Below are 109,225 nucleotides of genomic sequence, written 5' to 3' on the forward strand. Positions count from 1 at the left end.
TGTGGCTGGAAGGCAAGGTCGGCGTGCCGCGCCCCGTCGCCATGCTGCTAAGGATGCTGATCGCGGCGCGGCGGCGGGCGTTCTGAGGCGTGATCGCCGTTCGTAAGCGAAAGATCGCCTGGCCTACATTTTTCGTCCCACACGAGTTTGCGCTTTAGCGGACTGCAATGGGCGCGCGTGAAACGGCAAGTGTCAGGCCAAGCATCCCGACACCCGAGCCCACCGCAAATCGCGTCACACCGCCCAACTCGGCGTGCAGCCACGGCACGATGGGAGGCTTCGGGCGCGACCGCTTGAGCCGGACCTTTTACGATGCCGCGAGCCGGGTGGTGAAGGTCCAGTCGGGCATCGGCACCGACTGGGTCCGCGACGACGTCACCAGCACCTACACGCCCAACGGCCGGCTCGCGACGGTGACCGACGCCGAGGCCAACCGCACCACCTACGAATACGACCTGTTCGACCGGCTGGCGAAGACGCGATACCCGTCGAAGACGATTCCGAACCAGAGTTCGACCCTGGATTTCGAGCTGCTCGCTTATGACGCGGGCTCGCGGGTGACCAGCCGGACGTTGCGCGATGAAACGGTCATCGCGTTCGGCTATGACGATTTGGACCGGCTGGTGCTGAAGGACCTCCCCGGCACCGAAACCAATGTCACCTACGCTTATGACTGGCTGAACCGGATGACGACCGCCGCTCAAGGCAATGTGCAATTCCGGGGACACTATACTTAATTCCCTCCCCTCGCCATCGGGTGGAGCCGATGCTACGATACGGCGTTTCGCTCGGGAGACGCCGATGCTCGCCGATCCGCTGCTCCGCCCGCGCTTCGCCCACGACGCGCTGTCGCGGGTGACGGGCAGCACGGCGTACCTCGCCAGCGGCATCGATCTCACCACCGCCTATCAATACGTCCTCGCCGGCCGGCGAACCCGGATCACCCATGATGACGGGTTCGTCGTAAGCTACGGCTATCTGGTCACCGGCGAGATGGCGAGCGTGCGCGAGGGCGTGTTCGGCGACCCGGCCTCGGTGATGCTGGCGACCTACGACTACGATACGCGCGGCCGGCGCATAGCGATCAACCGCACCAACAGCACGACCACGGCTTACGCTTATGACCCGATCTCACGGCTGACCTCGCTCACCCAGAACATGCCGGGCACCGCGAGTGATCTGACGCTGGGGTTCGAGAACTACAATCCGGCGGGACAGATCGGACGCACGACGCGGGACAACGACAGCTACGTTTTCGACGACCACGCCGCCGGCACGATCCCCTCCGTTCCGAATGGGTTGAACCAGCTCACCCAGGTGGACGGCGAGGCGCTGCATTACGACCCGCGCGGCAACCTCACCAGCGACGCCTCGGCGCCTGGCGGCACGGCGAGCTACACCTACAGCGCGGAGAATCTGCTGACCTCGGCGACGGTCGGCGGGCAGCAGGTGACCCTGCAATACGACCCGCTGATGCGGCTGCGGACCACTTCTGGAACCGCCACCCGCAGGTTCGTGTACGACGGTGTAGACCTGATCTCCGAGCATAATGGCCCCGGCACTCTGGTCCGCCGCTACGTCCACGGCCCGGGAATGGACGAGCCCCTCGTAGAATATGCCGGCACCGACAACGCCACCCGCCGCTGGCTCCACGCCGACGAACGCGGCTCCATCGTCGCGATCAGCGACGCCACCGGCGCGGCGGTGGTGAAGAACACCTACGACGAGTACGGCAATCCCGGCGCGGGCAACGATGGCCGGTTCCAATATACCGGGCAGACCTGGATCCCGGAGCTGAAGCTCTATTACTACAAGGCCCGGTTCTACGATCCGAGGCTGGGACGGTTCATGCAGACCGATCCGATCGGATATTCGGAGGCATGAACCTCTACGCCTATGTGGGTGGCGATCCGGTGAATCTGGTCGATCCCCCCGGGACCGGTTGGTGGCCAAGCCGAATTGAGCGCAAGGTCAATGAGGATGGATCGAGTGCTGGATGGGGATTCTCAAGCGGCGGAAGCAGTGGTGGTGGATTATTAGACAGTGGAGGCTTGATACGTGCCGATGTTCTGGAAACAGTGCTTTGGGAGCGGGCAGCGTGGTTCAGCCCTACCACCGGAGAACAATATACAGATTGGAAATACACAGGGAACTTCAGTACTCTGAACGGAGCGTTCGGATATGTTCAGCTGGCTTCTTATGGTGGAATGGGAGACAACCAGGAACCGGAAATAGGCCGCAAAAGAGTGAGCCTGAGAAACAATCTGAAAATTCTAGGAGTGCGTGCACAGCTGCGGTCGGAGGTGTTTTAATCGCGGGAGCCACCGAACTGGGAACTACGGCTCTACATGTTGCGCGCAGCGGCTACGGACTACATACAGTCTTCGCTGGCGCGAGCTCAGTTGTAACATTGAAACTTGTGGGGATTGCGCTTGCCTCTGGAGCCGCAATTTACGTTGCTGATAGAGTTACCGATGGAGCTATCTCGAACTTTGCTGGGAAAAAGCTAGGGATTTGCCAATGAAAATCGCAGTTGAAGTTTTTCTCCTCATTTTTTCTTTGTGGTGGTCTCATCTTGCCGGGATTATGTATTTTAAAGCGAAGAGAGATCCTTCTATTAGGTCCGCTGGTATCTTGCGATCTGCTATGGCAATTTTGGCAGCCGTACTGGTTATAATAATTTAGAATTACGGTGGCAGCGCACTAGAATTACGGTGGAATGACGGCGACAGTGCACTAACTGCGAATTCCGGGAATTCCGGGGACACGAATTCCGGGGACACTATACTTAATTGACCCGCCCGTCCGCCGCGCCTAGGCTCGCCGCATGGCCCGTCTCGCGCGCATCGTCGTCCCCGGCATCCCCCACCACGTCACCCAGCGCGGCAACCGGCGGCAGCCGGTCTTCTTCGTCGAAGAGGATTATGCCGCCTATCGCGACCTCGTCGCCGAGGCGTGCCGGCGCGAGGGCGTGCGCTGCCTCGCCTGGTGCCTGATGCCGAACCACGTCCACCTGATCCTCGTGCCGGCGACCGCGGACGGCCTGCGCGCCGCGCTCGGCGACGCCCACCGCCGCTATTCGCGCCGCGTCAATTTCGCGCACGGCTGGACCGGCTATCTGTGGCAGGGGCGCTTCGCCTCCTACCCGATGGACGAGGCGCATCTGATGACCGCGATCCGCTATGTCGAGCTCAATCCGGTGCGCGCCAAGCTCGCCGCGCGGGCGGAGGATTGGCGCTGGTCGAGCGCGCGGGCGCATGTGAGCGGCCAGGGCGACGGCTTCACCGATCTCGCCGCGATGGCGGGCGTCCACCGCAACTGGCGAGCGATGCTGCGGGCGGGCCTGGAGGCGGGCGACGTCGACCCGGCGGACGAGGCCGCGATCGAGGCGAGCCAGCGCACCGGCCGCCCGCTGGGCGACACAGCGTTCGTCGAATGGCTCGAACAGCGCACCGAGCGCAAGCTGGCGAAGCGCAGGCCCGGGCCGAAACGGAAGGGGAAGGCGAATTAAGTATAGTGTCCCCGGAATTACCGCGGCTTACACCTATGACCCGGTCTCGCGGCTGACTTCGCTGACGCAGAATATGCCCGGCACCGCCAGCGACCTGACGCTCGGGTTCGAGAATTACAATCCGGCGGGCCAGATCGGCCGCACGACCCGCGATAATGACAGCTACGTCTTCGACGACCATGTTGCGGCCACGATCCCCTCCACCGCCAACGGGCTCAACCAGCTGACGCAGGTGGATGGCGACACCCTGCAATACGACCCGCGCGGCAACCTCACCAGCGATGCGTCGGCGCCGGGCGGCACGGCGACCTACGCCTACAGCGCGGAAAACCTGCTCACATCGGCCACCGTGGGCGGGCAGCAGGTGACGCTGCAATATGACCCGCTGATGCGGCTCCGCTCCACGTCGGGCACCGGCCTGGCGACGCGAAGGTTCGTCTATGACGGCGTCGACCTCATCTCCGAGCATAACGGCCCCGGCACCCTGGTCCGCCGCTACGTCCACGGCCCCGGCGCCGACGAGCCCCTGGTCGAATATACCGGCACCGACAACACAACCCGCCGCTGGCTCCACGCCGACGAGAGGGGCAGCGTGGTCGCGATCAGCGACGGAAGCGGCGCGGCGGTGGTGAAGAACACGTACGACGAATATGGCAACCCCGGCTCAGGCAACGATGGCCGGTTCCAATATACTGGCCAAACTTGGATCCCCGAGTTGAAGCTCTATTACTACAAGGCGCGGTTCTACGATCCGAGGCTGGGAAGGTTCATGCAGACGGACCCGATCGGGCATGGCTCGGGGATGAACCTTTATGCTTATGTCGCAAACGACCCAGTGAATGGAGTTGACCCGAGTGGCATGGCTCTCGATCTCGTCGCTACCGGCAGCCGACTTCCGCGCCTCGACTCCGTGACAGGTGTTGCGGCCGGATACAGCGGATACAGCACGAGAGGCGGGTGGTCGACCACGCCGAGTACTTCCATTGGCGGGTTTGGCGCGGCGGTTGGCGGGTCCATAGGGGCGGCTGGTACCGACACCGGAACGGACCCTAAGGAAGGCCTATCTCCGTGTCCAACTGGCGTCATTTGCGTCACAGGAACTCGGGCTAGCTTCGAGTATGAATTTGCTGGGTGGGAGATCAGCGGCGGGATAGCAGGAGTGAGCGGCTTCGGAGACGTCACTGAACTAGCTTCTCAACTCCGCGACAACTGGCTGCGTGGGAAAAATGGCGAAGCTTACGCCAGAAAGATTCTTTCATCACAAGGGTATGTGATTATTGGAGAGCAAGTTTATGTGAAGACTGATATCGGCCTTAGGATAATTGACTTTCTTACATCGATAAATGGACTAGTCATGGGATGGGAGGTGAAAACAGGATTTTTTGCGCAAAGATCATCGTTGCAGATACAGAAAGATACCTTAATCTATAACCAAGGCGGTTTATACTAAGCCGAGGAGCCTTGGGCGGTGGATTGGGTTATGGTGATTCTGTGCGATATGAAACGGGAGTAATATCGATTCTCTCTTTGGGAGATTGACGTTGATAAGTCGCCGCCAAATGAGAGACGCATTTATCGTGGAGCTGGGATGGCAAGAAATATCATCATTGCCCGGAGATTTCTCAGTCTCACCGGATACTGGGGAGCTGTGTCGAGTTTTCTCATCTGATATCAAGATAAGGAAGACAGGGCCGATGCTTCTGGGCGTAATTGGCTTTATGCTATCGGAGACATGTAGAGACAGGCTAGGAATGTCAGCCTACATTACCAATTTTCCTGCCTTTATGACTCCGCCAATATTGTTGTCCTGTGAAGATGTCAAAGAATGGGCCGAGTTGATTTTTACTGCAATTCACAGTCTTCCTAGCTCTCCACAGAAACTACTAGAAAATGTTAGAAACGGGGTTGTTGGACCATTTGACGCGCGTATTTTTATTGAATCGACGCCGTTGGCGGGTGACTTTTTTTCTAAGTTGGAAACCGCTTCTCTATAATTCCGAATTACGGTGAATTACGGTGGTGAATTACGGTGGTGAATTACGGTGGAATTACGGTGCCAGTTTACTGAATGCACTTTTTTGCCACGGTAGCGCAATGGCTCGTGTTCCCCGGCTGGTTCTGCCCGAAACTCAGTTTCGGGAGCCCCAACCTTAATTCCCGCCGCTCGAATTACGGTGACAGAATTACGGTGACAGTGCACTAATTGGAGTTTCCGCGGATTTACGGTGACAGTGCACGCATTCCAGGGACACCATACTTAATTATCTAGGCATCTCCGCCAGAAACTCCGCCCGGCAGGAGCAACGCGCCCCTTCTCCACGTGAAATGTTCACCCGTCGCGCGACGGCGCTGGACGGCGCGGGACGGGGCGGCAAAAGCTGTCCGTGATCGCGGCCGGAGTCGCGAGGCATATCGGCAGCAAGGACAAGTCACATGGCCAACGACGCGGGCACCATATTGGACATGATCAAGGAGCAGGAGATCGAATGGATCGACCTGCGCTTCACCGATCCCAAGGGCAAGTGGCAGCACCTCACCATGGTGTCGGGCCTCATCGACCAGGACCAGCTCGAGGACGGCTTCATGTTCGACGGATCGTCGATCGAAGGCTGGAAGGCGATCAACGAGAGCGACATGATCCTGAAGCCCGATCTCGACGCGGTCTATGTCGATCCGTTCAGCGCAACGCCGATGATGATCCTGTTCTGCGACGTGGTCGATCCGGCCTCGGGCGAGCTCTACGCCCGCGACCCCCGCTCCACCGCCAAGCGCGCCGAAGCCTATGTGAAGGCGAGCGGCATCGGCGACACCATCTATGTCGGGCCGGAAGCCGAATTCTTCATGTTCGACGATGTCCGCTTCGAAGACGGCTATAACAGCTCCTATTTCCGCATCGACGACATCGAGCTGCCGACCAATACCGGCCGCGAATATGAAGGCGGCAATCTCGGCCACCGGCCGCGCGCTAAGGGTGGCTATTTCCCGGTCGCGCCGGTCGACAGCGCGCAGGACATCAGGGGCGAGATGGTCTCGACCATGATCGAGATGGGCCTGCCGATGGACAAGCATCATCACGAGGTCGCCGCCAGCCAGCACGAGCTGGGCATGACCTACGGCACGCTCACCGAGACCGCCGACCGGATGCAGATCTACAAATATGTCGTCCACATGGTCGCCAACGCCTATGGCAAGAGCGCGACCTTCATGCCCAAGCCGATCAGGGCGGACAACGGCTCCGGGATGCACGTCCATCTGTCGATCTGGGACAAGAACAAGCCGCTCTTCGCCGGCAACGGCTATGCCGGATTGAGCGAGACCGCGCTCTATTTCATCGGCGGCATCATCAACCACGCCAAGGCCTGCAACGCCTTCACCAATCCGACTACCAACAGCTACAAGAGGCTGGTGCCGGGCTTCGAGGCGCCGGTCCTGCTCGCTTATTCGAGCCGCAACCGCTCCGCCTCCTGCCGCATCCCCTACGGCACCGGCGAGAAGGCGAAGCGCGTCGAATGCCGCTTCCCCGATCCGCTCGCCAACCCCTATCTCGCTTATGCGGCTTTGGTCATGGCCGGCCTCGACGGCATCCAAAACCGCATCCATCCCGGCGACGCGATCGACAAGAACCTCTACGATCTGCCGCCCGCCGAACTGGTCAACGTGCCCACCGTCGCCGGCAGCCTGCGCGAGGCCCTCATCGCCCTCCAGAACGACCGCGCCTTCCTGACCAGGGGCGACGTGTTCAGCGACGACCAGATCGACGCCTATATCGAGCTCAAATGGGAAGAGCAGATGCGCTGGGAAACGACCCCCAGCCCGGTCGAATATGACATGTATTATTCGTCATGACCCGTCTCATTCCAGGTCCGGCGCCACGTCCTTGAAGCTGTACAGCGCCGCGTCGCTTTCAAAGACGAAATGGCGCGGCGCCGGATCGGGGATCGGGCTCCCGAAATAAGCGCGCAGGATCGTCGGATAGACGTTCACCGGCGAGGCGGGCGCGGCGGCGGGAACGCCGTCCACGTGGCGGATCGCCATCAGCACGCCCATCTTCTCGGCTAGCTGGGCGCGGCCGAGGTTGGTCCAGTCGACGGCGACCGGGTCGCGTCCGAGGAAGCGCTCATCGCCGACATAGGGCTCGGGCCACGGCCCTTCGTCGGAATGGAGAACGATCACCGCCGGGCGCGGACCCGCGAGCACCGCGTCGACCAGCCGCAACATTTCGCGATTGGTATATTCGATCTGCGCCACATAATTGTCGCGCCGGCTCGCCGCCGTCGCTTCGGCCAGCGAGCGGCAGGAGCCGTCGGCGTTGAGCACGAAGGGCGGGTGCGGCACCAGGAAATGGGCGAAGACATATTTGCGTCCGCTGTCCCCCGCCAGCGCGCGTAGCCGATCGAACTTGTGCCCGGCGCGCCGGCACTGATCCTCCCGCCCGTCGCCATAAGGCAGCGCCAGCTGGTCCATCGCGAATCCGACGGCCGACTGGGCGAGGACCAGCCGCCCGAGCTCCGGCAAAGCGCGGTAATTGATGTTGCGGTCGGCGAGCGCGCTTGCCCGGGTCGGGTTCCACCACGAGCCGGCGAACACCGTGTCATAGCCTTGGCGCTCGAAGAAGCGCAGCGCCTGGTTCGACGTCATCGACCGGTAGAGCGGCACCCAGTCCGCCGGGTTCGCCCGTCCCGACAGCGGGTCGAGATAGGAAGCGTTGAGCGTCGAGGCGACCGAATGGCCGGTCCGCTGATAATTGGAGAAGGCGCCCTCATCGACCGCGAACCCCCGTGCCCGCAGCGCCGCGAGGAAGGGGCCGTTGTCGTAGCCATACGCATTGGCGAGCGTGGCGCTGTTGCCGTACCGGTCGAAGATCAGGTGCCACACGTCCGGGCTCGCCGCCGATGCCCGCCCCTCGAACGCGGCGAACAATTGGTCCGGCGCCGGCCTCTGCCGCTCCAGATCGACCTGCCGGAACAAGGCCACTCCGGCGATGCCGACCGCCACGGCGACCAGGATCAGGTTGATCTTGCGGTTGAGCGTGAGAAGGGCGGGCATATCGCGCGGAATGCGGCGGGCGGCCAGCACCGCCGCTACGCCCGCCAGAAACAACAAAACGGCGTGAAGCCAAGGTGCGGTCGAGATCGCGAATACCGCCACCGGGACATAGAGGATATAGACGGCGGCGATGCCCGACATCAGGCCGGCGCGTGCCCAGCTTCCCGCCCCCGGCCGCAGCGCCAGCACGGCCAGCGCCGCCAGGCCGAGGATGAAGGCGATCGTCGGCAGCGCGTCCTCGTAGGGCACGCGGCCCATGTTGGAGAGCCACAGGGTGAGGGTCACGATCAAGGCGACCGCGCCGCCGGCGAGCGGCAGGCGCGACAGCCAGGACGCGGAGGAGGCGGCGGTCACCGCCGGCGGTCGTAGGCGACGAGCAGCCGTCCGTCCTCGCCGAGTCGGCATTGGTCGGTGATCGCCCCGCGCTCCTTCACGTGAGCAAGGAACGCTTCCTCACCATAATCGGGGAAAATGTCCGCCCGGCCGCGCAGCAGCTCGCGCACCATCGGGTCGCTCTTGGAGGGGAACTCGATGACGCCGACCGGTGCCAGGCTCATCAGCCAGTCCACCGCCATGTCGAGCGGCACGTTTTTGGCGATCGCCAGATGATGGATGACGGCGAGCGCGAGCAGCGCATCCGCATCCGCCCGCGCGGCCAGGCTCTTGCGCTCTGCGCCGGCCCAACCCTGCGATGGGCTCGGATTGGTCGCGTCGAGCCACAAGGGCAGCATCCGCCCGCCGTCCTGGTCGAAACGGGCATAGGCTCGTTCGAGCGCGCCGAAATCGAAATCGAAGCCGACCACCGAGCGCGCCCCATGGTCGAGCGCCGTCCGGCTGAAATCGCCGCTATTGCAGCCGAGATCGAACAACAGGCGCGGCTCGGCGGCGGCGACGGCGCGGGCGACGAAGCCGTGCTTGGCGGAGCGGCGCTCCTCGTCATAGCTGTTGTGCCCGGCATAATCGGCCCAGATCGTCTTTTGCGCGGGCGGGCGCAGTTTCTGGATATAGGAACGCAGTCCTTGGAGGATGGCGACGAGGCCCTCCTTCGAAAGCCGCGCGGCGGCGGCGCGCTTCCCTTCCAGCCCCCGGGAAACGCCGCGACGATGGACGTAGCTCGGCGCGACGACATGGGCGAGGACGGTGAAGGAGAGCTTGTCGCGCGCGCGCAGCAGCCGCGTCATGTCCTCGGGCGCGAGGCCTTCGCCGCTGCCGCGATACCAGGCATTGGGCGCCAGCCCGCATTTCGCCCAGAGCAGAAGCGGATTGAGGAACTGCATCGCGAACTGGCGCTGGCCGGTCCACAAGGCCCCTTCCTCGTAGCGGACGATCGACAGATGATCGATGAAGACGGGCTTCGTGCCTTCGAACTGGACGTTGTAGGCGGTCGCGTCCGACAAGGTGAAGCCATCCTCGAGCAGCTCCAGATGTAGGTCGAGATGGAGCAGAGCGGCGGCCTTGAGCGCCGAGAAGGTCCATTCATAAGGATAGGAGACGAAATCGATCCGCGGATGCTCCAGCAGGTAGCGGGGAGCGCCGGCCATGGCGGGCGACGCCTCGGGCTCCCGCTCCGTCAGGCCGATCAGCCGGCCGCGCTCGACCGCCTTGCCGAACACGCCTGCCGCGCGCGCCTGCTCATAAGGGACGCTGCCCGCATCGAACACCGCGCGGAAGACGCGGCCGTCGGCATGGAGGACGCGCCCCGCCGGATCGCGGAACGAGCCCGGATCGAACTTCATCGGATCAGTCCTCGCGGCTATCCGCGGTCGGCGCGGAAGGCGTGCTGCGCCTGAACAGGCCGGTGATGCGGGCGAGCTGGACCTTGCCGAACAGCAGCACGCTGGCGACGATTCCGGTCACCATCTGCAGCACCAGGCTGATCGTGCCGGAATCGAGATAGGCATGAGCCGGCGCGGCGGTGAGGACCGCCGTCACGACCAGCGCGAAAAGGAAATCGGAGAGGCGCTTCATGGGCTGCGGAATCCCTCTTTGTGTGAGGAAATCCGGTCTGCATGGTAATGGTTAAGATGCCGTTGCGACGCCCGTCGGCGGTGGCTACCGGGTCGTCGTTCGCCGGCTCCCGTAAAGAAGGTAGATCGCCAGCCCCACGACATGGGCGAAGAAGAAATAGACCTGCGTCTTCTCGGGCAGGCTGTAGAACAGATAGAGGCAGCCGAGGATCGCGCCGAGCCCGACCACCCAGGGCAAGGGCGTGCGGAACTGGCGCGGCGCGTCCGGTTCCCGGCGGCGCATGATGAGCATGCACAAGGCGACGGCGATGAAGGCGGTGAGCGTCCCGGCATTGGCGAGGGCGGCGAGGTCGCCGAGCGGAATGAAGCCGGCGAGCACAGCGACGACGGCGGCGGTGAATATGGTGATGCGCACCGGCGTGCCCCGCGCCGAGACCTTGGCCAGGCCCCGGGGCAGCAGCCCGTCGCGCGCCATCACGAAGAAGATGCGGCTCTGCCCGTAGAAGAAAGCGAGGATCACCGTCGGCAGCGCGATCACCGCCGAGACGGCGAGATAGGTCGCCGCGGCCGGCTGCCCCAGCTCGCGCAGGATCAGCGCCAGCGGCTCCGGGCTGTTGGCGAAGCGGGTATAGGCGAGCGCGCCCACCGCGGCGATCGCGACCGCCATGTAGATGATGACGCAGGCGACCATCGAACCCACGATCCCGATCTTGAGATCGCGATCGGGATTCTTGGTCTCCTCAGCCGCCGTCGCGATCGCGTCGAAGCCGTAGAATGCGAAGAAGATGATCGCCGCGGCCGCCATCACGCCGCGCTCCACCCCTTCCGCGTCGACGCTCTTGGGAAAGCCGTAGGGGCTGAACGGCTCCAGATTGGCGGCGTTGAAATAAGGGAGCGCGACCACGACGAACACGATCAGCGCCACGATCTTCACCAGCACCAGAGCCGCATTCAGGGTCGCGCTCTCCTTGGTGCCGAGCATGAGCAGGCCGGCGATGACCGCGATGATGAAGATGGCGGGCAGGTTGATGATGCCGCCCAGCTCCGGCCCCTGCATCATCGCCATCGGCACGCCGAGCCATGCCTGGAGCAGCGGCGCGGCATAGCCCGACCAGCCGACCGCCACCGCGCTCACCACCAAACTGTATTCGAGGATCAGGCTCCAGCCGACCGCCCAGGCGACCAGCTCGCCGATGACCACGTAGGAATAGGTGTAGGCGCTGCCCGACGCCGGGATCATCGTCGCCATCTCGGCATAGGCCAAGGCCGCGCAAGCGCAGATCAGGCCGGCGATGAGGAAGGAGAGGATGACGGCCGGCCCCGCTTTGTCGGCGCCGACGCCGATCAGGGTGAGGATGCCGGTGCCGACGATCGCGCCGACGCCGAGCGCGATCAGATGCGGCCAGGAAAGGCTTCGCGCCAGCCGATGCTCGGGCAGCAACTCCTCGGCCGCGATGATCCGCTTCCGCGCGTTCCAATTCTTCATGCCGCCCCCGATGTCATGCGATTTTCTCCACCATGGCGCGTCCCGAGGCATTCGTCGAGATAGGCCGAGACCGTCCTTCCAACCGTCATTGCGAGGAGTGAAGCGACGACGCAAGCCAGAGCGGCTCGACAGGCGCGCTGGACTGCTAATAATCCTTCGACACGCGCACGTTGACGCTCTCGCGTCCGATGGTGGAGATGCTCGACAGGAGGGAAAGCCAGCGGGTGATCTGATATTCGACTTGGGTCGCCGAATAGCCGCGGCCGTCGGTGATGACCTCCACATAGACGCGGCGTCCGATATATTTGCCGGCCGCGATCGACGTGCCCTGGCCGGTCGAGATGTCGGCGGGGAGGATGCGCAGGCGGTCGAGGCCGGTGGCGCTGCGCACCGCGTTGATCGGATCGAGGCCGCCGCCCGAATTGTTGAGCGAGGCCACCGCCGCCGCCAGCTGAAGCGCCTCGGGCGCCGACAGGTTGGTGATCGACGTGCCGAAGAGCAGCCGGCTCAGCAATTCGTCCTGCGGCAAGGCGGGCGTGCTGGTGAAGGCGATCTCCGGCTTCTGGCCGCGCCCGGTGACCCGAATGGTGGCGTTGAGGCCCTGGAGGCCGCCCTCGGCGACGATGTCGAGCGTCGGGTTGATCGGGGTCTCGCCGAGGAAGCGGATGGTGCCGCGTTCGAGGTCGAAGCGGCGGCCGGCGAAATCGTAGCTGCCGCGAAGGAGCTCGGCGCGGCCCTCGATGCGGGGCTGGGTGACGGTGCCGCCGATGGCGAGGGCGGCGCTCCATTCGCTGTTGATGCCGAGGCCGGTGACGATGAGGCGGTTGTCGGCGCGAACGTCGAGATCGAGCCGCCACGGCGCGGGGACGCGCTCGGGCGCCGCCTCGGTATCGGGCCGGTTGATTTCCGTCACCTCGAGCCGCGGCACCTGCGCCGCCGCGGTCGCGCTGCCGAGCTTGAAGCTGCCGCTGACGAGGTCGACCTTGCCGGCGATGGTGCCCCCGGACCCGTCGGAGCGGATGGTGATCGGGCCGGTCACCTGCGCCTTGATGTCGTCGCGGTCGATGAGCTGCGCCGCCTGGGCGTCGATCGCCACGTCGATGCCGAAGCCGCGCGCGGCGGCAAGGTCGAAGCTGCCGCGCCCGGAGACCCGGCCGTCCTTCTTGGTGGTGCCGGTGAAGCGGTCGACCACGAGCCGCGAGCCGCCGAACCGGCCGGTCGCCTGGATATTCTCGATGACGGTGCCGGTGACCGCGCTTTCGAGCCGCGCGCGCTCGGTCCTCACCGATCCCGTGATCCGGGGATCGTGGAGCGTGCCGCGTGCGTCGGCGCCCACCGCCACCGGTCCGCTCAAATCGAGCAGTTCCAGCCCGGTCAGCCGCCACAAGGTGTCGGCCGGCCCGTTGTAGCGCAGCTGGGCGAAGAGCGGGGCGCGCGACAGGCGCTCGCCCAAATCGCCGCTCGACCCGATCGGCGACAGCCGCGCCTGCGCCCGCCCGATCGTCTTGCCCTCGCTCACTGCCACCGCGCGCATCGCCGCGCCGCGTCCGTCGAGCTTGGCGACCACGCCGACATCGACCGGCCGCGACGACAGGACGAGCCCCGATCGGGTGAGGCCGCGCACGCGCAGGTTCACCGCCCCGGTCGGCGGCGCGCCGCCGCTCGGCGCGCGATAATCGAGCGTGCCCGACGCGATCCCGCCCATGCCGAGGCGCGGCCAGGCGATGTCGAGAATGGTGAGCGGCATCCGCTCCATCCGGGCGTTGAGCTCGGTGGCATCCGGCCCGAACAGGCCGGCGACGGTGGCGTTGCCGCCGGCGAAGGTGAGCGCGGTCGGCGCCAGCCGCCAGGCGTCGCCCGCCTTGGTGAGGACCGCAGGCTCGCTGAGCTCGATCGGCCGCCGGTCGACAGTGCCGCCGCCGGTGAGCCGCACCCGCCCCGGCGCGAAATCGGCGACGGCGCGGAACACGAAGTCGCGCCCGCGCGTGCCGGCGATATTGGCGCGGACCTGGCCGACGCCGCCGCGCATCCGCGCCTCGGCGGTCACATTCGCGATGGACAGCGGGCCGCGGCTGAGGCCGCCGGCGCTGAACGTGCCCTCGACCGACGTTCCGCCGGGATCGAGCAGGATCACGCCGTCGAGCTTGCCGCGCCTTATGGCGATGGGCGGCGGGCCGGCGAAGCGGGCGTCGCGCGCCGTCAGATGCGCCTCGATCCGCTGGACCGTGCCGGCCGGGCGGAACATCAGGCGCCCGTCGAGCCCGCCGCCCGCGACGTTCAACTGTCCAGTGAAGCCGCCCGGGTCGGAACGCAGCATCCCCGATGCGCTCGTGCCCGACACGTTGAGGGCGGCCACCTGGATCGTGGCAGGCCGGCCGCTCGGCAGCAGGATCGCGCCGCGCGAGGTGAACGGCCCGAGATACGACTGCCCCTCGGCGCGGTAGGCAAAGCCCTCCGCGGTCGGGTCGAGATCGAGCCGCACGTCGGCGAGCCCCATCGCCTCGTTGGGCCGCTCCAGCCGGATCGCCAGCTTCGGCCGCTCGATGCGGCCGTCGAGCGTCATCGCGAACGGGCCATATTCCGCCTGCTCGCCCGAGCCTTCGAACCAGAAGGTGCCGTCGCGCCGGCGATAGCCGTTGCCCGAGATGCGGATCGACGGCGCGGTCAGCCTGAGGTTGCGGAAATGCAGGATCTTGTCCGGCCCGCGCACCAGATCGGCCTCGATCTCGGGCAGCCCGCCCGCGAGCCCGGCCAGGAACTTGTTGTCGAACCGCCGCACCCAGGCGCGGCCTTTGCCGGTCACCAAAGTGCCGCGCCCGCCCGCCCCTTCGACGATCCGCAACTCGCTGGTCACGTCGACGATGCCGAGCCCGGGAATGAGGTAGCGCGTCAGCCCACCCGAGAGAACGATTTGATAGTCGCCGTTCACCAGATCGACGAACATGCCCAATGTGCCCTTGAGCTTGTCCGAGGTGAGCGTGAGCCCCTCCCCCGTCAGCCGCCGCGCCGTCACCTGGAGCACGCCCTGGACCCGGAGGTTGGCGAGAATGCCGCCGGCCACGTCGCCGACGCCGGTCACCCGCCGCGCGGTCAGCAGCAAGGGCACCTTGACCGGCTCCTTTGAAAGCTGCCCCCGCCCTTCGGCGCGCACATCCTCGAACCCGGTATCGTCGAAGGCCACGCGCGGCGATGTCAGCCGATAGGCGAAGGTAGCGCGGCGAAACGGGCCGTCGAGCAAAGCCGTCAGTCGCACCCGCTCGCCGGTCATGTTGGGGAATAGGGCCGGGGGGCGGAGCAGGTCGGCGCCGATGCGGACGTCATCGAAGCCGCTGGTGGCGAGATCGACGACGCCCTTGGCCTCGATCCTCAGCGCCGAAGAGCGCAGCGACAGGGTTCCGTCGAGCCGCCGATCCTTGAGCGTGGCGGCGGCGTTGAGCAGCACCCTCGGCGCCGTCAGCCGCGCCTGCTTGCCCTTGAGGAATTGCGACGGCATCAGCCAGCCCGAGAGCCGGAATCGTCCCTCGTCGACCCGCAGCGACAAATCGGCCGTGCTCCGTCCCGAGAGAGCGAGCCGCGCCGTCCCCGCCCAGGCGCTCCACCGTCCGTCGCCATGGATTTCGAGCGCGATCGGCCGCCTGGTGCCGAGGATCGCGCCGGTGACGCTGTCGGCCGGAGCGGCGAGGCTGACATCCACGTCGAAATGGTCGCGATCCGGCTCGGCGTCGAGCAGCAGGCTCAGCCGGTCGCCGCCGTCTTTCACCTCAGCCTCGATCTCGATCAGCGCCCGGCCGGCGCGTATGTCCGCCTCGCCCGAGACGCTGGCGATCCGGCGCTCGCCCGCCACCCCCTCCTCGAAGCGCAATTGGGCGATCTCCAGCCGGCCGATGCGGATGTCGAAATCGGGAAGGATCGGCGTCGGCTCGTCGCTCGGAACCAGCTTGGGAAGGCGGTGGACGATGACGAGTTTGGAGGCGAGGTCGTCGACGATCAGCCGGTTCGTCAGCCAGCCGGTCGGCCGCCAGTCCAGTTCGATCAAGGGCGATTCCGCGAACAACCCCTGCGGATCGTACAGCCGGACATCGCGCAAAAGGGTGTCGCCCCAGATCGATCCTTCGATACGCCCGACCCGGATCTTGAGGCCGGAAGAGGGGCTGAGCGCGGCGATGCGGTCGGCGATGAAGCGGTGGCCGGCATCGGTGTCGAGAAACCCGATCAAGGCGGCCAGCGCGACCAGCAGGGCGACGATCAGCCCGACCGCGCCTTTGGCCGCGCCCGACAGCCACCGCCGCGGCCGGCGTGCCGGGCGTTCCTCGGCGATGTCCTCGCCGGCCATCAGAAGGCCTGCCCCAGCGAGACCGTGACGGCGATCCGCGGGTCGCCGCTCCGCCGGTCCAGCGGCGTCCCGACATCGACCCGGATCGGCCCGAAATTGGTGTGATAGCGAACGCCGATGCCGGCGCCGAAGCGCAGGTCGTCCAATTTGGGCAGCGAGGATTCGTAGATGTTGCCGGCGTCGATGAAAGGCACGATGCCGAGCTTGTCGCCGAACGCATCTACCCTCACGCGCGCCTCGATCGCGAATTCGGCGAGGCTGCGGCCGCCGATCGGATCGTCGAACACCGGGTCGCGCGGTCCCAGCCGCTGGAAGCCGTAGCCCCTCACCGATCCGCCGCCGCCCGCATAGAAACGCCGCGACGGGGCGATGCGGTCGCGGCTCGCGCCGACGATCGTGCCGAGCCGCGTCCGCCCGGCGATCACCACCCGGTCCGAGACCGGCTGGTAGAAGCTGCCGTCCACCTGGGCGCGGGCGTAGAAGAAGCTGCCGCTCTGCAGCGACGCCTCGGGCGAGAAGCGGCTCGACAGGCGGAAGCCCGACGTGGGATCGAGCAGGTCGTTCGACCCGTCATAGGAGAGCGTCGCCGGCAGCGCGGCGATAAAGAAGGTGCGGCGCCGGGTCATGCCGCTGTCGACATCGACGTCGCGCTCGTCGCTGGCGATGAGGTCGGCGCCGAGCGACCAGGTCCATGTCTTCTGCCAGATGATGTTGGTCTGCCGCTCGATGCCGGCGCCCAGAAGGAACGTGTTCGCCTCATAGGCGTCGCGCTCGATGTGGCTGGCGGCGATCTGCGCCGTCAGCACCTGGTCGCGCTCGCGGAAATTGTTGCGCCTGAGCGTCGCCGACAGGAGCTGCTCTCTTGTCCCCGCGACGCCCCGGAAGGTGACCGCGCCCTCGGGCCGGATCAGGTTGCGATGCTGCCAGCTCGCCTCGATCCGGACACCCTCGCCGGTGCCGTAGCCCGCCGCGCCGGCGATAGTCCGCATCGGCGCCGGCTCCAGAGTCACCGCGACATCGACGGTGCGGCTGGCGGGATCGTCGATCAGGCGGATGGTGACGGCGGAGACCAGGCCGGTCTGGATCAGCGCCCGCCTCAGATCGTCGATCAGCGGCGCCTCATAATCGTCCCCGGGCTCGAAGCGGGCGATCGTGTCGATGTGGCGAGCGCTGAACAGGGGCTCGCCCTCGACGATGATCCGCCCGAACTGGCGCGCGCCGTTGGGATCGACCGGCAGCACCAGGGTCGCCGTCCGCGTCTCGTGGTCGACGACGATGTCGAGCGCGCCGACCTCGGCGAAGGCGTAGCCCCGCGCGCCCAGCTCCAGCCGAAGCGCCGCCTGCCCTGTCGTCACCCGGGCGGCGTCGACCGGTTCGCCTTCGTCGATCCCGAATGCCTCGCGCAGCGCGGTCGCATCCTCGCCGGCCGCGTCGATGCCGGGCAGCCGCACCTCGGCGAAGCTGTAGCGCGGCCCCGGCTCGACCTGGAGGGTCACGACCAAAGAGGCGTTCCCTTCCGCTGCCTCGACCCGCGTATCGACCATCGCATCGTAAAAACCGTGGGCGCGCAGCAGCTCGGCGAGCAGGTCCGCATCCTCGCGGGCGCGCCGGTCTATCTGCGCCGCATTGGCCGGGTCGTCGCGATTCTCCTCGAGCGTCGACAGCGCGCCGAACTGGGCGAGCAGATTTTCGGCGGGCGCCGCCTCCAGTCCCTCGATGCGAACGCTGTAGCCGCGCTCCCCGGTCGCGTCGGCGATATCGGTGTCGGGCGTCTCGGCGATATCCTCGCCGGCCTCGGCCTCCATGTCGGGCCATTCGACGCCGAGATCGGGCAGCGGCGCGAGCGGCGCCGACGGGTCGAGCGGCGCCTCCAGCTCTCCCATCGAGTCGGCGTCCTGCGCCGGCGCTTTCTCGTGACAAAGAATGAGGGCGGCGGCGGCCAGCACGGCCACCACAGGCCGCCCCGCAGCGACTTGCAACATCGCGCGAATCTAGCGGGAGGCGCACCCCTCCGCCAGCACCGAATGGAGCCGTCCGCCGCTAATGGACGGTGCCCGTCACATCCTCGCCACGGAGCATCTCGATCGTCCGCTCGATCTGCCGCCAGTGGCAGAAATGGAGGACGTTGCCGAGCGAGCGGCTGCGATCCGCCCGATTGGCCGCCTCGACCACGGCCAGCTCGCCGAAAACCGCGATCAGCTCGGTCGCCTCGGCCAAAGCCGCGCGGTCGGAGACATGGACATGGTGCACGGGGGAGCCTTTACGCAAATTACATCCGGGCGCTCCCCTACGCTGCCAGCCTTTCAAAATGCCGCATTGCCGTACTCAACGAAGCGTTCACCATCGCTCGCAAAAGGAGGCTGGACATCGAAATCGGCGCGCGGAATGTTCATGTCGGATCGTTCCGGCCCCAACAGAAGCTCGCCTTGATCGCGACTGCGCGTGCATTCGGCTCCCTCGTTTTTACCGTCATCCCCTTATTGGGGGATGCGAATAGTGTGAAAAGTCAGATACTCCCGTTTGCAATCGAATTACACCGGGCTTGGACTGGACGTTTGCGGGGGAGTAAATCATGGCATCCATAGACCTTGGCGGCCTTGCCGCGAGCGACGGTTTCGTCATCATCGGCGATGCCGCAGGCGATTTCGCCGGCACCAGTGTCTCCTCGGCCGGCGACGTCAACGGCGACGGGTTCGCCGATCTCATCATTGGCGCCCCCTATGGCGACGATGGCGGCGACCGGGCGGGCGAGGCCTATGTTATCTTCGGCAAGGCCGGCGGCTTCGGCACGGTCGATCTCGGCAATCTCGCGGCTGCGGACGGGTTCGTCATCCAGGGCGCCAATATCTATGACGAGGCTGGAACCAGCGTTTCTTCGGCCGGAGACATCAACGGCGACGGCGTCAATGATATCATCGTAGGCGCCTATGGCCCGGATTACGGCGGCGACTATTCGGGCGCGGCCTATGTGATCTTCGGCAAGACGAGCGGCCTCGCCGACATCGACCTCGGCAGCCTCGCCGCCGCCGACGGCTTCGTCATCGAGGGCGCCGCGCGCTTCGACAGTGCCGGCACCCGCGTCGCGTCGGCCGGCGACGTGAACGGCGACGGTTTCGACGACATGCTCGTCGGCGCGCCCTACGGCCAGGCGACCTACGGCTGGGAATATGCCGGTGTCTCCTACCTGATCTTCGGCAAGGCCGGAGGCTTCGCGGACATCGACCTCGCCGTCCTCGATCCCACTGACGGCTTCCGCATCGAGGGGGCCATTTACGACGCTTATGCCGCCGCCGTCTCTTCGGCGGGAGACATTAACGGTGACGGCTTCGACGACATCATCGTCGGCGCTCGCGAAGGCGGCGACTATGGCGGCTTCAGGCCGGGCGAGGCCTATGTCATCTTTGGGAAGGCGAGCGGCTTCGCGGACATCGATGTCGGCAACCTCGCCGCCGCCGACGGCTTCACGCTCCGCGGCGAGGCTGACAACGACAATGCCGGCGTCACCGTCTCGAGCGCGGGCGACATCAACGACGACGGCTTTGACGATATCGTCATCGGCGCGCCGGGGAACGACGAAGCGGGCGTGGACGCGGGCGCGGCCTATGTCCTGTTCGGCAAGGCGAGCGGCTTCACCGACATCGATCTTTCGTCCCTCGCCGCGGGCGACGGCTTCGTCATCAGCGGCGACGCAGAGGGCGACAAGCTGGGCGCGGTTTCCTCGGCCGGAGACTTCAACGGCGACGGCTTCGCCGACATCATCGTCGGTGCGCCTCACGGAGACGACGGCGGCACCTCGGCCGGAGAGGCCTATGTCATCTTCGGCAAGGCGAGCGGCTTCGGCCCGATCGATCTGTCCAGCCTCGCGCCCGAGGACGGCCTGATCCTCCAGGGCGGCGCGTTCGACTGGGCCGGCTACAGCGTCGCGTCGGCGGGCGACCTCAACGGCGACGGCTTCGACGACCTCGTGGTCGGCGCCAAGCGGGATGCCCGCGCCGGCCTCGATTCCGGCAGTGCTTACGTCATCTTCGGGCGCGCGTCCGGGGGCGGCACTCCGGAAGCCGACAATCTCGAAGGCACGGCCGGCAACGACAGGCTGGCCGGGTTCGAAGGCAATGACGTTCTGAGCGGCCTTGGCGGTAACGACAGGCTGGACGGCGGCGCGAACAACGACCAGCTCGACGGCGGCGATGGCGACGACATCCTGCTTGGCGGGTCGGGCATCGACACGGCGCGCTACGCCGATGCCGGCGCCGGCATCGCGCTGCGGCTGTCGCGGGCGACGGCGCAGGATACGCTCGGCGCGGGAGTCGACACTTTGGACGGTATCGAGAATGCGATCGGCTCGGCCTTCGCCGACAATATCGCCGGCACCACCGGCGCCAACCGGCTGGAGGGCGGCGGCGGCGACGATTCCCTTGGCGGCCAGGCCGGCAAGGATGTGCTGATCGGCGCGGGCGGCAACGACGTATTGCGCGGCGGCCGCGGCAACGACCAGATGCGCGGCGGCGCCGCCGACGACATCTATTTCGTCAACGACGCTGGCGACCAGACGATCGAGGGGCTGGGCCAGGGCTATGACCAGGTGAAGGCGTTCGTCGATCATGTGCTGGCCGACAATATCGAGGAGCTGCGGCTGTTCGGGGCGGCGGCCACCGGCACCGGCAACGGGCTCGACAACGCGATCTTCGGATCAAGCATCGCCAACACCTTGTCCGGTCTCGGCGGCAACGACACGCTTCGCGGCCAGAGCGGGGTCGATACGCTCCATGGCGGCGACGATGCCGACATCCTTTACGGAGCGCTCGGCAATGACAGCCTGTTCGGCGACGCCGGCGCCGATCGGTTGAACGGCGAGGACGGCGTCGACACGCTCGACGGCGGCGCCGGCGACGACCGGCTGTTCGGCGAGGCGGCCGCTGACATCCTGGACGGCGGGACCGGCAAGGACGCGCTCAACGGCGGCACGCAGCGCGACACGATGACGGGCGGCGCCGACGCCGACCAATTCGTGTTCGACGACGGCGACACCGCGGCCACCCGCAACGGCGCCGACATCATCACCGATTTCAACCGGACGGAAGGCGACCGCATCAACCTGAGGCAGGTGGACGCCAACGCCGATGTCGGCGGCGACCAGAATTTCACCTTCGTCGGCGACGCCGCTTTCTCGGGCGCGGCCGGCGAGCTGCGCTATTCCCACGCGCAGGGCAATACCTATATCGAGGGCGACACCAATGGCGATGGCAGCGCCGACTTCATGATCCGCCTCGACGGCATCGTCGAACCGATCGCCGGCGATTTCGCGCTGTAGGGAAGGCCGCTGCCGGTAACGTTTCGGGAGATGCAATGACTGGCCCCCGCAAGAAAGCATCGCAGGCGGGGGGCTTTCTCGTCGCCGCCGGCATGCTTGTCGGCACCGTGGGCGGCGTCGCGGCGGGTCAACCGAGCGCCGGTTTCCTCATTGGCCTGGGGGCGGGCCTGGCGCTCGCGCTCTTCATCTGGTGGCGCGACCGGCCCTAGATCATCCGATCCGCCGCCCAGCCCAGACCACGCGGCCGACAACATCGATCGTTTCCAGACGGCAATCGGGCCAGCCGGGATAGGCCGCATTGTCGCTGCTGATGGAAATGGTTCGCGCCGACGGGTTCACCGCCAGACGCTTGACCATCAGCGCCTCGTCGATGCGCAGCACGTAGATGCCGTCGCGCAGCCGCTCGGCGGCGTCGCCGCGGTCGACCATGATCTCGTCGCCGTCGGCCAGGGTCGGAATCATCGAATCCCCTTCCACCCGGATCGTCGACAATAGCCGGACGTCGCCCGTTCCTAGCCGCCGAAGCCAGCCGGCGTCGAAGGCGAGGCTCGAGCGGAACCGCTCCTCCCCCGGCAGAGCGCCATGGCCGGCGCTGGCGCCGACATCAAGCCGGGGCACGACGACATGGTCCGGCTCCCGCCCCGGATCGGGCGCGGGGCCGCCGAGGCGCTCCTCGGGCACTTCGAAATAACGGGCGAGCAGGCGCCGGTCCGCTTCCGCCAGCCGCTTCGGAATGCCGCGCTTGATATATTGCTGAACATAAGCCGCGTTGCGCCCGATCAGCCGCGACAGGCCGGCATAATCCTCGCCCCGCTCTCCGATCAGCCGCTCTAGTTCCGCGCGCGCATCCATCCTTTCGCTCATAGCATAGGATTTTTCCTAGACAAGTAGGAATTCGCCTCGGATGGTGAACATAATGGGAACACGGTCGAGTCGAAAGGAGCCGCTCATGCTATTGCCGCGCGTCGAACGCTATTTGAGGCGGAGCGGAACGCCGCCCACCCGTTTCGGCCGGGAAGCGGTCCACGATCCCCGCTTCGTCTTCGATCTGCGCAACGGCCGCGAGCCCAGACCCGCGACCGCCGCGCGAGTCTCGGCCTATCTCGACATACGCGAGGGCGGGAGGAATTCGTGGCCGCGCTGACCGACGCGACGAGCGCCCTTTTGCGCGCCGTCACTAGGAACATTGGGAACTTTCGCGCCCTCGCTTATGAGGAGATCGTCAGCCGTGCCTGGGCGAGCGTGACCTTCACCGGCGCGCGCCACCGGATAGTCCTCAGGCTGGAGGGCGAAGGCGCGGAGGACGCGGCGGCGGCCTTCGTCGACAATCTCGAAGCGGCCGAGTTCGACTTGGGCGGCCACATCGTCGCCGACATCGCCTTGGTGTCGAGCGAGCGCCTGACCGGCCCCGACGGCGCGCCGCTGGTCCGGATCGGGCTGGAAGCGTTGACGGTCGAGGACCGGTGACGGCTCAGGCGCCGCGCGCGGCCATTTTCTGGAGCGCATCGAGCGCGCTGCGCAAGCGGTCGTCCGCAGGCTCGTCCGCCGGTTCGTCCATGTTCGCGGCGACCACCGGCTCGGAAGCCGGGGCGGCTGCTGGGGCGGGAGCGGCGCGAGCGTGTCGGCGGCGCGCCACGCCCAGTTCCAGCCGCCGCATCAGGTCTCCGATGCTCTGCACTTCGAGCTCGATCGGCGGTTCGGCGGCAGGGTCAGCAACGAACTCGGACTGTTGCGCCAGGGGAGAAACCTCTTCGACGGCGGGTCCGTCGGCGATGAAGCGCGGCAAATCGTGGCCCCAGGGCTCCGGCGCGGCGGGGATTTCCTGCTCGATCTCGATGAACGGCTCGCCAAGGTCGAGTCCGGCGACCAGCGGACGGCGCGAGGGCGCGTCGGGATGGGCGTCGGCCCGGCGAAGCCTTGGCGTCTCCAGATGGACTTCCCGGGAAAATGCGCGGCGGCGCGGCGAAGGCCGAGTGCCCAGGGCGCGAAGCAGCAACCAGGTGCAAAGGAATGCGGCGATGGTGCCGGCGATCACGACGGCGAGGCGCGCCGTCGAACCGAGCGGCGGTTGCGCGGCCGGCAGCAGGCCGGGCAGGCCCGTCGCCTCGACAGCACCGGAGAAAAGCGGGTCCGGCATGGCATAGGCGACGAACGCCACCGACAAGGCCGCCAGCGCCGCCATCGGCAGATCGAGCGGCGACGCGCCGCGCGCGCCTGCCCTCGTCACGATATCATTCTCTATCATCGCAGAATCTTGCCCGTCAGCTTCTGGTAAACGGGAATGTAGCGCGCAATGTTTGACGACCAGTTACGATGCTCCTCGACGAAGCGGCGGGCGGCGTCGCGGCGCTCCTCCCAGCCGTCGCGATCGGCGAACAGACCGCTCAGCGCGGCCGCCAGCGCGGCCGGATCGCCGGCGGAAAAAAGGGTGCCGGTCACATTGTCGTCGATCAGCTCGCGGTGGCCGCCGACGTCGGATGCCGACACCAATTTCCGCTGCGCCATCGCCTCCAGCGGCTTCAGCGGAGTCACCAGCTCGGTCAACCGCATCGCCTTGCGGGGATAAGCGAGGATGTCGATCAAAGCGTAATAGCCGTCCACCTCCTCGTGCGGCACCCGGCCGACGAAATGGATGCGCGAAGCGGCGGGCGAGCGTTCGGCCTGGGCTTTCAGCGCCCCCTCCATCGGCCCGCCGCCGACGAGCAGGAGCTGCGCTTTGGGCCGTTCGGCAAGCAGCAGCGGCATCGCGGCGATGAGGTCGTCCAGCCCTTCATAATCGTAGAAGGAGCCGATGAAGCCGATCACCTCAGCCTCGTTCAGACCGAGACTCCTGGCGAAAACCGGATCGGGCGGGAGTGGCGTCCCGAACAAGGCCATGTCGACCCCGTTGGGGGCGACGACGATCCTGTCCCGGTCGATGCCCCGCGCGATCAGATCGCCGCGCAGCCCTTCGCAGATGACGGCGACGGCGTCGGCGCGGCGGGCGGCGTGCGTTTCCAGCATCCTGGTCAGCCGATAACGAAGCGAACCTTCCCGACCGGTGCCGTTGCCGACGGCGGCATCTTCCCAGAAGGCCCGTATCTCATAGACCAGCGGCAGCTTCCGCCGCCGCGCGACCGGCAAAGCGGCGAGCGCGTTCAGCACCGGCGAGTGGACATGCACCAGGTCCGGCCGCCATGCCGCGACGAGTTCGTCGAGCCGCGCGGACAGCGCCCGCACCTCGCGCCATTCGCCGAGCGGCGAAGGTCCGCCGGCCGAGGGTGGAGTCCGGTAGAAGGTGATGCCGTCGATCGTCTCGGGATCGGGTCCGGGATTCGTGTGGCGAACGCCGGTGAGGCACGCCACCTCCCAGCCGCGCGCCATCTGCGCCTTCAGGATCGCCCGCGTCCGGAAAGTGTAGCCGCTGTGAAGCGGCAGGCCGTGGTCGAGCACATGCAGGATCCGCATGGCGACGCTCTGCCACGACAAGCTTAACGGCGCGTCAACCGCCGGCCTCTATGAAGGAGCGATGACGGGCACGGGACCAGAGGCATGATCGACAATTTCGCGCTCGCGCTGACCCACGGGTTGATGATCGTGACGGCATGGCGCCTCCTCGCCCGTCCCGATCTCGACGACGACAAGCAGCCCGCGCCCGCGCCGAAGGAGCCACTCCCCCGTGCGTGACCTCGCGTTCGTCGGATTCCTCGCGGCCCTCCTGGCGATGGCGCTCAAGCGGCCGTTCCTGTTCGTGCTGGCTTACGCCTATGTCGACATCGTCGCGCCGCAGCGGCTGAGCTATTATCTGCTGAACAGCATTCCGGTGTCGATGATCGTCGCCGGCCTCGCCGTCGCCGGCTGGTTCATCGCCGACGACAAGCGGCATTTCAAAGTGACGGGGCGGCAATGGCTGATGCTGATTCTGCTCGGCTATGCGGGCCTCACCACATTGAGCGCCGACTTCCCGATCGAGGCCTATGACAAATGGGAATGGGTCTGGAAGGCGATGGTGTGGGCGATCTTCCTCCCCTTTACCCTGCGCACCAGACTGAGGATCGAAGCCTATCTCCTGTTCATGATTCTGTCGGCCGGCGCGATCATCATCGTCGGCGGTTTGAAGACGGTTGCCTCTGGCGGCGGCTACGGCGCGCTCAACCTGATGATCGACAATAATAGCGGCCTCTACGAAGGCAGCACGATCTCGACCGTCGCCATCGCCATCATACCCGTCATCCTCTGGCTCGCCCGCTTCGGCACGATCTATCCGCGCGACTGGCGGGTGCGCGGCTTCGCTTACGCCCTCATCTTCGCATGCCTGCTGATGCCGGTGGGAACCGAGGCGCGAACCGGCCTGGTCTGCATCGCCGCTCTCGCGATACTGATGCTCCGCGACGCCAAAAACCGCTTCGTCTATGTCGGCATGGTCGGGATCGCATTGGTCGCCGCCATCCCCTTCCTGCCGCAAACCTTCACCAGCCGGATGGAGACCATCTCCACCTATCAGGCGGACAGCTCGGCGACGACCCGCCTGGCGGTCTGGGCCTGGACGCTGGATTATGTGCAGGACCATCCGCTCGGCGGCGGCTTCGAGGCCTATCGCCAGAACCGGCTGCAGGTGGATACCGTGTCGAGCCAGACCGCCGGGGCGGTCGAAATGGTTGCTCAGACGACCAGCCAGGATTCGGGCCGCGCCTATCACAGCAGCTATTTCGAGATGCTCGGCGAGCAGGGCTTTCCGGGCCTCATCCTGTTCCTCCTGATCCACGGCATCGGCGTCGTCCGGATGGAGATATTGCGCCGCCGATACCGGAAGGCGGACGAGGGCGAAGAATGGATCGCGCCCCTGGCGACGGCGCTCCAGCACGGCCAGCTCGTCTATCTGATCGGGTCGCTGTTCGTCGGCATCGCCTTCCAGCCGTTCATCTACATGCTGCTCGCCGTGCAGATCGGATTCGACGCCTATGTGACGCGCAAGGCGCGCGACGCCGTTCCGTCCCGCTGGGCGAGCGCCGCAACCGAGGCGGAACCCGCCACCACCTGAAGCCTAGACGGCCTCCAGCGGGGCCTCTGCGTTCTCGACGACCTGGATGAACGCCTCGGTGAAGGCCGGGATATCCTCGGGCTTGCGGCTGGTGACGAGATTGCCGTCCACCGCCGTCTCGCGGTCCACCACTTCGGCGCCGGCATTTCGGAGGTCGGTTCGGATCGAGGGCCAGCCCGTGACCGTGCGGCCGCGTATCACGTCGGCTTCCGCCAGCAGCCAAGGGCCGTGGCAGATCGCGGCGACGGGTTTCCCGGCATCGACGAATTTCCTGACCGTATAGACGACCTGCTCCTCGGTCCGCAGCTTGTCCGGATTCTTGGTCCCGCCAGGGAGCAGCAACGCGTCATATTCCTTGCTGTCCACGTCTTCGATCGCGCAGTCGGGCTTTACCCTCTCGCCGTTGTCGCCTTCGATCTCCCGGGTGTCGAGCGACGCGAGCGTCACCCTGGCGCCCCGGTCGATCAATGTCCGGCGCGGGTCGAGCAACTCGGAATCCTCGAAGCCGTTCGTCGCGATGATCAATATTCTGGCGTCCGATATGTTCGGCATGATCGTCTCCAATTCGGGTTGGGTTTCGCTATCAACCGGCGGCGGCCGGGCGCCGTTCCGGAACGAAGCGGCGGCGCGAACCTTTATCGCGCTGTCACGAAAGGAAAGTTCCGCCGATGCTCTGCTATGTCGACGACGCGCTGCCCGGCATCACCCGCAAGCGGCGCGGCCGCTACTGGCAATATTTCGACGCCAAGGGGGAGCGCATCGCCGACCGGGACGAGATCGACCGGTTGAACGGCATCGGCCTCCCGCCCGCATATCGGGATGCCTGGTACTGCCCCTCGCCGGAAGGCCATATCCAGGCGATCGGCTATGACGACAAGGGGCGGAAGCAATACCGCTACCATGTCGATTTCCGGGCCCAGCAGGAGGCCGCCAAATATGACGGCTGCGCAAGCTTCGGGCGCGCCCTCCCGCTGCTGCGCGCCCGGGTCGAGGAGGACATGGCGGGCCGGAAACTGGACCGCGAAACGGTGGTCGCCGCCGTCGTTCGGCTGCTCGACCTCGGCCATATCCGGATCGGCAACGAAAGCTATGCCAAGGCGAACAAGAGCTTCGGCGCGACCACGCTGCGCAACCGCCATGCGCGCGTCAAAGGCAAGACGGTCAAGATGCGGTTCCAGGGCAAATCCGGCAAGCTCCAGGAATTGTCGGTCACCGACGGCAACCTCACCCGGCTGGTCAGGCGTTGCCAGGATCTGCCGGGCCAGCAGCTTTTCCAGTTCGTCGACGATGAGGGCGATCCGCGCGCGGTCGGTTCCAGCGACGTCAACGCCTATATCCGCGAGGCCATGGGCGATGAATTCACCGCCAAGCATTTCCGGACCTGGGGCGCGAGCACGATCGCTTTCGAGCAAATCTGCGGCGCCGGGGAAGAAGGCATAAGTCTCAAGGAGATGCTGGAGCCAGTGGCCGAGGCGCTCGGCAATACCCCGGCGATCAGCCGCAAATCCTATGTCCATCCCGCCCTGATCGAAGCGGTGAAGCAGAACCCGCGCGATCCGCTCGGCGGGTTGCAATGCCCCCGCGCGACCAAATATCTGTCGAGCGCCGAGCGGGGCCTGATCGAATTCCTGGAGAATGAGGCCGCCGCGGCAGAAACCGAGACCAAGGCAGCTTGATGACCAATGACAGCAACGGCACCGTCACAGATGCCGCCGAAAACCTTTCCGAAAAGACCGTGGAGCTTGCCGGAGCGACCTCCGCCTGGGTGACCGGCAACAGCCTCGAGATATTGATCGCCTGTGCGATCGGCGCCGTGATCGCTTTGATCCTGCTCGGCCTGCGCGCCTTCGGCCACCGCCTGATCGGCGACAACACGGCCGACCTTCGCTGGCGCGCCATCTTCGGCCGCGTCCTGTCGAAGACCAGCCTGTTCTTCATCATCATGTGCTCGGCCGAGATCGTCGCCGAATATGCGGCGACCCCGCCGGGCCTGTTGCGCGCGATCAATTTCCTGTTCGTGATCGCGGCGGCCTTCCAGGCGGCGATCTGGGTGCGCGAGCTGATCCTCGGCCTCATTCAGCACCGCGTTGGCGAGGCGGAGGAAAACAGCACCCTTGGCTCCGCCATCGGCATCATCCGCCTGCTGGTGTCGGTGGCCCTGTTCGCCATCGCCATCATCCTCATCCTCGACAATCTCGGCGTCAACGTCACCGGTCTCGTCGCGGGCCTCGGCATTGGCGGCATCGCCATCGGGCTCGCCGCGCAGGGCATCTTCTCGGACCTGTTCGCGGCGCTGTCGATCATCTTCGACAGGCCGTTCCGCCGCGGCGACAGCATCACCTTCGATCAGATGACCGGAACGGTCGAGAATATCGGCCTCAAGAGCACGCGCATCCGCTCCATCGGCGGCGAGGAGGTGGTGATCTCCAACGCCAACCTGCTCAATACCAGGATCCAGAACTGGGCTTTGCTCGAACGGCGCCGCGTGGTGATGGTTTTCGGCCTCATCTACCAGACCCCAGCCGACCTGCTGGCGCGGATCCCTGAAGAGCTCAAGGCGATCGTCGAGGCCCAGCCCTTCGCCACCTTCGACCGCGCCCACGCCTTCCAGTTCGGCGCTTCGTCGATCGATTTCGAATTGGTCTTCTATGTCGACGCCGCCGATTACGCCGTATTCATGGGCACGCGCCAGCAGGTGATGCTCGGCATGTTGCGCCGCTTCCAGGAACTCGGCGTCGAATTCGCCTATCCGACCCAGACCACCTTCACCGCGGCGCCGGACGGCACCATGGTGATGCCCTACCCGCAGGTGAAGATGGTCGCGACCGAGAACCTGGGCGGGTGAAGCTTCCTATACCAAGCGTTCGGCCTGTGCGGCTCAGGCGGCCGCCGGCACCAGCGCGGCGCGGGCGGCGAGCATGCGCCGCCAGTTCTCGACCGTGATCGCCTTCTGATATTCGCGCTGCATCTCCGGCGTCAATATCTCGACCATCTGGCAATCCTCGATCCACATCTCGATGACTCCGAACACGCCGCCGCGCTTGCGATATTTGGCGATCCAGCCCTCGCGCCGGGCGATACGGAAGATCGCCTGCACGTCCAGATGGGTCGCCATCGCCATATGGGTGGCGTTGTTCCGGCGCGGACGTCCGGGCAGGCCGATGGCGTCGGCGTCGCCCTCGATCTCGTGCAATTCGGTGCCGCGCGGATAGACTTCGATCATCGTGCCGCGCTCGTCGCCGGCGAGCGCCACCCAGCTGCCGTCGATCACCGACGGGAAAGGGAGCGCGACGCCGCCCCAGATTTCCGCGAAGACGTCCGCGACATGGCCGGGGTCGTCGGCCTCGATCGAAAGGTGGTAGAGCATCCGCGCCTCATTGCGTTCAACTGGTCGCCTCGCCAGTCGCGCGAAGCGACGGCGCGCGACAGCGTCGCGCGACCAAGCCGGCACCGCCTTCGACCAATCCCTAGATGCCGACGTCGTCCAGCGACAAAAGCGTCGCATTGCCGCCCGAAGACGTCGTGTCGGTGGAGGTCACCCGCTCGGCGCAGAATCGCGGCAGGTAATGCGGCCCGCCCGCTTTGGGCCCTGTGCCGGACTGTCCTTCGCCGCCGAACGGCTGCGAGCCGACGATGGCGCCGATCATCGAGCGGTTAACGTAGAGATTGCCGACCCTCGCGACCTCCTCGACCGCGTCGGCGGCGCGGGCGATGCGGCTGTGGAGGCCCATGGTGAGACCGAAACCGCTGGCGTTGATGCGGGCGATCGTCTCGCCGAGCTGCCCCGCCTTCCAGGTGGTGACGTGGAGCAACGGCCCGAACCATTCGCGGGCGACATCCTCGATGCGATCGACCCGGATCGCGGTGGGCGGAACGAACAGCCCCTCCTCCGGCACCGCCACCGTCTTGATCCAGCGATCCTGGCTGGCGGCGCGATGGCCCATCAGCCGGTCATAGGCCTGCCTGTCGATCACCAGCCCGACATCGGTTCGCGGATCGGCCGGATCACCGACGATCAAAGTGTCCATCGCGCCCGACAGCATTTCGAGCGTCCGATCCGCTATCTCCTCCTGGAGCAGCAGCACCCGCAGCGCCGAGCAGCGCTGACCCGCCGAGCGAAAGGCGGAGGTGACGACGTCCTGCACCACCTGCTCCGGCAAGGCGGTCGAATCGACGATCATCGCGTTGATGCCGCCGGTCTCGGCGATGAGCGGCACGATCGGCCGTTCATCGTCCGCCAGCAAGGTGCGGGCGATACGCTTGGCGGTCGCGGTCGAGCCGGTGAAGGCGACTCCGGCGATGCGCACATCCTCGACCAGCGCCTGGCCCGTTTCCGGCCCGCCGATCGCGAGCACCAGCGCGTCCTCGGGGATTCCCGCGGCATGGGCGAGGCCCACGGCATAAGCGGCGATTTCCGGAGTCTGCGGCGCCGGTTTGGCGATCACCGTGTTGCCGGCCACCAGAGCCGCCGACACCTGGCCGAGGAAGATGGCCAGCGGGAAGTTCCACGGCGCGATGCAGAGCCAGGCCCCGCGTCCCTCCATGCGTAGCAGGTTGCGCTCGCCCGTCGGCCCGGGAAGCTCCACCGGTTGCAGGCCCTTGCGCGCCTGCACGGCATAATAACGGCAGAAATCGACCGCCTCGCGCACTTCGCCGAGCGCGTCGGGGATCGTCTTCTTCGCCTCCTGCACGGCGATCGCCATCAAGGTGTCGCGATGCTCTTCCAGCAAGTCCGCGAGCCTTTCCAGACAGGCAGCCCGATCCTCGATGCTCCGCGTCGACCAGGCCGCGAAGCCGGCCACCGCGCGCGACACCGCCGCTTTGGCGTCATCCACGCCTTCCCGGGGATGACGGAGGAAAGGCAGTGGAGTGCCGACCTCCTTCGCCACCCGCGCCAGCTCCGGCCGGTCGTTGAGGTCGATGCCTTCGCTGTTCGAGCGCTCCGTTCCGAACAGGTCCTTCGGCAGCGGGATGCCGGGATGACGGGTGCCGCCCACGGCCGCGATCTTCGCCACCGGATCGGCGAGGATATCGGCGTCGGTCAGTTTCTCGTCGGCGAGCTGGTGGACGAAGCTCGAATTGGCGCCATTCTCCAGCAACCGCCGGACGAGGTAGGCGAGAAGGTCGCGATGGCCGCCGACGGGCGCGTAGATGCGGGTATGATAGCCCTGCTCGCGCACCAGGCTCTCATACAGGCCTTCGCCCATGCCGTGCAGCCGCTGGAACTCGAAATCGCGGCTGTCGCCGGCCCATTCGAGGATGGTCGCGACGGTCAGCGCATTGTGGGTGGCGAAGGCGGGATAGATGTTCTTCGCCGCCAGCATGTCTTTGGCGCAAGCGAGGTAGGAGACGTCGGTCGCCGCCTTGCGGGTGAACAGCGGATAGTCCGCCAGTCCCTGCTCCTGCGTATGCTTGATCTCGCTGTCCCAATAAGCGCCCTTGACCAGCCGCACGGCCATGCGGCGGCCGGTGGCGGCGCCGATCGCGTCGGCCCAGGCCAGGGTCGGCCGGCAACGCTTGCCATAGGCCTGCACCGCCATGCCGAGCCCGTCCCAGCCCTTGAGCGAAGGCAGCCCCGCCACCGTCTCGATGATGTCGAGGCTCATCTCCAGCCGCTCGCTCTCCTCGGCGTCGATGGTCAGCGCGATATTCCACTGCTTGGCCAGTCCGGCGAGAGCCTCGACCTGCTCGATCAGCGAGGGAATGCAGCGATCATAATGGGCCACCTCGTAGCGCGGATGCAGCGCCGACAATTTCACCGAGATGGAATGCCCCGCCTCGCTGGCCTTGCCGATCGCGCGGATTGCCTGTTCATAGGCGGCGAAATAGCGGGCCGCGTCGGGGAAGGTGCGCGCTGCCTCGCCGAGCATGTCGAAGCTGGCGGTGAAGCCCCTGTTCTCGCGCTTTTTCATGCGCGCGGAGGCTTCCTCGATGGTGCGGCCCATGACGAATATCTCGCCCATCATCCGCATCGCCGCGCCGACGGCCTGGCGGACGAACGGCTCGCCCGCGCGCGCGATCAGCTTCTTGAGCGCGCTCGCCTGGACGCTGTCGCTGACGAGCGCGCGGCCGATGACGAGCCCCCAGGTCGCCGAATTGACGAGGGTCGAATGGGATTTGCCGGCATGGGCTTTCCAGTCGGCATTGCCGAGCTTGTCGGCGATCAGCTGGTCGGCGGTCTCGGGATCGGGGACGCGCAGGAACGCCTCGGCCAACGAGAGCAAGGCGATACCCTCGGACGTATTGAGCCGATATTCCTGGAGGAACTGATTGACCCACCCCGACGATTGCGCGCTCCTGAGCTCCGCGAGCATCCCCAGCGCCCGGCTCTCCACCCGCAGCCGCGATTCGGGCGAGAGATTCGCGTCCTTGAGCAATGGCGCCAGAACCTCCGGCTCCGGGGCCCGATGCAATCGTGAAATTTCCGCGCGCGCCGATGCCGTAGCGTCCGCCATTTTTGCTGCTCCCGAGGGACTTGTGTCACGCCGCGACGCGGCTCTAGACCGGCCCCTAGAGCGCTTTCAGGCAAAAGTGGATACCGGTTTTGCCGCGAGAAAGCGCATTACATCACAACAGCCATTTTCCGGTGGGAAATGGTGGCCGCCCGGCCGGGACAATCATGGGGGAAACCGAATGCCCGTCGCGAAGCTCGACGAGATACGAAAGCGGGTCGGCGAGGTCGTCGGAACATCGTCGTGGATCGAGATCAGCCAGGCAGACATCGACACCTTCGCCGACGTCACCGGCGACCGCCAGTTCATCCACGTCGATCCGGAGGCGGCGGCGCGGTCTCCTTTCGGCGGGACGATCGCGCACGGCTTTCTTACCTTGTCGCTGCTCAGCCGGATGGCGGCCGGCGCGATACTAGTTCCCGACACCTCCAGGATGGTCGTGAACTACGGTTTCGAGAAGGTCCGGTTCATTGCCCCGGTCCGCTCCGGCAAGCGCGTCCGCGGCCATTTCACCCTCGCCGCCGTTGAGGAGAAAAGACAGGGCCAATGGCAGTTCCTCCACGCCGTCACCGTCGAAATAGAGGGCGAAGACCGCCCGGCATTGCAGGCCGACTGGATCGGCCTCATCTTCACCTAAGGATCAGGAGAATCACATGACCCGCGACGCCGTCATCGTTTCCACCGCCCGCACGCCGATCGGCCGCGCCTATCGCGGCGCCTTCAACGCCACCCCCTCCCCCACCCTCGCCGCCCACGCGATCCGCGCCGCTGTCGAGCGCGCCGGCGTCGATCCGGCGGAGATCGAGGATGTGATCATGGGCGCTGCGCTCCAACAGGGGGTGCAGACCACGATCGGCCGCACCGCCGCTTTGCGCTCCGGCCTTCCCGTCACCGTCGCCGGAATGTCGATCGACCGGCAATGCGCGTCGGGCCTGATGGCGATCGCCACCGCCGCCAAGCAGGTCATCGTCGATCGGATGGACGTCTGCGTCGCGGGCGGCGTCGAATCGATCTCGCTCGTGCAGACGCCGGAGATGCGCCTCGGCTCAGACCCTGAGCTGCTGTCGATGCACAACGGCGTCTACATGCCGATGATCAACACCGCCGAAGTGGTCGGCAAGCGCTACACCGTCAGCCGCGAGCGCCAGGACGCATATGCGTTGCGCTCGCAGCAGCGCACCGCCGCCGCGCAGGAAGCCGGCCGGTTCGACGACGAGATCATCCCCGTCACTGCCCGCATGGCGGTCAAGGACAAGGCCACGGGCGAGACCTCGATGAAGGAGATCACGCTCACCAGGGACGAGGGCAACCGGCCGGAAACGACATTGGAAGGCCTCGCCTCGCTGCAGCCCGTCATGGGGCCGGACGCGATGATCACCGCCGGCAATGCCAGCCAGCTCTCGGACGGCGCCTCGGCCTCCGTCATCATGGAAGCGGGCCTCGCCGCCGAGCGGGGACTTCAGCCGCTGGGCCGCTATATCGGCATGGCGGTGGCGGGCATCGAGCCCGACGAGATGGGCATCGGCCCCGTCTTCGCCGTGCCCAAGCTGCTCGAGCGCTTCGGCCTCGGCGTCGATGATATCGGCCTGTGGGAGCTGAACGAGGCCTTCGCCGTCCAGGTCCTCTACTGCCAGGACAGGCTCGGCATCCCGGACGACCGGATGAACGTCGATGGCGGCGCCATCTCGATCGGCCATCCCTATGGCATGTCCGGCGCCCGCATGACCGGCCACGCCCTCATCGAAGGCAAAAGGCGGGGCGTCCGCTACGTCGTCGTCACGATGTGCGTCGGCGGCGGCATGGGCGCGGCGGGATTGTTCGAGGTGCTGTGATCCGGCGCTTGCGCAAAAGCCCCGTATCTCTCGTCCACCGCATCCGCGTCGACGCCCACGCCGCGTGGCTGGCGGCGCGGGACCGGCGGACGCCCTGGTATGCACGGGCGTTCGGGCTGCTTGTTACTGCTTATGCGCTGTCGCCGATCGATCTTATCCCGGACTTCATCCCCGTCCTTGGGCTCATCGACGACGCGGTGCTGATCCCGCTCGGCATCTGGCTATTCGTGAAGATGCTCCCCGACGGGGTGTTCGAGGAGCATCGCGCGGTCGCCGCTGCGGCGGCGGAGCGGCCGGGCTCGGCCTGGGGCGCGGCGATCGTGGTCCTGCTCTGGATCCTCGCCGCCCTTTTCGTCGCGCGGCTGCTGATGCCCTGGTTCGACTAGACGCAACCCGCCGCCTTCTCCTCCGTTCTACCCTCGCAACGAGGGAGAGACGAATGCCCGTATCGAACCTGACGCTCGTCGAGCGCATCGCCCGCGTGCTCGCCGGCCGCGACCTCAGCATCAACGCGGAGGGCGACGATCCTTCGGCGGGGCCGAATGTCGACGAAAGCTGGCACGAATATACCGACGACGCCTTGTCGATCCTCCGCACCATGCGGGAGCCCGACCGGAAGATGGCATCGGCCGGGGATGTCGATACCTGGGAGCGGATGGTCGAAGCGGCCCTCGATGTGGAGCGCGCCGTCAGCGGCACCTGATATGCGAAGGGCCGCCCCGATGGGACGGCCCTTACATTGTCAGCCTCGCGGCCGGAACGTCAGGCGCGGACCCCCATGGAGGAGACGCTCACCCGTTCAGCCGCGTTCGACATGTGACAATGAGACATCGGACCACCTCCTTTCGATTTTGAAACCGAGGGGGAGATAGGAATAAGGTAGGTGTTTTCAAGGTATAGGAAACGTCACCCGTCGTGCCGGTCGATCCATTTCTCGACCACGGGAGCAATCCTGGTCCGCCATTTGCTGCCGTTGAAGATGCCGTAATGGCCGACGCCCTTGGCGAGATGATATTGCTTCATCGCGTCGGGCAGCGAAGTCGAGATTTTGAGCGCCGCCTTCGTCTGGCCGATGCCTGAAATGTCGTCGCGCTCGCCCTCGATGGCGAGGATCGCGACATCGGTGATCGCCGCCGGGTCGACCTTGCGGCCGCGATGCGTCAGTTCGCCCTTGGGCAACAGATGACGCTGGAACACGGCGTCGACCGTCTGAAGGTAGAATTCCTCGGTCATGTCGCAGACCGAGCGATATTCCTCGTAGAATTCCTTGGTCGAATCCGCGCTCTCGCCGTCGCCGTCGACGAGATGCTTGAACATCTCCCAATGGCTGTTGAGGTGGCTGCCGAGGTTCATCGTCATGAAGCCGGCGAGCTGAAGGAAGCCCGGATAGACGTGCCGCCCGACGCCCGGATAGGTGTAGGGCACCGTGGCGATGACGTTCTGCTGGAACCAGCTGTGCGGGCGCTGGGTGGCGAGGCTGTTGACCGCCGTCGGCGCCTCGCGCGTGTCGATCGGGCCGCCCATCATGGTCAGGGTCTTCGGCCGCGCGGGATGCTTGTCGGCCGCCATGATCGCGGCCGCCGCATAAGCGGGCACCGACGGCTGGCAGACCGCGAGCATGTGCGCGCCGGGTCCGATATGGGTCAGGAACTCGATCAGATAATCGATATAGTCGTCGAGATCGAAGCTCCCGTCGGAAAGCGGCACCAGCTTCGCGTCGCGCCAGTCGGTAATATAGACGTCGTGGCCGGGCAGCATCCGCTCGACCGTGCCGCGCAACAGGGTCGCATAATGGCCGGACATCGGCGCGACGATCAGCAGCCGCGGCGAGTCCTCGATCCCCTCGCGGCGGAAGCGCTTCAGCTGTCCGAACGGCTTGCGCAGCACGATCTCCTCGTGGACCGCGACCTCATCGCCGGCGATGATGGTCGTTTCGATGCCGAATTCGGGCTTGCCGCGCGGCGCCGACACATGGGCGAAGACATCCAGAGCGGACGCCACGATCGGCCCCATGCTGCTGTAGGCAAATGGATTTGCGGGATTCTGCATCCAGCCGGCGCCGATATTGGCGAGTGTGCTGGCGCCGGCGAGCAGCGAGCGCTGCATTTCATACGCGTCGTATAACATTAAACCTCCACCCCCACCGTCCGTGCATAGCGCGGAGGCGAGGCAACAATCTACCGTAATAACCGACCGATCGGTCGATGGGTCCGAATGGTCCGTCGCCCCTGTGCTTTCGATTGAGCGGCGTGGGCGAGGCTGCTAGTCCCGCGGCCATGGCCGATCCCACCCTCGACACGCCTCCGTCCAAAAAGCTCGGCAATCTCGCCATGATCTGGCGCCACGCGATCCGTTATCCGGGGCATATCGTGGTGGCGGCGCTCGCCTTGCTGATCGCCGCCGGCGCCACGCTCGCCATCCCCGACGGCTTCCGCCGCGTCATCGACAAGGGTTTCGCCGCGGGCGGCGGCGATGTCGCCACCCATTTCTATTATCTGTTCGGAATCGTCATCGTGCTCGCGCTGGCGACCGCGGTGCGCTTCTACTTCGTCTCCTGGCTGGGCGAGAGGGTGGTCGCGGACCTGCGCACCGCCGTGCACCGCAACCTGCTGCGCCTCGAACCCCGCTTCTTCGAGGAGAACCGCCCCTCGGAGATCGCCTCGCGCCTCACCGCCGACACCGCCGTCATCGAGATGGTCGTCGGCACCACCGTGTCGGTGGCGCTGCGCAACATCGTCATGGGCGTCGGCGGCATCATCTACCTCTTCACCCTGGCGCCCAAGCTGACCGCCGGCCTGCTGCTCGGCATCCCGCTCGTCATCCTCCCTATCGTGCTCATCGGCCGCAAGCTGCGCGACGTGTCGCGATTCAGCCAGGACCGGATCGCCGACGTCGGCGCGATCGTGTCGGAGACGCTGGGCGCGATGAAGATCGTCCAGGCGTTCGGCCAGGAGAGGCGCGAGAGCGCCCGCTTCGGCAGCGCCGTCGAGGAGGCGTTCACGACGGCGCGGCGCCGCATCCGGCTGCGCGCGGTGATGACCGCGATCGTCATCTCGCTGATGTTCGGGTCGATCACCTGGGTCATGTGGCAGGCCGCGATCGACGTTTCGGAAGGCCGCCTCACCGGCGGCACGGTCGCCGCCTTCGTCTTCACCGGCGCCCTCGTCGCCGGCGCCTTCGGGGCGCTGACCGAAGTCTATGGCGAGCTGCTGCGCGGCGCCGGCGCGGCCGGGCGGCTGGCGGAGTTGCTCGCCCAGGTACCCGAGATCAAGGCGCCGGCCCTTCCCGTCGCGCTCCCGCAGCCGGCCCGCGGCGCGCTCCGGTTCGACGCCGTCACCTTCCATTACCCCACCCGCCCGGAAGTGAGCGCCCTCGACGGCTTCAGCCTCGACGTGCGCCCCGGCGAAACGCTGGCCGTGGTCGGACCTTCGGGCGCCGGCAAATCCACCTTGTTCCAGCTCGCCCAGCGTTTCTACGATCCCGAACAGGGCGTGGTGAGCCTCGACGGTGTCGACGTGAGGGCCGCCGACCCCGAGGACATCCGCGAGCGCATCGCGGTGGTGCCGCAGGAAACGGTGATCTTCGCCGCCTCGGCGCGCGACAATCTGCGCTACGGCCAGTGGGAGGCGGACGATGACGCTTTGTGGGCCGCCGCCGAGGCCGCCAACGCCGCCGAATTCCTGCGCCGGCTCCCCCAGGGCCTCGACACCTTCATGGGCGAGGGCGGCGCGCGCCTGTCCGGCGGCCAGCGCCAGCGCCTCGCCATCGCCCGCGCCATCCTCCGCGACGCGCCTTTGCTCCTCCTCGACGAGGCGACCTCGGCCCTCGACGCTGAATCAGAGCGCCTGGTCCAGGCCTCGCTCGACCGGCTGGTCGAGGGCCGCACCACCATCGTCATCGCCCACCGCCTCGCCACCGTGCGGGCGGCCGACCGCATCCTCGTCCTGGACCACGGCCGCATCGTCGAGGAAGGGACGCACGACGCCCTCACCGCCCGCGGCGGCCTCTACGCTAGACTAGCGCGGCTCCAGTTCGAGGGGCTGGCGGCGTAGCGCGATCGCCGGCGGTCGCTCTCAGCCCGCGGCGGTGGAAAGGACGGGCCAGGCGCGCCAGGTTCCGACCGCGTGGACCATTCCGTAGACGAGGACGATCGCCGAGCTCCAGACCGCGAAGCTCCCCACGAGATCCGGCCGGAATGCAAGCATCGGCAACAGCACCAGCCCGCGCAGCAGATAGACGGCGGTGATGGCCACCAAAGCCGTTCGCATGAGCGGAAGCGGCCTCAGCAGACCGGCGCCCGCGAAGGCGTAAGCGGACCAGATGGCGAGGATGGCTGCGATGCACAAAGTGACGACGGCCGGATAGAGCGAGCCCTGCTCGGCCTTGCGGGCCATGCCCTCCCCTGCCCCGAAGAAGCGATACCAGTCCGGACCTCCGACGATGCACGCCAGATGCAGCAACGCCGCGAGCGCGCTCAGCCCCCCGGCGGCGATCAGCCAGTCATTCCGCGCCATATGCTGTTCCCCTTCCCGGCGGACGCCCGCCCCTCGCCCAAAAAAAACGGGCGGCCCGCAAGGACCGCCCGATCTTGTCGCGATGCTTCGCAGCCTCAGAAGTTCGCGTAGGCCTCGTTGCCGACGAAACCCATCGCCGAGACGTTGGCGCGCTTGGTGATCGCGAGCACTTCGTCGACATCCTCGTAGCGCGCATCGGGGTGCGGCTGGAGATGAAGCTCGGGGGTCGGCGTCATCGTCGTCGTGATGTCGAGATACTGGCGCAAGGTCACCGGGTCGACCGGCGTGCCGTTCCACAGGACCACGCCCGTCGGCTCGATGACGATCTTGTTCTTCACCGGATCGACCGGCGGCGCGACGGCATTGGGATCGTCGATCGGCAGATCGAGCTTCACCGCGTGGGTCTGGATCGGGATGGTGATGATGAACATGATGAGGAGCACCAGCATGACGTCGATGAGCGGCGTCGTGTTGATATCCATCATCGGTTCGTCTTCGCCACCGCCCATTGACATCGACATTGTATATTACTCCTGGATTCGTGCGCGATTACATGCGGGTGACGACGCCGCCCGGCGGTGGCTCGGAAATGAAGCCGACCCGCGCGAAACCGGCGCGCTGCATGGTGAAGATCGCGCCGCCGATGCACTTGTACGGCGTGTTGATGTCTCCGCGGATATGCGCTTCCGGCATGGTCTCCTCGGTCAAATTCTCGACGCCGCCCTGCCGCTCGATCTCGTCTTCGAGCTTGGCCACCGCGCGGTCGAGCAGTTCTTCCGAATTAACCGGGGTCAGATTCCAATAGACCTCGCAGCCACCGGCTCCATCGCCGCGCACGGAGAGCGACACGTTCTCCGGCTTGGTGGTCGTCGGCTCGAACCGAACCTTCGGAAGGCTGACCGGAACCGTCTGCATGACGACGGGAACGGTGATCAGGAAGATGATGAGCAGCACCAACATGACGTCCGTCAGCGGGACGACGTTGATTTCGGACATCGGAGTCTCGTCGCCGCCTTCGGCCGGGCCTGCACTCATGGCCATAGTCTAATTCCCATCTAATCGAGTCTCGGTACCGTGCACGTCTCTGGCGATTGCCGGCGGGGAGCCCGCATGGGCCGCCCCGCCGAAATCCGCTCAGAGCTTCTTCGGGCTGGCAGCGCCGGTGGTGGCGCCACCGGTGGCGACGGTGCCGGCGGGCGCGGTCGGCTTGGCCGCGCTGCGCGTGGCCGTCATCGGCTTCACCGATCCGTTCGACATCATGTAACCGTGAATGTCGTTGGTGAAGCGCGCCATTTCCTCGGCGATCGCCTTGTTGCGACGCTGCAGCCAGTTATAGGCCATGACCGCCGGCACCGCGACCGCGAGGCCGAGCGCGGTCATGATCAGCGCCTCGCCGACCGGGCCGGCGACGGCGTCGATCGACGCCTGACCCGCTGCGCCGATCTTGATCAGCGCGCGGTAGATGCCGATGACGGTGCCGAACAGGCCGATGAAGGGCGACACCGAACCGACGGTGGCGAGCAAGGCGAGGCCGGTCGACAGCTTCGACTGGATGGCGCCCTGGCTGCGGGCGAGCGAGCCGAGCATCCAGTCGTGCTGGTCGATCGGATCGGTCAGCTTGCTATGCTGTTCCTGGGCGACGACCGCATCGTCGACGATCTGGCGATAGGCGCTGTTCTTCTCGAGCTTGGCGGCGCCTTCGCGAAGGTTGGCCGATTGCCAGAATGTGGTTCGGGCGCGCTTGCCCTGGTTGATGATCTTCTGCTGCTCGAACAGCTTCACGAAGAGAATGTACCACGAGGCGGCCGACATGACCACGAGGATGATGAACACCGCCCAGGCGATGGCACCGCCCTGTTCGAGCGCGGCCATCAGGCCATAGGGGTTTTCGCCGGCAGGGGCTGCTGGGGTCGTCATGGTCTTAACTTTCCTCTCATATATCAAAAACTGAAATGGCGGGGCGAAATTCGCCAGAAAAGCTTAATCTTCGGGAATCTGCCAACGGATACGATTGCTGTACGTATCGGTCACTGGATTGCCGTTCGCGTCCTTGGCCGGCGTGAAACGGGCGCGCCGGGTAATCAGCTTACAAGTCGCGGCATCCAGCGTGGAAGAGCCGCTCGAAGACGTGACCGAACATTCGGAGACGCGTCCGTCGGTCCCGACGGTAAGTCGGAAGCCCGTCACGCCTTCTTCCTCCGCGCGCAGCGCGGCCGAAGGATAGTCGTCGTTCGTGGCCCAACTGCCGGGGTTGCTGCGCGGCGTGGCTCCGCTCGCGAGCTTGGGCTTGGGCGGCGGGGGCGCGGGCGGCGGGGCCGGCGGCGCCCGGGGCGTGATGACGGGCGGCGGCGCTTCGCGCACCGTCCGGACGATCGGCGGCGCGACCACGTTGGTGCGCACGATCGGCGGCGGCGACACGACGGGCGGCGGCTCCATCGGAATATCTTCCGGCGGAGGCGGCGGCTCCTCGGGGGGGGGCGGCTCCTCGGTGACGTCGAACGTCTTCAGATCGGCAGCGACCTGCTTCACCACATTATAGGCAAGGCCGGTGACGAAGGCGTAACCGAGAAGAGCATGGAGCAGCGCGACGATGACGATCGCCGAAATGCGGCCCGAGCTCATCTTTTGATCAGCATAGGACATTAAACAGCCACACTCCCTCTCTCGAAATTTTAATATCCAATTCGGCTGACAGACAACGCAGCCGAACCATTCCGGGTCCGTCCATGTCTTAATATATCATGGACGAAGCCCGTGTCTCTATCGCGACCCGTCCCGCGACGCAATCCTCCTGTGGTTTTCCGCAAAAGCAAGCGGGAATTGGCTGCAATCCGGGGTTCATGCGGCTAAACCTATGGGAATTGCGAGCTTAATACCGACGAGCGAGAGGGAGAATTTATGCGGCTTTCGAGATTTCCACGGGGCATCGCGATTCTGATGGCCGTCGCGGCCGTTCCCGCCGAATCGCAGACGCCCGCCACCGCGCCCGCCCTCACCTATGCCGATGTCGCCGATCTCGCGCTCGCGGCCCCGGTCGCGGCCCATGTCCAGGTCCGCGACGCGATCCGGCTGAAGGATGAAAGGGCGGTCGGGCTGGAGCCCGGAATGACGCGCTTCTATGTCGAGGCGGACGTTCTCTCGCTGATCCGCGGCGCTCGCGGCCTGCCGGGCCAGGTGACCTATCTGGTCGACCTTCCCAACGACGCGCGGGGCCGCGCGCCGAAGCTGCGCGACGACACCCAGTTCATCCTGCTCGCCGCCACCGTGGCGGAGAGGCCCGGAGAGCTGAGGCTGGCCGCGCCCGACGCGCAACTGCCCTACAGCCCCGCCCTCGCCGACCAGTTGCGCGACATCCTTCACGACGCGACGCGAGCGGACGCGCCGCCCGAGATTACCGGCATCGGCCGGGCGTTCCACGTTCCCGGCACTCTGCCGGGCGAGAGCGAGACGCAGATATTTCTCCAGGCCGCCGATGGCAGGCCGGTGTCGCTGTCGATCCTGCGCCGCCCCGGCGAGGAGCCGCGCTGGGCGGTGGCGTTGAGCGAAATCGTCGACAATGCGGCGGCGGCGCCGGAGCCGGACACCCTGCTCTGGTACCGTCTGGCCTGCACCTTGCCGGGCCGTCTGCCCCCGCAGAGCTTCGCCGAGGCGGACCCGAGCCAGGCCGCCGCGATCGAGGCCGATTACCGGCTGGTCATGGAGAGTTTGGGACCCTGCGCCCGCACCAGGCCTCAGCGCTAGAAGGAGGACAACTCGACGCCGACGCCCGCGCAGTCCGGATAGATGTCCGGCTTGCGGGTCGAGACGCGCAGGCCGGTGACGCCGCGCCGCGCCGCGACAACGTCGTAGACGGCGCGCGCCAGCGTCTCCTGGAGGTTGAAGCGGCGGTCGTCGACCAGCCGTCCTATTTCGGTACGCAGGAAATCGTAATTCCACGCGGCGGACTCGTCGTCCTCCGCGGCGAAGGATGATTCATCCACCCATACCTCGACCGTGACGTACAGACGCTGCGGCGCCCCGACTTCGAAATCATGGAAGCCGATGTCCACCGGCAGGCAATAATCCTCCAGCACGATCTTGCGCGTCCGGGGGCTCAGCCGGTCGGGCACCAGGCCTTCCAGGGTGGCGACGTTGGTCATGTCTTGGTCTCCAGGAACTGCACGTCGCCGGAGGGCGACAAGAATTGCACGTCGCGCGGCAGCGCGAGGAAGCGCTGCCCGCCGTCGAGGGTGATGGTCTGCCCGGTGAGGGTCGGCGTGGCGACGATGAAGCGCAAGGCGGCGACGATCTCATCCACATCGACCCCGCGCCCGAGGGCGTTGAGCGTGTGGACCTGATCGAAATTGGTGCGGCTTTGCGGACCCGAGACCAAGGTCACCGACGGCGCGATTCCGCAGACCCTGATGCCGCGACCGGCATAAAAACGCGCGAGCAGCTCGGTCAGGCCGGCCAGGCCCATCTTCGACAGAGTGTAGGTGAAGAAATCCGGGTTGGGCGAAGCGAGCTTGGCGTCGAGCAGGTTGACGATGAGCCCGCTACCCTCGGCCCGGGCGGCGAAGGCGCGGGACAGCAAGGCGGGCGCGCGCAGGTTCACTGCCTGGTGCGCCTCCCAATTCTCCAGCGTGAAATCGTCGACGGCGTCATAGAGGAAGCGCGACGCGTTGTTGACGAGCAGCTTCGGCGGGGGAAGGTCGTCCAGCGCCGCCATGATCGTGTCGGCGGTGGCGGGATCGGCGAGATCGGCCGAAACCACCGAAGCGCCGCCGAGTTCGGCGGCCAGCGCCTCCGCCTCGGCCACCGAACGGTTGCAGTGGATGAGGACGTGCCAGCCGTCGGCGGCCAGCGCGCGGGCGAGCGACGCGCCGATACGCCTGGCGCCGCCTGTGACGATGGCGGTCCTGGGTCCTTCAAATTTTGCCGTCATGGCCGCGCGATAGGACCGGCGGCGGCGCGCGGCAAGCTTTGCGCTCGGCCCGCTTCTCGCCTAATCGGATCGCCATGTCCGCCGCCGCTCCCCCCGCCGACCTCACCGGCCTGTCGCTCGCCGAGATCGCGCGGCTGGCCGACGAGCGCAAGCTGCCGCCGGTGGAGAGCTGGAACCCCGACCATTGCGGCCATAGCGAGATGCGCATCGCCCGCGACGGCACCTGGTTCCACGAAGGTAGCCCGATCGGCCGGCCGGCGATGGTGCGGCTGTTTTCGACCATATTGAGGCGCGAGCCGGACGGCGCCTATGTCCTGGTGACGCCGGTCGAGAAGCTGACGATCGATGTCGAGGACGCGCCCTTCCTCGCGATCGAACTCAAGAGCGAGGGACAAAGACGAGACAGGATGCTGGCCTTTCGCCTCAACACGGACGAAGCGGTCGTCGCCGACGCCGGCCATCCGCTCCGCTTCGAGGATCGCGGCCACGGCCTGCACCCTTATGTCGAGGTGCGCGGCGGGCTGGACGCCCTGGTGTCGCGGCCGGTTTATTACGAGCTTGCCGAACTGGTGCTCGCCGAGGGCGGCCATCCGCCCGGCCTGTGGAGCGGCGGCGCATTCTTCGCGATGGACGCGGGGCGATGAGCCTCGCCCAGACCTTGCGCGAGGCGCTGGACCTCGGCCATCGGCGTACGCCCGTTCTGATCGAGGGCGATCCGCACGATCCGCTCGTCGGGCCGCATCGGGGCGTCACGCCGGCCGCCGTGCTCGTGCCGGTGGTCGATCGGCCCGAACCGACGGTGATCCTGACGGTGCGCGCCGACACGGTCAGGCGTCATCCCGGCCAGGTCGCCTTTCCCGGCGGGCGCATCGACCCGGACGACGACGGCCCCGTTGCCGCCGCCCTCCGCGAAGCCGAGGAGGAGATCGGCCTGCCGCGCGGTCGGGTGGAGGTGATCGGCGTGGGGGACCGCTATCGCACCATTACCGGTTACGAAGTGGCGCCGGTCGTCGGCGTCGTGCCGCCGGGCATTCCGCTGACGCCGCAGCCGTCGGAAGTCGCCGACATTTTCGAGGCGCCGCTCGATCATTTGCTCCGGCCCGAGCATCAGATCGTCCGCACGATCCTGTGGGAGGGCTGCGAGCGCCGCTATTTCGAGATCGAATGGCAGGGCCATCGCATCTGGGGCGCGACGGCCGCGATGATCGTCAATCTGAGCCGCCGCCTGGAACTGGCCGCGTGAAGCTGCCCCCCTCTCCCTGGCAGACCCGCGAAAGCATGGCGGAGCTGCTGAGCGCGCTCGGAGTCGAGGCGGGCGACACGCGCTATGTGGGCGGCTGCGTGCGCGACACTTTGCTCGGCCTCGATGTCAGCGACGTCGATCTGGCGACCCGGCTGGAACCGGAGGCCGTGGTGGAGCGCCTCGGCAAGGCGCGCATCAAGGCCGTGCCGACCGGTCTCGCCCACGGCACAATCACCGCCGTGCTGGGCGGCGGCCCGATCGAGGTGACGACGCTCCGCCGCGACGTCTCGACCGACGGCCGGCGCGCCACCATCGCCTATACCGACGACTGGCGCGAGGACGCGGCGCGGCGCGATTTCACGATCAACGCCCTCTCCGCCGACCCGCTGACCCTCGCCGTCCACGATTATTTCGGCGGGGAGGCGGATCTCGTGGCCCGGCGCCTGCGCTTCATCGGCAACCCCTTGACCCGGATCGCCGAGGATCATCTGCGCATCCTTCGCTTCTTCCGCTTCCACGCCCGCTTCGGCGAAGGCGAACCCGACGAAGCGGCGCTGGAGGCCTGCGTGGCGCGGGCCAACGATTTGATGGCCCTGTCGCGCGAGCGGATCGCCGACGAGCTCCTGAAGCTGCTCGCTCTTCCCGCGCCCGCCGGGACGCTGCGCCTGATGGTCGAACGCGGCATCCTTCGCCCGGTGCTGCCCGAGATCGTCATGGAAGGCGTCGACCGGCTGGACGCTCTCGTCGCGAGCGAGATAGCGGCCGGCGTCGAGACCGCGCCGCTGCGACGACTGGCGGCGCTGCTGCCTCCCGACGTGGAGATAGCGGCCGCGGTGGCGGCCCGCCTGCGGCTGTCGAAGCGCGCGGCCAAGCGCCTCATCTCCGCCGCGAGCCAGGAGGGAACGGCCGACGCCCCGGAAGCGCTCGCCTTCCGGATCGGCGCCGAGGAAGCGACGGACCGGCTGCTATTGGCCCAGGCGCCGGCGGAAAGGGTCAAGGCGCTGGCAGCGTGGGAGAAGCCCATTTTCCCGCTGACCGGGGGCGACCTCATCGCCATGGGCCTGAGGCCAGGCCCGGTCGTCGCGAGCATTCTTCGGAAGGTCGAGCGGGCCTGGATCCAAGGCGGCTTTTCAGCCGATCCGGAAGAAATACGGAAGCTCGCCCGCGCCCGGGTCGATCAGGCGCTGCGCGACCGCCAGTAATCGAAGGCGGCGTCGGGATCGAGCGCCGGGGCGAAGAAGAAGCCCTGTCCGTGGGTGCAGCCGAGTTCGGCCAGCGCCTTGGCGAGCTCTTCCGATTCGATCCCCTCCGCCGTCGTGGCGAGGCCAAGCGCGTCCGCGAGCGACAGCACCGCGCGGATGATGGCAAGCGAGTCCTTGTCCTTCAGCATCCCGGTGACGAAGCTGCGGTCGATCTTCAGCACGTCGATCGGTAGGCGCTGGAGGTAGGAGAGCGAAGTGTAGCCGGTTCCGAAATCGTCCATCGCCACAATGGTGTCGAGGCCCTTCAGCGCCTCCAGCACGCCCAGGACGCGCTCAGGATCCTGGATGATAGCACTCTCGGTCAATTCGAGCGTGAGTCTGTCGCCGGCAAGGCCGCTGCGCCGCAGCGCCCCTTCGACGGCGGCTGGGACATCGTCGCGCGCGATCTGGATAGCCGACAGGTTGACGGCGAGATGGAGCGGCAGCGGCGCGCCGGCCCTGCGGTCCCAGCCGGCGAGCGTCTGGACGGCGGAGTCCAGCGCCCAGCGTCCGAGCGAGACGATCAGCCCCGATTCCTCGGCCACGGGGATGAATTCGGAGGGCGAGATCGATCCGCGCTCCTCATGGTCCCAGCGGGCGAGCGCCTCGAAGCCCGAGACCCGGCCGGTCGGAAGGTCGATCAATGGCTGGAAATCGAGCCTCAGCTCGTCCCCTTCGATCGCCCGCCGAAGTTCGGTCTCGATGCTGAAGCGCCGCCGCGCCGCCTTGGCCTGGTTGGCCTCGTAAATCTGGGTGCCCCCCGTCTGCTTGGCGCGCTTCAGGGCGAACTGGGCGTTGCGCAGGACTTCCTCGGCAAGCTCCACGCCGCCGCTGAGCAGCGCCATGCCGATCGTGCAATCGACCCGTATCTCGAGCTCCGACAGGCGGAAGGGCGCGGTCAGCACCGATCTCACGCGGTCGGCGAGCTGGACGGCGTCGTCGAGGCCCTTGCCGAGACGCACCAGGATTCCGAACTCGTCGCCGCCGGTCCGCGCCAGCACGTCGCCGGCCCTCAGCGCGGAGAAGAGCCGCCGCGCGAAGGTGATCAGCAGCTCGTCGCCGGCGATCGCGCCCATACATTCGTTGACCCGGCTGAAGCGGGTCATGTCGATGACGACGACCGCGTGGCTGCCTTCGTGGAAGCCGGGGCTTTCCAGGATCGCCTCGATCTTCTCGTTGAAGGCGAGGCGGTTGGGAAGGCCGGTCAGGCTGTCGCGCAGCATCTCGGCGCGAAGGCTCTTCTCGGTCTCGACCTGCGCCGTCTTGTCGATCAGCGAGATGAGGCAGCGCCGGGTCGAGAAAGGCGTCGCCTTGAGCCGGGCCAGCCGGACGGTGAAGTGGCGAGCGGCGATCGGCTTGCCGTCGCTGGTCTCGAACTGCCGCGCTTTCTCCTCGCCCGCCAGGAAGGCGTCGAGCGCGCCGCCGATCGGCCCTTCTTCCAGGAAGGCGATCTGGCTGACCCATTTTCCTTCGTAGCCGTTCCAGTCGGTGAGCTGGCGAAAATTTTCGTTGGCCATGTCGATATAGGCCTCGCCGTCGCAACTGACGCAGATTACGGCCGCGGCGATGGGTAAAGCGTCGAGATAATCCTGGCGCGCGCGCTCGATCGCTTCGTCCGGTATCGAAAGGCCACGCGCCGCCAACCCCTGTGCGGGCGGGGTCATGGCGGCTTGCAATGATTTACTCCGCGGTCGCGGGGTCGCAGCATGCATGTACCGGGGCATACGCTGCCCCGGTTAATTGTTGATTGCCCGGACATTCGCGCCGCGCCGAGGCCGGCTCTGGCTCCGGCGGACTCCTAAAAGCGGTTGTCGCGAGGGAAACCGACCGGCGGCATTCGGCCCGCCGCCCCCCTGGCCGTTCGCCAGGCCGACAAATCGGCCTCGGTGCGGGTCCGCCCGCTGGCGCCGCCCATGCCCCAGCTCAGCCCTTCGGCGAACTTGAACGTGACCGCGTCGGCGAGGCCGCCGTCGCGATAGCGCTGGAGCTGGACGCCCTGGCCGCGCGCCATTTCGGGAAGCTCGGTCAGCGGGAAGACGACCATCTTCCGGTTGTCGCCGATCGCGGCGACATAATCGTCGCCTTCGCCGACCGGCCGGACGATGGCGAGCCTGGCGTCGGCGCGGACGTTCACCACCTGCTTGCCCTTGCGAGTCTCGGCGATGGCGCCGGCGGTCGAGGTGATGAAGCCCCGGCCGTCCGACGAGGCCAGCAGCAGCCTCGTCGCCGAGGAAGCGGGCAGCAGCGCCACGATATCCCCCTCCCCTTCGATATCGACCAGCAAACGCACCGGCTCGCCGAAGCCGCGACCGCCCGGCAGCCTGTCCGCAGCGAGCGTGTAGAAGCGGCCGTTCTGCGCCGCGAGCAGCAGCTTGTCGGTCGTCTGGGCGTGGAAGGCGAAAGCCGGGCCGTCCCCTTCCTTGAACTTCAGCGCCTCCGAATGGGCGAGGTCGACATGGCCCTTCATCGCCCGAATCCAGCCGCGTTGCGACATGATGACGGTGATCGGCTCGCGCTCGATCATCGCCTCCAGCGGGATTTCGCGCGCCGGCCCGGCTTCCTCGATCAGGGTGCGCCGCCTGCCGAGCTCCGTTTCCGGCCCGTAGCGCTCGCGCAGCGCCGCCAGGTCCTTCTTAAGCCGGGTGCGCTGCCGCGCCGGCGATTCAATGAGCTTCTCCAGCTCGGCGCGCTCCTTTTGAAGCGCGTCGCGCTCCTTGCGGATCTGCATCTCCTCCAGCTTGCGCAGGCTCCTGAGGCGCATGTTGAGGATCGCCTCGGCCTGCCGGTCGGTGAGGGCGAACTCGGCGATCATGACCGGCTTGGGCTCGTCCTCCTCGCGGATGATCTGGATGACGCGATCGAGGTTGAGGAAGGCAATCAGATAGCCTTCGAGCAGTTCGACCCGGTCGACGATCTTCGCCACCCGATGCTCGGAACGGCGGACCAGCACTTCGATCTGGTGCGCCAGCCAGGCGGTGAGCACTTCGCGCAGGCTCATCACACGCGGCGTGCGTTGGGCGTCGAGCACGTTGAGGTTGAGCGAAATCCGGACTTCGAGGTCGGTGAGGCGGAACAGGCTGTCCATCAGCATCTGCGGCTCGACCGTGCGGCTCCTCGGCTCCAGCACGATCCGAACCGCTTCGTCCGATTCGTCGCGTATGTCGGCCAGGATCGGCAGCTTCTTCTCGGCGATCAGCGCCGCGACCTGCTCGATCAATTTGCCCTTCGGCACCTGAAACGGGATTTCCGAGACAACGGCCGTCCAGGTGCCGCGCCCCTGATCCTCCGTCTCCCATTTCGCCCGCACCCGGAAGCCGCCCCGGCCGGTCCTGTAGGCATGGGCGATCGCTTCCGGCCCGTCGACGATGACTCCGCCGGTCGGGAAATCGGGGCCGGCGACGAAGTCCATCAGCGTCGCATCCTCCGCCTTGGGATCATCGATCAGATGCACCGCCGCGTCGATCACCTCGGCGATGTTGTGCGGAGGAATCGACGTCGCCATGCCGACCGCGATCCCACTCGCGCCATTGGCGAGCAGATTGGGGAACAGGCCCGGAAAGACCTCCGGCTCCTCCTCTTCGCCATTATAGGTCGGCCGGAAATCGACCGTGCCCTCGTCGAGGCCGGCCATCAATTCGTAGGCGGCGGCGGTGAGGCGCGCCTCGGTGTAGCGCATGGCCGCGGCGTTATCGCCGTCGACATTGCCGAAATTGCCCTGCCCGTCGACCAGCGGGTAGCGTAGCGAGAAAGGCTGGGCGAGCCGGACCATCGCGTCGTAGATCGACTGGTCGCCATGCGGGTGATATTTGCCCATCACGTCGCCGACGACGCGCGCGCATTTCTTGTACCCGGCCGCCGGATCGAGCTTCAGCAGCCGCATCCCCCACAGCAGCCGCCGATGAACCGGCTTCAGGCCGTCCCGGACATCGGGCAGCGAGCGCGCGGTGATCGTGGAGAGGGCGTATACGAGGTAACGCTGGGACAGTGCGTCGTCGAAAGGGGCGTCGACAATCTGGTCGAAAACATCGGTGGGTTCGGACATGGACGGAGCGATAGCAGCCGCGAATCCCTTGCGCGAGAGCGCAATTTTTATTCGTTCCCAATTCGTGTAGGCTCCCGCGAAAGGGGGGTCGCCCATGCGTGCTCGGTTGCTGATTCCATTCGCCTTCCTCGCGGTCCTGGCTTCATGCAGCGACGGGGAGAGCGGATCGCAGGGCGGCGAAATGCAGAGCTTCGACGTGGCGGAGCAGCCTTTGGCTTCCCGGTCGCCGGAATCATCGCCCAGCTCACTGGCATCGCCGGTCGAGGTCGCCCTGCCTCAGATCGCCTACGTCTACAGCTACACGTTCCGCCTGCCGTCGGATGCGGTCGGCCAGACCCAGGAACGCCATGTCGAGCTGTGCGAAAGACTCGGCCCCGCCCGCTGCCGCGTCATCGACCTCAAGCGGAGCGCCGGCAGCGGCGACTATGTCGCCGGCTCGCTCAAGCTTCAGGTCGCGGCGCCCGTCGCCCGCGCCTTCGGCAACCAGATCGTGGAAACCGCCACCGGTGCGGGCGCAGAGACAGTCGACCGGGGCATCGCCGCCGAGGATCTGTCGAAGCAGATCGTCGATACCGCCGCCCGCATCCGGACTAAGGAGGTGCTGGTCGACCGGCTCACCACCTTGCTCGAAACCCGCAGCGGCAACATCGCCCAGGCGGTCGAGGCGGAGCGGGCGATCAACGGGGCTCAGGAAGAGCTGGAACAGGCCCGTTCGTGGCTGGCCGAGATGCGCGGCCGCGTCGCCATGTCGACGTTCGAGATAAATTATCAATCCGGCGCGCCGCTCGGCGGCGGCTTTAGCGACCCGCTGCGGGAGGCGTTCGCGGGAATCGGGGCGCTGTTCGGGCGTAGCCTCGCGCTCATCATCACCGTGATCGCGGCAATCCTGCCATGGGCGCTGCTGCTCGCCTTGCTCGGCTGGCTCTATCGCCTGTTGGCATCGCGCCTCCACCGAGGGCACGACGATGGCAGCGTGGACCGGGAAGCCGGTGATCAGGATGAAGCGGACTCATCGCCTCCGTCCGCCGCCGTCCCGGGCTGACGATAGATGTCGTAGACGTCGTCCTCGGCATCGCGCGCGGCTTCGGCGAGCAGCCATTCCCTGAAGGCGCGGACCTTGGGGGAGTTGCGCCGATATTCGGGATAGACCAGCCAATAATGGCGGCGGCCATAAGCGACGGCGTCGAGCGGCTGGACCAGCCGGCCGGAGCGCAGTTCGGAGCGCCACATCGCCGCGTTGACGACGGCGATCCCCTGCCCGGCAATTGCGGCATTGCCCTCCATCACCTGCGAATCGAGCCGGATGCCCGGCGCGCGCTCCCGGCTGAGCCCGTCGCCCACCTGCTCAAGCCAGGCGTCCCACCAGATGTCGTCCGGCGAAAGGCGCGGCAGCCGCATGATGTCCTCCACCGTCCGGATGGGCGGATGACGCGCAAGAAAATCGGGGCTGGCGAGGGGAACGATCGGCACCCGCATCAGGAAGTGCGAGACCAGCCCGGGCCACGGCTCGGGGCTGTTGCGGATCGCGACATCGACCTCGTCGCGCGCGAAATCGACGATATGGTCGGCGGTGTGGAGGCGGACGGCGAGGCCGGGCCGCTGCATCTGGAACCCGCCCAATCGAACCGCCAACCAATTGGAAGCGAAGGTATTCGAGCAGCTTATCGTCAGCACCGCCTCAGCATCGGTGCGCGCGATGCTGAACGCATCGTCGAGGCCGTCGAACGCCGCCGACACCAGAGGCGCGATGCGGCGACCGGCCTCGGTCAGGGAAACCTGACGCCGAATCCGGTGGAAAAGCGCGGTCCCCAGCCGTTCCTCGAGCAATTTGACCTGATAGCTCACGGCCGCCTGGGTCATGCCCAGCTCGGCCGCGGCCTGGGTGAAATTCTCGTGCCGAGCGGCCGCCTCGAACACCCGGACGGCCGCGAGAGGAGGCAGGTGGCGCATGGCCGGATGATAAGGTCTGCTTATCACCTCTGTCGAGCGTTTAGTTGGCGCGAAGGCTCGGATTCCTCCATTTGACCGATGTGCCGAGGGAAACGGCACGGACCAGATGAAGGAGCCATGACATGCATGAGCAGTTCGACAGCCGCCTGTGGGCCGAGCACGGGTCACAGATCAGCGCTTCCATAGCCGAGGCGTTCCGCAAGCTCGGCGAGGCGTTCAAGACGCTCAACAGGATTGCGTTCGACGCCCCTTGGCGCCGGGACAGCGAGACCAACGAGACCTGCGCCCATTGCTGAGCTGGGGGCTTACGAAGACAAGCAAGGGCGGCTAGTTCGGAGCCGACCAAACGGAGAGCCGCCCTTGCGTCCCCTATCCTTCCCCCTTGCCTTTGCCGTCGGCCTGGCGTTAGCCGGCTGCTCCGTGACCCCGTCTTCCCCCGAACCGTCGGCGACCCCCGCCGCCCTGATGGCCTGGCCCGACCTGCTCGAGCGCGAGCGCCCCGAGCCCGACGCCGCTATCCCTTATGGCGACGACCTCTATCAGGTCGTCGATCTGTGGCTGCCCCAGGGCGAAGGTCCGCACTCGACGGTGCTGATGATCCACGGCGGCTGCTGGACGACCGCGATCGCCGACCGGACCATCATGAACTGGATCGCCGACGATCTCAGGCAGCGCGGCATCGCGGTGTGGAACATCGACTATCGCGGCGTCGACCGCGAGGGCGGCGGCTATCCCGGAACCTTCCTCGACGCCGCGGCGGCCGCCGACGCCTTGCGCGTCCATGCGGAGCGCTACAATCTCGATATCTCGCCGCTGGTCGCCGTAGGCCATTCGGCGGGCGGGCATCTCGCCCTCTGGCTGGCGGGGCGTCCGCGCCTGCCGGAGGCCAGCCCGCTGCGCACCGGCAACCCGCTCCCGATCGACAGCGTCGTCAGCCTGGGCGGCCTGCCCGACCTCGAGGAAGCGGCGCGCGAGCCGGGGAGCGGCTGCGGGACCGAGGTGGTCGGGCAACTGACCGGCGGCCGTTTCGAGGACACCTCTGTCCCGCGCCTGGCGCCGCTCGGCGTCGAGCAGGTGCTCATCAACGGGATGCAGGACCGGATCATTCCCATTGCTTATGCAGAGGGCTATGCCGCGCCGATGCGGGCGGCGGGCGACAGCGTGGCCGTGCGCATGATCGACGCCACCGGCCATGTCGAGCTGATCGTGCCGGAGACCGAAGCCTGGGCGGCGGCGGTCGAAGAGATCGAGAAGGCGCTGAAGCGATGAATGGAGGCCTCGATCATCGGGACAGGCTGTTCCCCGGCAAAAGCCCGGGTCCAGTCGCACCGTCCAACTGGGCCCCGGCTTTCGCCGGGGAACAGAGATGACGCTGGACGACGTCCGCGCGCGCGACGGCGCCGATCCGCTGCGCGCGTGTCGCGACCGCTTCCGCCTTCCCGACGGCCTTGTCTATCTCGACGGCAATTCGCTGGGCGCGCTGCCGAAAGCGGCGGTCGCCCGGCAGCGCGAGGTGGTGGAGCGCGAATGGGGCCGCTCGCTCATCCGCAGCTGGAACGAGCATGACTGGATCGGGGCGCCGCAGCGGATCGGAGCCAGGATCGCGCCTTTGATCGGGGCCAAGCCGCACGAAGTGATCGTCGCCGATTCGGTCAGCGTGAACCTGTTCAAGCTGATCACGGCCGCCGTGGCGCTCTCGCCGGATCGGCCGGTACTGCTGTCCGAGCCGGGCAATTTCCACACCGACCTCCACGTCGCCAGCGGTGCCGCCGAACTGGTGCCGGACCTGCGGCTGGAGACCGCCCCGCGCGACCGGATCGAGGCGGCGCTGGGACCGGACACCAACCTCCTCCTGCTCACCCACGTCCACTACAAGACCGGTGAGCGCTTCGACATGGCCGGGGTCACCCGCGCGGCCAAGGGGGCGGGCGCGCTCACCCTTTGGGATCTCAGCCACAGCGTCGGCGCGGTGCCGCTCCACCTCAATCGCGATGGCGCCGAGCTGGCGGTCGGCTGCGGCTACAAATATCTGAACGGCGGTCCCGGCGCCCCCGCCTTCCTCTACGTCGCCGAGCATCTGCAGGAGCGGCTGCTCCCGACCTTGCGCGGCTGGATGGGCCACGCCGCCCCCTTCGCCTTCGCCGACGATTACGTCCCCGCCCCCGGCATCTCCCGCTTCCTCGCCGGCACGCCGCCGATGCTGAGCCTGCTGGCGCTGGAAAGCGGCGTCGAGAGCTTCGACGGCGTGGACATGGACGCCGCCTGGGCCAAGTCCATTGCCTTGTTCGACCTCTTCGCCGCTTTGGTAGAAGAATGCTGCGCCGGCCACGGTCTCGAATGCATCACCCCGCGCGACCCGGCCCTTCGCGGCAGCCACATCTCCTACCGCCACCCCCACGCCTTCGAAATCTGCCAGGCGCTGATCGCGGCCGAAGTTATAGGCGACTTCCGCGCCCCCGACGTTATCCGCTTCGGCCTTACCCCCCTCTATCTCGGCTATGAGGACATCTGGACTGCGGTCGAACGCCTCGCCGACATCCTCGAAACCGGCCGCTGGCGCGACCCGCGCTTCGCCGTGCGGGGCAAGGTGACCTAGGCTCAGGACTCATTGCCGTCCAAGCCAGAAGATGACGGCTGCGGCGATGGCAGAGAAGAAGGTGTGGTGCATCGATCGTAGCGGGTATGGACGCTCCGCCAGTCCCTGAGCTTGCCGAAGGGGCGTTCGACACCAACGCCATCGCCGCCGAACGACGAGCGCGACGCCAAGATCGTCATCTCGCAGCGGGCATCTGGATGGCGTCGCTCCGCTCGCAATGACGGTGCGGGTCAGCGTGAATCCATCTTGCTCTGAGGGATGAGAAGATTCGATCGAATCGTGTCCGCGGCCCCTCTCGGGAAAAGACGCCGACTATGCGCAATAGCCGGGCAGCGCGATCGCCTGGCCGGCTTCGCGCTGGCGCCAGACGCCGTCGGGGAGGCGATAATATTGGCCGGCCTGCACCTTGGAGGCGAGCAGCTGGCAGCCGGTCGCGGCGGCGACCTCCTCGATCTTGGCGTTCCGCTTGGCGGCGAGGTCGGTATAATAAGCGCGGCGCTTGATGTTGACCGCGTCGACCTGGGCGCGGAGGCCCGCGTCGCCGCCGCCGACGATACCGAGATAGCCGTCGGCCTGCTCGCCAACCTTGCCGGTGGCGCGGAGCTGCGCCGAATTGTCGGCCTGCATCATCGCGTAAGCGGCGCCGGCGCCGCCCATGATCGCGGCGAGGCCGATGCCGGCGGCGAGGATCAGTTTCAGTCGGCGGCTCATGTCAGAATACTCCCGGATTCTCTTGTATGAGATCGCGTACATCCTGCTGGAGACGGACGACAACCTCTTGTCGGATATTGATGTTGAGGTTGATCTCAATCGGCTTGTCCGGCGCGCTCACCTGAACGCATCCTGCCAGGATCCCGATCAGCGGGACGGCGAGTAGCATTTTTCCCCGCTTCGCCGCCGGCCTCGCCAGGAGACCCACTCTCGTCAATATCGACCCTGTCATTGCACAGTCTCGCTTTCTTCAGGCTGAACGATCGTTTCGGCGGGGAGGTCCTGCAGGATTTCGGGCAGGACGGGCTGGATCAGCAGGCTGGGATCCTCCAGCGATCGCGCGGTGGCGATCAGCGAGCGGAACGGACCCCGGATGCTGATGTTGAACTCGAACGGGATCTTGGCGAGCTGGCCGACGATGGCGCCGGCGATGCCGCCCAGCGGCTCGGTGTTGGTCGCGATGCCGTCCAGTTCGATCTGGGTCAGGAATTCGCCGTCGAGCGACCCGTCCAGCTCGATGACGAAGCGGTCGTAGCGAAGCGACTTCAGCGCGTCGAAGGCAAGCTTGCCATAGGCGCCAAGGTCTTGGTCGCTGACCGCGCCGACATAGGAAAGTGTGCCGCCCGGAGGCCGCGCCTCCAGCCGGCCGCCGACGATGCGGCCACCGCTCTCGTCGAATATCATCGGCACCACGCCGTCGAAGATGCCGGTCGCGGCGATGTTGGAGAATTCCATGATCTCGACGAACCGCGCGGCGTCGAGGCCGACGACCCGGAAGGTCAAAGTCTTGGGCGCCGGCCTGCTGAAATCGAGGATCGTCTCTTCCAGGATCAGCACGCCGCCGGCGAACGGCCAGCGTCCGCTCTCGACCCGGACGCGCAGGTCCGGGAGCAATTGATAGCGGACGAGGCCGTCGAACACGTCGATGCCGGTGCGGATGAGATCGACCTCGGCGACCTGCCCCGGCGCCGACACGAGACCGAGAAGATCGGTGAAGTTGATCGTCGTCGTGAGCCCCTCGACCGGGCCGAAGGTCGCCGCGAGGTCCATGTCGGTCGTGGAGAAGCTGCCCGTGCTGGTAACGCCCTCGGCGCTCCAGGCGATCTCTCCTTTGCCCGTCACCGTGCCGTCGACCAGGGCGACGACGCCGGTGGTGAGGCGGGTGAGCTCATCGGGCTGGTAATCCGGGCCGAAGGTGATTCCGGGCACGTCGAGCACGGCATTGCCGGCACCGGTATCGAGCGAATGGGTGATGTCGACTTTTGTCACCCGCGTCCCCGTTTCGGGGTCGGTCAGCCACGCATCCGCTTCGACCACGCTGTCGATCAGCGTCAGGTGGAAATCGTCGGTGACGAGCGGATAGAAGCGCGCGGGGTCCGCCTCGTCCGCCACGGTCATCGCGCCGTCGATGGTGAGATTGCCGCCGAGTATGCTCCACTTGCCGCCGGCGCCGCTCAGCAGCAGGGGGACGTTGGCGATCTTGGCCGACCCGCCGGAGAAGGCGCCGACGGCGCCGGTACTGGTGAAATCGCCGGACAGGCTGGCGAGATCGAGCCGGTGGACGGAGCCGCCGCCGCCGAGCCGGATCGCCACATTGGCGCTGGTGAAGCCTGGATCGGCGAGACCGAGCGCCACGCGGTCGGCCGCCAGCGAGATCGGCGATCCACCGAGCTGCCCGGCGAGGCGCGGCGCGCGGATTTCGGCGCCGCCCTGTATGCCGCCGCCCGGCGTCTTCCAGACCAACGCGCGTCCGGTCGGGCAGAGCGGCAGCCGGGTCGGGCCGAGCCGCAACCCGGCGATGTCGAGCGAGCGGAAAGAGACCGGCGTGCAGCCTTCGCCGAACGCGAAAGCTCCGCCGCCGAACCGCCCCGAGACGGGCACGGCGAGGCCGGTGACCCGGCCGCCATTCAACGGGCCGTCGATAAGGGCAACGGTCTCGACCCGCGTCGCGCCGGCCTCACCGGAGGTGAAGCGGATCGGGGCCAGCCGCAGGCTCGCATTCCCCGCTTTCATCGGCGCGACCTGGGCGATTCCCCTGATGGGCGCGCCGGCGCCGGCCTGGTTGAGGCTCGCCCGGACGGTGGGCAGGCCGCCGCCCGACAGCTCCACATTGCCGTCCAGCCGGGCCGCGCCCTGCGGCCAGTAATAAGTGAGGCCGTCGCCGGCGCCGCCAAGCGCCAGCCGGGCGCCGCTTTCGCTGATCGCGTTCAGCCGCTCGATCCTGACCGCTCCGCCCGATCGGCCGTTGACGAGGCGGATCGACGCCGTCGCGTTCACGTCGCGCGCCGCGCGCCCGACCGCACCCGCCAGCGCATCGCCGATGGGCTCCAGCGGCGTCCCGCCGGCCGAGGAAAGAGCGGAGACGATCGGCTGGATCAGCGCGCCGCCGCCGACGATAGTCTCGCCGCCGGCATCGCCGACCAGCGAAAGCTGATTGTCCCTGGCGGCATAGGCATAGCGCCCGTCGAGCGTCGCGCGGCCGATCCCGGTTCCGAACAGTTCGGCTTCGGTCGCCGCGAGGGTCACGCCGCCTCGCGTGAGATTGCCGTCGCCTTCGAAGCCCAATGTACCGACCAGCCCCGACGCGCGCTTGTCGCCGAGCCGCAGCCGGGCGACGCTGAGGGCGGCCTCGCCGCTCCAGTCGCGCAGATCCTCCGCGAAATCGGCGTCGAGGATGATGTTCGGCCTGACGAGCTCGGCATCGGCGTCCTCGCAGTCGATCCGGTCCGCGCGGACCGGACCCTTGATGCTGGGACGGCGGTCGTCGATGCCGACCTGAAGATAAGCGGACGGATCGTCGACGACGCAGCCGGAGACGCTGAGCGACGAGGACGCCACCGCGGCCTTGCCTTCGAAGCCGTCGGCCAAATTGCCCTTGCCTTCCAGTCCCACGCCAATCCGGCCGAGCGGCGTCGTCAGGCCGATCGCCGCGTCCGCCACATCGACGTTGAGGTCCGGAAGCGCGAACGGCTTGCCGCTCGGCGGAGGCAGAAGCCGGTCGATGCTGCCGAAGGTGAGCTTGCCATCGACGACGCGGCCGTAAAGACGCACGCCGCGGGCGGTGACCAGGCTGATTTCGGGACCAAGCAATGTGTGGCGCAACCGCATTTCGACGGAGCGCGCGGTGAGATCCGGGTCGGCGGGATCGCCGATGACGAGGTTTTCCAGCTGCTGCCGGCTGAAGCCGATCCGCTTCACGTCGTAGCTCGCCCGGACACCGCGTTCCGCCAGCTCGCGGTCGATGAAATCCGCCGCGATCTGGCGGCGCTGGACCCAGATGATGGCAAAGAGCAGAAGGACCAGCAGCGCTAATCCGATCAGCACCAGCTGCCATCGCGGCCGGCGCCGCCTCGCTACTTCCTCCTCGTCCATTCGCCGCGTCTCAGCGAGGAAAAACAGGGACTGTTGCTGTCATGTCTCTGACGACCATCGTCCCTTAACCTCCGTTCGCGCCGAGCGTTCCGCACCCGTTACCGTTCGGCCCTATCGCGCCTGTTTGCCTAAGAACAGGATCAAGCTTAAATCACGCTCATGGGGGAGCGTTCCATCGACGGGAGCGGGCATCGCGCGAGACTGAGGCGGCGGCTGTTCGAGGGCGGCGCGGACGCCCTGCTCGATCACGAGCTCGTCGAATATCTGCTCGCTTTGGCCCTCCCGCGCCGCGACACCAAGCCGCTGGCGAAGAGGCTGATCGAGGATTTCGGCGGTTTCGGCGCGTTGCTTTCGGCCGACGCGGAAGCCATCGCCCGCATCGGCGACGTTTCCGAAGGCGCGGCGGCGGCGATCAAGATCGCCCAGGCCTCTGCGCTTCGGCTGCTCGAATCGCGGGTCAAGGAGCGGCCGGTGCTCGGCTCCTGGCAGGCGTTGCTCGATTATCTCCACGCCGACATGGCCCACAATCCGGTCGAGCGGGTGCGGGTCCTGTTCCTCAATTCCAAGAACATGCTGATCCGCAACGAGCCCATGTCCGAAGGCTCGGTCGATGAGGCGGCGGTCTATGTCCGCGAGATCATCCGCCGCGCGCTCGATTACCACGCGACGGCGCTCATCCTCGTCCACAACCACCCGAGCGGCGATCCGCAGCCGAGCAGCCAGGATATCCGCCTCACCCGCGACATCGTCGAAGCCGGGCGGCACCTGAAGATCGCCGTCCACGACCACATCATCATCGGCGCGAAAGGGCATAAGAGCCTGCGGGCGATGGGGCTGATCTGAAGGCTGGGCGCGAACCGCTCCAACGCAACCACTTCCAGGCCCTCGGACATTTCTGGGACAGCGCGGGTTTCCGTTGCGCCATCCGATTGAAGCCCCGGCGCGACCTTGCTATCGCCCCCGCCACATCCCCTGACAGGACGCATCCATGATCCCTCGCTACGCGCGGCCCCAGATGACCAGCATCTGGGAGCCTGAAGCCAAATTCCGCATCTGGTTCGAGATCGAAGCGCATGCGCTCGACAAGATGGCCGAGCTCGGCATCGTGCCGAAGGAAGCCGCCGAGGCGGTATGGGAGCGCGGCGCGTTCGAGGTCGAGCGGATCGATGTCATCGAGGCCGAGGTGAAGCACGACGTCATCGCCTTCCTGACCAACGTCGCCGAGCATGTCGGACCGGAGGCGCGGTTCCTCCATCAGGGCATGACCAGCTCGGACGTGCTCGACACCTGCCTCGCGGTCCAGCTCGCCCGCGCGGCGGATTTGCTGATCGCGGATTTGGACGGGCTGCTCGAAGTGCTGAAGCGCCGCGCCCACGAGCATAAGCTCACGCCGACGATCGGCCGCAGCCACGGCATCCACGCCGAACCGGTGACCTTCGGACTCAAACTCGCCCAGGCCTATGCCGAATTCGCCCGCAACCGCGCCCGCCTCGTCGCCGCGCGAGAGGATGTCGCGACCTGCGCCATTTCAGGCGCGGTCGGCACCTTCGCCAATATCGACCCCAGCGTCGAAGCCCATGTCGCCGAGAAAATGGGCCTCGCCGTCGAGCCCGTCTCCACCCAAGTCATCCCCCGCGACCGCCACGCCATGTTCTTCGCGACCTTGGGCGTCATCGCCTCGTCGGTCGAGCGGCTGGCGACGGAAATCCGGCATTTGCAGCGTACCGAAGTGCTGGAGGCCGAGGAATATTTCTCGCCCGGCCAGAAGGGCTCGTCGGCGATGCCGCACAAGCGCAATCCGATTCTGACCGAAAATCTCACCGGCCTCGCCCGCATGGTTCGCGCCTATGCGCTTCCCGCGATGGAGAATGTCGCGCTCTGGCACGAGCGCGACATCAGCCACAGCTCGGTCGAGCGCTATATCGGCCCCGACGCCACGATCACGCTCGATTTCGCGCTCGCCCGCCTCACCGGCGTGATCGACAAATTGCTGATCTACCCGGAGCGCATGCAGAAGAATCTCGACCGCATGGGCGGGCTCGTCCACTCCCAGCGCGTCCTCCTCGCCCTGACCCAGGCGGGCGCCAGCCGAGAGGACGCCTACCGCCTCGTCCAGCGCAACGCGATGCAGGTCTGGGAATCGGATGGCGCGCTGTCGCTGATGGAATTGCTCAAGGCCGATCCGGAGGTTTCAGCTTTGCTTTCGGATTCCGAAATCGAGGAGCGCTTCGACCTCGGCTATCATTTCAAGCATGTCGACACGATCTTCGACCGCGTCTTCGGAGGACAAGCGCAGTAAGCACGTCATTCCCGCCAAAGCGGGAATCCAAGCTGACTCGGTGCAGACACTGACGCCGCCTGGATTCCAGCTTTCGCGGGAATGACGAACGAGGTCAGGCTGTTACGTCGCCCCAGAAACCCTTGAGCTTCTTGAAGAAGCTGGAGCTCGCCGGACATTCGTCGCCCGTTTCCGTCGTGCGAAATTCCTCGAGCAGCTCCTTCTGCCGCGCCGACAGACGGGTCGGCGTTTCGACCTCGACCTGGATGACCATGTCGCCATGGCCGCGGCCGTTGAGGACCGGCATCCCCGCGCCGCGCTGGCGGATCTGCTTGCCGGACTGGATGCCGGCCGGAATTCGGATTTCGTGATGCTGTCGATCGAGGCCCGGCACGTCGATCACACCCCCCAGGGCCGCCGTGGTGAAGCTGACCGGACAGCGCGCGAACAGGGTCGTGCCCTCGCGCTGGAATAACGAGTGCCGCGCGACATGGACGAAGATGTAGAGGTCGCCGGCGGGACCGCCCCGCGCGCCGGCTTCGCCCTCGCCCGAAAGGCGAATGCGGGTGCCTTCGTCGACTCCGGGGGGCACGCGGACCTGGAGCGACTTGCGCCTCTCCACCCTGCCCTCGCCCCGGCACTTGTCGCACGGATCGGCGATGACCTCGCCCACGCCGCGGCAGCTGGGACAGGTGCGCTCGACGACGAAGAAACCCTGGCTGGCGCGGACCTGGCCGCGGCCGCCGCACATGTTGCACGTGCGCGCCGCCGTGCCCGGCTTGGCGCCGCTGCCGCCGCACGGCTCACAGCCGGCCGTGCCGTCGATCTGAAGCTCGACCTGCTTGCCCGTGAAAGCGTCCTCCAGGCTGATCTCGAGATCGTAACGCAGGTCCGATCCGCGCAGCACGTTGCCGCGCCGGTCGCCCTGGGCGCCGTTCATGAACTCGCCGAAAATGTTCTCGAATATGTCGGAGAAGCTGCCGAAATCCTGCGCTCCGCCGCCCCCCATCCCGCCATTCTGGAACGCGGCATGGCCGAAGCGGTCATAGGCGGCGCGCTTCTGCGGATCCTTCAGGCAATCATAGGCCTGGCTGATCGCCTTGAATTTGGCCTCCGCATCCGTGCAGCCGCCATTGCGGTCCGGATGACATTCCATAGCGAGGCGGCGGTAGGCGGACTTGATCGTCTTGTCGTCCGCCGTCCGCGAGACCTGCAGCAATTCATAATAATCGGTATCAAGCATGACGGCCCCCACAGGCCGTCACCCCGGCGATGGCCGGGGTCCCGCTCACCTCTTCGGCACAGAGGCGGAGAAAAGCGGGATTCCCGCTTTCGCGGGAATGACGGCACTGCATGTCTTAACCCTTGTTTTCGTCGTCGACCTCGGAGAATTCGGCGTCGACGACGTCCTCGTCCTTGGCCGTCTCGGCGCTTTCGGCCCCGGCTTCAGGAGACGCGGCCGCGGCCTGCTCCTTCTCGTAGATCGCCTGGCCGAGCTTCATCGCCACCTGGGCGAGCGCCTGGGCCTTTTCGGTCATGGCGTCCGGATCGCCGCCCTCGACGGCCGTCTTGGCTTCATCGACAGCCGTCTGGATCTCACCCTTCAGCGTCTCGTCCACCTTGTCGCCATGCTCCTCGAGCTGCCGCTCCGTGGTGTGGATCAGGCTCTCGGCATTGTTCTTCGCCTCGGCGGCGGCGCGGCGCTTCTTGTCCTCGTCGGCGAACTTCTCGGCATCCTGCACCATCTGCTCGATGTCGGAGTCGGACAGCCCGCCCGACGCCTGGATGCGGATCTGCTGCTCCTTGCCGGTGCCCTTGTCCTTGGCGTGGACGTTGACGATGCCGTTGGCGTCGATGTCGAAGGTGACCTCGATCTGCGGCACGCCGCGCGGCGCCGGCGGGATCCCGACCAGATCGAACTGGCCGAGCATCTTGTTGTCCGCCGCCATCTCGCGCTCGCCCTGGAAGACGCGGATGGTGACGGCGTTCTGCTTGTCTTCCGCTGTCGAATAGGTCTGCGACTTCTTGGTCGGGATGGTCGTGTTGCGGTCGATCATCCGGGTGAAGACGCCGCCCAGGGTCTCGATGCCGAGCGACAGCGGCGTCACGTCGAGCAGCAGCACGTCCTTGACGTCGCCCTGCAGTACGCCCGCCTGGATCGCGGCGCCCATCGCCACGACCTCGTCGGGATTGACGCCGGTATGCGGCTCCTTGCCGAAGAAATCCTTCACGACTTCCCGGACCCTCGGCATACGGGTCATGCCGCCGACGAGGATGACCTCGTCGATCGCGTCGGCCTTGAGGCCCGCGTCGGCCAGCGCCTTCTTGCAGGGCTCGAGCGTGCGCTTGATGAGGCTCTCGACCAGCTTTTCGAGGTCGGCGCGGGTGATCGCCTTGACCAGATGCTTCGGACCGTTCTGGTCAGCGGTGATGAAGGGGAGGTTGACCTCGGTGGTCTGGGCCGCGCTAAGCTCGATCTTCGCCTTCTCCGCGGCTTCCTTGAGGCGCTGGAGCGCGAGCTTGTCCTTGGTGAGGTCGATGCCTTCGGCCTTCTTGAACTCGGCCGCCAGATATTCGACGATCTTGGCGTCGAAATCCTCGCCGCCGAGGAAGGTGTCGCCGTTGGTCGACTTCACCTCGAACACGCCGTCGCCGATCTCCAGGATCGAGACGTCGAACGTGCCGCCGCCCAGATCGTAGACCGCGATCGTCTTGCCGTCCTGCTTCTCCAGCCCGTAGGCAAGCGCCGCCGCGGTCGGCTCGTTGATGATGCGCAGCACTTCCAAGCCGGCGATCTGGCCGGCATCCTTCGTCGCCTGGCGCTGGGCGTCGTTGAAATAAGCGGGCACGGTGATGACGGCCTGGGTCACGGTCTCGCCGAGATACTGCTCCGCCGTCTCCTTCATCTTCTGGAGAATGAAGGCGGAAATCTGCGAGGGCGAATAATCCTCGCCGCCGGCCTTGACCCAGGCGTCGCCATTCGGCCCCTTGCTGATCGTATAGGGGACGAGCTCCATGTCCTTCTTGGTCACGGGATCGTCGAAGCGGCGGCCGATCAGGCGCTTGACCGCGAACACGGTGCTGTCGGGATTGGTGACCGCCTGGCGCTTGGCCGGCTGGCCGATCAGCCGCTCGCCATCCTTGGCGAAGGCGACGATGGACGGGGTCGTGCGCGCGCCCTCCGCATTTTCGACAACCTTGGGCTTGCCGCCTTCCATGACGGCGACGCAGCTGTTGGTGGTGCCGAGATCGATACCGATAACTTTTGCCATATGATCCTCTTATGCCCCAATAAAATGCCCGCCCGCGCGCTCACAAGGGCACGCGGGTGTTACGGTGGCGATATAGGGGCGCTTCGGATTGCTACAAGAAGTCGGGCCGCGCTATGGGCGGGACATGCGTTTCCCCACCCTCCCCGCTTTGGCCGCCTTGCTGTTCCTCTCCGCCTGCGACCCGCGTTCTTCGCCCCCTCCGCCGGCCGAACCCAAGGTCAGCGTTACCGACGCCTGGGTCCGCCTCCCGGCCGTCCGCGGCCGCCCGGGCTCGGGCTATTTCACCGCCACTTCGACGACGGTTCCCGAAGCCATTACCGGCGTCACCAGCCCCGCCCCGGGCCGGGTCGAGATGCACGAGAGCATGGCGATGGCGAGCGGCATGACCTCGATGCGCGCCATGGAATCCGCCCCCTTCACGACCGGCGAGCCGCTCCGCTTCGCGCCCGGCGGCAAGCATCTGATGCTGTTCAGCCTCGATCCGACGGTGAATCCCGGCGATACCCTCGTCCTCGCCTTCCGCTTCGCCGAAGCCCCGCCGCTGACGGTGCGGGCGAAGGTGATCGCGGCGGGCGACCCGGCGCCGGAGTGAGAAATCCAAGCCTCGTTCGTCCCGAGCCCTTCGGCTGCCGTCTGCGGCGGCCGCTCAGGATGAACCAAGGTCCAGGGGCGTATGTGATGAGTCCGTGCCAGCGCCCCTCGATTGCGCTCGGGACGAACGGGAATTCGGCATGACCTCCCGCCCGCTCACACAAGCGGAACGCAACCTCGCCGCTTCCGTCTTCGGCGGGGCGATCGACTATGACACCGTCCGCATCCGCAATCGCAAATGGTGGCCCTTACAGCCGAAGCGCGTCGCCATGGCCCCCGACGGCCACATCTGGTTCCATCCGCGAGGCGGCCTCTGGTGCGAGGATTTCGCCGACCGCCCGCTGCACGCCCAGGGCCTCTTCATCCATGAGATGACGCATGTCTGGCAGGCTCAGACCCGCGGTCGCTTCTATCTCCCTCTGATGCGCCACCCCTTCTGCCGCTACAGCTACGCAATCAAGCCCGGCTGGCCGCTGAAGCGCTACGGCATCGAGCAGCAAGCCGAGATAGTGCGCCACGCCTTCCTGCTGCGCGAAGGCGCGAAGGTGCCCGGCGCGCCACCGCTGGGATTGTATGACAATCTGCTTTCGTTCGGATAAATCCCCGCCGAGTCAGATGTCGTGGCGGGGGTGCGGTTTTCGGCCGGGTCCGCCTTTGGGAAGATCGGTGACGCTGTCGAACAGGCGCCAGCCTTTGTCGTCGCGGAGCAATGGCCGCCTGCACCGAAGGCAACTCGTCCTGAAATTGAGATTATCGAACCATACGCGGCCCTTGTCCACGCTGTGCCCGAACAATCCGCATAAGCTCGACGCGATCACCGGGCTCCCCCCGGCGCGCATAGCGCCACACTCCGCCGAAGGACGCAAGTGCCCAGCGCCTTGCATTCCATTTTTGGGACAAGGGAGGCAAAGGCGCGTCGTCGTGCGCCGACCGCGTCTTAAGCCCCGGGGCTCAATCGCTCGACCTTGGCCCTATCCGGCGCTTTGCTCTTTCGCGGGCGACGCCGATGAGGGCAATCTTTTAACGATCCTCCGCTATGCGATCCGTACTAACGCGTGGAGGGGAACGCTTGATGATGCGCGTCGTGAGCTGCCTCGCCACTGAGCACAACATCTGGTTGGTAGCGCTGGCCGCGGGCGTCTGCGTCGCCGGCATGCTGGTGACGCTCAGGCTGCACCGACGTGCCGTCGGGACATTGGGCGCGCCCCGCTTCGGCTGGCATTTCCTGACGGCGGTTTCCGGAGGCGCCTCGATCTGGTCGACCCATTTCATAGCCATGCTTGGATACGAGCCGGGCGTCCCCATCGTCTTCGAGCCCGTGCTGACCGCCATGTCGCTCCTGATCGCGATGCTGGGCACGGGAATTGGCTTCGTCGTGGCGACCAGCGGGTTGACCCGGGTTGCGCCGGCCGCGGGCGGCGCTCTGGTCGGCCTCTCCATCGCCGCCATGCATTATACCGGAATGTTCGCCTACCGCGTCGAAGGGCTCGTTGCCTGGGATTCGGCCTATGTGGTCGCCTCGATCGTGCTTGCCGCCACCCTGGCCGGGGCCGCTCTTCATACGGCGCGGCAACCCCGCGAGGGCCTTGGGGCGCACTTGCCGACCGCCCTGATGGTGCTCGCCATCGTCAGCCTGCACTTTACCGCGATGGCCGCGTTCAGTGTGACGCCGATGAGCGCCAATATGGATTCGAACTCCGCCGCCTATCAGGCGATGGCGCTGTCGATAGCGGTGGTTGGCCTGGTCATCGTCGGCTCGGGCATATCCTCGCACCTGATCGACAGCCGGACACGGTCGGATTCGGACGATCGGCTGCGTCACATGGCGCTGCACGATCCGCTGACCGGCTTGCCCAACCGAACCAGCTACAGCGACTTTATGGCGCGAAAGCTCCGCGAAGCCGCGGCCAGGGGCATGAAGCTGGCGGTGCTCGGCATCGATCTCGACGGCTTCAAGGAGATCAACGACGGCTGGGGCCATTCGGCGGGCGACAAGGCCCTCATCTGCCTCGCGGAGCGCCTGCGGTCCATCGCCACCGACGGCGGCTATGCGGCTCGGCTGGGCGGCGACGAATTCGCCGCCGTCACGATGTTCGCCGAGGAGGCCGATCTGCACGCCTTCGTCGAGACCGTCGAGCAAGCGACCCAAATGTCGATCATCCTCGACAACAGCAGCGCCTCCATTCGCGCCAGCATCGGCGTCGCCGTCTTCCCTCGCGACGGCGAGAATTGCGAGGCGCTGACCAAGAATGCGGACCTCGCAATGTACGGCGCGAAGGCTGATGCTCTCCAGAATACCTGCTATTACGATCCGCAACTGGGAGAGGCCGTGCGATCGCGGCGTGCGCTGGTCGAGGACCTGTCCGCGGCGATCGCAAACGAGGAGCTCACATTATGCTATCAGGTGCAGACCTCGATAGCGGGCGACGAAATCCGGGGATATGAGGCGCTGGTGCGCTGGACCCACCCCACCAGGGGACCGATTGGACCGACCGAATTCATTCCGCTGGCCGAATCGCACGGCCTCATACAATCACTGGGCGAATGGGTTCTGCGCCGCGCTTGCCGGGACGCCGCTTCATGGACGCCGCCGTACAGGGTCGGCGTCAACCTTTCCGCCGTTCAGTTGAGCCAAAGCGACTTCGCCCGGACCATCCATGAAATTCTGGTGGAAACGGGACTGCCCCCGCACCGCCTCGAGCTTGAACTCACCGAGACTGCGCTGATCAAGGACCAGCTCCGTTCCCTTCACGTCATTCGCCAGATCAAGGCCCTGGGCGTGCACGTGGCGCTCGACGATTTCGGCACAGGCTATTCCTCCCTGGAAACGCTCAGGACTTTTCCATTCGACAAGATCAAGCTCGACCGTACCTTCGTCGAGGGCCTCGGCCGGAGCCCGCAATCGCTGGCCATCGTCCGCGCGGTCATGGCGCTCGGCAAGAGCCTCGACATTCCGGTTCTGGCCGAGGGGATCGAGACGGTCGAACAGCTCGAATTGTTGAGGTCGGAATCCTGTGACGAAGTTCAGGGCTTCCTGCTCGGCAGGCCGATCCCGCTTTTCGATCTGGCCGCGCAGGGGGGGCCGAAACCGCTGGAGGCGAGCGGTGCGCCCGCGGCCTCCCGGTGCCGCCGCCGGATCGCCGAGGCGCCACTCATCCGCGCCGCGAGGGCATGACGCGGCCTTCTAGCCGCCCTTCTTCGCCACTCCCACCAGGGCCGGCCGCAGCAGCCGGTCCTTGATCATGTAGCCGGCCTGCATTTCCTGAATGATGGTGCCGGGCTCGGCCTCGTCGCTGGGTATCTCGACCATCGCCTGGTGGCGGTTGGGATCGAGCGGCTGGCCCACGGCCTCGACCCGGACGATGCCGTTGCGCTGGAAGACGGTGTCCAGCTCGCGGCCGGTCGCCTCGATGCCGGCGATGAGGCCTTTCAACTTGTCGTCCTGGCGCAGCTCATCGGGGACAGCGGCCAGCGCCCGGTCCAGATTGTCCTTCACGCTTAGCATGTCGCGCGCGAAACCGGTGGTCGCATAGGCCGAGACATTCTGCTTCTCGGCTTCCAGCCGGCGGCGAACGTTCTGCGTCTCCGCCTGAGCGTAGAGGACGTGCTGGCGGACCTCCTCCAGCTCCTTCTCCAGCTCCGCCAGCCGGTCGAGCTCCCTCGCCTCGGGCTGGGTCTCGCCGGTGTCTTCGCGCATAATCTGGTCGTCGTTCATGCCATCAATCTCGATAGTGCCTGTGCCGTGAAATCCACCATGGGCACGACGCGCGCATAGTTCAACCGCGTCGGCCCGATGACGCCCACCACGCCGACCACCTTGCCGTCGCCGCCGCGATAGGGCGCGGCGATGACCGAGGAGCCGGAAAGGGCGAACAATTTATTCTCCGAGCCGATGAAGATCTTCATGCCCTTGCCGGCGGTGGCGCTGTCGAGCAGGCGGGCAATCTCCTCCTTGCCTTCCAGCTCGTCGAGCAGCTGGCGGACCCGCTCCAGATCGGCGGCGGCGTCCCGGTCGAGCAGATTGGCCTGGCCGCGCACGATCAGCACCGGGCGCTGGGCGCCGTCGCGCGACCAGACCGCCAGGCCGCGCGCGACCAGTTCCTGCGAGACCTGGTCGAGCGCGGCCTCGCCGTCCCTGATCTCGGTGGCGAGGCGCGCGAGCGCGTCGGGGAGAGTGAGGCCGGAAAGGCGGGCGCTGACATAATTACCCGCCTCGCCGAGGGCGGCGGGAGAGATTCCGGGCGGGAGATCGACCACGCGATTCTCGACGCTGCCGTCGCTCCCGACCATCACGGCCAGCGCCTGATCGGGCGACAGCGGGACGAAGCCGAATTGCCGCAGCACCGGCTCGCGCTTGGGAACCAGCACGATGCCGGCGCAGGCGGAGAGGCCGGACAGCACGGCGGTCGCGGCCGAGATCGCCTCCTCGATCGGTCCGCCGCGCTCCAGCCGTGCCTCGATCGCCGCCCTTTCCTCGGCGGTCGGCGCCGCCGCCTGCATCATACCGTCGACGAACAGGCGAAGGCCGCCCTCGGTGGGGACGCGGCCGGCCGACGTATGGGGATGGCTGAGAAGGCCCAGTTCCTCCAGATCCTGCATGACGTTGCGGATCGAGGCGGGCGACAAACTGATGCCGGGCAGCTTCGAGATCGTGCGGGAGCCGACCGGCAGCCCGGAATCGAGATAGCCCTCGACCACCATCCGGAACACGTCACGGGCGCGGTCGGTCATTTCGGAGATGGGAGCGGCGGACATGAGGAGAATGTAGTCATCCGTCATTCCAGCGAAAGCTGGAATCTCACTTCTCTTTCGCTGGCTGGGCCGAAGAAGGGAGATTCCAGCTTTCGCTGGAATGACGAAGGAGGGCTCGCTAAGGCCCCGCGCGAACCACCGAAAGGATAGACATGCGCCCATCCGGACGCGCGCCCGATCAGATGCGGGCGATCACCATGGAAGCCGGCTTCGCCCGCCACGCCGAGGGAAGCTGCCTCGTCGGCTTCGGCGACACCCGCGTGCTGTGCACCGCCTCGGTCGAAACCAGCCTTCCGCCCTGGCTTCGCGGCAAGGGCAAGGGCTGGGTCACCGCCGAATATGGCATGTTGCCGCGCGCGACTCACACAAGGGGGCGGCGCGAGGCGGCGAGCGGCAAGCAGTCCGGCCGGACGCAGGAAATTCAGCGCCTTATCGGGCGCTCCTTGCGCGCCGTGGTCGATCTCCAGGCCCTGGGCGAGCGCCAGATCACATTGGACTGCGACGTCATCCAGGCCGATGGCGGCACCCGCACCGCCGCCATTTCGGGCGCCTGGGTGGCGCTGCGCATCGCCATCGACAAGCTGATCGAAGCCGGGCAGCTCGCAACCGATCCGATCCAGCGCAAGGTCGCGGCGGTCAGCTGCGGCATCCATAATGGAACGGCGGTGCTCGATCTCGATTATATCGAGGACAGCTCCGCAGGCTGCGACGGCAATTTCGTGCTGACCAGCGACGGCAATATCGTGGAGGCGCAGGTGACGGCCGAGGGCGAATGCTACGATGAAGAGGGCCTGCTCCGCCTCCTCCGCCTCGCCCGCATCGGCTGCACCGATATCTTCGCCGCGCAGGACAGGGCGACCGGCCGATGAGGCGCCTGCAACCCGGCAAGCTGGTCATCGCCAGCCACAATCCGGGCAAGGTCCGCGAGATCGCCGACCTGCTCGGGCCTTATGGCATCGAGCCGGTCTCGGCCGCCGACCTCGATCTCCCCGAGCCGGACGAGACCGGCAACAGCTTCGTCGACAATGCCGAATTGAAGGCGCGGCTGGCGGCGGACCTGTCCGGCCTCCCTGCCCTCGCCGACGATAGCGGCCTCAGCGTCGACGCGCTCGACGGGCGCCCCGGCATCTATTCCGCGCGCTGGGCGGGCGAGAGCAAGGATTTCCACCTCGCGATGGAGCGGGTAGAGGAGGAAGTTCTCGCCAAGGGGCCGGAGGCGGGCCGCAACGCCCATTTCGTCTGCGCGCTCTCGGTCTGCTGGCCCGATGACGGCCAGTGCGAGAGCTTCGAAGGCCGGGTCGACGGCCTGCTCGTCTGGCCGCCGCGCGGCGAGAACGGTTTCGGCTACGACCCGATGTTCCAGCCGATCGGCCGCGAGATGACCTTCGGCCAGATGGACCCCGCCGACAAATATGCGATGAGCCACCGCGCCGACGCCTTCCGCAAATTGGTGGCGGCTTTGCTGTGAGCGAAATCCGACACGTCATTCCAGCGCAAGCTGGAATCTTCTTTCCTTGTTGAGCGTCCGGGAAAAGGACAGGGAGATCCCAGCTTTCGCTGGGATGACGGTTGGGGCGGAGCCGCTTGCCCTCTACGTCCACTGGCCGTTCTGCGTCTCCAAATGCCCTTATTGCGACTTCAACAGCCACGTCCGCGCCTCGGTGGACCAGGCGCAATGGCGGGACGCCCTCATCGCCGATCTCGCCCATGAGGCGCGGGTCGAGCCCGGGCGCAGGCTCGGCTCGATCTTCTTCGGCGGCGGCACGCCCTCGTTGATGCCGCCCGAGACCGTGGCGGCGCTGATCGAGGCGGCGGAGCGGCATTGGGGCTTCGCTCCCGGTATCGAGATCACGCTCGAGGCCAATCCCTCGTCTGTCGAAGCCGCGCGCTTCGCCGACCTCGCCGCCGCCGGCGTCAACCGAGTCTCGCTCGGCCTCCAATCGCTGGCCGAGGAGGCCTTGCATTTCCTCGGCCGCGCGCACGATGTCGCTGAGGGGCTCGCCGCGCTGGAGACGGCGCAGCGCGCGTTCGGCCGGGTCAGCTGCGACCTCATCTACGCACTGCCCAACCAGTGCGAGGCGGAATGGGAAAGGCAGCTCGCCCGCGCACTCTCCTTCGGCACGGGCCATCTCTCGCTCTACCAGCTGACGATCGAGCCGGGCACGCGCTTCGCCGCGCTTGCCGCGAAAGGGGAACTGCATCCGGCCGATCCCGATTTCGCCGCCGGCCTGTACGAGCTTACGGCGGCGATGACGACGGCGGCCGGCCTTCCCGCCTATGAAATCTCCAACCATGCCCGCCCCGGCGAGGAGAGCCGCCACAATCTCGCTTACTGGCGCTACGAATATTATCTCGGCGTCGGGCCGGGCGCCCATGGCCGGCGCGGCGGCCACGCCACCCAGCGCCATCGCAAGCCGGAAAACTGGCTCTCCGCGCTCGCCCGCAACGGCCATGGCATCGTCGAGGAGACGCCGCTCGATCCCGCCGCCGCCACCGTCGAGGCGCTGCTCATGGGGCTGAGGCTGCACGAGGGCGTCGACCGGGCCCGCATCGCCGCGCTGGCGGGCCGCCCTTTCGATACGCTCGTCGACGCCCGGGCGGTGGACCGGCTGACACGGGAGGGCCTGCTGTCGCGCGACGGCCAGCGCCTTCGCGTCACGCAGGCGGGAATGCTCCTCCTCGACGCGATCCTCGCCGAGATTGTCCTCTAGTCGCCGAAGCTGCGCGGCGCGGGCGAGACGACGCTGTTGCCGCCGGCGCCGACCTGGAGCACTTCGAGCATCCGGTCGGCGACGCCGTCGCGGCCGAAGCGGAAGGCGCCGTCGACGCCCATGAAGCCTTCGTCGCTCCTCAGCGCCTCCTCCGGGAAACGCTGGCCGATGCGCCAGTCCTGCCCGATCCGCACCGCCAGCAGGACGGCATCGTAGCCGAGGCTCGCCAGACGATATGGATTGGCGCCGTAGCGGGCGCGATAGCGGGTGCGAAGCTGGTTGAACATCGTGTCGGGGACGCTGGCGAACCAGGCGCCGCGCAACGCGGCGGTGCCGCCCAGATCGTCCTCGCTCTTCCACAATTCGGTGCCGAGGATGCGTGCCTGCGGAGACGCGCCGGCGCGGATCAGCGGGGCGGCGGTGATCGCGATCCGGCCGCTGTCGGCGACGAGGATCACGTCATAGCCGGATTGGCCGCCGAGCCGGGTGACGGCGGAGCGGAGCGACTGGGTGCTGCGATCATAGGGCTGCATCGCCACCATCCGGCCGCCGGCGCGTTCGACCGAATCGATCAGCGCCTGGCTCGCGCGGCGGCCGTAATCGCCGTTGGGGATAAGGCCGGCGAAGCGCTCCAGCCCTTGCGAGCGGGCATGGCCGACGACCCGGTCGATCGACTGGGCGGGGTCGAAACCCATCAGATAGACGCCGTCGCCGGCAACAGCGACATCGTTCGAAAAGGCCACCACCGGCACGTCGGCGCGCCTGGCGAGCGGCGCGATGGCGCGGACATCCTCGGCGAGCAGGGGGCCCAGGAACAGGCGGTTGCCGTCGGCGAGCGCTTCGTTGGCGGCGGCGGCGGCGCCCTTGGCCGTGTCGTAAACCGTGATCCGGATCTTTTGGCCGCCCGTGTCGAGCAAGGCGAGGTTGGCGGCGTTGGCGATCGACTGCCCCACGCCGGCATTCTGACCGCTGAGCGGGACCAGCACCGCGACCCGGTTGCGATTCGTGTCCTCGGGGAGACCGGGCGTCGGCGTGGGCGTGGGGGTCGGCACCGGCTCCGGCGCGGGCCGGGGGCGTCCGCTCGGCACCATCTGGCAGCCGGCGATCAGCAGGCCCAGTCCCGCCGCCGCCGCGATCCGGAGGAACGAGCGCCGCGCTTGCGGGCGAGTGAGCTGCTCTGCCATGACGTTATCCCTGATGACCCTTTTACCCGGCCTCTATATCGTCGCGACCCCAATCGGCAATCTTTCCGACTTGAGTCCGCACGCCGCGGCAGTGCTGGCCGAGGCCGACCTGATCGCCGTCGAGGACAGCCGGGTGACCGCGAAGCTTCTCCGCCATATCGGCGTCAAGCGGCCGATGAAGCCCTATCACGACCATAGCGACGAGCGCACGCGACGCGATCTCGTGGCGCGGATGGCGAGCGAGGCCGTAGCGCTGGTCTCCGACGCGGGGACGCCCCTCATCTCCGATCCGGGCTACAAGCTCGTCCGCGACGCCCGCGCGGCCGGGGTCGCGATCCACACCGTCGCCGGCCCCTGCGCCGCCATCGCCGCCCTGACCCTGGCGGGCCTTCCGACCGACCGCTTCCTCTTCTTGGGCTTCCTGCCGGCCAAAACCGGCGCCCGCGCCGCCGCCATCGCCGAGATCGCGACGGTTCGGGCGACGCTGATTCTCTATGAAAGCGGCCCCCGCCTCGGCGCCGCGCTGGCGGCGCTGCGCGACGGCCTCCGCGACCGGGAAGCCGCGGTGGTGCGCGAGATCAGCAAAAGGTTCGAGGAGACCGTGACGGGCAGCCTGTCCGAACTCGCCGGGCGTTATGCCGATTCGGCGCCCAAGGGCGAGATCGTGATCGTCGTCGGCCCGCCGGGCGAACCGGAACCTGCGGGCGAGGAGGATGTCGAGGCCGCGCTGCGCGAGGCGATGACCCGACTCTCGGTTTCGCGCGCGGCGGCCGAGGTTGCGCACACGCTCGGCCTGCCGCGCCGCGAGGTCTACGAACGGGCGCTCGCGCTCAAATGAACCGCCGTCGCGCCGAACAAGGGGGACGGCGCGCGGAATCGGTCGCGGCTTTGTGGCTCCGGCTCAAGGGCTGGGCCATTCTCGCGCGCCGGGTACGGACGCCGGTCGGCGAGGTTGACTTGGTGGCGCGGCGCGGGCGGACGGTGGCCTTCGTCGAGGTGAAGGCGCGGGCGACAGAGGCGGACATAGAGATGTCGCTCGATGATTATCGTCTTCGCCGGGTCGCCGCCGCCGCCGAGGCGGTCGCCGCCCGCTTCGTCCGGCCGGGCGACGACATGCGGATCGACGCGATCTTCATCGTCCCGCGCCGCCTGCCCCGCCATCTCGCCAACGTCTGGCACGGGTGACAGAGCGGGTCCGGCTCTCTAGAGGCCGCCACAGATCGTCCGGAGAATTTGCCGATGTCGTTGCGTGTCGCCGTCCAGATGGACCCCATGGAAGGCCTCAACATCGCGGGCGATTCGACCTTCGCGATCATGCTGTCGGCGCAGCAGCGCGGCCACCGCCTCTTCCACTATCTGGCGCCCCACCTCAGCTATTCCGACGGCCGGGTGCGGGCCCATGCCCGCCGGGTCGAAGTCCGCCGCGAGCAGGGCAATCATTTCGAGCATGGCGAGTGGGAGACGCTCGACCTCGCCGACGACGTCGACGTGGTGCTGATGCGCCAGGACCCGCCTTTCGACCTCAGTTACATCACCGCCACCCACCTGCTCGAGCGCGTCCAGCCCGGCACTTTGGTGGTCAACGATCCCGCGTCGGTGCGCAATGCGCCCGAGAAATTGTTCGTGCTCGATTTCGCGCAATTCATGCCGCCGACCCTCATCACCCGCTCGCTGGAAGAGACCCGCGCATTCCAGGCACGGCATGGCGAGATCGTCGTCAAGCCGCTCTACGGCTATGCCGGCGGCGCGGTATTCCGGATCGGCCGTGAGGGCCAGAATCTCGGGGCGCTGACGGAATTGTTCAGCCATGTCTGGGTAGAGCCCTTCATGGTCCAGGCCTTCCTTCCCGACGTGACGCAAGGCGACAAGCGCATCGTCCTCATCGACGGCAAGGCGACGGGCGCGATCAACCGCATCCCCGGCAAGGGCGAGATCCGCTCGAACCTCGCCGCCGGTGGCACCGCGCAAGCGACCGAGCTGACGGCGCGCGAGCAGGAGATTTGCGAGACCATCGGCCCCGAACTGGCGAGGCGCGGGCTGCTCTTCGTCGGCATCGACGTGATCGGCGGTTATTTGACCGAGATCAACGTCACCTCGCCGACCGGAATCGTCGCCATCGACCGCTTCAACGGCACCGACACGCCCGGCATCATCTGGGACGCGATCGAGGCGAAGCTTCAGTGACCGACTGGGTCATCCGCCTGATCGAGCAAGCGGGCTATTTCGGCGTCTTCTTCCTGATGTTCCTGGAGACGGTGTTCCCGCCGATCCCGTCGGAGGTAATCATGCCGATCGCCGGCGTCGCGGCTGCGAACGGCGCGATGACCCTGTGGGGCGTCATCCTCGGCGGCACGCTGGGCGCGATGTGCGGCAACTTCTTCTGGTATGTCGTCGCCCGGATGATCGGCGTGGAGCGCTTTCGCCCTTTCATCGAGCGGCACGGCCGCTGGCTGACGCTCGACTGGTACGATGTCGAGAAAGCGGAACGGATGTTCGGCCGCTTCGGCCCGATCCTGGTCGGCGTCGGCCGGATGATGCCGACGATACGCTCGGTCATCTCGATCCCCGCCGGGCTGCTGCACATGCGGCTCGGCACCTTCCTCATCTGGTCGGCCATCGGCACCGCCGGGTGGAGCTCCGCGCTGGCCGTGGCCGGCTATCTGCTCGGCCGCCGCTTCGGCGAGATCGACCATATCCTCGGCCCGCTCTCCTCGGCGGTGATCGGCCTCATTGTCCTCACCTACATCTGGCGCCAGCTCACCTGGCGCAGGCGCCACGCGAAGCACGAACGCTAGGCCCGGGGATGGGCGTTGCGGTAGACGTCCATCAGGTGCGCGGTATCGACCGCGGTATAGATTTGCGTCGACGACAGGCTGGCATGGCCGAGCAGTTCCTGAAGGGAGCGGAGATCAGCGCCGCGCCCGAGCAGATGGGTCGCGAAGCTGTGGCGGAGCGCGTGCGGCGTCGTCCGGTCCGACAGGCCCAGCCGCGCCCGCGCCCGCCGCACCGCGCGGCGGACGATCTCGCCCCGAAGCGGCCCTCCCCGCGCCCCTCGGAACAAAGGCCGGTCCCCGGCTGAAGGATAAGGGCACAAAGCGAGATAACGCTCCATCGCGTCGCGCACCGGCGCCAGCAGCGGCACGATCCGCGTTTTGTTTCGCTTGCCGGTGACGGCGAGCGTCTCGCCCAGCGGCAGGGCCGTGCCGTCCAGGTCGAGCGCCTCCGCCACCCGAAGCCCCGACCCATAGAGCAGCAGCAGCAATGCCAGGTCGCGCGCCCCGATCCACTCCTCGGCCGCGTCCTCCGCCACGTCCTCGGCCAGCGACACCGCCTCGGCGGGCGAGATCGGCCGGGGCACGCTCCGCGCTCTCTTCGGCCCCTTGAGGCGCGGCGGCGCGGCCGTGTTCCCGCTCTCCGCCGCCGCGAAGGCGAGGAAGCCGCGCACCGCCGACAGCTCGCGCGCCGCCGAGCTGTTCCCGAGGCCCCCCGCCCGGCGGTGAGTCAGGAAGGCGCGGAGATCGGACGGCCGAAGGCTCGTCAGTGTCCCTCCATCCACGACCTCGCCTTTGTAGCCGGCGATAAAATCGATTAGCCGATGTGCGGTCGCGACATAGGCCCGGACGGTATGGTCGGAACGGCGGCGGTCGCGCGCGAGATGGTCCCGCCAGCGCGCGGCGATATCCCGTGCCGGATGATCCGTCAGCGAATCAGCCACCCGGTATCAGCCAGCGCCCCATGCAGCGGGTCAGCACGCGGCCGAGAAAGACGAGAAGCTCGGAGCCGTGGCGGGTCTCGAAGCCCTGCGCGCCGCGCTGGCCGAGCGCGAGCAGGCCCCTGGGGAGCGGCGCCTCGCTGTCGAGCCGCACCAGCGCCTCGGCGCGGATTAGGTCGCAGGCCGGGCCGAACAAAGGATGGCCCCGCTCGCAGCCGCGCAGCACGACACCGTCGAACTGGGCGATCGACCGCTCGATCACGCGCGGATCGACGAACTGAAGCCCGGAGGCGTCGGCACGCATCCCCTTGTCGCCGACGAACAAAGCGACCGCGACCGCGTCCAGCCCCAATATCTGCGGCCATTCCTGGGTGACGATGTGGATGAGATGGTCGAACCCCTCGGCCTCCACGGCGGCCAGCACGGCCTCGTGGATCGAGTGCACCGCCCCCGAATGGCCGCGCGCGAAGGCGATCAGATCCTGATTGGCCTCCTCCGCCGCCGCCACCCGCGCGCGAAGGTTGGCCACCGCGCGGTCCTCGAAGTTGATCACCATGCCCATGGCGCCGAGCTTAACCGCGATATGGTTAAGATGCGATGGCGAAATGAAGCCCCTTCGACCGTAGCGGTCGGCAAGCGATGTTCGCATGAGGGGCATTGCGAACGTCGACTCGCGCGTGCAGGCTGCGATCATTCTTGCGGGAGAAGCTGTGTGATGCTGGGTCTTCTACTTCTGCTCGTACAGGCGACGGAGAGAGCGCCTGCCGCTTCCCCCATGCTCATTGTCCCTGACGCCGAATTTGCGGTGAGCATAGGCCATTGCTCTGCAGCCGATCGCTCTTTCGATATGGACCGAGTTTGGTTTCTTGAGGATCGAGCCGCGCACATTGACTCGCCGACCGGCCTGTTGCGGATGAGCATCGACAGGGACAACCTCGTGATTGAGGAGATGCGAGGGAATTCCATGGGTACCAAACACATCTCGAATATCGGACACATGCTCGCGGAAGGCGGGATAAAGCCCGACCTCCGGCTGAAGCTCGGAGTCCTGGATCGCGACCTGGTGGTCTACTGGCGAGAGACATACGAGAACCGCGTCTATCGACAGGGCCTGTTGAGCGTTGAGGGAAAGGAGCCCGTTCCGCTCTGCGAAGGAAAGGGTGGTTTGAATTATTCCCACTGAGCCGGCGGAAGTTCGCGGTAGACACAAACGAGGCTAGGCCGTGAACCCATAACAGGATTCCCAAGGCGGCTCGGTTCTGATTCAAGGCTGAATGAGCCGATACGATTTGACCGATTTCGAGTGGCGGGCGATCGAGCCGCTGTTGCCCAACAAGCCGAGGTGTGCCGCGGGTCGATGACCGGCGGGTTCTATGCCGACTACGTATAATTCCGTAATTCCGGGGACACTATACTTCCCGTAATTCCGGGGACACTATACTTAATTCCGTGCGACTTTGTCTGGCTGCACCGCGCCCGGCCGGAAAATAATTAAGTATAGTGCCCCCGGAATTGCTCCCGGAGTTGCTGCCGGAATTGTCCGGAATTGTCCTCCCCGGAATTGTCCGCGCCCGGTGGGATCGGGCGGGGGCCGGCGCCCGCCCTCGTGACGGGTCGCTCACCCGATCGTCTGGCCCGTCTTCTCCCAATCCGCCAGGAACGCCTTCAGGCCGTTGTCGGTCAGCGGGTGCTTGAAGAGCTGGCGGATGACGGAGGGCGGGGCGGTCATCACGTCGGCGCCGATCTTCGCCGCTTCGTGGACGTGGATCGGGTTGCGCACGCTCGCCACCAATATCTCGGTCGCGAAATCGTAATTGTCGTAGATGAGGCGGATGTCGGCGATCAGCTCCATGCCCGGATAGCCGACATCGTCGTGGCGGCCGACGAAGGGGGAGACGAAGGTCGCGCCCGCCTTGGCCGCGAGCAGGGCCTGGTTGGCCGAGAAGCAGAGCGTGACGTTCACCATCGTGCCGTCGCCGGTCAGTTTCTTGCAGGTCTTGAGCCCGTCGACGGTGAGCGGCACCTTGACCGCGATATTGTCCGCGATCTTTCGCAGTATCTCGGCCTCGCGCATCATCGATTCATGGTCGGTCGCGACCACCTCGGCAGAGACCGGGCCGTCGACCACCCCGCAAATCTCCTTCACCACCTCCAAGAACGGGCGGCCGGATTTGTGGATGAGCGAGGGGTTGGTGGTGACGCCGTCGAGCAGGCCTTCCGAGGCGAGCTCGCGTATGTCGGCGATGTCGGCGGTGTCGACGAAGAATTTCATGGGGGACTTTCCTGGCAAGGGGTTTCGCGGGGGCTGATAGCCTCTTCTCCCCCCGGGCGAAAGCCGGTCAGGCCGATCCGAGCAGCCCGAACGCGGCCTCCAGCAGCGGATCGCCGGTCGCGGCCGGGTCGTCGCGGATCGCCGCCTCCTCGCGGGCGATGGCGCGGTAGATGCCCTCGCTCGCCTTCAAGGTCACGTCATGCTGGAGCTCGGCGAAATCGATCCCGGTCGCGGCCCGCAGCGCCTCCTGCAGGATCGCGCTGTCGAACAGCCGCAGCCCGCTGCCTACGCCGGGAAGCATCGCATCGAAGATCGCGCGGCCCATGCTGCGCTGGAGATAATCGGTGGCGGCGCTCGATCCGCCCCGGACGATCGCGACCGCATCGGTGAAGCGCAGGCTGCGGATCGACTGAAGGACGATCGGCGCCGCCGCGTCGGCCGCGGTCTCGGCGGCCCGGTTGACCTGCTGGAGGAGGCGCCGCTGCACGGCCTCGGTCCGTAGGAGAGCGGCGAGCAAAGAGGTCGGCCCGTTGCCGCCGAGCTCGGGTGGCAGCGTCACCCGCGCCACTTCGGTCTCAAAGAAGCCGTTCTCGACGAGCAAGCGGGCGAAGGCGCGCTGCGACGACAAGCTGAGCAGACGCCGGATCGCCGCCGCATGATCGAGCCCCAGCGGCCCGCCGACACAGGCCGCCAACCCGAGCAAAGGCATTGCGAGGCCGACGCCGATGAGGCTGCGGCGGGTAAGCGACTGGTCCATCCGAAGGCTCCCTTGCTGCCCGGCCGTAACGGGCGCTCCCTCCACTAGGTTGCGGCGGCGGCCTGCGCCACCCCGAAGCTTCGGCAGGGAAACATCAACCCCCGGCCGCTTCGAAATGGGTCACCCGCGGCTCGAGCTCGAGCAGGTAATCCGGATCGAAATCGTAATATTTGGCAACCTCGACATCCTCCCCGGCGAAGCGCCGGATCGACTCCCAGTCCCGCCAGAGGGTGAACATCTCGACATGGACGACGTCGCCGTCCTGGCGGTGGAGGCACCAGGCGCCGACATTGCCCTCGGTCGAGCGATAGTCGGCCAGGCCCACCTCGCGCATCAGCTTGAGATAATCCTCCGTTTTGGCCGCCGGAATCCGGCCATGCCACCTGCGCGCGATCATTCGGCGTCTCCTTGCAACGTCACTTTTGGGAATAAGCGCGAATGGCGATATGGGCGAGGCCCCATGAACCGCGTCCGCGTCATCCTCCTCAACGCCGCCCTCGGCCCGCTCGATTATCGCGCGCCCCAGGGAAGCGCGATCGCGCCCGGCACGATCGTGCTGGCGCCGCTGGGGCCGAGGCAGATGACGGGCGTGGTCTGGGAGCCCGAGCGGCTGGACGCCGGCGAGGTGGACGAGAAGCGCCTCCGCCCCCTGCTCCACGTCTACGACATTCCGCCGATCGCGGAGCCGCTGCGGCGGCTGATCGAATGGACGGCGGATTATTATCTCGCGCCGATCGCGTCGGTGCTGCGGATGACGATCTCCTCGGCGAGCGCATTGGACGGCACGCGGACCGTGACCGAATATCGCGCCACCGGCATGGTGCCCGAACGCATGACTCCGCAGCGCGGACAGGCGCTGGAGCGGATCGGCGAGCGCCAGGGTCTGGTGCGCGAATTGGCGCTGGCGGCGGACGTTTCGGACGGGGTGATCCGTGGGCTGGTCAAGACCGGCGCGATCGAGGCGGTGGAAGTGTCGGTCGACGACCCCTTCCCCCTCCCCGATCCGGACCACGACCCGCCGGCGCTGGAAGAAGCGCAGCAGGCGGCGGCGGCGACCTTCGTCGCGGCGGTGCGCGCTCGAGAATTCGCGCCCTTCCTGCTCGACGGGGTGACCGGATCGGGCAAGACCGAAGTCTATTTCGAGGCGGTGGCCGAAGCGATCCGGGAGGGACGGCAGACATTGGTGCTCCTGCCCGAGATCGCGCTGACCGAGCCCTTCCTGAAGCGCTTCGCCGCCCGCTTCGGCTGCGAGCCCGTCGCCTGGCACTCAGGCCTCCGCCAATCGCAGCGCCGCCGTGCCTGGCGGGCCATCGCGACCGGTGACGCCCGGGTGGTGGTCGGCGCGCGCTCGGCCCTGTTCCTCCCCTATCGCATGCTCGGCCTGATCGTCGTCGACGAAGCGCACGAGACCAGCTTCAAGCAGGAGGACGGCGTCCAATATCACGCCCGCGATGTAGCCGTGATGCGCGCGAAGCTGGAGCAGGTGCCGGTCATCCTCGCCTCCGCGACCCCGGCGATCGAGACAAGGCAGATGGCGGAGATCGGCGTCTATTCCGAGGTCAGGCTGCCCGACCGCTACGGCGTCGCGGAAATGCCGGACATCGCGGCCATCGACCTCATCCAGGATCCGCCGCCCCGCGGCCGCTGGCTGGCGCCCACATTGGTCCGCGAGATCGAAGCCAATCTGGAAGCGGGCGAGCAGACTTTGCTCTTCCTCAACCGGCGCGGCTACGCCCCGCTCACCCTCTGCCGCCATTGCGGGCATCGTTTCCAATGCCCCAATTGCACCGCCTGGATGGTCGAGCACCGCCTCGTCCACCGCCTGGCCTGCCACCATTGCGGCCACATGATGCCGCCGCCCCGCGCCTGCCCCGAATGCAAGGAGGAGGACAGCCTCGTCCCGGTCGGCCCCGGCGTCGAGCGGATCGCCGACGAGGTGGAGGCCCTGTTCCCCGACGCCCGCACTGCGATCGTAACCTCGGACACGATCTGGTCCCCGGCCAAGGCGGCGGAGTTCGTCGGCCGGATGGAGGCGGGCGAGATCGACATCGTCGTCGGCACGCAGTTGGTGACAAAGGGCTATCACTTCCCCAACCTCACCCTGGTCGGCGTGGTCGACGCCGATCTCGGCCTCTCCGGCGGCGACCTCCGCGCGGCTGAGCGCAGCTTCCAGCAGATCATGCAGGTCTCCGGCCGCGCCGGCCGGGGCGAGAAGCCGGGCCGAGTCCTCGTCCAGACCCACGAGCCCGCCGCGCCCGTGATCAACGCCCTCGTCAGCGGCGACGCGGAGGGCTTCTACGCCGCCGAGACCGAAGCGAGGCGCGACGCCGCCATGCCCCCCTTCGGCCGCCTCGCCGGCATCATCATCTCATCGGAGGACCTCGCCGAAGCCACCGAGACCGCCCGCCTCATCGGCCGCGCCGCGCCGCGCGTCGAGAATATGGCCGTCTTCGGCCCCGCCCCCGCCCCGCTCGCCATGCTCCGCGGCCGCCACCGCCAACGCCTCCTCGTCCACGCCGCGCGTTCGCTCGACGTCCAGGACGTGATCCGCGACTGGCTCGGCAAGCTGGAATGGCCGCGCGGCGTGCGGGTGGCGGTGGATGTCGATCCGTACAGCTTTCTGTAGGGCGTGGTAGACTAGGCGAATCCGCGAATCCAACGACTTGCGGACGTTGGCGAGAAGTCAGATGGTGCGGGCTGAAGGGCATACGAATGAGCGACGAAAAACCTTATTTTCGGTTCAATCCAGGGGCCTATCAGAACGGGCGCTCGTTTGAGCAAACAAGCGAGGTTTGCGATGTCTGCGCACGTCCCTGTGCGTGGAGATACACGGGTAACATTTACGCTGAGCAGAGTCCCATAGTCTGTGCCCGCTGCATTGCGAGTGGTAGCCTTGGTGGCTTCCTAAATGACGCGGAATTCACCTTCCATGATATTGAGCTCAATGGTGCGGACCCTGCCCTTGAGGATGAGCTTTTTCGACGGACCCCCGGCGTCGCTTGCTTCAATCCTTTCGAGTGGCCGGTGCTGGACGCCAAGCCCCTGGCCTTCGCAGGTTATGGGGAGGATCGGGCCTTACTCTCTCTCGCAGGGGTGCGATCAGCCATTGACTCTGCATTCGCGGTCGCGGGCGGTGCGTTTGACGGTCCGACACCGTACGCGCTCATTTTCAAAGAGATCGAGGGCGAACGGTATCGCGCGGTGATCGACTTGGATTGAACGTCAACCTCTGACGGGATCTCCTCGTTTTGCCCTTTGCCAACATTCGCGACCGCCGCGGCCTTGCTCAGACGCGATCGATCTGCGCTGCGAAGCAGCCTCGCTTCGCATTGTGGACGTGGAGATAGGTGGTGCCCGGGTCGTCGAACAGGCGGGCGATCAGGGGCTCCAGCTCCGAGCCCGCCGCGCCCGTGATCAACGCCCTCGTCAGCGGCGACGCCGAGGGCTTCTACGCCGCCGAGACCGAAGCGAGGCGCGACGCCGCCATGCCCCCCTTCGGCCGCCTCGCCGGCATCATCATCTCATCGGAGGACCTCGCAGAAGCCACCGAGACCGCCCGCCTCATCGGCCGCGCCGCGCCGCGCGTCGAGAATATGGCCGTCTTCGGCCCCGCCCCCGCCCCGCTCGCCATGCTCCGCGGCCGCCACCGCCAACGCCTCCTCGTCCACGCCGCGCGTTCGCTCGACGTCCAAGACGTCATCCGCGACTGGCTCGGCAAGCTCGACTGGCCGCGCGGCGTGCGGGTGGCGGTGGAGGTGGACCCTTACAGCTTTCTGTAGGAGGGGTCTGACGGAAGTCCGGATGTCCCACCTCCGAAACGAGCCATTGCGGAGAATCACTCCCGCATTAGAATGGCTGCATGTTCGAAAACTTCGTTCACCCCCCGGAAGCTGCTGCAGACAGGTCGATCGGTATCCGAATTATGGCGGCGGCTCTGGTCGTAGGCATGCTTGCTTTCATTCCCTATGCATTCTTCGCAGCCGCGCTGAGTCTCCTCTTCTTCGACTCCCCTGGCAGCACGTCTGATCCGGCCACGATAGCCGCTGTGACAGCAATATTCCTTGTCACCGGACTGCTGATTCCGGCCCTTATTGCTTATCTATGGGCGCTGTTTCGACCAAAACGATCACTTCTTTGGTGGGGAGTTGGTCTCGCTGCACCAGCAGCTTTGATGCACCTGTGGCTCTGGGGATCGCTTACCGTCTCCTGATTGGCTGCTTTCCACGCAAAACAGACATGTCCGCAGAGCTGCGCACGGATTCAGGCGCGCTCGACCCGTGCGGCGAAGCAGCCTCGCCTAGCATTGTGAATGTGGAGATAGGCCGTGCCGCAGTCGTCGAACAGGCGGGCGATCAGGGGCTCCAGCTCGGCGCCGTTGACGCAATCGGCGTCCACCATCATGCCGGTCTCGTCATAGGCGCGGACGGAGAGCAGCCGGGACGAGAGCAAAGGCGGCACTTCATTCTCGAACACGGCCTCCTCGCGCGCCGACTCGCGCACGAAAATGGCGTGTCCCGAACGGTAGGGTGTCGCCGCCGCCTGATGCTCGTAATTCAGGAGGATGAGCGTCTCGCCCGGTTCCGCATCCTCCAATGTGACGCGGCAGGGATAGCCGGGCTTGTCCAAAGCGATGACCCGCATCGCCCTCTGTTCCTTCAACGCCGCGTCGTCGAGCCCGAACAGCGGCTCGAAATCGGCGAGCGGCAATCCGCTGATGCGATAGCCGGTCATCGACGCCCCTCCTTCGCCAGCAGCTTCGCCTTGCGCTCCAGCCCATAAGCGTAGCCGCCGAGGGCGCCGCCGGTGCGGATGACGCGGTGGCAGGGGATGAGGACGGCGACATTGTTGGCGCCGTTGGCCGATCCCGCCGCGCGTACCGCCCCCGGCTTGCCGACCGCGGCGGCGATCTGGGCGTAGGTCCGCGTCTCGCCCGGCGGAATGCGCTGGAGTTCGCGCCACACCGCCTGCTGGAACGCCGTGCCGCGCACGTCGATCGGCAGGTCGTGCGGCCTCTCCGGCGCGTTCACGGCGGCCACGGTCTGCCGGACCAAGTCGGCCATGGCGGCGCCGCCCGGCTCGATCGCCGCCCTGGGGAAGCGGCGGTGCAGCTCCGCCTCGTCCTCGTCGAAGGACAGGCGGCAAATGCCCTTGTCCGTCGCCGCCACCAGCATCGTGCCGAGGTCGGTCTCGGCCGTGGCCCAGCGAATCGTCTCGCCGCGCCCGCCGTCGCGCCACGCGGACGGCGTCATGCCGAGCCGCGTCTTGGCGTCGGCGTAGAAGCGTCCAGGTCCGGAATAGCCGGCATCATAGATGGCGTCGGTGACGCGGCCGTTGGTTTCGAGGCTCTGTGTCATGCTCTGTGCCCTTCTTCCGCGCGCATATTCGGCCGGGGTGACGCCGGTCGCGCGCTTGAACAATCGATGGAAATGATGCGGGGAATAGCCGGCGGCGGCCGCAAGCGCGTCGAGCGCAGGCGGCGATTCCGCTCGCTCCAGAAGCGCATAAGCCTTCGCCAGCGCGGCGGCCTCGCGGGTCACCTCGTCCGGCTTGCAGCGCAGGCACGCCCGGAGGCCGCTCTCCGCGGCTTCCGCGCCGCTGGCGAAGAAGCGCACATTCTCGCGGTTGGGGTGCCGCGCGGCGCAACTGGGGCGGCAGTAGATGCCGGTGGTCAGGACGCCGGTGACGAAGCGTCCGTCGGCCGTCCGGTCACGCGCCATGACCGCGCTCCAGGCGGCCTCTTCGTCGATGAGTTTCTGCGGTTTCATAAGGTCCATATACGCCCCCGCTTTAACCCCCGCACCCCGAAGCTTGCTTTCAAAGCGACGCCCCGCACACAACGTCATCCGTCTCCGTCACCCTGTCTCCCGTCACCCTGTGTCCCGTCACCCTGAACTTGTTTCAGGGTCCAGGCCACCAACGCCGCGGCGGATCGTAGCTGGATGCGGAAACAAGTTCAGCATGACGATTTATTCCCGACGATTACCCGACTTGCCTCGCGCCACCCGCCTCCCTGCCAACGCCCGTCTTGCATCGCCGCAAAGCCCCTGCTACGGCCCGCGCGACCCATTCGGGGGGCTCTTTGAAGCCCCCTTTTCGCATGGGACGAAATCCGATCTGGGAGTTGAGGCGCGCGTGGATAATTCCGGCGGCATACAGGCAAGTTTGGCGGGTCGTTACGCGACCGCTCTGTTCGAGCTGGCTCGCGACGAGAAGCAGCTGGAGGCGGTCGGCGCGAGCCTGGCCTCGCTGCGCCGCGCGCTCGCCGATTCGGGCGATTTCCGCGCGCTGACCACCAGCCCGGTCATCTCGCGTGGCGAAGCGGCCACGACCGTCGCCGCTGTCGCCAAATCGATGAAGCTCGATCCCCTGACCGCCAAGTTCCTCGGCGTCCTCGCGAACAACAACCGCCTGGCCGAACTTGGCAAGATGATCGCCGCCTTCGACCTCCTGGCCGCCGCCCATCGCGGCGAGACCACCGCCAGCGTGATCTCGGCGCACCCGCTCGACGACGATCAGGTCGCCGCGATCAAATCCAACTTGAAGACCCGTCTCGGCCGCGACGTCGCCGTCGATCTTTCCGTCGATCCCGCCATATTGGGCGGGCTCGTCGTCAAGGTCGGCAGCCAGATGATCGACGGCTCCATCCGCACCAAATTGAACACTCTCGCGCACGCAATGAAAGGATGACGGCGATATCGCCGTCTGGGAAAGGCTGAACATGGATATCCGCGCCGCTGAAATCTCCAAGGTCATCAAGGACCAGATCGCCAATTTCGGCACCGAAGCCCAGGTCAGCGAAGTCGGCACCGTGCTGAGCGTCGGCGACGGCATCGCCCGCATCCACGGCCTCGACAACGTCCAGGCCGGCGAGATGATCGAATTCGCCAACGGCATCAAGGGCATGGCCTTGAACCTCGAGGCCGACAATGTCGGCGCCGTGATCTTCGGCACCGATTCGAAGATCAAGGAAGGCGACACCGTCAAGCGCACCGGCACGATCGTCGACGTGCCCGTCGGCAAGGGTCTGCTCGGCCGCGTCGTCGATGGTCTCGGCAACCCGATCGATGGCAAGGGCCCGATCGAATATACCGAGCGCAAGCGCGTCGAGACCAAGGCGCCGGGCATCATCCCGCGCAAGTCGGTGCACGAGCCGGTCCAGACCGGCCTCAAGGCCCTCGACGCCCTCGTCCCCGTCGGCCGCGGCCAGCGCGAGCTCATCATCGGCGACCGCCAGACCGGCAAGACCGCGGTCGCGCTCGACACCTTCATCAACCAGAAGAAGGCGAACGCGGGCGACGACGAGAGCCAGAAGCTCTATTGCATCTACGTCGCCATCGGCCAGAAGCGCTCCACGGTCGCCCAGATCGTCCGCGCGCTCGAAGAGAATGGCGCGATGGAATATTCGATCGTCGTCGCCGCGACCGCGTCCGAGCCCGCCCCGCTTCAGTATATCGCGCCCTATACCGGCGTGACGATGGGCGAATATTTCCGCGACAACGGCATGCACGCCGTCATCGTCTATGACGATCTCTCCAAGCAGGCCGTCGCCTACCGTCAGATGTCACTGCTGCTGCGCCGCCCGCCGGGCCGCGAGGCCTATCCCGGCGACGTCTTCTATCTCCACTCGCGCCTGCTCGAGCGCGCAGCCAAGATGAACGACGCCAACGGCAACGGTTCGTTGACGGCGCTGCCGATCATCGAGACCCAGGCCGGCGACGTGTCGGCCTATATCCCGACCAACGTCATCTCGATCACCGACGGCCAGATCTTCCTGGAGACGGAATTATTCTACCAGGGCGTCCGTCCGGCGATCAACGTCGGCCTCTCGGTCAGCCGCGTCGGCTCGGCCGCGCAGACCAAGGCGATGAAGAAGGTCAGTGGCTCGATCAAGCTGGAGCTCGCCCAATATCGCGAAATGGCCGCCTTCGCCCAGTTCGGCTCGGACCTCGACGCCTCGACCCAGCGCCTGCTAGCCCGCGGCGCGCGGCTGACGGAGTTGCTGAAGCAGCCCCAGTTCCAGCCGATGCCGATGGAAGAGCAGGTCGTCTCGATCTTCTCTGGGGTCAACGGCTTCATCGACAATGTGCCGACCGGCGACGTGGTGCGGTTCGAGAGCGCGTTGCTCAGCCACATGCGCCACGACCATGCCGACGTGCTCGCCACCATCCGCGACACCAAGACGCTCGACGACGCGACTTCGGACAAGCTGAAGGCGATCCTCGGCGATTTCGTGAAGACGTTCGCGTAACGATTGTGCCCCGGCGAAGGCCGGGGCCCAGACTGGATACCGGCCTCGGCCGGTAAACGAGAGAGACTAAATGGCCAGCCTCAAGGCACTCAAAGGGCGGATCGCCTCGGTCAAGTCGACCCAGAAGATCACCAAGGCGATGAAGATGGTCGCCGCGGCCAAGCTGCGCCGTGCGCAGCAGGCGGCGGAGGCCGGCCGTCCCTATGCGTCCCGCCTCGAAGCGGTGATGGCGAGCCTCGCCGCCAAGGTCACCGTCGGCCCGGAAAGCCCGAAATTGCTCGCCGGCACCGGCAAGGACCAGGTCCACCTGCTGGTGGTCGCGACGTCCGACCGCGGCCTCGCCGGCGCGTTCAACTCGAACATCGTCCGCGCCGCCCGCAAGAAGGCCGACGCGCTGATCCGCGACGGCAAGAATGTCCATTTCTACCTGGTCGGCCGCAAGGGCCGGGCGATCATTGGCCGCCTGTTCCCCAAGCAGATCGTCGGCCAGCACGACACCGGCGCGATCAAATATGTCTCCTTCGCCGACGCCCAGGCGATCGCCGGCGACATCGTCGAGCGGTTCGGAAATGGCGGGTTCGACGTCGCCCACCTCTTCTACGCCCGCTTCCAGTCGGCCCTGGTCCAGGAGCCGACCGAGCAGCAGATCATCCCCGTGCCGATGCCGGAGGAAGCGTCAACTTCCTCAACTTCGGGCGTCGCCGCCGCCGTCGAATATGAGCCGGACGAGGAGGAAATCCTCGCCGAACTCCTACCCCGCAACGTCGCCGTCCAGATCTTCCGCGCTTTGCTCGAGAACGCCGCCTCCGAGCAGGGCAGCCGCATGACGGCGATGGACAACGCGACCCGCAACGCCGGCGACATGATCAACCGCCTCTCGATCCAGTATAACCGCACCCGGCAGGCCGCGATTACCACCGAACTCGTCGAAATCATCTCCGGCGCTGAAGCGCTCTAAGAATAGAAGGCAAGGAAGCAGAACATGGCAACCGCCCCCACCTCCACCGGCCGCGTCAGCCAGGTTATCGGCGCCGTCGTCGACGTCAGCTTCGACGGCGACCTGCCGGAGATCCTGTCGGCGCTCGAAACCGACAATAACGGAAACCGCCTCGTGCTCGAGGTCGCCCAGCATCTCGGCGAGAACACGGTCCGCACGATCGCGATGGATTCGACCGACGGCCTCACTCGCGGCCAGAAGGTCAGCGACACCGGCTCGCAGATCCGGATGCCGGTCGGCCCGATGACATTGGGCCGGATCATGAACGTGATCGGCGAGCCGATCGACGAGCGCGGCCCGATCGGTCACAGCGATACCGCCCCGATCCACGCCGACGCGCCGCTCTTCACCGACCAGTCGACCGAGACCGCGATCCTTGTCACCGGCATCAAGGTCATCGACCTGCTCGCGCCTTACGCCAAGGGCGGCAAGATCGGCCTGTTCGGCGGCGCCGGCGTCGGCAAGACCGTGCTCATCCAGGAGCTGATCAACAACATCGCCAAGGGCCATGGCGGCACCTCGGTGTTCGCCGGCGTCGGCGAGCGCACCCGTGAGGGCAACGATCTCTATCACGAATTCCTCGACGCCGGCGTTATCGCCAAGGACAAGGACGGCAATCCGACCCCCGAGGGCTCCAAGGTCGCGCTCGTGTTCGGCCAGATGAACGAGCCGCCGGGCGCCCGCGCCCGCGTCGCCCTCTCCGGCCTCACCATCGCCGAATATTTCCGCGACCAGGAGGGCCAGGACGTGCTCTTCTTCGTCGACAACATCTTCCGCTTCACCCAGGCGGGCTCGGAAGTGTCGGCGCTCTTGGGCCGTATTCCCTCGGCGGTGGGCTACCAGCCGACCCTGTCGACCGACATGGGCGCCCTCCAGGAGCGCATCACCTCGACCAACAAGGGCTCGATCACGTCGGTCCAGGCCATCTACGTCCCCGCGGACGACCTCACCGACCCGGCGCCGGCCACGTCCTTCGCCCACTTGGACGCGACGACCGTGCTCAACCGCGCCATCTCCGAGCTCGGCATCTACCCGGCGGTCGACCCGCTCGACTCCACCAGCCGCGTCTTGACGGCGCGGACCGTCGGCCAGGAGCATTACGACACCGCCCGCGCCGTCCAGGAGGTGCTGCAGAAGTACAAGTCGCTGCAGGACATCATCGCCATCCTCGGCATGGACGAACTGTCTGAAGAGGATAAGCTGGTCGTGTCGCGTGCCCGCAAGATCCAGCGCTTCCTGTCGCAGCCCTTCCACGTCGCCGAGGTCTTCACCGGCATCCCCGGCAAGTTCGTCGCGATCGAGGACACGGTCAAGAGCTTCAAAGCGGTCGTCGACGGCGAATACGACCACCTCCCCGAAGCGGCCTTCTACATGGTCGGCGGCATCGAGGAAGCGGTCGAGAAGGCCCAGAAGCTGGCCGCCGAGGCGGCGTGACCTACCTCCCCTCCCGCTCGCGGGAGGGGTCGGGGGAGGGCCTGTAACCTCCCCCACAGACATTCCCTCCCCCAGCCCCTCCCGCCAGCGGGAGGGGAGAGGACAGAAAAATGGCCGACCTTCATTTCGAACTCGTCACCCCCGAGCACCTGATCCGCAGCGACGACGTCCACATGGTCGTGGTCCCCGGCAGCGAGGGCGATTTTGGCGTGCTCGCCGGCCACGCGCCCTTCATGTCGACGATCCGCGACGGCGAGGTCGCCATCTACCGCGCCGCCGGCGGCGAGCCCGAGCGCATCGCCATCGAAGGCGGCTTCGCGGAAGTGAACGACAAGGGCCTCACCATCCTCGCCGAAAAGGCCGACGTTCCCGCCTGAGCCGGCGCCAAGGGATCGTCATTCCAGCGAAAGCTGGAATCTCTCTGCCTTTCCAGACGCGCCAATGGAGAAATGAGATCCCAGCTTTCGCTGGGCTGACGTGGCGCATTTGCCTTTATTCAGGCCGCCGGTACGTCCAGCTCCGCGCCTTGCCGCCGTCGATCAGCGATGTCGTCGCGACCAGCGTCTCGCCCTCCATCCGGTAGCTGATCCGCTGCGGATAATCGTGGGCCGGATTCTCGAACACCGCCTCCTTCCCGCCGCTCCTCACCAGCACGAACCGAACCGCCGGCGCGCCGTTCGGCATGCCGTGGAAGGCGACGACCCCGTCCACCCCGGCCATGATCCGCATATGCTCGAAGCTCGAGGCCGCATCGCCTTTCCCCGAAAGGCCCGCCCCGATCATGATGTCGCCCCGGGGCGGAGTCCAATATTCCTCGGTCCATTCGTCACCGTCCCGGCTCACCCATGCGCCGCTCATCCAGCCGAATTGCTCGACGCCTTCCGGCGCCGCCGCCATCAGCAGCAGCCCCGCCCCTATGATCGCCGCCGTCCGCATCCCGCTTATCCTCCCGCCCGATCATCCGCTTCCCGACGGGGTTAGGCAATTGTCAAAGTTTCCCGCTTATTCACCAGTCCGCGCAGAGAACACGGGATCAGGTGAGGTTCGCACGGCATGAGTGCATTCGGACGACGGGGCGGCGCCAGCGGGCCGGGGGGACAGCGTCCCTCGTTCGGTGTCGCGCGGCCCATGAAAAGCGGCGGCGGGGCGGCGACGCCCCCCATCGAAGGCGGCGACCAGTTTCCGCCGCTCGAAGCTCTGCCGCTGTCCCCGGACGATGGCGCGCTCGAGCCAGCGCCCGGCGACGCGATGTCGCGCCTCGCCGACCGGATGGCGCTGTCGGGGGAAGCGCCCTCGTCGAAGAATGAAGGCTTCGAAGCCTCGATCCACCGCATCAAGGAGCAGGTTCTGCCGCGCCTCCTCGAACGGGTCGACCCCGAGGCCGCCGCCACTTTGTCTAAGGACGAGCTGGCCGAGGAATTCCGGCCGATCATCGGCGAAGTGCTCGCCGAGCTGAAGATCAACCTCAACCGCCGCGAACAATTCGCGCTGGAAAAGGTGCTGGTCGACGAACTGCTCGGCCTCGGGCCTCTCGAGGAATTGCTCAACGACCCCGAAATCTCGGACATCATGGTCAACGGGCCCAACCAGACCTTCGTCGAGAAAAAGGGCAAGCTCCAGCTCGCCCAGATCCAGTTCCGCGACGAGGAGCATCTGTTCCAGATCGCCCAGCGTATCGTCAACAAGGTCGGCCGCCGCGTCGACCAGACCACGCCTCTCGCCGACGCCCGCCTGATGGACGGCAGCCGAGTCAACGTCATCGTCCCGCCCTTGAGCCTCAAGGGCACCGCGATCTCGATCCGCAAATTCTCCGACAAGCCGATCACGCTCGACATGATGAAGGGCTTCGGCTCGATGTCGGACAAGATGGCGACGGCGCTCAAGATCGCCGGCGCGGCCCGCTTCAACGTCGTCATCTCGGGCGGCACCGGATCGGGCAAGACGACGATGCTCAACGCCTTGTCGAAGCTGATCGACCCGGGCGAGCGCGTCATCACCATCGAGGATGCGGCCGAGCTTCGGCTCCAGCAGCCGCATTGGCTGCCGCTCGAAACCCGCCCGCCCAACCTCGAAGGCCAGGGCGCGATCTCGATCCGCGACCTCGTCGTCAACGCGCTCCGTATGCGCCCCGACCGCATCATCCTCGGCGAAATCCGCGGCGCGGAATGTTTCGACATGCTCGCGGCGATGAACACCGGCCATGACGGCTCGATGTGCACCTTGCACTCCAACTCCCCGCGCGAATGCCTCGCGCGTATGGAGAATATGGTGATGATGTCGGACATCAAGGTGCCCAAGGAAGCCATTTCCCGCCAGATCGCCGACTCGGTCGACCTCATCGTCCAGGTCAAGCGCCTCCGCGACGGCAGCCGCCGCACCACCAACATCACCGAGGTGATCGGCATGGAGGGCGACGTCATCGTGACGCAGGAGCTGTTCAAGTTCGAATATCTGGACGAGAGCGCCGACGGCAAGATCATCGGCGAATATCGCTCGATGGGACTTCGCCCCTACACGCTCGAAAAGGCCAAGCAGTTCGGCTTCGACCAGCCCTATCTCGAGGCCTGCCTTTAAAGCTTCAGCGCCAGCGCAGCCGCGGCCATGGCGGCCAGCACGGCGATAACCTGAATCAGGGTCCACGGCATCCAGCCGACCCGGTCGACGTCTCGCCGCCTCGACCGGCGCGTCTCGGCCAGCACGGCCGCCGCGGCGAGCGCCAGCGATGCCCCCGCAAAAGTCCAGAGCGCGGCTTGCGTCGTCATTTCCTATCCGTCATGACCATTTCCGCCCCCCATTAGAGAGAGGACGAAAATGCGCCAGCCCCCCATGCGAGCCAAGCTGTTCACGATCGCGCTGACCGCGGCGCTGATGTCCGGTTCGGCCGCGCTCGCCCAAGCCGCTCAAACAACGCCCGACGAAACCACACCTGCTCAAGCCACGCCCGCTCCGGTCGATCACAGCGCCCATACCGCCCCGGCCGCGACGGATCACGCCAATCACGCCGCGCTCCAGGCCGCGCTCGCCAGCCCGTTGCGCAGCGAGGCCAACCGCGCCCGCGACCAATATCGCCACCCGATGGAAACCCTCGCCTTCTTCGGCGTCGATCCCACCGACACGGTCGTCGAATTGTGGCCCGGCGGCGGCTGGTACACCGAAGTGCTGTCGCCCTATCTCGCCGATGCGGGCCATTTGTGGGTCGCCGCGTCGAACACGGCCGGCATCGAAAAGAAGATCGCCAGCGATCCGTCTTATGCCAAGGTCAAGGTTGCCTCGGTGAAAGACGGCCAGCCCTCGGCGATTCCGGCTAGCAGCGCCGACGTGGTGCTGACCTTCCGCAACGTCCACAATTGGCTCGGCTCGGAAAATAACACGCCGATCGCCGACGCGGTGTTCGCCGAAGCGTTCCGGATGCTCAAGCCCGGCGGCACCCTGGGCGTGGTCGAGCACCGCCTGCCCGAGGACGCCGACGCCGCGCGCGAGAAGGGCAGCGGCTACGTCAAGACCTCGACCGTGAAGGCGCTCGCCGAGAAGGTCGGCTTCCGCTTCGTCAAGGCGTCCGAGGTCAACGCCAACCCCAAGGACACGGCCGATTATCCCGGCGGGGTCTGGACTCTGCCGCCCTCGCTGCAGCTGAAGGATGTCGACCGCGACAAATATATGGCGATCGGCGAAAGCGACCGTATGACGCTCAAGTTCGTCAAGCCGGAGTAAGGCACGCGGCTCCGGCCCAATCGTCACCCCGGCGAAGGCCGGGGGGTCCCGCCGAGAACAGGCACAGAGCCTTTTCCGCCACGAGATCCCGGCCTCCGCCGGGATGATGGCTTAGCCGCCCAGCTTGTCGAGCTTCTCCTGGAGCGCGGCGAGCTGGGCCTTGAGTTCGGCCAGCTCCGCCTTCGTGTCGGGCTCCGCTTGACTGGCCTTATCCTCGGCCTTCGCGGCCTTGCCGCCAGTCGCGGCGGCGAACATTTCCATGTTGCGCCTGGCGAGGTCGGCGAACGGGCCGGCGGCGAAGGCCCCCGCCATCGCGTCGCGGAACTGCGACTGGTTGCGCTGGAAGGCGTCGAGCGATTCCTCGAGGAATTGCGGCACCATCGGCTGCATCGCATCGCCGTACATGCCGATCAGCTGCCGGAGGAAATTGACCGGCAGCATCGACTGGCCGCTCGCTTCCTCCTCCATGATGATCTGCGTCAGGACATTGTGGGTGATGTCCTCGCCCGATTTGGCATCGACGACTTTGAACTCGCGTTTCTGGCGGACCATCTCGGCCAGATGCTCGAGCGTAATGTAGGACGAGCTTTCGGTATTATAGAGGCGCCGATTGGCGTATTTCTTGATGATGACCGTATCACCGGGCGCCGAAGCCGCCATGCCGCATCCCCTGAAAAGCAAGGATAGCGCACTAGCACCAAAGCTTGCCGCGCCGCAACACAAGCCCCGGCCGCTGCCGCTGTTCCTCCAGTTGCTGCGCGAGCAGACCGCGGCGGACCCGAAGCGTATGGCAACGGCGCTCGAAGGCCTGCGCAAATATCAGGAAGCGCCGCGCGCGGCGGCGCCGGAGCCGATGCCGGCGATCGCGCAGATCAAGGGCGCCAGCTTGCGCGATTATGGGGGAAGCGGACCGCCGGTGCTGTTCGTCCCGTCGCTTATCAATCCGCCCAATATCCTCGACCTCAGCACCGACAGGTCGCTGCTGCGCTGGCTGGCCGGACAGGGTTTCCGGCCGCTGCTGCTCGATTGGGGATGGGACGTGGAGAGCCGCCGCGCCCTCTCCGTCGCCGGCCATGTCGAAGAGATCGTCCTGCCTTTCATCGACGCGCTCGGCGAACCTCCGGCGCTCGTCGGCTATTGTCTCGGCGGCACCATGGCGGTCGCTGCCGCGACGCGTCGGCGGGTTGGCGGCTTGGCCCTGATCGCCGCGCCGTGGCGTTTCGCCGGCTTTCCCAACGAAGCACGCGCTTCCCTGACCGGCCTCTGGCAACGGGCCGAGCCGGCCGCCAATGCCTTGGGCATGCTGCCGATGGAGGTGCTGCAAAGCGCCTTCTGGAGCCTCGATCCCGCCCGCACCGTCGCCAAGTTCGAGGCCTTCGCGGCGATGGACCCGGACAGCGCGGAGGCGCGGCCGTTCGTCTGTCTGGAGGATTGGGCCAATGACGGCCCCCCGCTTCCGCAAGCGGCGGCCCGGGAAATGTTCGAGGGCTTCATCCAGGACGATCTGCCTGGTCGGGGCGAATGGTGCGTGGCGGGCGCGCCCGTCGATCCCGGCGCTTTCCGCTCACCCCTTCTCAACATCGTCTCGACCTCCGACCGCATCGTTCCCCAGGCCAGTGCCCTCCCCGTCGGCGAGCGGCTCGACCTCGCCTCCGGCCATGTCGGCATGATGGTGGGCGGCCGGGCCAGGGCCTCGCTTTGGGAGCCGCTCGCCGCATGGCTTTCCCGTAACGCCGCCGAGTGCTAGGTGCGCCGCAACAAATCGCCAGGAGATTGCCCGTGACCGAGATCGTCATCACCGCCGCCAAGCGCACGCCCGTCGGCGCCTTCCTCGGCGCCTTCGCCGGAACCCCAGCCCACGAGCTTGGCCGCGTCGCGATCGAGGCGGCGCTCGACCAGGCGGGAGTGGCGCCGGAGGAAGTCTCGGAAGTCATCCTCGGCCAGGTGCTGACAGCCGCGCAGGGGCAGAACCCGGCGCGGCAGGCATCGATGGCCGCCGGCGTGCCGAAAGAGGTTCCCGCCTGGGGCCTCAACCAGGTCTGCGGGTCGGGCCTCCGCGCCGTCGCGGTCGCCGCCCAGTCGATCATGGCCGGCGATGCGACCATCGTCGTCGCCGGCGGCCAGGAGAGCATGAGCCTGTCGGCGCACGCCCAGAATGTCCGCGCCGGCCAGAAAATGGGCAATCTCGAACTGGTCGACACGATGATCAAGGACGGGCTGACCGACGTCTTCAACAATTATCACATGGGCATCACCGCCGAGAATCTGGCCGAGCAATATCAGATCACCCGCTCCGAGCAGGACGAATTCGCGACCGCCTCGCAGAACAAGGCGGAGGCCGCCCGCCGCGAAGGCCGTTTCAAGGACGAGATCGCGCCCGTCACCGTCAAGACCCGCAAGGGCGAGACCGTCGTCGAGCATGACGAATTCATCCGCGAGGGCGTAGAAGTCGCCAGCCTCGCCGGCCTTCGCGCCGCCTTCAAGAAGGAAGGCACCGTCACCGCCGGCAATGCCTCCGGCCTCAACGACGGCGCCGCCGCCCTGGTGCTGATGAGCCGCGAGGAGGCCGAAAAACGCGGCGCCCCGATCATGGCCCGCATCAAGAGCTTCGCCTCGGCCGGCGTCGATCCATCGATCATGGGCATCGGGCCCGTCCCCTCCAGCCGCCGCGCTCTGGAGAAAGCCGGCTGGACGATCGCCGATCTCGACCTGATCGAGGCCAACGAAGCCTTCGCCAGCCAGGCGCTGGCGGTCGGCAAGGAGCTCGGCTGGGATTCCGACCGGGTGAATGTCAACGGCGGCGCGATCTCGATCGGCCATCCGATCGGCGCGTCCGGCGCGCGCGTGCTCACCACCTTGCTCTACGAAATGCAGCGCCGAGACGCCAAGAAAGGCCTCGCCACGCTCTGCATCGGCGGCGGCATGGGCGTCGCCATGTGCATCGAGCGCGACTGAGCCGGGAGGCGGCCCGCTCCGTCCCTTAGCGCAAAGCCGTTGCGGAACGGAGCCATTGCCCATCCGTTTTCCAAAGCATCCCCAACCTCATGAAGGAGATGCTTGCAATGGCTTTCGATACCGACAGCAACACCATCGCGCGCGACGAGACGCACGATTTGATTTCGTCCGACAAGGTCGAGGGAACCGCCGTGTACAACCGCCAGGGCGAAAAGCTCGGGACGGTCACCAGCTTCATGGTCGGCAAGCGCAACGGCCGCGTCCAATATGCGGTGCTGAGCTTCGGCGGCCTGTTCGGCATGGGCGAAAAATTCTATCCCCTGCCTTGGGACACGCTGACCTACGACACCGACAAGGGCGGCTATATGGTCGATCTCGACAAGGACCGGCTGGAAGGGGCGCCTTCCTACGACCGCGGCAACGAGCCGACCTACGACCGCGCTTATGGCGAACGCGTCTATGGCCATTACGGTCTCGCTTATTGAGAGCCGAGACCCGGCACCTGCGAAAGGGCGGCTTCGGCCGCCCTTTTTCTTACGCCGGCTGGTTGCTCGCCCGATGCCAGATCCCACCGTCGAAGCCGTAGCGGGCGTGATCGCCGGCCGCGAAGCCGCCGCCCTCCCAGCCGAACAATTGCAGATCGACGGCATCGTTGCGGCGGGCGTGGATCCAGTTGAAGCTTTGCACTTCGTCGGCGCGAAGGCGGGTGGAGGTGGCGGTGCCCGCCTGGATGACCAATGCGGGGCCCGCATTCTCGACCATGTCGCGCGCCGAGCGCACGTAACTGCGGTGAAAATGGCCGGCGAGCAGGATGTGGACACCGGCATCGGCGACGGCGAGGAGCGCGTCCTCGTGGCGGCCGACCCGCTTGGTGAGCTCCGCCTCTTCCCCGATCGGCATGGCGAACAGGGGATGGTGGGTAACGAGAATCCGGGTCTTCGCCTCCGGCACAGCGCGGAATCGCTCCCGGATCGTCCGCATCTGCTCGTGGTTGATGCGCCCGTCCTTGATAGTCAGTGAGCGTGCCGTGTTGATGCCGAGCACCGCCAGCCGCTCGCTCTCGAACCAGGGGCACAGCTCGTCGTCGATATAGCGGCGGTAGCGGTTCAAGGGGCGGACAAAGCGGCGAAAGACGTCGTAGAGGGGCACGTCGTGATTGCCCGGCACTCCAAGGACCGCCAGCCCGCTCGCCTCCAGCCGTTCGACGAACGCGCAGGCTAGTCTATACTGCGCTCTTCGCGCCCGTTGGGTGAAATCGCCGCTGATCACCACCAGCTCCGGTCGCCTTTCCATCAACCATTCCTCCAGCGCGGTGACGACGGCTGGATCGTGGCGGCCGAAATGGACGTCGGACAGATGAGCAATGGTGGTCATGAGACTCCTCAGTTGCCGGGAAAGCCGTCATTGCCCGGCTCCACGCTATCGGATCGGCCCCTCGGCATTGCCCTGAACGAACTGCTCCACATAAGGGTTGCCGCTGTCGTGGAGGCGGTCGCGTGGGCCGTGCCAGATGATGCGGCCGCCATAGAGCATCGCCACCCGATGGGCGACCTTGCGCGCGCTCGCCATGTCGTGGGTGATGGTGAGCGCGGTGATGCCGGCATCCTCGACCAGGCTGACGATGAGGTCGTTGATGACGTCCGCGCGAATGGGGTCGAGGCCGGTCGTCGGCTCATCGAAGAAGAGGATTTCAGGTCGCGGCGCGATGGCGCGGGCGAGAGCGACCCTTTTTTGCATGCCGCCCGACAATTCGGAGGGGCGCAGATAGAGCACGTCGCGGCTGAGCCCCACGCGCTCCAGATTCTCCTCGGCGACGGCGCGCATTTTCGCCGAATTCTGGAACCGGCCCTGCGTCAGGCCGAAAGTGACGTTGCGCCACACGGGCAAGGAATCGAACAAAGCGCCGCCCTGGAAGAGCATCCCGAATTTCTTGCGGATGCGCGCATATTTGCGCTCGCTTGCCCCGACCACCTCCTCCCCGTCGATCAGAATGGAGCCGCGTTCCGGCTGCAAGAGGCCGAGGATGCATTTGATGAGCACCGACTTGCCGGTGCCCGACTGGCCGATCACGGCGATCGATTCTCCGCTCTCTATCTCCAGGCTGACGCCGTCGAGCACGATCGTGTCGCCAAAGGACTTGGCGACGTCGTTCAGGACGATCTTCGAGTCGCTCATCCGAAGGCCATGATGGTGATGAGAAGGTTGGCGAGGAGGATGAGTACTAGGGCAGAGACCACTGCGTTGGTCGTCGCCTTGCCGACCCCTGCGGCGCCGCCTTCGGAGCGGAAACCGTGATAGCAGCCCATCAAAGCGACGAAGAAGCCGAACACCGCCGCCTTTACCAGCGACATGATGAGATCGTCCTTTTCCAGGAATTCGCGGGACGTCTCGAGATACGACGTGGCATTGAAGCCGAGCTTGTAAACGGCCAGCAGATAGCCGCCGAAAATGCCGATGGCGTTGGCGACGAGGACGAGGAGCGGCATCGCGATGACCGAAGCGAACAGCCGCGGGGCGATGAGGAAGCGATAGGGATCGGTGCGCAAAGTCGCCATCGCATCGATCTGCTCGGTGACCCGCATCGTGCCGATCTCCGCCGCCATGGCAGAGGAAACGCGCCCCGCCACCATCAGGCCGACGAGCACCGGCCCCAGCTCGCGCACGATCCCGATGACGACGATCGCCGGCACCGCCGACTGGGCGTTGAGGCGGGAGCCTCCGACATAGATTTGCTGGGCGAGCGCGGCGCCGGTGAACAAAGCGGTGAGGCCGACGACGGGCAGCGAATACCAGCCGATATGCAGCAATTGTTCGAGCAGCCGGATCGGATAATACGGCGGAGCCAGGGCCCGGACGATCGTGCGCCAGGCGAACAAAGTCACCCGGCCGACGGTCGCGACCATGGCGATGGTGAAAGCGCCGATGCCCGCGAAGAAGGCCAGAATTGGATTTGCCGCCGCGTCGTTCATGACCAGATGCGACGATAGCGGGCGCCGAGCGTCGTCAGCAACTCATATTGGGAGAGGCCGGACTGGGCGGCGGCGCGCGGCAGGTCGAAATCCAGCTCCACCCAATCGCCTTCCGCCAGCTCCGGCGCCGCGTCGACGCAAATCGCGGTGAGGTCCATCGAGACGCGGCCGACGACCGGGCCGTAAGAGCCGCCGATCTTCGCCCGGCCGCTATTGGAGAAGCCACGCAGATAGCCGTCGGCATAGCCGAGGTTGAGGATGGCCAGTTCCATCCCCCGGTCGGCGGTCAAGGTGGCGTTGTAACCGACCGTGTCTCCGCGTCCGATCCTTCGCCGCTGGACGATCTGTGCCTCGACCTCCACCACCTGCCTGATATGCCCCTCCGCCTCACGGCGCGGAACGCCGCCGTAAAGGGCAAGGCCGGGACGGGTCAGATCGAAGGCATAATCGGCGCCCAGGCAAATCCCCGCGCTGTTCGACAGGCTGAGCCGTCTCGCGGGGACTTTGGCGGACACCGCCAGCAGGGCCTCGCGCTGCCGCCCGTTCATCGCGACATCCTCGTCCGCGCAGGCGAGGTGGCTGTGCAATGTGTCGATATCCAGGCCGTCGAGCAGACCTTCGGCGACGTGCGCCGCCGACAGGCCGAGACGGTTCATGCCCGTGTCGATCATCACGTCGCAGGCGCGCCCCTGCCGGCTCTCCCGCCAGCGCTTCACCTGGGACGGCGTGTTGAGCACCGGCCGCGCGCGGGAGCCCGTCGCCTGCGCCATATCCTCCTCGGCAAGCCCGTGGAGCACGGACAGCGAGGCCTCGCCGATATGCGGCAGCACCGCATCTGCTTCGGCCCAGGTGGCGACGAAGAAATCGCGACAGCCCGCATCGGCGAGACGCTTCACCGTCTCGTGCGCGCCGACGCCGTAAGCATCCGCCTTGACCGCCGCTCCACAGGCCGCGCGACCGCTCATCCCGGCGAGCCAGCGCCAGTTGGAAACGAGGGCGTCGCCGTCAAGACGGAGGCGGAGGGGATCGTGCGGCCGGGTCACGCCCGGGCCGATAGCGTTCCTGCCCGCCCTAGTCCAATTCCTTCCCCGCCGTCTCCGGCAGCCAGAAGATCGTCACGACCAAGGCCATCGCCACTACCGCCATCGTGTACCAGAGGCCGGAGAAGGGATCGCCCGTCCGGGCGATGATCGTCTGGCTGATGAAGGGCAGGAAGCCGCCGAAATAACCGGTGCCGACATGATAGGGAATCGACATGGAGCTGTAGCGGATGCGGCTTGGGAAGAGTTCGGTCAGCAGCGCCGCGACCGGGCCGAAGGTCGCGCCCGAAAGTGCGCCGAGCGCCAGAATGGCGAGAAGGATGAGGGCGATATCGCCCACTTCCGGCCGCACCTTGTCGAAGCTGTAGCCGGCACGGGACAAGGCGCCGTCCAGGCTTTCCGGACTGGTGTCGGCAACCCTCGTCCCGCCGATCGTGACGTCGGTGAGCGGCGCCTCCGATTTGGTATAGTGCACGCCTTTCCTGGAGAAATAATCGAGCAGCCGCCCGCATTCGCTCGCCTGGCCTTGGGTGGCGAAGGGATTGTAGCTGCAATCCGGGCCGGCGACCACGACCGGCGCCCGCCGCGACGCCTCCGCCAGGGCCGGGTTGCCGGCATCCGCGATGATATGGAAAAGCGGGAAGAGCAGCAGCAGGGTCGCCGCATAGCCGATGACGATCGGCTTCTTGCGCCCGACTTTGTCGGACAGCCAGCCGAAGAAGACGAACCAGAAGAGACCCGCCGCCGCGCCCGCGCCGACCAATAGCTGCGCGGTCGTATCCTCGACCTTCAGCGCGTTCTGGAGGAAATAGAGCACCTGGAACATCGCCGTATACCAGATGACGGTGAGGCCCGCCGCGATGCCGAGCATGGCGACCAGGATCAGCTTCACGTTGCGCCGGGTCGAGAAGCTCTCCTTGAGCGGATTGCGGGCCAGCGCGCCCTTCGCCTTCATCGCCAGGAAGACCGGGCTCTCGTTGAGCTTCAACCGCATCCACAGCGAGATGGCGAGCAGCAGCAGCGAGAAGAGGAAGGGAACCCGCCACCCCCATTCCGCCCATTGCGCATCGGTGACGAGCAGCTTCGATCCGAGCACCACGACCAGGCTGAGGACGAAGCCGCCGGCGACGCTCGCCTGGATGAAGCCGGTATAATAGCCGCGCCTGTTCCGGGGCGCGTGTTCGGCGACGTAGATCGCCGCGCCGCCATATTCGCCGCCCAGCGCCAGCCCCTGCGCGATGCGGAGCAGGATGAGAATGACCGGCGCCGCCATGCCGATCGCGGCATAGCTCGGCACCAGCCCGACGCCCGCCGTCGCGACGCCCATCAGCGTGATGGTGATGAGGAAGGTATATTTGCGCCCCAGCCGGTCGCCGAGATAGCCGAACAGCACCGCGCCGAGCGGGCGGAAGCCGAAGCCTACCGCGAACGAGGCCAGAGCGAGCAGGAATTGCAGCGTCTCGTTGCCGGCCGGGAAGAACAGCCGGCCGATGATCGCCGCGAGCGTCCCGTAGATGAAGAAATCATACCATTCGAAGACGGTGCCGAGCGAGGACGCGACGATGACCAGCCGGTCCCGCTTCGGATCCACGACATAATCGTCCGCCACCGCCGTCGCCATATAGCCTCCGCCCCGTCCTGGCCTTGTCCTTCTCGGCCGTGCCGAGCGTCAGGCCTGAGACAGCGAATGACTATGGCAGCACAATCGATCGGACAAGAAGGGTCCGGGCCTAGCCTAGAACAAGCGGGCGCCGTTCGGCACCTCATGGTCGGGCCGGACCAGCACGACGGCGCCACTCTCGTCCGGAAAGCCGACGGTCAGCACCTCCGACATGAAGGGGCCGATCTGCCGAGGCGGAAAATTCACCACCGCCGCCACCTGGCTCCCCATCAGATCCTGGGCGCTATAATGTTCGGTGATCTGCGCGCTCGATTTCCTGATGCCGATCCCGGGGCCGAAATCGATCCGGAGCTTCCAGCTCGGCTTGCGCGCCTCGGGAAACGGCTCGACTCCGATGATCGTCCCGGCCCGGATGTCGACGGCGAGGAATTGGTCGAACGCAATCACCTCGGCGGGCGGGGCGGCTGGATCGGAAAGTTTGTGCGTCATACGGCTTCTTAGCGACCCCGCCCGGCCGGTCCAGCGTCGAAATGCCCACCATTGGCGTTTTCCGGAGGAGCCGCTATCGGACGACGATGGACGCGTCCGACCTTCGCATCGCCCTATTCAGCGGCAACTATAATTACGTCCGCGACGGCGCCAACCAGGCGCTGAACCGCCTGGTCGGCTATTTGCTGCGCGAGGGCGCGGCCGTTCGCATCTATTCGCCGACGGTCGACGAGCCGGCGCTGCCGCCGATGGGGGATGTCGTCGGCGTGCCCGCTTTCGCCATTCCCGGGCGCTCCGAATATCGCTTCCCGATGATGATACCGACGGAGGTGAAGAACGACATCCGGCGATTCGAGCCCAACATCTTCCATGTCGCCAGCCCGGACATTCTCGGTCACCGCGCGATCACCCTCGCGCGCGGGCTCGACAAGCCGGTGATCGCGTCGGTCCACACCCGCTTCGAGACCTATCCGCGTTATTACGGCCTCGCTTTCCTCGAACCGGTGGCGCTCGCCATCCTGCGCCGCTTCTATCGCCGTTGCGACGCCATTTTCGCGCCGTCCGATTCGATGGCGCAATTGCTCCGCGAGCAGCGGATGAACTACGATGTCGGCATCTGGACGCGCGGCATCGACCGCGAGATCTTCAATCCCGGCCGGCGCGACCTGCTCTGGCGCCGCGGCCTCGGCATCGACGACGACGTGCCGGTGATCGGCTTCGTCGGGCGGCTGGTGATGGAGAAGGGCCTCGACGTCTTTTCCGACACGATCGACCATCTCGAAAAGCGGCAGGTGCGCCACAAGGTGCTGGTTGTCGGCGAGGGGCCGGCGCGAGACTGGTTCGAGAAGAGGCTGCCGCAGGCGGTCTTCGCCGGTTTCCAGAAAGGCCCGGACCTGGGCCGCGCGGTCGCCTCGATGGACATGCTGTTCAATCCGTCGGTGACCGAGACGTTCGGCAACGTCACCCTGGAAGCGATGGCGACCGGCCTGCCGGTGGTCGCCGCCGCCGCGACCGGCAGCGAGAGCCTCGTTTCCGACGGCGTCACCGGCCGCTTGATCCGGCCCGGCGCGATCGACGCCTTCGCGGACGCGCTTGCTCATTATTGCCGCGACGCCGAAGCCCGCGAGACGGCCGGCCGCGCCGGCTGCGAGGTCAGCGGCCATTATGGCTGGGACGAGGTCAACCAGGCCTTGGTCGAATCCTATTGCCGCATCGTCCGCCAGCGAGCGGCGGGAGGCCGACCGCCGCCGCCCAGCCCAGTGCCCTGATGCGCGCGCTGCGCATCGTCACCCTGGCCGTGGCACTGGCGATCGGGCTGAGCGAGATCGCGCGCTGGTGGGGCGATGCCCGGATGCTGCCGCTGGCGCTCGACGAATTGATCGTCGCGGCGGCAATGATCTGGGCGGCCAGGGCCAGCACGAGCTTGGGCGCCGCACCGCTGGCCGCGGCCTGGGGCGTTTATTGCGGGCTGATGCTGGCATTGCTCGTGCCGACGCTGGACCATCTGCTGTTCGGACCCGAAAAAGCGAGCGCGCATTTCTATGCGGTCATTCTGGGCGCGATGCTGGCGGTGGGGCTGTGGGCGCTCGGCCGGTCGCTGCGCCTCGTTCGCGAACCGTCGCGCTGACGCTGAACGTACCGTCGTCCGGTGCTCGGCCGTAGCGTGCATCGCCGATCGTGACCTGCGCCAGCCCCCCTTCCCGGTGGACGGTCGCGAACGGCAGCCGCGACCAATAGAGGAAATCCGCCACCTCCTCGTCGCCCGCCGCGGCCGCGGTGATCGCCGGATCGGCCATGTTGGTGGGGACCAGGCCGGGCGCCAGCACCAGCTCGGCGCGCGGCGTCCAGCGCAAGGTGCCGAAGCCGTAACCGGCGCCCACCCGGTAGACGATGGCGCGGCGGAAGGGATCGACCGGCACCGGACTGGCGACGACCGTCTCAGGTCTGGGAAGGCCACGCCGCTCTACCGCGTCCGCGACCAGCCGTTCGCCCGCCAGGCTCGCGGCGCCCATTCCGCCGGCATAAAGCGCGACCGCGACCAGAGCGGCGAGAGCGGACCCGCCGGTCGAACGCCGCCGGGCCATCCAGGCGCCGATGCCGAGCGCCAGCCACACCCACGGATCGATGATGAACAGGGCGTCGCCGTAATACCATCGCTCCGAGAACGGCATCAGGCAGCGTATGCCGTAGGTGTTGAGAAAATCGAGCAGGGGATGGGAGAGCGCGCCGATATAAGCGAGCGCGAGCAGCCAGCCCGGATGAACCGGCGCGCGGCCGGCGGGACGCGTGCCGCGGCGCCCCTGCCAGGCGTCGAAGGCCAGCATGACGGCGGCGAGCAGGAGCGGGAGCAGGACCAATGCGATCGGGCCGTGCGTCCAGCCGCGCCGCCAGGCGAGGTTCTCGCCGACCAGCAGGCCAAGCGCGTCGAGATCGGGGATATTGGCGGCGATGATGAGCGTCGCCATGCCGAGCCCGGTCTTCTTCTTGAGCCCCGCCTCGCCAAGCGCGGCCCCGACCAGGCTGTGCGCGAGATTGTCCATCGATCCTCCTGCCAATGAGCCGCTTTGCCCAAGTACGACGCTTTGGGCTAGACTGTGGGCGCATTCGAAAGGGGACGCGATGCGGATCGGCCTGTCGATCGCGGCTTTGATGTTGGCACCGACGGCGGCGGTCGCCGCCGCGCCGGCACTACCACGGATCGTGATCGACGCCGCGGCGGAGGGGGTTTGGACCGTTCGCTACCGCCTCGACGCGCCGGCGACGCGGCTCGTCTTCCGGCGTTCGCCCGATCAAAGCCGCCAGCAGAACTGGGCCGCCGAGTCCGGCTTCGAGATCGTCGCGACCCCTGCGGGCGAGGCGGTGCGGCGCATCGACGGCAGGCCGTTCGCCGCCGTGTCGCTGACGATGCCACCGCTCTATCGCGAACTGCCCAAGGATTATGCGCCCTTTGCGCCGTTCGGCGATGGCGGCACCCTGTTCCACAGCGGCCGAATGTTCGCCTGCGCCGAAGCCTGCCCCGAAGATGCGCAATGGCGGATGCGGGTGAATGTGCCTGATGGGCGGGCGATTCTGGTCGATGGCGAACGCAAGCTCGGCGCCGCCGAATGGATAGATCGGGACAGCGGCCGCAACATCTATGTCGGCGCCGGCGAGCCCGTCGCGACCGCCGATCTGCTTGCCTTGATCGACGGAGCGCTGCCGGCGACGATCCGCGATCCGCTGATGGCGAGACTACCCGCCTTCATGCGCCATTTCGCGTCGAAATTCGGGACGCTGCCGGCGCGGCCGATGCTGTTCGCATCCTACGACGCCGGTCACCAGGGCGGCTGGGGCCGGCAGGGCGGCACCCTGCCCGGCCAGGTCTTCACCCATTTCTACGGCGCTCACTGGGCCGAGGAGATGGCCAAACCGGGTTTCGGCGACGAACTGAGCTGGTTCTTCGCGCACGAGGCGGCGCATCTCTACCAGCGGCAATTGTTCACTCCGGCGCCCGAGGGAGCCTGGATCCACGAAGGCGGCGCGGAGGCGCTGGCGGTGCTCGCAACGCGCGAGACCGAGCCGCGATCGGCCGCGTTCCTGGCCGCCAAGATCGAGGGAGCGGACAAAAGATGCACCGAGCTGCTCGACGGCGCCTCGGTTCGGGACGCGATCGCGGCCGGCCGGTTCGAAGCCGCCTATAGCTGCGGTCTGCTGCTCAACCTCGCGCTGGACGCGGCGCTTCGCCGCGCGGCGCCGGACGGCGACGGGCTCTATTCGCTGTGGCGCGATTATATGGCCCGCGCCGGCGACAAGGGCAGCGAACACCATTTCCTTGCCGCCATCGCCTCGGCCGGCGGCGCCCCGCTGGCCGAGGCCGTCCGAGCCGCGGTTCGCACGCCCCGGCCGGACTTCACCCGCTTGGGCGGATGAGCCGCTTCATTTGAGACGCTCGATCTTCTGCGCGGCCTCATCGAGTACCGCCGCGATCTGGTGAAGCGTGTCCTCGTCCATCTCTTCGTGGGAGACGCGGTGCCAGAGCGCCGAGAGCAGATTGCCCACCGCGCGCTTGATCGGGGCGCGGCCCGCGCGCTCGGTGTCGGGCTTGAGATCGCCCAGCCGATCGAACAAGGCCGCGACCTCATCGGCCTTGTCGGCCAGCTCGTCCTCGCCCTCGCTCGTCACGGCAAACGCCTTGCGCGCGCCCTCCGCCTCGGCTTCCTCGATCAGTCCCATATCCTGCAACATGGTGAGGGTCGGATAGACGATTCCGGGGCTCGGCGCATAAGCGCCGCCGGTCATCTCCTCGATCGCGCGGATGAGGTCGTAGCCGTGGCGCGGCTGGTCGGAGATCAACTTCAACAACACGAGCTTGAGTTCGCCCGATTCGAACATGCGCCGCCGGCCGCCGTGGCGGCGACCGTGCCGGCCACCCCGGCCGCCGCGGCCGTCGCCCCACTCGAAGCTCCAGTCGCCCGGCCCCCACGACCCGCTCCGCCCGGCGGCCAGGCTGAAGAGCGCTTCCGGAAAACCTTTCGACCGGGGGCCGCAATCGCCCCAATTGAATCGCATGCTCATGACCGACTCCTGCTTTAAGACATGTCTAAGATATATCTTAGATAGGTTTCCTGTCAATCGCATCGCGCCGGGCGTTCCACGCCGCCGCAAAGCGGGCTAGAGCGATCCCGTGGCCGATCTCTTCGCG

Annotated in this window: 111 protein-coding genes and 1 pseudogene (2 of these 112 running past the window's edge); 60 read left to right on the plus strand and 52 right to left on the minus strand. The window is 66.7% G+C overall.

Annotated elements, in window-relative coordinates; all coding sequences use genetic code 11:
* From ACFQRC_RS03605 to glnA, 7 genes are all read left to right on the plus strand, one after another.
* On the plus strand, positions 1 to 86 hold the final stretch of the coding sequence (locus ACFQRC_RS03605; RefSeq protein ID WP_379957830.1) for a helix-turn-helix domain-containing protein. Its footprint begins 124 nt before the window's first position; only the last 86 of its 210 coding nucleotides appear in the window; the start codon falls outside the window, past its left edge; its stop codon occupies positions 84 to 86.
* 207 nt (positions 87 to 293) lie between these two features.
* Entirely contained in the window at positions 294 to 737 is a 444-nt protein-coding gene (locus ACFQRC_RS03610) for a hypothetical protein (RefSeq protein WP_379957832.1), read from the plus strand.
* Between the two features lie 64 nt (positions 738 to 801).
* Entirely contained in the window at positions 802 to 1,884 is a 1,083-nt protein-coding gene (locus ACFQRC_RS03615) for an RHS repeat-associated core domain-containing protein (protein WP_379957834.1), read from the plus strand.
* Positions 1,881 to 2,312, plus strand: coding sequence for a hypothetical protein (locus ACFQRC_RS03620; protein ID WP_379957836.1), 432 nt, complete (start codon positions 1,881 to 1,883; stop codon positions 2,310 to 2,312). Before ACFQRC_RS03615 ends, ACFQRC_RS03620 begins: the two co-directional genes overlap by 4 nt.
* Positions 2,313 to 2,827: 515 nt before the next feature.
* Entirely contained in the window at positions 2,828 to 3,511 is a 684-nt protein-coding gene (locus ACFQRC_RS03625) for a transposase (RefSeq protein WP_379957838.1), read from the plus strand.
* 73 nt (positions 3,512 to 3,584) lie between these two features.
* Positions 3,585 to 4,961 carry an RHS repeat-associated core domain-containing protein gene (locus ACFQRC_RS03630; protein WP_379957840.1) on the plus strand — a complete coding sequence of 459 codons (1,377 nt, stop codon included), beginning with the start codon at positions 3,585 to 3,587 and terminating at the stop codon, positions 4,959 to 4,961.
* Positions 4,962 to 5,944: 983 nt separating this feature from the next.
* Positions 5,945 to 7,357 carry a type I glutamate--ammonia ligase gene (glnA, locus tag ACFQRC_RS03635; protein ID WP_379957842.1) on the plus strand — a complete coding sequence of 471 codons (1,413 nt, stop codon included), beginning with the start codon at positions 5,945 to 5,947 and terminating at the stop codon, positions 7,355 to 7,357.
* A 6-nt stretch (positions 7,358 to 7,363) separates the two neighbouring features.
* On the opposite strand, the gene ACFQRC_RS03640 is transcribed toward glnA, so the two are convergent.
* The 7 genes from ACFQRC_RS03640 to ACFQRC_RS03670 form a co-directional block, all read right to left on the minus strand.
* Positions 7,364 to 8,911, minus strand: a complete 1,548-nt coding sequence (locus tag ACFQRC_RS03640; RefSeq protein WP_379957844.1) for a sulfatase-like hydrolase/transferase — start codon at positions 8,909 to 8,911, stop codon at positions 7,364 to 7,366.
* Positions 8,908 to 10,293, minus strand: coding sequence for a class I SAM-dependent methyltransferase (locus ACFQRC_RS03645; RefSeq protein WP_379957846.1), 1,386 nt, complete (start codon positions 10,291 to 10,293; stop codon positions 8,908 to 8,910). The genes ACFQRC_RS03640 and ACFQRC_RS03645 overlap by 4 nt, the downstream gene beginning before the upstream one ends.
* A gap of 4 nt (positions 10,294 to 10,297) precedes the next feature.
* Positions 10,298 to 10,525 (minus strand): hypothetical protein, encoded by a 228-nt coding sequence (locus ACFQRC_RS03650; protein WP_379957848.1) that lies wholly within the window; start codon positions 10,523 to 10,525, stop codon positions 10,298 to 10,300.
* Between the two features lie 84 nt (positions 10,526 to 10,609).
* Entirely contained in the window at positions 10,610 to 12,010 is a 1,401-nt protein-coding gene (locus tag ACFQRC_RS03655; protein ID WP_379957850.1) for an amino acid permease, read from the minus strand.
* Between the two features lie 145 nt (positions 12,011 to 12,155).
* Complete coding sequence (locus ACFQRC_RS03660; protein WP_379957852.1) at positions 12,156 to 16,343, minus strand: translocation/assembly module TamB domain-containing protein; 4,188 nt, start codon at positions 16,341 to 16,343, stop codon at positions 12,156 to 12,158.
* Positions 16,343 to 18,325, minus strand: a complete 1,983-nt coding sequence (locus ACFQRC_RS03665; RefSeq protein WP_379957854.1) for an autotransporter assembly complex family protein — start codon at positions 18,323 to 18,325, stop codon at positions 16,343 to 16,345. The genes ACFQRC_RS03660 and ACFQRC_RS03665 overlap by 1 nt, the downstream gene beginning before the upstream one ends.
* Before the next feature lie 58 nt (positions 18,326 to 18,383).
* Complete coding sequence (locus ACFQRC_RS03670) at positions 18,384 to 18,593, minus strand: hypothetical protein (RefSeq protein WP_379957856.1); 210 nt, start codon at positions 18,591 to 18,593, stop codon at positions 18,384 to 18,386.
* Between the two features lie 322 nt (positions 18,594 to 18,915).
* Here ACFQRC_RS03670 and ACFQRC_RS03675 point away from each other — a divergent pair, with 322 nt between their 5' ends.
* A complete protein-coding gene (locus tag ACFQRC_RS03675) occupies positions 18,916 to 21,654 on the plus strand; it encodes a hypothetical protein (RefSeq protein ID WP_379957858.1) in 2,739 nt (912 codons plus the stop codon).
* A gap of 35 nt (positions 21,655 to 21,689) precedes the next feature.
* Complete coding sequence (locus ACFQRC_RS03680) at positions 21,690 to 21,863, plus strand: hypothetical protein (RefSeq protein WP_379957860.1); 174 nt, start codon at positions 21,690 to 21,692, stop codon at positions 21,861 to 21,863.
* Between the two features lies 1 nt (position 21,864).
* Here ACFQRC_RS03680 and ACFQRC_RS03685 read toward each other — a convergent pair whose 3' ends face one another.
* A complete protein-coding gene (locus tag ACFQRC_RS03685) occupies positions 21,865 to 22,518 on the minus strand; it encodes a helix-turn-helix transcriptional regulator (protein WP_379957862.1) in 654 nt (217 codons plus the stop codon).
* Between the two features lie 85 nt (positions 22,519 to 22,603).
* Here ACFQRC_RS03685 and ACFQRC_RS03690 point away from each other — a divergent pair, with 85 nt between their 5' ends.
* Both ACFQRC_RS03690 and ACFQRC_RS03695 read left to right on the plus strand, forming a co-directional pair.
* A complete protein-coding gene (locus ACFQRC_RS03690; RefSeq protein WP_379957864.1) occupies positions 22,604 to 22,798 on the plus strand; it encodes a hypothetical protein in 195 nt (64 codons plus the stop codon).
* A complete protein-coding gene (locus ACFQRC_RS03695) occupies positions 22,786 to 23,121 on the plus strand; it encodes a hypothetical protein (RefSeq protein WP_379957866.1) in 336 nt (111 codons plus the stop codon). The genes ACFQRC_RS03690 and ACFQRC_RS03695 overlap by 13 nt, the downstream gene beginning before the upstream one ends.
* Before the next feature lie 4 nt (positions 23,122 to 23,125).
* Here the strand turns inward: ACFQRC_RS03695 and ACFQRC_RS03700 are convergent, their stop codons facing one another.
* Entirely contained in the window at positions 23,126 to 23,899 is a 774-nt protein-coding gene (locus tag ACFQRC_RS03700; protein WP_379957868.1) for a hypothetical protein, read from the minus strand.
* Complete coding sequence (locus tag ACFQRC_RS03705; RefSeq protein WP_379957870.1) at positions 23,896 to 25,101, minus strand: TIGR04063 family PEP-CTERM/XrtA system glycosyltransferase; 1,206 nt, start codon at positions 25,099 to 25,101, stop codon at positions 23,896 to 23,898. Before ACFQRC_RS03705 ends, ACFQRC_RS03700 begins: the two co-directional genes overlap by 4 nt.
* Positions 25,102 to 25,185: 84 nt before the next feature.
* Here ACFQRC_RS03705 and ACFQRC_RS03710 point away from each other — a divergent pair, with 84 nt between their 5' ends.
* Positions 25,186 to 25,320, plus strand: a complete 135-nt coding sequence (locus ACFQRC_RS03710; protein WP_379957872.1) for a hypothetical protein — start codon at positions 25,186 to 25,188, stop codon at positions 25,318 to 25,320.
* Entirely contained in the window at positions 25,313 to 26,674 is a 1,362-nt protein-coding gene (locus ACFQRC_RS03715) for a putative O-glycosylation ligase, exosortase A system-associated (RefSeq protein WP_379957874.1), read from the plus strand. The genes ACFQRC_RS03710 and ACFQRC_RS03715 overlap by 8 nt, the downstream gene beginning before the upstream one ends.
* 3 nt (positions 26,675 to 26,677) lie before the next feature.
* Here ACFQRC_RS03715 and ACFQRC_RS03720 read toward each other — a convergent pair whose 3' ends face one another.
* Entirely contained in the window at positions 26,678 to 27,226 is a 549-nt protein-coding gene (locus ACFQRC_RS03720) for a type 1 glutamine amidotransferase domain-containing protein (RefSeq protein ID WP_379957876.1), read from the minus strand.
* A 116-nt stretch (positions 27,227 to 27,342) separates the two neighbouring features.
* On the opposite strand from ACFQRC_RS03720, the gene ACFQRC_RS03725 reads away from it, so the two are divergent.
* Both ACFQRC_RS03725 and ACFQRC_RS03730 read left to right on the plus strand, forming a co-directional pair.
* Positions 27,343 to 28,350 carry a DNA topoisomerase IB gene (locus ACFQRC_RS03725; RefSeq protein ID WP_379957878.1) on the plus strand — a complete coding sequence of 336 codons (1,008 nt, stop codon included), beginning with the start codon at positions 27,343 to 27,345 and terminating at the stop codon, positions 28,348 to 28,350.
* The gene (locus ACFQRC_RS03730; protein ID WP_379957880.1) at positions 28,350 to 29,519 is read left to right on the plus strand and encodes a mechanosensitive ion channel family protein; all 1,170 of its coding nucleotides are present in this window, start codon (positions 28,350 to 28,352) and stop codon (positions 29,517 to 29,519) included. Before ACFQRC_RS03725 ends, ACFQRC_RS03730 begins: the two co-directional genes overlap by 1 nt.
* A gap of 33 nt (positions 29,520 to 29,552) precedes the next feature.
* On the opposite strand, the gene ACFQRC_RS03735 is transcribed toward ACFQRC_RS03730, so the two are convergent.
* Complete coding sequence (locus tag ACFQRC_RS03735) at positions 29,553 to 30,041, minus strand: hypothetical protein (RefSeq protein WP_379957882.1); 489 nt, start codon at positions 30,039 to 30,041, stop codon at positions 29,553 to 29,555.
* Between the two features lie 100 nt (positions 30,042 to 30,141).
* On the minus strand, positions 30,142 to 33,129 hold the full coding sequence (locus ACFQRC_RS03740; protein ID WP_379957884.1) for an L-glutamate gamma-semialdehyde dehydrogenase: 2,988 nt from the start codon (positions 33,127 to 33,129) through the stop codon (positions 30,142 to 30,144).
* A gap of 178 nt (positions 33,130 to 33,307) precedes the next feature.
* Here ACFQRC_RS03740 and ACFQRC_RS03745 point away from each other — a divergent pair, with 178 nt between their 5' ends.
* Genes ACFQRC_RS03745 through ACFQRC_RS03760 form a run of 4 tightly spaced genes read left to right on the plus strand, consistent with a single transcriptional unit; the run spans position 33,308 to position 35,661 of the window.
* On the plus strand, positions 33,308 to 33,763 hold the full coding sequence (locus ACFQRC_RS03745) for a MaoC family dehydratase (RefSeq protein WP_379957886.1): 456 nt from the start codon (positions 33,308 to 33,310) through the stop codon (positions 33,761 to 33,763).
* Positions 33,764 to 33,779: 16 nt separating this feature from the next.
* Complete coding sequence (locus tag ACFQRC_RS03750) at positions 33,780 to 34,958, plus strand: acetyl-CoA C-acyltransferase (protein ID WP_379957888.1); 1,179 nt, start codon at positions 33,780 to 33,782, stop codon at positions 34,956 to 34,958.
* Positions 34,959 to 34,966: 8 nt separating this feature from the next.
* Positions 34,967 to 35,344, plus strand: coding sequence for a YkvA family protein (locus ACFQRC_RS03755; protein WP_379957890.1), 378 nt, complete (start codon positions 34,967 to 34,969; stop codon positions 35,342 to 35,344).
* A gap of 53 nt (positions 35,345 to 35,397) precedes the next feature.
* Positions 35,398 to 35,661 carry a hypothetical protein gene (locus ACFQRC_RS03760; protein WP_379957891.1) on the plus strand — a complete coding sequence of 88 codons (264 nt, stop codon included), beginning with the start codon at positions 35,398 to 35,400 and terminating at the stop codon, positions 35,659 to 35,661.
* A gap of 203 nt (positions 35,662 to 35,864) precedes the next feature.
* Here the strand turns inward: ACFQRC_RS03760 and ACFQRC_RS03765 are convergent, their stop codons facing one another.
* Positions 35,865 to 37,085, minus strand: a complete 1,221-nt coding sequence (locus tag ACFQRC_RS03765) for a polyhydroxyalkanoate depolymerase (RefSeq protein ID WP_379957893.1) — start codon at positions 37,083 to 37,085, stop codon at positions 35,865 to 35,867.
* Between the two features lie 149 nt (positions 37,086 to 37,234).
* Between ACFQRC_RS03765 and ACFQRC_RS03770 the strand changes: the two genes are divergently transcribed.
* Positions 37,235 to 39,010 (plus strand): ABC transporter transmembrane domain-containing protein, encoded by a 1,776-nt coding sequence (locus tag ACFQRC_RS03770; RefSeq protein WP_379957895.1) that lies wholly within the window; start codon positions 37,235 to 37,237, stop codon positions 39,008 to 39,010.
* 21 nt (positions 39,011 to 39,031) lie between these two features.
* Here the strand turns inward: ACFQRC_RS03770 and ACFQRC_RS03775 are convergent, their stop codons facing one another.
* From ACFQRC_RS03775 to ACFQRC_RS03795, 5 genes are all read right to left on the minus strand, one after another.
* Positions 39,032 to 39,472, minus strand: coding sequence for a hypothetical protein (locus tag ACFQRC_RS03775; protein ID WP_379957897.1), 441 nt, complete (start codon positions 39,470 to 39,472; stop codon positions 39,032 to 39,034).
* A gap of 95 nt (positions 39,473 to 39,567) precedes the next feature.
* Positions 39,568 to 39,993 (minus strand): ExbD/TolR family protein, encoded by a 426-nt coding sequence (locus ACFQRC_RS03780; protein WP_379957899.1) that lies wholly within the window; start codon positions 39,991 to 39,993, stop codon positions 39,568 to 39,570.
* Between the two features lie 28 nt (positions 39,994 to 40,021).
* Complete coding sequence (locus tag ACFQRC_RS03785) at positions 40,022 to 40,513, minus strand: ExbD/TolR family protein (RefSeq protein WP_379957901.1); 492 nt, start codon at positions 40,511 to 40,513, stop codon at positions 40,022 to 40,024.
* A gap of 93 nt (positions 40,514 to 40,606) precedes the next feature.
* Positions 40,607 to 41,389, minus strand: a complete 783-nt coding sequence (locus tag ACFQRC_RS03790) for a MotA/TolQ/ExbB proton channel family protein (RefSeq protein WP_379957903.1) — start codon at positions 41,387 to 41,389, stop codon at positions 40,607 to 40,609.
* Between the two features lie 63 nt (positions 41,390 to 41,452).
* Positions 41,453 to 42,115, minus strand: coding sequence for an energy transducer TonB (locus tag ACFQRC_RS03795; RefSeq protein WP_379957905.1), 663 nt, complete (start codon positions 42,113 to 42,115; stop codon positions 41,453 to 41,455).
* Positions 42,116 to 42,370: 255 nt separating this feature from the next.
* Here ACFQRC_RS03795 and ACFQRC_RS03800 point away from each other — a divergent pair, with 255 nt between their 5' ends.
* The gene (locus tag ACFQRC_RS03800) at positions 42,371 to 43,213 is read left to right on the plus strand and encodes a hypothetical protein (protein ID WP_379957906.1); all 843 of its coding nucleotides are present in this window, start codon (positions 42,371 to 42,373) and stop codon (positions 43,211 to 43,213) included.
* On the opposite strand, the gene ACFQRC_RS03805 is transcribed toward ACFQRC_RS03800, so the two are convergent.
* The gene (locus ACFQRC_RS03805; protein WP_379957908.1) at positions 43,210 to 43,611 is read right to left on the minus strand and encodes a dihydroneopterin aldolase; all 402 of its coding nucleotides are present in this window, start codon (positions 43,609 to 43,611) and stop codon (positions 43,210 to 43,212) included. The genes ACFQRC_RS03800 and ACFQRC_RS03805 overlap by 4 nt on opposite strands.
* Positions 43,608 to 44,396, minus strand: a complete 789-nt coding sequence (locus ACFQRC_RS03810; RefSeq protein ID WP_379957910.1) for an SDR family NAD(P)-dependent oxidoreductase — start codon at positions 44,394 to 44,396, stop codon at positions 43,608 to 43,610. Before ACFQRC_RS03810 ends, ACFQRC_RS03805 begins: the two co-directional genes overlap by 4 nt.
* Before the next feature lie 74 nt (positions 44,397 to 44,470).
* Here ACFQRC_RS03810 and ACFQRC_RS03815 point away from each other — a divergent pair, with 74 nt between their 5' ends.
* Genes ACFQRC_RS03815 through ACFQRC_RS03825 form a run of 3 tightly spaced genes read left to right on the plus strand, consistent with a single transcriptional unit; the run spans position 44,471 to position 46,841 of the window.
* Complete coding sequence (locus tag ACFQRC_RS03815) at positions 44,471 to 45,040, plus strand: DUF1285 domain-containing protein (protein WP_379957912.1); 570 nt, start codon at positions 44,471 to 44,473, stop codon at positions 45,038 to 45,040.
* Positions 45,037 to 45,639 carry a CoA pyrophosphatase gene (locus tag ACFQRC_RS03820; protein ID WP_379957914.1) on the plus strand — a complete coding sequence of 201 codons (603 nt, stop codon included), beginning with the start codon at positions 45,037 to 45,039 and terminating at the stop codon, positions 45,637 to 45,639. The genes ACFQRC_RS03815 and ACFQRC_RS03820 overlap by 4 nt, the downstream gene beginning before the upstream one ends.
* Entirely contained in the window at positions 45,636 to 46,841 is a 1,206-nt protein-coding gene (locus tag ACFQRC_RS03825) for a CCA tRNA nucleotidyltransferase (RefSeq protein WP_379957916.1), read from the plus strand. Before ACFQRC_RS03820 ends, ACFQRC_RS03825 begins: the two co-directional genes overlap by 4 nt.
* Here ACFQRC_RS03825 and ACFQRC_RS03830 read toward each other — a convergent pair.
* Together ACFQRC_RS03830 and parC are read right to left on the minus strand one after the other, a co-directional pair.
* The gene (locus tag ACFQRC_RS03830) at positions 46,817 to 48,544 is read right to left on the minus strand and encodes a putative bifunctional diguanylate cyclase/phosphodiesterase (RefSeq protein ID WP_379957918.1); all 1,728 of its coding nucleotides are present in this window, start codon (positions 48,542 to 48,544) and stop codon (positions 46,817 to 46,819) included. The two genes, ACFQRC_RS03825 and ACFQRC_RS03830, sit on opposite strands and share 25 nt — an antisense overlap.
* Positions 48,545 to 48,678: 134 nt before the next feature.
* On the minus strand, positions 48,679 to 50,922 hold the full coding sequence (parC, locus tag ACFQRC_RS03835; RefSeq protein WP_379957920.1) for a DNA topoisomerase IV subunit A: 2,244 nt from the start codon (positions 50,920 to 50,922) through the stop codon (positions 48,679 to 48,681).
* 94 nt (positions 50,923 to 51,016) lie between these two features.
* Between parC and ACFQRC_RS03840 the strand changes: the two genes are divergently transcribed.
* Positions 51,017 to 51,964, plus strand: coding sequence for a DUF4349 domain-containing protein (locus tag ACFQRC_RS03840; protein WP_379957923.1), 948 nt, complete (start codon positions 51,017 to 51,019; stop codon positions 51,962 to 51,964).
* Here ACFQRC_RS03840 and gcvA read toward each other — a convergent pair.
* Positions 51,916 to 52,872, minus strand: a complete 957-nt coding sequence (gene gcvA, locus ACFQRC_RS03845) for a transcriptional regulator GcvA (RefSeq protein ID WP_379957926.1) — start codon at positions 52,870 to 52,872, stop codon at positions 51,916 to 51,918. The two genes, ACFQRC_RS03840 and gcvA, sit on opposite strands and share 49 nt — an antisense overlap.
* A 122-nt stretch (positions 52,873 to 52,994) precedes the next feature.
* Between gcvA and ACFQRC_RS03850 the strand changes: the two genes are divergently transcribed.
* The 3 genes from ACFQRC_RS03850 to kynU all read left to right on the plus strand — a co-directional run bounded on the left by ACFQRC_RS03850 (position 52,995) and on the right by kynU (position 55,468).
* On the plus strand, positions 52,995 to 53,168 hold the full coding sequence (locus ACFQRC_RS03850) for a hypothetical protein (protein ID WP_379957928.1): 174 nt from the start codon (positions 52,995 to 52,997) through the stop codon (positions 53,166 to 53,168).
* 124 nt (positions 53,169 to 53,292) lie between these two features.
* Positions 53,293 to 54,141: an alpha/beta hydrolase gene (locus tag ACFQRC_RS03855; protein ID WP_379957930.1), complete on the plus strand. Its 849-nt coding sequence runs from the start codon at positions 53,293 to 53,295 to the stop codon at positions 54,139 to 54,141.
* A gap of 97 nt (positions 54,142 to 54,238) precedes the next feature.
* Complete coding sequence (gene kynU / locus ACFQRC_RS03860; RefSeq protein ID WP_379957933.1) at positions 54,239 to 55,468, plus strand: kynureninase; 1,230 nt, start codon at positions 54,239 to 54,241, stop codon at positions 55,466 to 55,468.
* 312 nt (positions 55,469 to 55,780) lie between these two features.
* On the opposite strand, the gene ACFQRC_RS03865 is transcribed toward kynU, so the two are convergent.
* From ACFQRC_RS03865 to ACFQRC_RS03875, 3 genes are read right to left on the minus strand one after another with little or no spacing between them, the layout of a single operon-like run.
* Positions 55,781 to 56,179: a YdbL family protein gene (locus tag ACFQRC_RS03865; RefSeq protein WP_379957935.1), complete on the minus strand. Its 399-nt coding sequence runs from the start codon at positions 56,177 to 56,179 to the stop codon at positions 55,781 to 55,783.
* A gap of 1 nt (position 56,180) precedes the next feature.
* Positions 56,181 to 56,348: a YnbE family lipoprotein gene (locus ACFQRC_RS03870; protein WP_379957937.1), complete on the minus strand. Its 168-nt coding sequence runs from the start codon at positions 56,346 to 56,348 to the stop codon at positions 56,181 to 56,183.
* Positions 56,349 to 56,407: 59 nt separating this feature from the next.
* Positions 56,408 to 59,503, minus strand: a complete 3,096-nt coding sequence (locus tag ACFQRC_RS03875; RefSeq protein WP_379957940.1) for a YdbH domain-containing protein — start codon at positions 59,501 to 59,503, stop codon at positions 56,408 to 56,410.
* 207 nt (positions 59,504 to 59,710) lie between these two features.
* On the opposite strand from ACFQRC_RS03875, the gene radC reads away from it, so the two are divergent.
* Both radC and purB read left to right on the plus strand, forming a co-directional pair.
* Positions 59,711 to 60,394 carry a DNA repair protein RadC gene (gene radC / locus ACFQRC_RS03880; protein WP_379957942.1) on the plus strand — a complete coding sequence of 228 codons (684 nt, stop codon included), beginning with the start codon at positions 59,711 to 59,713 and terminating at the stop codon, positions 60,392 to 60,394.
* A 145-nt stretch (positions 60,395 to 60,539) separates the two neighbouring features.
* On the plus strand, positions 60,540 to 61,850 hold the full coding sequence (purB, locus tag ACFQRC_RS03885) for an adenylosuccinate lyase (RefSeq protein WP_379957944.1): 1,311 nt from the start codon (positions 60,540 to 60,542) through the stop codon (positions 61,848 to 61,850).
* 94 nt (positions 61,851 to 61,944) lie between these two features.
* Here the strand turns inward: purB and dnaJ are convergent, their stop codons facing one another.
* Positions 61,945 to 63,072, minus strand: coding sequence for a molecular chaperone DnaJ (gene dnaJ / locus ACFQRC_RS03890; protein ID WP_379957947.1), 1,128 nt, complete (start codon positions 63,070 to 63,072; stop codon positions 61,945 to 61,947).
* Positions 63,073 to 63,187: 115 nt separating this feature from the next.
* Positions 63,188 to 65,101 carry a molecular chaperone DnaK gene (gene dnaK / locus ACFQRC_RS03895; RefSeq protein ID WP_379957949.1) on the minus strand — a complete coding sequence of 638 codons (1,914 nt, stop codon included), beginning with the start codon at positions 65,099 to 65,101 and terminating at the stop codon, positions 63,188 to 63,190.
* A gap of 124 nt (positions 65,102 to 65,225) precedes the next feature.
* Here dnaK and ACFQRC_RS03900 point away from each other — a divergent pair, with 124 nt between their 5' ends.
* Both ACFQRC_RS03900 and ACFQRC_RS03905 read left to right on the plus strand, forming a co-directional pair.
* On the plus strand, positions 65,226 to 65,693 hold the full coding sequence (locus ACFQRC_RS03900; protein ID WP_379957952.1) for a copper chaperone PCu(A)C: 468 nt from the start codon (positions 65,226 to 65,228) through the stop codon (positions 65,691 to 65,693).
* Positions 65,694 to 65,832: 139 nt separating this feature from the next.
* Positions 65,833 to 66,291 (plus strand): hypothetical protein, encoded by a 459-nt coding sequence (locus ACFQRC_RS03905; RefSeq protein ID WP_379957954.1) that lies wholly within the window; start codon positions 65,833 to 65,835, stop codon positions 66,289 to 66,291.
* Between the two features lie 12 nt (positions 66,292 to 66,303).
* Here ACFQRC_RS03905 and ACFQRC_RS03910 read toward each other — a convergent pair whose 3' ends face one another.
* Positions 66,304 to 66,510 carry a hypothetical protein gene (locus ACFQRC_RS03910; protein WP_379957956.1) on the minus strand — a complete coding sequence of 69 codons (207 nt, stop codon included), beginning with the start codon at positions 66,508 to 66,510 and terminating at the stop codon, positions 66,304 to 66,306.
* 254 nt (positions 66,511 to 66,764) lie between these two features.
* Between ACFQRC_RS03910 and ACFQRC_RS03915 the strand changes: the two genes are divergently transcribed.
* The gene (locus ACFQRC_RS03915; protein WP_379957958.1) at positions 66,765 to 68,867 is read left to right on the plus strand and encodes a putative bifunctional diguanylate cyclase/phosphodiesterase; all 2,103 of its coding nucleotides are present in this window, start codon (positions 66,765 to 66,767) and stop codon (positions 68,865 to 68,867) included.
* 9 nt (positions 68,868 to 68,876) lie between these two features.
* On the opposite strand, the gene grpE is transcribed toward ACFQRC_RS03915, so the two are convergent.
* Together grpE and hrcA are read right to left on the minus strand one after the other, a co-directional pair.
* Positions 68,877 to 69,407 (minus strand): nucleotide exchange factor GrpE, encoded by a 531-nt coding sequence (gene grpE / locus ACFQRC_RS03920; protein WP_379957960.1) that lies wholly within the window; start codon positions 69,405 to 69,407, stop codon positions 68,877 to 68,879.
* Positions 69,404 to 70,471 (minus strand): heat-inducible transcriptional repressor HrcA, encoded by a 1,068-nt coding sequence (hrcA, locus tag ACFQRC_RS03925; protein ID WP_379957963.1) that lies wholly within the window; start codon positions 70,469 to 70,471, stop codon positions 69,404 to 69,406. The genes grpE and hrcA overlap by 4 nt, the downstream gene beginning before the upstream one ends.
* A gap of 125 nt (positions 70,472 to 70,596) precedes the next feature.
* Between hrcA and rph the strand changes: the two genes are divergently transcribed.
* The 3 genes from rph to hemW all read left to right on the plus strand — a co-directional run bounded on the left by rph (position 70,597) and on the right by hemW (position 73,155).
* Positions 70,597 to 71,313: a ribonuclease PH gene (gene rph, locus ACFQRC_RS03930; protein ID WP_379957966.1), complete on the plus strand. Its 717-nt coding sequence runs from the start codon at positions 70,597 to 70,599 to the stop codon at positions 71,311 to 71,313.
* A complete protein-coding gene (rdgB, locus tag ACFQRC_RS03935; protein WP_379957968.1) occupies positions 71,310 to 71,912 on the plus strand; it encodes an RdgB/HAM1 family non-canonical purine NTP pyrophosphatase in 603 nt (200 codons plus the stop codon). Before rph ends, rdgB begins: the two co-directional genes overlap by 4 nt.
* Positions 71,913 to 72,006: 94 nt before the next feature.
* Positions 72,007 to 73,155: a radical SAM family heme chaperone HemW gene (hemW, locus tag ACFQRC_RS03940; RefSeq protein ID WP_379957971.1), complete on the plus strand. Its 1,149-nt coding sequence runs from the start codon at positions 72,007 to 72,009 to the stop codon at positions 73,153 to 73,155.
* Here the strand turns inward: hemW and ACFQRC_RS03945 are convergent.
* Positions 73,152 to 74,339, minus strand: coding sequence for a penicillin-binding protein activator (locus tag ACFQRC_RS03945; protein ID WP_379957973.1), 1,188 nt, complete (start codon positions 74,337 to 74,339; stop codon positions 73,152 to 73,154). The genes hemW and ACFQRC_RS03945 overlap by 4 nt on opposite strands.
* On the opposite strand from ACFQRC_RS03945, the gene rsmI reads away from it, so the two are divergent.
* Genes rsmI through ACFQRC_RS03965 form a run of 4 tightly spaced genes read left to right on the plus strand, consistent with a single transcriptional unit; the run spans position 74,338 to position 77,134 of the window.
* Positions 74,338 to 75,177: a 16S rRNA (cytidine(1402)-2'-O)-methyltransferase gene (gene rsmI / locus ACFQRC_RS03950; RefSeq protein ID WP_379957975.1), complete on the plus strand. Its 840-nt coding sequence runs from the start codon at positions 74,338 to 74,340 to the stop codon at positions 75,175 to 75,177. The two genes, ACFQRC_RS03945 and rsmI, sit on opposite strands and share 2 nt — an antisense overlap.
* Positions 75,174 to 75,524 (plus strand): YraN family protein, encoded by a 351-nt coding sequence (locus ACFQRC_RS03955; RefSeq protein WP_379957977.1) that lies wholly within the window; start codon positions 75,174 to 75,176, stop codon positions 75,522 to 75,524. Before rsmI ends, ACFQRC_RS03955 begins: the two co-directional genes overlap by 4 nt.
* Positions 75,525 to 75,578: 54 nt before the next feature.
* The gene (gshB, locus tag ACFQRC_RS03960; protein ID WP_379957979.1) at positions 75,579 to 76,523 is read left to right on the plus strand and encodes a glutathione synthase; all 945 of its coding nucleotides are present in this window, start codon (positions 75,579 to 75,581) and stop codon (positions 76,521 to 76,523) included.
* A complete protein-coding gene (locus ACFQRC_RS03965) occupies positions 76,520 to 77,134 on the plus strand; it encodes a DedA family protein (protein ID WP_379957981.1) in 615 nt (204 codons plus the stop codon). Before gshB ends, ACFQRC_RS03965 begins: the two co-directional genes overlap by 4 nt.
* Here the strand turns inward: ACFQRC_RS03965 and ACFQRC_RS03970 are convergent.
* Together ACFQRC_RS03970 and ACFQRC_RS03975 are read right to left on the minus strand one after the other, a co-directional pair.
* Complete coding sequence (locus tag ACFQRC_RS03970) at positions 77,131 to 78,054, minus strand: tyrosine recombinase XerC (protein WP_379957984.1); 924 nt, start codon at positions 78,052 to 78,054, stop codon at positions 77,131 to 77,133. The two genes, ACFQRC_RS03965 and ACFQRC_RS03970, sit on opposite strands and share 4 nt — an antisense overlap.
* On the minus strand, positions 78,047 to 78,745 hold the full coding sequence (locus ACFQRC_RS03975; RefSeq protein WP_379957987.1) for a DUF484 family protein: 699 nt from the start codon (positions 78,743 to 78,745) through the stop codon (positions 78,047 to 78,049). The genes ACFQRC_RS03970 and ACFQRC_RS03975 overlap by 8 nt, the downstream gene beginning before the upstream one ends.
* Before the next feature lie 18 nt (positions 78,746 to 78,763).
* Between ACFQRC_RS03975 and ACFQRC_RS03980 the strand changes: the two genes are divergently transcribed.
* Positions 78,764 to 79,234, plus strand: a complete 471-nt coding sequence (locus tag ACFQRC_RS03980; protein ID WP_379957990.1) for a hypothetical protein — start codon at positions 78,764 to 78,766, stop codon at positions 79,232 to 79,234.
* 91 nt (positions 79,235 to 79,325) lie between these two features.
* A pseudogene (locus tag ACFQRC_RS03985) lies at positions 79,326 to 79,425 on the plus strand (IS5/IS1182 family transposase); the annotation flags it as partial.
* Positions 79,426 to 79,669: 244 nt separating this feature from the next.
* Here the strand turns inward: ACFQRC_RS03985 and fsa are convergent.
* The 3 genes from fsa to ACFQRC_RS04000 all read right to left on the minus strand — a co-directional run bounded on the left by fsa (position 79,670) and on the right by ACFQRC_RS04000 (position 81,477).
* Positions 79,670 to 80,323 (minus strand): fructose-6-phosphate aldolase, encoded by a 654-nt coding sequence (gene fsa, locus ACFQRC_RS03990; RefSeq protein WP_379957992.1) that lies wholly within the window; start codon positions 80,321 to 80,323, stop codon positions 79,670 to 79,672.
* Between the two features lie 67 nt (positions 80,324 to 80,390).
* The gene (locus tag ACFQRC_RS03995) at positions 80,391 to 81,080 is read right to left on the minus strand and encodes a DUF4197 domain-containing protein (RefSeq protein ID WP_379957994.1); all 690 of its coding nucleotides are present in this window, start codon (positions 81,078 to 81,080) and stop codon (positions 80,391 to 80,393) included.
* Between the two features lie 94 nt (positions 81,081 to 81,174).
* On the minus strand, positions 81,175 to 81,477 hold the full coding sequence (locus ACFQRC_RS04000) for a hypothetical protein (protein ID WP_379957996.1): 303 nt from the start codon (positions 81,475 to 81,477) through the stop codon (positions 81,175 to 81,177).
* Positions 81,478 to 81,540: 63 nt separating this feature from the next.
* On the opposite strand from ACFQRC_RS04000, the gene ACFQRC_RS04005 reads away from it, so the two are divergent.
* Together ACFQRC_RS04005 and ACFQRC_RS04010 are read left to right on the plus strand one after the other, a co-directional pair.
* Positions 81,541 to 83,706 carry a primosomal protein N' gene (locus tag ACFQRC_RS04005; RefSeq protein ID WP_379957999.1) on the plus strand — a complete coding sequence of 722 codons (2,166 nt, stop codon included), beginning with the start codon at positions 81,541 to 81,543 and terminating at the stop codon, positions 83,704 to 83,706.
* An 86-nt stretch (positions 83,707 to 83,792) separates the two neighbouring features.
* A complete protein-coding gene (locus tag ACFQRC_RS04010; RefSeq protein WP_379958001.1) occupies positions 83,793 to 84,299 on the plus strand; it encodes a CbrC family protein in 507 nt (168 codons plus the stop codon).
* Positions 84,300 to 84,366: 67 nt separating this feature from the next.
* Here the strand turns inward: ACFQRC_RS04010 and ACFQRC_RS04015 are convergent, their stop codons facing one another.
* Positions 84,367 to 84,498, minus strand: a complete 132-nt coding sequence (locus ACFQRC_RS04015) for a DUF1203 domain-containing protein (RefSeq protein ID WP_379958003.1) — start codon at positions 84,496 to 84,498, stop codon at positions 84,367 to 84,369.
* On the opposite strand from ACFQRC_RS04015, the gene ACFQRC_RS04020 reads away from it, so the two are divergent.
* Both ACFQRC_RS04020 and ACFQRC_RS04025 read left to right on the plus strand, forming a co-directional pair.
* A complete protein-coding gene (locus ACFQRC_RS04020; protein ID WP_379958006.1) occupies positions 84,491 to 84,859 on the plus strand; it encodes a hypothetical protein in 369 nt (122 codons plus the stop codon). The two genes, ACFQRC_RS04015 and ACFQRC_RS04020, sit on opposite strands and share 8 nt — an antisense overlap.
* An 80-nt stretch (positions 84,860 to 84,939) precedes the next feature.
* Entirely contained in the window at positions 84,940 to 85,290 is a 351-nt protein-coding gene (locus tag ACFQRC_RS04025; RefSeq protein WP_379958009.1) for a hypothetical protein, read from the plus strand.
* Positions 85,291 to 85,340: 50 nt separating this feature from the next.
* Here the strand turns inward: ACFQRC_RS04025 and ACFQRC_RS04030 are convergent, their stop codons facing one another.
* Positions 85,341 to 85,811 carry a DUF1203 domain-containing protein gene (locus ACFQRC_RS04030; protein WP_379958011.1) on the minus strand — a complete coding sequence of 157 codons (471 nt, stop codon included), beginning with the start codon at positions 85,809 to 85,811 and terminating at the stop codon, positions 85,341 to 85,343.
* Entirely contained in the window at positions 85,808 to 86,845 is a 1,038-nt protein-coding gene (ada, locus tag ACFQRC_RS04035) for a bifunctional DNA-binding transcriptional regulator/O6-methylguanine-DNA methyltransferase Ada (RefSeq protein ID WP_379958014.1), read from the minus strand. The genes ACFQRC_RS04030 and ada overlap by 4 nt, the downstream gene beginning before the upstream one ends.
* Positions 86,846 to 87,038: 193 nt before the next feature.
* Between ada and ACFQRC_RS04040 the strand changes: the two genes are divergently transcribed.
* From ACFQRC_RS04040 to ACFQRC_RS04060, 5 genes are all read left to right on the plus strand, one after another.
* Entirely contained in the window at positions 87,039 to 87,767 is a 729-nt protein-coding gene (locus ACFQRC_RS04040) for a F0F1 ATP synthase subunit delta (protein ID WP_379958016.1), read from the plus strand.
* Positions 87,768 to 87,798: 31 nt separating this feature from the next.
* A complete protein-coding gene (gene atpA, locus ACFQRC_RS04045; RefSeq protein ID WP_379958018.1) occupies positions 87,799 to 89,328 on the plus strand; it encodes a F0F1 ATP synthase subunit alpha in 1,530 nt (509 codons plus the stop codon).
* A 70-nt stretch (positions 89,329 to 89,398) separates the two neighbouring features.
* The gene (locus ACFQRC_RS04050) at positions 89,399 to 90,286 is read left to right on the plus strand and encodes a F0F1 ATP synthase subunit gamma (protein ID WP_379958020.1); all 888 of its coding nucleotides are present in this window, start codon (positions 89,399 to 89,401) and stop codon (positions 90,284 to 90,286) included.
* Positions 90,287 to 90,310: 24 nt separating this feature from the next.
* Entirely contained in the window at positions 90,311 to 91,759 is a 1,449-nt protein-coding gene (gene atpD / locus ACFQRC_RS04055) for a F0F1 ATP synthase subunit beta (RefSeq protein ID WP_379958022.1), read from the plus strand.
* A 110-nt stretch (positions 91,760 to 91,869) separates the two neighbouring features.
* Complete coding sequence (locus ACFQRC_RS04060) at positions 91,870 to 92,136, plus strand: ATP synthase F1 subunit epsilon (protein WP_379958024.1); 267 nt, start codon at positions 91,870 to 91,872, stop codon at positions 92,134 to 92,136.
* Between the two features lie 115 nt (positions 92,137 to 92,251).
* Here the strand turns inward: ACFQRC_RS04060 and ACFQRC_RS04065 are convergent, their stop codons facing one another.
* Positions 92,252 to 92,695 carry a DUF6265 family protein gene (locus ACFQRC_RS04065; protein WP_379958026.1) on the minus strand — a complete coding sequence of 148 codons (444 nt, stop codon included), beginning with the start codon at positions 92,693 to 92,695 and terminating at the stop codon, positions 92,252 to 92,254.
* Positions 92,696 to 92,887: 192 nt separating this feature from the next.
* On the opposite strand from ACFQRC_RS04065, the gene ACFQRC_RS04070 reads away from it, so the two are divergent.
* Positions 92,888 to 94,333 carry a CpaF family protein gene (locus ACFQRC_RS04070; RefSeq protein ID WP_379958028.1) on the plus strand — a complete coding sequence of 482 codons (1,446 nt, stop codon included), beginning with the start codon at positions 92,888 to 92,890 and terminating at the stop codon, positions 94,331 to 94,333.
* On the opposite strand, the gene ACFQRC_RS04075 is transcribed toward ACFQRC_RS04070, so the two are convergent.
* Positions 94,330 to 94,521 (minus strand): hypothetical protein, encoded by a 192-nt coding sequence (locus ACFQRC_RS04075; RefSeq protein WP_379958030.1) that lies wholly within the window; start codon positions 94,519 to 94,521, stop codon positions 94,330 to 94,332. The genes ACFQRC_RS04070 and ACFQRC_RS04075 overlap by 4 nt on opposite strands.
* Positions 94,522 to 94,570: 49 nt before the next feature.
* On the opposite strand from ACFQRC_RS04075, the gene ACFQRC_RS04080 reads away from it, so the two are divergent.
* Positions 94,571 to 95,470 (plus strand): class I SAM-dependent methyltransferase, encoded by a 900-nt coding sequence (locus ACFQRC_RS04080; RefSeq protein ID WP_379958032.1) that lies wholly within the window; start codon positions 94,571 to 94,573, stop codon positions 95,468 to 95,470.
* Between the two features lie 111 nt (positions 95,471 to 95,581).
* On the opposite strand, the gene phaR is transcribed toward ACFQRC_RS04080, so the two are convergent.
* Entirely contained in the window at positions 95,582 to 96,130 is a 549-nt protein-coding gene (phaR, locus tag ACFQRC_RS04085) for a polyhydroxyalkanoate synthesis repressor PhaR (protein ID WP_379958034.1), read from the minus strand.
* Between phaR and ACFQRC_RS04090 the strand changes: the two genes are divergently transcribed.
* The 3 genes from ACFQRC_RS04090 (at position 96,129) to ACFQRC_RS04100 (ending at position 98,910) form a co-directional block, all read left to right on the plus strand.
* Positions 96,129 to 97,217 (plus strand): alpha/beta fold hydrolase, encoded by a 1,089-nt coding sequence (locus ACFQRC_RS04090; protein WP_379958036.1) that lies wholly within the window; start codon positions 96,129 to 96,131, stop codon positions 97,215 to 97,217. The genes phaR and ACFQRC_RS04090 overlap by 2 nt on opposite strands.
* A gap of 32 nt (positions 97,218 to 97,249) precedes the next feature.
* Positions 97,250 to 98,425, plus strand: a complete 1,176-nt coding sequence (locus ACFQRC_RS04095) for an acetyl-CoA C-acetyltransferase (RefSeq protein WP_379958039.1) — start codon at positions 97,250 to 97,252, stop codon at positions 98,423 to 98,425.
* A gap of 107 nt (positions 98,426 to 98,532) precedes the next feature.
* On the plus strand, positions 98,533 to 98,910 hold the full coding sequence (locus ACFQRC_RS04100) for a PRC-barrel domain-containing protein (RefSeq protein ID WP_379958042.1): 378 nt from the start codon (positions 98,533 to 98,535) through the stop codon (positions 98,908 to 98,910).
* Between the two features lie 49 nt (positions 98,911 to 98,959).
* On the opposite strand, the gene ACFQRC_RS04105 is transcribed toward ACFQRC_RS04100, so the two are convergent.
* The 6 genes from ACFQRC_RS04105 to ACFQRC_RS04130 form a co-directional block, all read right to left on the minus strand.
* Positions 98,960 to 99,799, minus strand: a complete 840-nt coding sequence (locus ACFQRC_RS04105) for a metallophosphoesterase family protein (RefSeq protein ID WP_379958044.1) — start codon at positions 99,797 to 99,799, stop codon at positions 98,960 to 98,962.
* A gap of 45 nt (positions 99,800 to 99,844) precedes the next feature.
* On the minus strand, positions 99,845 to 100,600 hold the full coding sequence (locus ACFQRC_RS04110) for an ABC transporter ATP-binding protein (protein ID WP_379958046.1): 756 nt from the start codon (positions 100,598 to 100,600) through the stop codon (positions 99,845 to 99,847).
* Positions 100,597 to 101,394: an MlaE family ABC transporter permease gene (locus tag ACFQRC_RS04115; RefSeq protein ID WP_379958048.1), complete on the minus strand. Its 798-nt coding sequence runs from the start codon at positions 101,392 to 101,394 to the stop codon at positions 100,597 to 100,599. The genes ACFQRC_RS04110 and ACFQRC_RS04115 overlap by 4 nt, the downstream gene beginning before the upstream one ends.
* Positions 101,391 to 102,437, minus strand: coding sequence for an alanine racemase (locus tag ACFQRC_RS04120; RefSeq protein ID WP_379958050.1), 1,047 nt, complete (start codon positions 102,435 to 102,437; stop codon positions 101,391 to 101,393). Before ACFQRC_RS04120 ends, ACFQRC_RS04115 begins: the two co-directional genes overlap by 4 nt.
* A gap of 28 nt (positions 102,438 to 102,465) precedes the next feature.
* On the minus strand, positions 102,466 to 104,055 hold the full coding sequence (locus tag ACFQRC_RS04125; protein ID WP_379958052.1) for an MFS transporter: 1,590 nt from the start codon (positions 104,053 to 104,055) through the stop codon (positions 102,466 to 102,468).
* Positions 104,056 to 104,169: 114 nt separating this feature from the next.
* On the minus strand, positions 104,170 to 104,544 hold the full coding sequence (locus ACFQRC_RS04130; protein ID WP_379958054.1) for a tRNA-binding protein: 375 nt from the start codon (positions 104,542 to 104,544) through the stop codon (positions 104,170 to 104,172).
* Positions 104,545 to 104,630: 86 nt separating this feature from the next.
* Between ACFQRC_RS04130 and ACFQRC_RS04135 the strand changes: the two genes are divergently transcribed.
* Positions 104,631 to 105,812 (plus strand): glycosyltransferase family 4 protein, encoded by a 1,182-nt coding sequence (locus ACFQRC_RS04135; protein ID WP_379958056.1) that lies wholly within the window; start codon positions 104,631 to 104,633, stop codon positions 105,810 to 105,812.
* On the plus strand, positions 105,812 to 106,171 hold the full coding sequence (locus ACFQRC_RS04140; RefSeq protein ID WP_379958058.1) for a hypothetical protein: 360 nt from the start codon (positions 105,812 to 105,814) through the stop codon (positions 106,169 to 106,171). Before ACFQRC_RS04135 ends, ACFQRC_RS04140 begins: the two co-directional genes overlap by 1 nt.
* On the opposite strand, the gene ACFQRC_RS04145 is transcribed toward ACFQRC_RS04140, so the two are convergent.
* Complete coding sequence (locus ACFQRC_RS04145) at positions 106,092 to 107,084, minus strand: metal-dependent hydrolase (RefSeq protein WP_379958060.1); 993 nt, start codon at positions 107,082 to 107,084, stop codon at positions 106,092 to 106,094. The two genes, ACFQRC_RS04140 and ACFQRC_RS04145, sit on opposite strands and share 80 nt — an antisense overlap.
* A 79-nt stretch (positions 107,085 to 107,163) precedes the next feature.
* On the opposite strand from ACFQRC_RS04145, the gene ACFQRC_RS04150 reads away from it, so the two are divergent.
* Complete coding sequence (locus ACFQRC_RS04150; protein ID WP_379958062.1) at positions 107,164 to 108,453, plus strand: hypothetical protein; 1,290 nt, start codon at positions 107,164 to 107,166, stop codon at positions 108,451 to 108,453.
* 6 nt (positions 108,454 to 108,459) lie between these two features.
* Here ACFQRC_RS04150 and ACFQRC_RS04155 read toward each other — a convergent pair whose 3' ends face one another.
* On the minus strand, positions 108,460 to 109,098 hold the full coding sequence (locus ACFQRC_RS04155; protein ID WP_379958064.1) for a PadR family transcriptional regulator: 639 nt from the start codon (positions 109,096 to 109,098) through the stop codon (positions 108,460 to 108,462).
* Positions 109,099 to 109,207: 109 nt separating this feature from the next.
* On the opposite strand from ACFQRC_RS04155, the gene ACFQRC_RS04160 reads away from it, so the two are divergent.
* Positions 109,208 to 109,225: the beginning of a replication-associated recombination protein A gene (locus tag ACFQRC_RS04160; RefSeq protein ID WP_379958066.1), read on the plus strand. 1,305 nt of this gene lie beyond the right edge of the window; 18 of the gene's 1,323 nt are visible here — the first part of the coding sequence; its start codon is at positions 109,208 to 109,210; its stop codon lies off the right edge, out of view.

The sequence above is a fragment of the Enterovirga sp. GCM10030262 genome (assembly GCF_042666435.1).
GTDB lineage: Bacteria > Pseudomonadota > Alphaproteobacteria > Sphingomonadales > Sphingomonadaceae > Allosphingosinicella.

Excerpts from the sequence above, each read along its gene's own strand:
- ACFQRC_RS03615 (WP_379957834.1), top strand. The coding sequence starts at position 802 with ATGCTCGCCGATCCGCTGCTCCGCCCGCGCTTCGCCCACGACGCGCTG.
- ACFQRC_RS03620 (WP_379957836.1), top strand. The coding sequence starts at position 1,881 with ATGAACCTCTACGCCTATGTGGGTGGCGATCCGGTGAATCTGGTCGAT.
- ACFQRC_RS03625 (WP_379957838.1), top strand. The coding sequence starts at position 2,828 with ATGGCCCGTCTCGCGCGCATCGTCGTCCCCGGCATCCCCCACCACGTC.
- ACFQRC_RS03630 (WP_379957840.1), top strand. The coding sequence starts at position 3,585 with ATGCCCGGCACCGCCAGCGACCTGACGCTCGGGTTCGAGAATTACAAT.
- glnA (WP_379957842.1), top strand. The coding sequence starts at position 5,945 with ATGGCCAACGACGCGGGCACCATATTGGACATGATCAAGGAGCAGGAG.
- ACFQRC_RS03645 (WP_379957846.1), bottom strand. The coding sequence starts at position 10,293 with ATGAAGTTCGATCCGGGCTCGTTCCGCGATCCGGCGGGGCGCGTCCTC.
- ACFQRC_RS03650 (WP_379957848.1), bottom strand. The coding sequence starts at position 10,525 with ATGAAGCGCCTCTCCGATTTCCTTTTCGCGCTGGTCGTGACGGCGGTC.
- ACFQRC_RS03655 (WP_379957850.1), bottom strand. The coding sequence starts at position 12,010 with ATGAAGAATTGGAACGCGCGGAAGCGGATCATCGCGGCCGAGGAGTTG.
- ACFQRC_RS03660 (WP_379957852.1), bottom strand. The coding sequence starts at position 16,343 with ATGGCCGGCGAGGACATCGCCGAGGAACGCCCGGCACGCCGGCCGCGG.
- ACFQRC_RS03665 (WP_379957854.1), bottom strand. The coding sequence starts at position 18,325 with ATGTTGCAAGTCGCTGCGGGGCGGCCTGTGGTGGCCGTGCTGGCCGCC.
- ACFQRC_RS03675 (WP_379957858.1), top strand. The coding sequence starts at position 18,916 with ATGGCATCCATAGACCTTGGCGGCCTTGCCGCGAGCGACGGTTTCGTC.
- ACFQRC_RS03680 (WP_379957860.1), top strand. The coding sequence starts at position 21,690 with ATGACTGGCCCCCGCAAGAAAGCATCGCAGGCGGGGGGCTTTCTCGTC.
- ACFQRC_RS03685 (WP_379957862.1), bottom strand. The coding sequence starts at position 22,518 with ATGAGCGAAAGGATGGATGCGCGCGCGGAACTAGAGCGGCTGATCGGA.
- ACFQRC_RS03690 (WP_379957864.1), top strand. The coding sequence starts at position 22,604 with ATGCTATTGCCGCGCGTCGAACGCTATTTGAGGCGGAGCGGAACGCCG.
- ACFQRC_RS03700 (WP_379957868.1), bottom strand. The coding sequence starts at position 23,899 with ATGATAGAGAATGATATCGTGACGAGGGCAGGCGCGCGCGGCGCGTCG.
- ACFQRC_RS03705 (WP_379957870.1), bottom strand. The coding sequence starts at position 25,101 with ATGCGGATCCTGCATGTGCTCGACCACGGCCTGCCGCTTCACAGCGGC.
- ACFQRC_RS03710 (WP_379957872.1), top strand. The coding sequence starts at position 25,186 with ATGATCGACAATTTCGCGCTCGCGCTGACCCACGGGTTGATGATCGTG.
- ACFQRC_RS03720 (WP_379957876.1), bottom strand. The coding sequence starts at position 27,226 with ATGCCGAACATATCGGACGCCAGAATATTGATCATCGCGACGAACGGC.
- ACFQRC_RS03725 (WP_379957878.1), top strand. The coding sequence starts at position 27,343 with ATGCTCTGCTATGTCGACGACGCGCTGCCCGGCATCACCCGCAAGCGG.
- ACFQRC_RS03730 (WP_379957880.1), top strand. The coding sequence starts at position 28,350 with ATGACCAATGACAGCAACGGCACCGTCACAGATGCCGCCGAAAACCTT.
- ACFQRC_RS03735 (WP_379957882.1), bottom strand. The coding sequence starts at position 30,041 with ATGCTCTACCACCTTTCGATCGAGGCCGACGACCCCGGCCATGTCGCG.
- ACFQRC_RS03740 (WP_379957884.1), bottom strand. The coding sequence starts at position 33,129 with ATGGCGGACGCTACGGCATCGGCGCGCGCGGAAATTTCACGATTGCAT.
- ACFQRC_RS03745 (WP_379957886.1), top strand. The coding sequence starts at position 33,308 with ATGCCCGTCGCGAAGCTCGACGAGATACGAAAGCGGGTCGGCGAGGTC.
- ACFQRC_RS03750 (WP_379957888.1), top strand. The coding sequence starts at position 33,780 with ATGACCCGCGACGCCGTCATCGTTTCCACCGCCCGCACGCCGATCGGC.
- ACFQRC_RS03760 (WP_379957891.1), top strand. The coding sequence starts at position 35,398 with ATGCCCGTATCGAACCTGACGCTCGTCGAGCGCATCGCCCGCGTGCTC.
- ACFQRC_RS03765 (WP_379957893.1), bottom strand. The coding sequence starts at position 37,085 with ATGTTATACGACGCGTATGAAATGCAGCGCTCGCTGCTCGCCGGCGCC.
- ACFQRC_RS03770 (WP_379957895.1), top strand. The coding sequence starts at position 37,235 with ATGGCCGATCCCACCCTCGACACGCCTCCGTCCAAAAAGCTCGGCAAT.
- ACFQRC_RS03775 (WP_379957897.1), bottom strand. The coding sequence starts at position 39,472 with ATGGCGCGGAATGACTGGCTGATCGCCGCCGGGGGGCTGAGCGCGCTC.
- ACFQRC_RS03780 (WP_379957899.1), bottom strand. The coding sequence starts at position 39,993 with ATGTCGATGTCAATGGGCGGTGGCGAAGACGAACCGATGATGGATATC.
- ACFQRC_RS03785 (WP_379957901.1), bottom strand. The coding sequence starts at position 40,513 with ATGGCCATGAGTGCAGGCCCGGCCGAAGGCGGCGACGAGACTCCGATG.
- ACFQRC_RS03790 (WP_379957903.1), bottom strand. The coding sequence starts at position 41,389 with ATGACGACCCCAGCAGCCCCTGCCGGCGAAAACCCCTATGGCCTGATG.
- ACFQRC_RS03795 (WP_379957905.1), bottom strand. The coding sequence starts at position 42,115 with ATGTCCTATGCTGATCAAAAGATGAGCTCGGGCCGCATTTCGGCGATC.
- ACFQRC_RS03800 (WP_379957906.1), top strand. The coding sequence starts at position 42,371 with ATGCGGCTTTCGAGATTTCCACGGGGCATCGCGATTCTGATGGCCGTC.
- ACFQRC_RS03805 (WP_379957908.1), bottom strand. The coding sequence starts at position 43,611 with ATGACCAACGTCGCCACCCTGGAAGGCCTGGTGCCCGACCGGCTGAGC.
- ACFQRC_RS03810 (WP_379957910.1), bottom strand. The coding sequence starts at position 44,396 with ATGACGGCAAAATTTGAAGGACCCAGGACCGCCATCGTCACAGGCGGC.
- ACFQRC_RS03815 (WP_379957912.1), top strand. The coding sequence starts at position 44,471 with ATGTCCGCCGCCGCTCCCCCCGCCGACCTCACCGGCCTGTCGCTCGCC.
- ACFQRC_RS03820 (WP_379957914.1), top strand. The coding sequence starts at position 45,037 with ATGAGCCTCGCCCAGACCTTGCGCGAGGCGCTGGACCTCGGCCATCGG.
- ACFQRC_RS03830 (WP_379957918.1), bottom strand. The coding sequence starts at position 48,544 with ATGACCCCGCCCGCACAGGGGTTGGCGGCGCGTGGCCTTTCGATACCG.
- parC (WP_379957920.1), bottom strand. The coding sequence starts at position 50,922 with ATGTCCGAACCCACCGATGTTTTCGACCAGATTGTCGACGCCCCTTTC.
- ACFQRC_RS03840 (WP_379957923.1), top strand. The coding sequence starts at position 51,017 with ATGCGTGCTCGGTTGCTGATTCCATTCGCCTTCCTCGCGGTCCTGGCT.
- gcvA (WP_379957926.1), bottom strand. The coding sequence starts at position 52,872 with ATGCGCCACCTGCCTCCTCTCGCGGCCGTCCGGGTGTTCGAGGCGGCC.
- ACFQRC_RS03850 (WP_379957928.1), top strand. The coding sequence starts at position 52,995 with ATGCATGAGCAGTTCGACAGCCGCCTGTGGGCCGAGCACGGGTCACAG.
- kynU (WP_379957933.1), top strand. The coding sequence starts at position 54,239 with ATGACGCTGGACGACGTCCGCGCGCGCGACGGCGCCGATCCGCTGCGC.
- ACFQRC_RS03865 (WP_379957935.1), bottom strand. The coding sequence starts at position 56,179 with ATGAGCCGCCGACTGAAACTGATCCTCGCCGCCGGCATCGGCCTCGCC.
- ACFQRC_RS03870 (WP_379957937.1), bottom strand. The coding sequence starts at position 56,348 with ATGCTACTCGCCGTCCCGCTGATCGGGATCCTGGCAGGATGCGTTCAG.
- radC (WP_379957942.1), top strand. The coding sequence starts at position 59,711 with ATGGGGGAGCGTTCCATCGACGGGAGCGGGCATCGCGCGAGACTGAGG.
- purB (WP_379957944.1), top strand. The coding sequence starts at position 60,540 with ATGATCCCTCGCTACGCGCGGCCCCAGATGACCAGCATCTGGGAGCCT.
- dnaJ (WP_379957947.1), bottom strand. The coding sequence starts at position 63,072 with ATGCTTGATACCGATTATTATGAATTGCTGCAGGTCTCGCGGACGGCG.
- dnaK (WP_379957949.1), bottom strand. The coding sequence starts at position 65,101 with ATGGCAAAAGTTATCGGTATCGATCTCGGCACCACCAACAGCTGCGTC.
- ACFQRC_RS03900 (WP_379957952.1), top strand. The coding sequence starts at position 65,226 with ATGCGTTTCCCCACCCTCCCCGCTTTGGCCGCCTTGCTGTTCCTCTCC.
- ACFQRC_RS03905 (WP_379957954.1), top strand. The coding sequence starts at position 65,833 with ATGACCTCCCGCCCGCTCACACAAGCGGAACGCAACCTCGCCGCTTCC.
- ACFQRC_RS03915 (WP_379957958.1), top strand. The coding sequence starts at position 66,765 with ATGATGCGCGTCGTGAGCTGCCTCGCCACTGAGCACAACATCTGGTTG.
- grpE (WP_379957960.1), bottom strand. The coding sequence starts at position 69,407 with ATGAACGACGACCAGATTATGCGCGAAGACACCGGCGAGACCCAGCCC.
- hrcA (WP_379957963.1), bottom strand. The coding sequence starts at position 70,471 with ATGACGGATGACTACATTCTCCTCATGTCCGCCGCTCCCATCTCCGAA.
- rph (WP_379957966.1), top strand. The coding sequence starts at position 70,597 with ATGCGCCCATCCGGACGCGCGCCCGATCAGATGCGGGCGATCACCATG.
- rdgB (WP_379957968.1), top strand. The coding sequence starts at position 71,310 with ATGAGGCGCCTGCAACCCGGCAAGCTGGTCATCGCCAGCCACAATCCG.
- hemW (WP_379957971.1), top strand. The coding sequence starts at position 72,007 with ATGACGGTTGGGGCGGAGCCGCTTGCCCTCTACGTCCACTGGCCGTTC.
- rsmI (WP_379957975.1), top strand. The coding sequence starts at position 74,338 with ATGACGTTATCCCTGATGACCCTTTTACCCGGCCTCTATATCGTCGCG.
- ACFQRC_RS03945 (WP_379957973.1), bottom strand. The coding sequence starts at position 74,339 with ATGGCAGAGCAGCTCACTCGCCCGCAAGCGCGGCGCTCGTTCCTCCGG.
- ACFQRC_RS03955 (WP_379957977.1), top strand. The coding sequence starts at position 75,174 with ATGAACCGCCGTCGCGCCGAACAAGGGGGACGGCGCGCGGAATCGGTC.
- gshB (WP_379957979.1), top strand. The coding sequence starts at position 75,579 with ATGTCGTTGCGTGTCGCCGTCCAGATGGACCCCATGGAAGGCCTCAAC.
- ACFQRC_RS03975 (WP_379957987.1), bottom strand. The coding sequence starts at position 78,745 with ATGATCGCAGCCTGCACGCGCGAGTCGACGTTCGCAATGCCCCTCATG.
- fsa (WP_379957992.1), bottom strand. The coding sequence starts at position 80,323 with ATGAAATTCTTCGTCGACACCGCCGACATCGCCGACATACGCGAGCTC.
- ACFQRC_RS03995 (WP_379957994.1), bottom strand. The coding sequence starts at position 81,080 with ATGGACCAGTCGCTTACCCGCCGCAGCCTCATCGGCGTCGGCCTCGCA.
- ACFQRC_RS04000 (WP_379957996.1), bottom strand. The coding sequence starts at position 81,477 with ATGATCGCGCGCAGGTGGCATGGCCGGATTCCGGCGGCCAAAACGGAG.
- ACFQRC_RS04005 (WP_379957999.1), top strand. The coding sequence starts at position 81,541 with ATGAACCGCGTCCGCGTCATCCTCCTCAACGCCGCCCTCGGCCCGCTC.
- ACFQRC_RS04010 (WP_379958001.1), top strand. The coding sequence starts at position 83,793 with ATGAGCGACGAAAAACCTTATTTTCGGTTCAATCCAGGGGCCTATCAG.
- ACFQRC_RS04025 (WP_379958009.1), top strand. The coding sequence starts at position 84,940 with ATGTTCGAAAACTTCGTTCACCCCCCGGAAGCTGCTGCAGACAGGTCG.
- ACFQRC_RS04030 (WP_379958011.1), bottom strand. The coding sequence starts at position 85,811 with ATGACCGGCTATCGCATCAGCGGATTGCCGCTCGCCGATTTCGAGCCG.
- ada (WP_379958014.1), bottom strand. The coding sequence starts at position 86,845 with ATGAAACCGCAGAAACTCATCGACGAAGAGGCCGCCTGGAGCGCGGTC.
- ACFQRC_RS04040 (WP_379958016.1), top strand. The coding sequence starts at position 87,039 with ATGACGATTTATTCCCGACGATTACCCGACTTGCCTCGCGCCACCCGC.
- atpA (WP_379958018.1), top strand. The coding sequence starts at position 87,799 with ATGGATATCCGCGCCGCTGAAATCTCCAAGGTCATCAAGGACCAGATC.
- ACFQRC_RS04050 (WP_379958020.1), top strand. The coding sequence starts at position 89,399 with ATGGCCAGCCTCAAGGCACTCAAAGGGCGGATCGCCTCGGTCAAGTCG.
- atpD (WP_379958022.1), top strand. The coding sequence starts at position 90,311 with ATGGCAACCGCCCCCACCTCCACCGGCCGCGTCAGCCAGGTTATCGGC.
- ACFQRC_RS04060 (WP_379958024.1), top strand. The coding sequence starts at position 91,870 with ATGGCCGACCTTCATTTCGAACTCGTCACCCCCGAGCACCTGATCCGC.
- ACFQRC_RS04065 (WP_379958026.1), bottom strand. The coding sequence starts at position 92,695 with ATGCGGACGGCGGCGATCATAGGGGCGGGGCTGCTGCTGATGGCGGCG.
- ACFQRC_RS04070 (WP_379958028.1), top strand. The coding sequence starts at position 92,888 with ATGAAAAGCGGCGGCGGGGCGGCGACGCCCCCCATCGAAGGCGGCGAC.
- ACFQRC_RS04075 (WP_379958030.1), bottom strand. The coding sequence starts at position 94,521 with ATGACGACGCAAGCCGCGCTCTGGACTTTTGCGGGGGCATCGCTGGCG.
- ACFQRC_RS04080 (WP_379958032.1), top strand. The coding sequence starts at position 94,571 with ATGCGCCAGCCCCCCATGCGAGCCAAGCTGTTCACGATCGCGCTGACC.
- ACFQRC_RS04090 (WP_379958036.1), top strand. The coding sequence starts at position 96,129 with ATGCCGCATCCCCTGAAAAGCAAGGATAGCGCACTAGCACCAAAGCTT.
- phaR (WP_379958034.1), bottom strand. The coding sequence starts at position 96,130 with ATGGCGGCTTCGGCGCCCGGTGATACGGTCATCATCAAGAAATACGCC.
- ACFQRC_RS04100 (WP_379958042.1), top strand. The coding sequence starts at position 98,533 with ATGGCTTTCGATACCGACAGCAACACCATCGCGCGCGACGAGACGCAC.
- ACFQRC_RS04105 (WP_379958044.1), bottom strand. The coding sequence starts at position 99,799 with ATGACCACCATTGCTCATCTGTCCGACGTCCATTTCGGCCGCCACGAT.
- ACFQRC_RS04110 (WP_379958046.1), bottom strand. The coding sequence starts at position 100,600 with ATGAGCGACTCGAAGATCGTCCTGAACGACGTCGCCAAGTCCTTTGGC.
- ACFQRC_RS04115 (WP_379958048.1), bottom strand. The coding sequence starts at position 101,394 with ATGAACGACGCGGCGGCAAATCCAATTCTGGCCTTCTTCGCGGGCATC.
- ACFQRC_RS04125 (WP_379958052.1), bottom strand. The coding sequence starts at position 104,055 with ATGGCGACGGCGGTGGCGGACGATTATGTCGTGGATCCGAAGCGGGAC.
- ACFQRC_RS04130 (WP_379958054.1), bottom strand. The coding sequence starts at position 104,544 with ATGACGCACAAACTTTCCGATCCAGCCGCCCCGCCCGCCGAGGTGATT.
- ACFQRC_RS04135 (WP_379958056.1), top strand. The coding sequence starts at position 104,631 with ATGGACGCGTCCGACCTTCGCATCGCCCTATTCAGCGGCAACTATAAT.
- ACFQRC_RS04140 (WP_379958058.1), top strand. The coding sequence starts at position 105,812 with ATGCGCGCGCTGCGCATCGTCACCCTGGCCGTGGCACTGGCGATCGGG.
- ACFQRC_RS04145 (WP_379958060.1), bottom strand. The coding sequence starts at position 107,084 with ATGGACAATCTCGCGCACAGCCTGGTCGGGGCCGCGCTTGGCGAGGCG.
- ACFQRC_RS04150 (WP_379958062.1), top strand. The coding sequence starts at position 107,164 with ATGCGGATCGGCCTGTCGATCGCGGCTTTGATGTTGGCACCGACGGCG.
- ACFQRC_RS04155 (WP_379958064.1), bottom strand. The coding sequence starts at position 109,098 with ATGAGCATGCGATTCAATTGGGGCGATTGCGGCCCCCGGTCGAAAGGT.